The 115,343-nt window shown below is 51.6% G+C and carries 91 protein-coding genes, 3 tRNA genes and 1 pseudogene (1 of these 95 running past the window's edge); 54 read left to right on the forward strand and 41 right to left on the reverse strand.

All coding sequences use genetic code 11. The annotated features are described in order from the left end of the window. The 6 genes from rpoD to HZB31_09445 form a co-directional block, all read right to left on the reverse strand. On the reverse strand, positions 1–1,595 hold a 1,595-nt coding region (gene rpoD / locus HZB31_09420), incomplete at its 3' end, for an RNA polymerase sigma factor RpoD (protein MBI5848150.1). Further along, positions 1,582–3,276, reverse strand: coding sequence for a DNA primase (locus HZB31_09425; protein MBI5848151.1), 1,695 nt, complete (start codon positions 3,274–3,276; stop codon positions 1,582–1,584). The genes HZB31_09425 and rpoD, both read right to left, overlap by 14 nt. A 71-nt stretch (positions 3,277–3,347) precedes the next feature. Next, entirely contained in the window at positions 3,348–4,307 is a 960-nt protein-coding gene (locus HZB31_09430) for an NGG1p interacting factor NIF3 (GenBank protein MBI5848152.1), read from the reverse strand. Further along, a complete protein-coding gene (locus tag HZB31_09435) occupies positions 4,307–4,792 on the reverse strand; it encodes a GatB/YqeY domain-containing protein (GenBank protein MBI5848153.1) in 486 nt (161 codons plus the stop codon). The genes HZB31_09430 and HZB31_09435 overlap by 1 nt, the downstream gene beginning before the upstream one ends. A gap of 1 nt (position 4,793) precedes the next feature. Then, positions 4,794–4,991, reverse strand: a complete 198-nt coding sequence (locus HZB31_09440) for a 30S ribosomal protein S21 (GenBank protein MBI5848154.1) — start codon at positions 4,989–4,991, stop codon at positions 4,794–4,796. A gap of 231 nt (positions 4,992–5,222) precedes the next feature. Continuing rightward, positions 5,223–6,221, reverse strand: a complete 999-nt coding sequence (locus HZB31_09445) for a class II fructose-1,6-bisphosphate aldolase (GenBank protein MBI5848155.1) — start codon at positions 6,219–6,221, stop codon at positions 5,223–5,225. A gap of 226 nt (positions 6,222–6,447) precedes the next feature. Here HZB31_09445 and HZB31_09450 point away from each other — a divergent pair, with 226 nt between their 5' ends. From HZB31_09450 to HZB31_09460, 3 genes are all read left to right on the forward strand, one after another. Continuing rightward, a complete protein-coding gene (locus tag HZB31_09450; GenBank protein ID MBI5848156.1) occupies positions 6,448–7,482 on the forward strand; it encodes a PAS domain S-box protein in 1,035 nt (344 codons plus the stop codon). 18 nt (positions 7,483–7,500) lie between these two features. Continuing rightward, positions 7,501–8,895: a sigma-54-dependent Fis family transcriptional regulator gene (locus HZB31_09455; protein ID MBI5848157.1), complete on the forward strand. Its 1,395-nt coding sequence runs from the start codon at positions 7,501–7,503 to the stop codon at positions 8,893–8,895. Between the two features lie 114 nt (positions 8,896–9,009). Next, on the forward strand, positions 9,010–10,587 hold the full coding sequence (locus tag HZB31_09460) for a PilT/PilU family type 4a pilus ATPase (GenBank protein MBI5848158.1): 1,578 nt from the start codon (positions 9,010–9,012) through the stop codon (positions 10,585–10,587). A 15-nt stretch (positions 10,588–10,602) separates the two neighbouring features. Here the strand turns inward: HZB31_09460 and HZB31_09465 are convergent, their stop codons facing one another. From HZB31_09465 to lpxK, 3 genes are read right to left on the reverse strand one after another with little or no spacing between them, the layout of a single operon-like run. Further along, positions 10,603–11,844, reverse strand: a complete 1,242-nt coding sequence (locus HZB31_09465; protein ID MBI5848159.1) for a 6-phosphofructokinase — start codon at positions 11,842–11,844, stop codon at positions 10,603–10,605. Between the two features lie 5 nt (positions 11,845–11,849). Further along, positions 11,850–12,263 (reverse strand): YjbQ family protein, encoded by a 414-nt coding sequence (locus tag HZB31_09470; protein ID MBI5848160.1) that lies wholly within the window; start codon positions 12,261–12,263, stop codon positions 11,850–11,852. A 26-nt stretch (positions 12,264–12,289) separates the two neighbouring features. After that, on the reverse strand, positions 12,290–13,342 hold the full coding sequence (lpxK, locus tag HZB31_09475; GenBank protein ID MBI5848161.1) for a tetraacyldisaccharide 4'-kinase: 1,053 nt from the start codon (positions 13,340–13,342) through the stop codon (positions 12,290–12,292). Between the two features lie 159 nt (positions 13,343–13,501). Between lpxK and HZB31_09480 the strand changes: the two genes are divergently transcribed. From HZB31_09480 to HZB31_09495, 4 genes are all read left to right on the forward strand, one after another. Then, positions 13,502–14,233: a hypothetical protein gene (locus HZB31_09480; protein MBI5848162.1), complete on the forward strand. Its 732-nt coding sequence runs from the start codon at positions 13,502–13,504 to the stop codon at positions 14,231–14,233. A 248-nt stretch (positions 14,234–14,481) separates the two neighbouring features. Continuing rightward, positions 14,482–14,757 carry a hypothetical protein gene (locus HZB31_09485; protein ID MBI5848163.1) on the forward strand — a complete coding sequence of 92 codons (276 nt, stop codon included), beginning with the start codon at positions 14,482–14,484 and terminating at the stop codon, positions 14,755–14,757. A 118-nt stretch (positions 14,758–14,875) separates the two neighbouring features. After that, positions 14,876–15,100 (forward strand): hypothetical protein, encoded by a 225-nt coding sequence (locus tag HZB31_09490; protein ID MBI5848164.1) that lies wholly within the window; start codon positions 14,876–14,878, stop codon positions 15,098–15,100. A gap of 258 nt (positions 15,101–15,358) precedes the next feature. Further along, positions 15,359–15,676: a hypothetical protein gene (locus HZB31_09495; protein MBI5848165.1), complete on the forward strand. Its 318-nt coding sequence runs from the start codon at positions 15,359–15,361 to the stop codon at positions 15,674–15,676. Between the two features lie 313 nt (positions 15,677–15,989). On the opposite strand, the gene HZB31_09500 is transcribed toward HZB31_09495, so the two are convergent. The 5 genes from HZB31_09500 to HZB31_09520 form a co-directional block, all read right to left on the reverse strand. After that, the gene (locus HZB31_09500; GenBank protein ID MBI5848166.1) at positions 15,990–18,395 is read right to left on the reverse strand and encodes a DUF2207 domain-containing protein; all 2,406 of its coding nucleotides are present in this window, start codon (positions 18,393–18,395) and stop codon (positions 15,990–15,992) included. 94 nt (positions 18,396–18,489) lie between these two features. Beyond that, entirely contained in the window at positions 18,490–19,761 is a 1,272-nt protein-coding gene (locus HZB31_09505; protein ID MBI5848167.1) for a 3-deoxy-D-manno-octulosonic acid transferase, read from the reverse strand. Between the two features lie 7 nt (positions 19,762–19,768). Then, a complete protein-coding gene (lpxB, locus tag HZB31_09510; GenBank protein MBI5848168.1) occupies positions 19,769–20,911 on the reverse strand; it encodes a lipid-A-disaccharide synthase in 1,143 nt (380 codons plus the stop codon). Then, on the reverse strand, positions 20,904–21,992 hold the full coding sequence (locus HZB31_09515; protein ID MBI5848169.1) for a DegT/DnrJ/EryC1/StrS family aminotransferase: 1,089 nt from the start codon (positions 21,990–21,992) through the stop codon (positions 20,904–20,906). Before HZB31_09515 ends, lpxB begins: the two co-directional genes overlap by 8 nt. Before the next feature lie 51 nt (positions 21,993–22,043). Next, complete coding sequence (locus tag HZB31_09520) at positions 22,044–22,949, reverse strand: Gfo/Idh/MocA family oxidoreductase (protein ID MBI5848170.1); 906 nt, start codon at positions 22,947–22,949, stop codon at positions 22,044–22,046. Between the two features lie 201 nt (positions 22,950–23,150). Between HZB31_09520 and HZB31_09525 the strand changes: the two genes are divergently transcribed. Both HZB31_09525 and trpD read left to right on the forward strand, forming a co-directional pair. Then, positions 23,151–24,269, forward strand: coding sequence for a hypothetical protein (locus HZB31_09525; GenBank protein ID MBI5848171.1), 1,119 nt, complete (start codon positions 23,151–23,153; stop codon positions 24,267–24,269). A gap of 16 nt (positions 24,270–24,285) precedes the next feature. After that, positions 24,286–25,296 carry an anthranilate phosphoribosyltransferase gene (trpD, locus tag HZB31_09530; protein MBI5848172.1) on the forward strand — a complete coding sequence of 337 codons (1,011 nt, stop codon included), beginning with the start codon at positions 24,286–24,288 and terminating at the stop codon, positions 25,294–25,296. Between the two features lie 2 nt (positions 25,297–25,298). Here the strand turns inward: trpD and pabA are convergent, their stop codons facing one another. After that, positions 25,299–25,871 (reverse strand): aminodeoxychorismate/anthranilate synthase component II, encoded by a 573-nt coding sequence (gene pabA, locus HZB31_09535; protein MBI5848173.1) that lies wholly within the window; start codon positions 25,869–25,871, stop codon positions 25,299–25,301. Between the two features lie 75 nt (positions 25,872–25,946). Further along, positions 25,947–27,419 (reverse strand): anthranilate synthase component I, encoded by a 1,473-nt coding sequence (gene trpE / locus HZB31_09540; protein ID MBI5848174.1) that lies wholly within the window; start codon positions 27,417–27,419, stop codon positions 25,947–25,949. A 113-nt stretch (positions 27,420–27,532) separates the two neighbouring features. Between trpE and HZB31_09545 the strand changes: the two genes are divergently transcribed. Together HZB31_09545 and HZB31_09550 are read left to right on the forward strand one after the other, a co-directional pair. Then, positions 27,533–27,607, forward strand: a tRNA-Gly gene (locus HZB31_09545). Positions 27,608–27,744: 137 nt separating this feature from the next. After that, positions 27,745–27,820, forward strand: a tRNA-Cys gene (locus tag HZB31_09550). Here the strand turns inward: HZB31_09550 and HZB31_09555 are convergent. Continuing rightward, positions 27,799–29,652 carry a TIGR04442 family protein gene (locus tag HZB31_09555; protein ID MBI5848175.1) on the reverse strand — a complete coding sequence of 618 codons (1,854 nt, stop codon included), beginning with the start codon at positions 29,650–29,652 and terminating at the stop codon, positions 27,799–27,801. The two genes, HZB31_09550 and HZB31_09555, sit on opposite strands and share 22 nt — an antisense overlap. A 108-nt stretch (positions 29,653–29,760) precedes the next feature. Here HZB31_09555 and HZB31_09560 point away from each other — a divergent pair, with 108 nt between their 5' ends. The 10 genes and pseudogenes from HZB31_09560 to HZB31_09605 all read left to right on the forward strand — a co-directional run bounded on the left by HZB31_09560 (position 29,761) and on the right by HZB31_09605 (position 40,213). After that, a complete protein-coding gene (locus tag HZB31_09560) occupies positions 29,761–31,731 on the forward strand; it encodes a transglycosylase SLT domain-containing protein (protein MBI5848176.1) in 1,971 nt (656 codons plus the stop codon). A gap of 37 nt (positions 31,732–31,768) precedes the next feature. After that, the gene (zapB, locus tag HZB31_09565) at positions 31,769–32,086 is read left to right on the forward strand and encodes a cell division protein ZapB (GenBank protein MBI5848177.1); all 318 of its coding nucleotides are present in this window, start codon (positions 31,769–31,771) and stop codon (positions 32,084–32,086) included. Positions 32,087–32,093: 7 nt separating this feature from the next. Beyond that, complete coding sequence (locus HZB31_09570) at positions 32,094–32,360, forward strand: cell division protein ZapA (protein ID MBI5848178.1); 267 nt, start codon at positions 32,094–32,096, stop codon at positions 32,358–32,360. Between the two features lie 367 nt (positions 32,361–32,727). After that, positions 32,728–34,951, forward strand: a pseudogene (locus HZB31_09575) (vitamin B12-dependent ribonucleotide reductase). 186 nt (positions 34,952–35,137) lie between these two features. Further along, complete coding sequence (locus HZB31_09580) at positions 35,138–36,334, forward strand: FprA family A-type flavoprotein (protein MBI5848179.1); 1,197 nt, start codon at positions 35,138–35,140, stop codon at positions 36,332–36,334. After that, complete coding sequence (locus tag HZB31_09585; protein ID MBI5848180.1) at positions 36,331–37,137, forward strand: hypothetical protein; 807 nt, start codon at positions 36,331–36,333, stop codon at positions 37,135–37,137. The genes HZB31_09580 and HZB31_09585 overlap by 4 nt, the downstream gene beginning before the upstream one ends. A gap of 31 nt (positions 37,138–37,168) precedes the next feature. After that, complete coding sequence (locus HZB31_09590) at positions 37,169–38,107, forward strand: AEC family transporter (protein ID MBI5848181.1); 939 nt, start codon at positions 37,169–37,171, stop codon at positions 38,105–38,107. Between the two features lie 125 nt (positions 38,108–38,232). Then, positions 38,233–38,541, forward strand: coding sequence for a hypothetical protein (locus tag HZB31_09595; GenBank protein MBI5848182.1), 309 nt, complete (start codon positions 38,233–38,235; stop codon positions 38,539–38,541). 124 nt (positions 38,542–38,665) lie between these two features. Further along, positions 38,666–39,643, forward strand: coding sequence for a patatin-like phospholipase family protein (locus tag HZB31_09600; GenBank protein MBI5848183.1), 978 nt, complete (start codon positions 38,666–38,668; stop codon positions 39,641–39,643). Between the two features lie 135 nt (positions 39,644–39,778). Then, positions 39,779–40,213, forward strand: coding sequence for a DUF296 domain-containing protein (locus tag HZB31_09605; protein ID MBI5848184.1), 435 nt, complete (start codon positions 39,779–39,781; stop codon positions 40,211–40,213). A 127-nt stretch (positions 40,214–40,340) separates the two neighbouring features. On the opposite strand, the gene HZB31_09610 is transcribed toward HZB31_09605, so the two are convergent. After that, positions 40,341–40,880: a prepilin-type N-terminal cleavage/methylation domain-containing protein gene (locus HZB31_09610; protein MBI5848185.1), complete on the reverse strand. Its 540-nt coding sequence runs from the start codon at positions 40,878–40,880 to the stop codon at positions 40,341–40,343. A 388-nt stretch (positions 40,881–41,268) separates the two neighbouring features. Continuing rightward, entirely contained in the window at positions 41,269–41,814 is a 546-nt protein-coding gene (locus HZB31_09615) for a type II secretion system protein GspG (protein MBI5848186.1), read from the reverse strand. Between the two features lie 525 nt (positions 41,815–42,339). On the opposite strand from HZB31_09615, the gene HZB31_09620 reads away from it, so the two are divergent. The 11 genes from HZB31_09620 to HZB31_09670 all read left to right on the forward strand — a co-directional run bounded on the left by HZB31_09620 (position 42,340) and on the right by HZB31_09670 (position 61,331). Next, positions 42,340–50,307, forward strand: coding sequence for a DUF11 domain-containing protein (locus HZB31_09620; GenBank protein MBI5848187.1), 7,968 nt, complete (start codon positions 42,340–42,342; stop codon positions 50,305–50,307). A gap of 13 nt (positions 50,308–50,320) precedes the next feature. Continuing rightward, a complete protein-coding gene (locus tag HZB31_09625; protein ID MBI5848188.1) occupies positions 50,321–50,629 on the forward strand; it encodes a PqqD family protein in 309 nt (102 codons plus the stop codon). A 2-nt stretch (positions 50,630–50,631) separates the two neighbouring features. Further along, positions 50,632–51,729: a radical SAM protein gene (locus HZB31_09630; protein MBI5848189.1), complete on the forward strand. Its 1,098-nt coding sequence runs from the start codon at positions 50,632–50,634 to the stop codon at positions 51,727–51,729. After that, positions 51,722–51,892 (forward strand): hypothetical protein, encoded by a 171-nt coding sequence (locus HZB31_09635; protein ID MBI5848190.1) that lies wholly within the window; start codon positions 51,722–51,724, stop codon positions 51,890–51,892. The genes HZB31_09630 and HZB31_09635 overlap by 8 nt, the downstream gene beginning before the upstream one ends. Positions 51,893–51,917: 25 nt before the next feature. Beyond that, complete coding sequence (locus tag HZB31_09640) at positions 51,918–52,844, forward strand: hypothetical protein (protein MBI5848191.1); 927 nt, start codon at positions 51,918–51,920, stop codon at positions 52,842–52,844. Positions 52,845–52,903: 59 nt separating this feature from the next. Next, entirely contained in the window at positions 52,904–53,371 is a 468-nt protein-coding gene (locus HZB31_09645; GenBank protein ID MBI5848192.1) for a S24/S26 family peptidase, read from the forward strand. Between the two features lie 80 nt (positions 53,372–53,451). After that, the gene (locus HZB31_09650) at positions 53,452–54,096 is read left to right on the forward strand and encodes a hypothetical protein (GenBank protein MBI5848193.1); all 645 of its coding nucleotides are present in this window, start codon (positions 53,452–53,454) and stop codon (positions 54,094–54,096) included. A gap of 112 nt (positions 54,097–54,208) precedes the next feature. Beyond that, on the forward strand, positions 54,209–55,732 hold the full coding sequence (locus HZB31_09655; protein ID MBI5848194.1) for an outer membrane beta-barrel protein: 1,524 nt from the start codon (positions 54,209–54,211) through the stop codon (positions 55,730–55,732). A 77-nt stretch (positions 55,733–55,809) separates the two neighbouring features. After that, a complete protein-coding gene (locus HZB31_09660) occupies positions 55,810–56,613 on the forward strand; it encodes a polysaccharide biosynthesis/export family protein (protein ID MBI5848195.1) in 804 nt (267 codons plus the stop codon). Beyond that, a complete protein-coding gene (locus HZB31_09665; protein MBI5848196.1) occupies positions 56,613–58,829 on the forward strand; it encodes a polysaccharide biosynthesis tyrosine autokinase in 2,217 nt (738 codons plus the stop codon). The genes HZB31_09660 and HZB31_09665 overlap by 1 nt, the downstream gene beginning before the upstream one ends. A 120-nt stretch (positions 58,830–58,949) precedes the next feature. Beyond that, the gene (locus tag HZB31_09670) at positions 58,950–61,331 is read left to right on the forward strand and encodes an O-antigen ligase family protein (GenBank protein ID MBI5848197.1); all 2,382 of its coding nucleotides are present in this window, start codon (positions 58,950–58,952) and stop codon (positions 61,329–61,331) included. A 72-nt stretch (positions 61,332–61,403) separates the two neighbouring features. Here the strand turns inward: HZB31_09670 and galE are convergent, their stop codons facing one another. Continuing rightward, positions 61,404–62,384 (reverse strand): UDP-glucose 4-epimerase GalE, encoded by a 981-nt coding sequence (gene galE, locus HZB31_09675; protein ID MBI5848198.1) that lies wholly within the window; start codon positions 62,382–62,384, stop codon positions 61,404–61,406. A gap of 152 nt (positions 62,385–62,536) precedes the next feature. Here galE and HZB31_09680 point away from each other — a divergent pair, with 152 nt between their 5' ends. Together HZB31_09680 and hemB are read left to right on the forward strand one after the other, a co-directional pair. Further along, entirely contained in the window at positions 62,537–62,881 is a 345-nt protein-coding gene (locus tag HZB31_09680) for an iron-sulfur cluster assembly accessory protein (protein MBI5848199.1), read from the forward strand. A gap of 10 nt (positions 62,882–62,891) precedes the next feature. Further along, positions 62,892–63,863: a porphobilinogen synthase gene (hemB, locus tag HZB31_09685; protein ID MBI5848200.1), complete on the forward strand. Its 972-nt coding sequence runs from the start codon at positions 62,892–62,894 to the stop codon at positions 63,861–63,863. A gap of 19 nt (positions 63,864–63,882) precedes the next feature. On the opposite strand, the gene HZB31_09690 is transcribed toward hemB, so the two are convergent. The 5 genes from HZB31_09690 to yedF form a co-directional block, all read right to left on the reverse strand. Beyond that, positions 63,883–66,135, reverse strand: coding sequence for a response regulator (locus HZB31_09690; GenBank protein MBI5848201.1), 2,253 nt, complete (start codon positions 66,133–66,135; stop codon positions 63,883–63,885). A 1-nt stretch (position 66,136) separates the two neighbouring features. Then, positions 66,137–66,802, reverse strand: a complete 666-nt coding sequence (locus HZB31_09695) for a YfiR family protein (protein MBI5848202.1) — start codon at positions 66,800–66,802, stop codon at positions 66,137–66,139. After that, positions 66,802–68,889, reverse strand: coding sequence for a TonB-dependent receptor (locus HZB31_09700; protein MBI5848203.1), 2,088 nt, complete (start codon positions 68,887–68,889; stop codon positions 66,802–66,804). Before HZB31_09700 ends, HZB31_09695 begins: the two co-directional genes overlap by 1 nt. 186 nt (positions 68,890–69,075) lie before the next feature. Then, a complete protein-coding gene (locus HZB31_09705; protein ID MBI5848204.1) occupies positions 69,076–71,166 on the reverse strand; it encodes a TonB-dependent receptor in 2,091 nt (696 codons plus the stop codon). A 142-nt stretch (positions 71,167–71,308) separates the two neighbouring features. Next, on the reverse strand, positions 71,309–71,905 hold the full coding sequence (gene yedF, locus HZB31_09710; GenBank protein ID MBI5848205.1) for a sulfurtransferase-like selenium metabolism protein YedF: 597 nt from the start codon (positions 71,903–71,905) through the stop codon (positions 71,309–71,311). A gap of 403 nt (positions 71,906–72,308) precedes the next feature. Here yedF and HZB31_09715 point away from each other — a divergent pair, with 403 nt between their 5' ends. Then, positions 72,309–72,641, forward strand: coding sequence for a hypothetical protein (locus tag HZB31_09715; GenBank protein MBI5848206.1), 333 nt, complete (start codon positions 72,309–72,311; stop codon positions 72,639–72,641). A gap of 89 nt (positions 72,642–72,730) precedes the next feature. Here the strand turns inward: HZB31_09715 and HZB31_09720 are convergent, their stop codons facing one another. Genes HZB31_09720 through HZB31_09740 form a run of 5 tightly spaced genes read right to left on the reverse strand, consistent with a single transcriptional unit; the run spans position 72,731 to position 78,734 of the window. Next, positions 72,731–73,630: a LysR family transcriptional regulator gene (locus tag HZB31_09720; protein MBI5848207.1), complete on the reverse strand. Its 900-nt coding sequence runs from the start codon at positions 73,628–73,630 to the stop codon at positions 72,731–72,733. A 10-nt stretch (positions 73,631–73,640) separates the two neighbouring features. Continuing rightward, positions 73,641–75,977: a DNA internalization-related competence protein ComEC/Rec2 gene (locus HZB31_09725; GenBank protein ID MBI5848208.1), complete on the reverse strand. Its 2,337-nt coding sequence runs from the start codon at positions 75,975–75,977 to the stop codon at positions 73,641–73,643. Next, on the reverse strand, positions 75,977–77,326 hold the full coding sequence (locus HZB31_09730) for a phosphoglucosamine mutase (GenBank protein MBI5848209.1): 1,350 nt from the start codon (positions 77,324–77,326) through the stop codon (positions 75,977–75,979). Before HZB31_09730 ends, HZB31_09725 begins: the two co-directional genes overlap by 1 nt. Next, a complete protein-coding gene (locus tag HZB31_09735; protein MBI5848210.1) occupies positions 77,323–77,967 on the reverse strand; it encodes a hypothetical protein in 645 nt (214 codons plus the stop codon). Before HZB31_09735 ends, HZB31_09730 begins: the two co-directional genes overlap by 4 nt. Beyond that, positions 77,964–78,734 carry a TIGR00159 family protein gene (locus HZB31_09740; GenBank protein ID MBI5848211.1) on the reverse strand — a complete coding sequence of 257 codons (771 nt, stop codon included), beginning with the start codon at positions 78,732–78,734 and terminating at the stop codon, positions 77,964–77,966. The genes HZB31_09735 and HZB31_09740 overlap by 4 nt, the downstream gene beginning before the upstream one ends. A gap of 176 nt (positions 78,735–78,910) precedes the next feature. Between HZB31_09740 and HZB31_09745 the strand changes: the two genes are divergently transcribed. Continuing rightward, a tRNA-Met gene (locus HZB31_09745) sits at positions 78,911–78,987 on the forward strand. Positions 78,988–79,176: 189 nt separating this feature from the next. Here HZB31_09745 and HZB31_09750 read toward each other — a convergent pair. From HZB31_09750 to HZB31_09795, 10 genes are all read right to left on the reverse strand, one after another. Further along, positions 79,177–80,232, reverse strand: coding sequence for a diguanylate cyclase (locus HZB31_09750; protein MBI5848212.1), 1,056 nt, complete (start codon positions 80,230–80,232; stop codon positions 79,177–79,179). Between the two features lie 66 nt (positions 80,233–80,298). Continuing rightward, entirely contained in the window at positions 80,299–81,552 is a 1,254-nt protein-coding gene (locus HZB31_09755) for a hypothetical protein (GenBank protein MBI5848213.1), read from the reverse strand. 121 nt (positions 81,553–81,673) lie between these two features. Then, positions 81,674–82,777, reverse strand: a complete 1,104-nt coding sequence (locus tag HZB31_09760) for a DUF362 domain-containing protein (GenBank protein MBI5848214.1) — start codon at positions 82,775–82,777, stop codon at positions 81,674–81,676. Between the two features lie 7 nt (positions 82,778–82,784). Next, positions 82,785–84,758, reverse strand: a complete 1,974-nt coding sequence (locus HZB31_09765; GenBank protein ID MBI5848215.1) for a HAMP domain-containing protein — start codon at positions 84,756–84,758, stop codon at positions 82,785–82,787. After that, positions 84,755–85,639: a phosphate/phosphite/phosphonate ABC transporter substrate-binding protein gene (locus HZB31_09770; GenBank protein MBI5848216.1), complete on the reverse strand. Its 885-nt coding sequence runs from the start codon at positions 85,637–85,639 to the stop codon at positions 84,755–84,757. The genes HZB31_09765 and HZB31_09770 overlap by 4 nt, the downstream gene beginning before the upstream one ends. Then, on the reverse strand, positions 85,636–86,580 hold the full coding sequence (locus HZB31_09775; protein ID MBI5848217.1) for a hypothetical protein: 945 nt from the start codon (positions 86,578–86,580) through the stop codon (positions 85,636–85,638). Before HZB31_09775 ends, HZB31_09770 begins: the two co-directional genes overlap by 4 nt. Positions 86,581–86,702: 122 nt before the next feature. After that, positions 86,703–87,695, reverse strand: a complete 993-nt coding sequence (locus HZB31_09780) for a hypothetical protein (protein MBI5848218.1) — start codon at positions 87,693–87,695, stop codon at positions 86,703–86,705. 91 nt (positions 87,696–87,786) lie between these two features. Then, a complete protein-coding gene (locus HZB31_09785; protein ID MBI5848219.1) occupies positions 87,787–88,458 on the reverse strand; it encodes an ABC transporter ATP-binding protein in 672 nt (223 codons plus the stop codon). A 73-nt stretch (positions 88,459–88,531) separates the two neighbouring features. Continuing rightward, positions 88,532–89,665 carry an FtsX-like permease family protein gene (locus HZB31_09790; protein MBI5848220.1) on the reverse strand — a complete coding sequence of 378 codons (1,134 nt, stop codon included), beginning with the start codon at positions 89,663–89,665 and terminating at the stop codon, positions 88,532–88,534. Between the two features lie 83 nt (positions 89,666–89,748). Next, positions 89,749–90,027 carry a hypothetical protein gene (locus HZB31_09795; protein ID MBI5848221.1) on the reverse strand — a complete coding sequence of 93 codons (279 nt, stop codon included), beginning with the start codon at positions 90,025–90,027 and terminating at the stop codon, positions 89,749–89,751. Positions 90,028–90,326: 299 nt separating this feature from the next. Here HZB31_09795 and HZB31_09800 point away from each other — a divergent pair, with 299 nt between their 5' ends. The 18 genes from HZB31_09800 to HZB31_09885 all read left to right on the forward strand — a co-directional run bounded on the left by HZB31_09800 (position 90,327) and on the right by HZB31_09885 (position 114,457). Continuing rightward, positions 90,327–91,052 carry a FecR domain-containing protein gene (locus HZB31_09800; protein MBI5848222.1) on the forward strand — a complete coding sequence of 242 codons (726 nt, stop codon included), beginning with the start codon at positions 90,327–90,329 and terminating at the stop codon, positions 91,050–91,052. Positions 91,053–91,085: 33 nt separating this feature from the next. Continuing rightward, positions 91,086–92,099, forward strand: coding sequence for a polysaccharide biosynthesis/export family protein (locus HZB31_09805; GenBank protein ID MBI5848223.1), 1,014 nt, complete (start codon positions 91,086–91,088; stop codon positions 92,097–92,099). A gap of 5 nt (positions 92,100–92,104) precedes the next feature. After that, complete coding sequence (locus HZB31_09810; protein ID MBI5848224.1) at positions 92,105–94,411, forward strand: polysaccharide biosynthesis tyrosine autokinase; 2,307 nt, start codon at positions 92,105–92,107, stop codon at positions 94,409–94,411. Further along, entirely contained in the window at positions 94,401–95,588 is a 1,188-nt protein-coding gene (locus tag HZB31_09815; GenBank protein MBI5848225.1) for a hypothetical protein, read from the forward strand. The genes HZB31_09810 and HZB31_09815 overlap by 11 nt, the downstream gene beginning before the upstream one ends. Next, on the forward strand, positions 95,516–97,033 hold the full coding sequence (locus tag HZB31_09820) for a DnaJ domain-containing protein (protein ID MBI5848226.1): 1,518 nt from the start codon (positions 95,516–95,518) through the stop codon (positions 97,031–97,033). Before HZB31_09815 ends, HZB31_09820 begins: the two co-directional genes overlap by 73 nt. Further along, the gene (locus tag HZB31_09825; GenBank protein MBI5848227.1) at positions 97,023–98,453 is read left to right on the forward strand and encodes an O-antigen ligase family protein; all 1,431 of its coding nucleotides are present in this window, start codon (positions 97,023–97,025) and stop codon (positions 98,451–98,453) included. Before HZB31_09820 ends, HZB31_09825 begins: the two co-directional genes overlap by 11 nt. Further along, positions 98,453–99,016 carry a DUF192 domain-containing protein gene (locus HZB31_09830; protein MBI5848228.1) on the forward strand — a complete coding sequence of 188 codons (564 nt, stop codon included), beginning with the start codon at positions 98,453–98,455 and terminating at the stop codon, positions 99,014–99,016. Before HZB31_09825 ends, HZB31_09830 begins: the two co-directional genes overlap by 1 nt. A gap of 1 nt (position 99,017) precedes the next feature. Continuing rightward, the gene (locus HZB31_09835; GenBank protein ID MBI5848229.1) at positions 99,018–99,731 is read left to right on the forward strand and encodes a capsular biosynthesis protein; all 714 of its coding nucleotides are present in this window, start codon (positions 99,018–99,020) and stop codon (positions 99,729–99,731) included. Beyond that, entirely contained in the window at positions 99,728–100,210 is a 483-nt protein-coding gene (locus HZB31_09840; GenBank protein ID MBI5848230.1) for a hypothetical protein, read from the forward strand. The genes HZB31_09835 and HZB31_09840 overlap by 4 nt, the downstream gene beginning before the upstream one ends. A gap of 58 nt (positions 100,211–100,268) precedes the next feature. After that, positions 100,269–101,279, forward strand: coding sequence for an NAD-dependent epimerase (locus tag HZB31_09845; protein ID MBI5848231.1), 1,011 nt, complete (start codon positions 100,269–100,271; stop codon positions 101,277–101,279). A gap of 56 nt (positions 101,280–101,335) precedes the next feature. Beyond that, positions 101,336–103,570 carry a PAS domain-containing protein gene (locus HZB31_09850; protein ID MBI5848232.1) on the forward strand — a complete coding sequence of 745 codons (2,235 nt, stop codon included), beginning with the start codon at positions 101,336–101,338 and terminating at the stop codon, positions 103,568–103,570. Beyond that, a complete protein-coding gene (locus HZB31_09855; GenBank protein MBI5848233.1) occupies positions 103,567–105,267 on the forward strand; it encodes a sigma 54-interacting transcriptional regulator in 1,701 nt (566 codons plus the stop codon). Before HZB31_09850 ends, HZB31_09855 begins: the two co-directional genes overlap by 4 nt. 467 nt (positions 105,268–105,734) lie before the next feature. Then, positions 105,735–106,403: an FKBP-type peptidyl-prolyl cis-trans isomerase gene (locus HZB31_09860; protein ID MBI5848234.1), complete on the forward strand. Its 669-nt coding sequence runs from the start codon at positions 105,735–105,737 to the stop codon at positions 106,401–106,403. A gap of 71 nt (positions 106,404–106,474) precedes the next feature. After that, positions 106,475–107,041 carry an SCO family protein gene (locus tag HZB31_09865; GenBank protein MBI5848235.1) on the forward strand — a complete coding sequence of 189 codons (567 nt, stop codon included), beginning with the start codon at positions 106,475–106,477 and terminating at the stop codon, positions 107,039–107,041. After that, positions 107,038–108,792, forward strand: coding sequence for an amino acid ABC transporter substrate-binding protein (locus tag HZB31_09870; protein MBI5848236.1), 1,755 nt, complete (start codon positions 107,038–107,040; stop codon positions 108,790–108,792). The genes HZB31_09865 and HZB31_09870 overlap by 4 nt, the downstream gene beginning before the upstream one ends. Next, positions 108,789–109,199 carry a hypothetical protein gene (locus HZB31_09875; protein ID MBI5848237.1) on the forward strand — a complete coding sequence of 137 codons (411 nt, stop codon included), beginning with the start codon at positions 108,789–108,791 and terminating at the stop codon, positions 109,197–109,199. The genes HZB31_09870 and HZB31_09875 overlap by 4 nt, the downstream gene beginning before the upstream one ends. 54 nt (positions 109,200–109,253) lie before the next feature. Next, positions 109,254–109,517, forward strand: a complete 264-nt coding sequence (locus HZB31_09880; protein ID MBI5848238.1) for a hypothetical protein — start codon at positions 109,254–109,256, stop codon at positions 109,515–109,517. Positions 109,518–110,665: 1,148 nt separating this feature from the next. Further along, a complete protein-coding gene (locus tag HZB31_09885) occupies positions 110,666–114,457 on the forward strand; it encodes a multicopper oxidase domain-containing protein (protein ID MBI5848239.1) in 3,792 nt (1,263 codons plus the stop codon). A 212-nt stretch (positions 114,458–114,669) separates the two neighbouring features. Here HZB31_09885 and wecB read toward each other — a convergent pair whose 3' ends face one another. Beyond that, a protein-coding gene (gene wecB, locus HZB31_09890) for a UDP-N-acetylglucosamine 2-epimerase (non-hydrolyzing) (GenBank protein ID MBI5848240.1) crosses the window boundary here: on the reverse strand, positions 114,670–115,343 show its 3' portion. It continues 433 nt past the right edge of the window; 674 of the gene's 1,107 nt are visible here — the last part of the coding sequence; its start codon lies off the right edge, out of view; it ends in the stop codon at positions 114,670–114,672.

Consider the following 115,343-nt stretch of genomic DNA (forward strand, 5'->3'; position numbering starts at 1 on the left):
TATGACGTTTCAATAAAGGTCCTGAGCCACCTGCTCCTTGACGGATGCCGCAGTTTCCGTATGGCCTTCACCTCGATCTGCCGGATCCGCTCACGGGTCACCTCGTATTCCATGCCGACATCCTCAAGCGTATGCGGTATCTCATCGCCAATACCGAAACGCTTTTTGATGATCTCGCGCTCCTTTGGCGAAAGCAAGGCAAGCGCCATATCAATGTTTCTTCGCATATCCTTCTGTATCGCTTCGTCAAGCGGGGAGAGGGTCCCCTTATCCTCAATAAAGTCTCTTAAATGGCTGTCATCTTCTTCTCCTACAGGCGTTTCGAGTGAGATCGGCTCCTTCGAAATCTTGAGCATGCTTCTGACCTTCTCAATCGGGATATTCAGCCTTTGGGCTATCTCCTCGGCATGGGGCTCCCTGCCTTTTTCCTGCACGAGTTCCCTGACCGCCTTCGTCATCCTGTTTATGGCCTCAACCATATGCACCGGTATCCGTATCGTCCTTGACTGGTCGGCAAGGGCACGGGTGATAGACTGCCGTATCCACCAGGTGGCGTATGTGCTGAACTTGTATCCCCGCTGGTATTCAAATTTCTCGACCGCCCTCATAAGGCCGATGTTCCCTTCCTGAATCAGGTCAGAAAAGCCAAGGCCCTTGCCGATGTATCTCTTGGCAATGCTGATGACCAGCCGGAGGTTAGCCTCGGTGAGTTTTCCTTTTGCATCGTCTATGGTCATCTCCTCCGAGATTATGACCTTGAGCGCATTGCGCATATCTTCATACGACGCGCCGAACCGGCCCTCGATTTCCGTGATGGCTTTTCTAAATACATCACGCTCCCGGACGATCAGGCTGATCTCTTCCCTGATCGTCTTATTCCTGAGGCTCTTTGGAATAGATATTTTTCCTGTCTTTGACAGACTCGCGCCCCGATATACCGCCTTTTCGCCGGCGAACTGCAGTTGTGCATACAATTCAAACAGGTCCATGATCGTCCTTTTCAATTCCTCCGAAAAGTCGTGCAGCACGTCGTCCTTCAGCCTGAGGCCGATTACCTCATGCAGCATCTTGTCCCGGTTGTCTGAAAGCGACTTGATCATCTTCTGGTCAGGTTTTTTGCCGGAATCCTCAATCTTCTTCAGGAGCGCCTGATGCCTCAGATAAAGGGTCTTAATCTTCAGCGTTGCCTCATGGAAGCGTTTCCGTTCGTAAGCAAGGTCCTCTTCCATCTCCTCATCTCCGTTTTGGACGATATGCCACAGGGGCGCTTCACCGGCCTCAACCATACCGCCCAGCGCGACAAGCTTTTCGATGGCAAAGGGAAGAGAGAAGATGACGCGGGCAAGCCGCTCCTTGCCCTTTTCGATCTTTACGGCAAGGTCGATCTCACTCTCTTTGGTAAGCAGGGGCACGCCGCCCATCTCCTTGAGATAGACCTTGATCGGATCATATTCCGCTTCGAGCAGAGCACTGCCCTTTTCCTCTTCCTCTTCGACAACCTCCTCGTCCTCGGCATCGTCCTTCGACTCAAAGGTGCGTTCATTGTCAAAGTCAAATTCTTCAAAATACTCGTTAAAATCCTTATCGTGTTTCATGGTCCTTTTCCTTTATCAGTTTTTTCTTTTCAAGCAGCAGGGCATTGATCAATTGAATATCACCCGAGGCCCTGGCACGCAGCATCCGCTCCTCAAACTTCCTTTTCTCGATCTTCACAAGGCAGTCTTCAATATTCCGGTCAACAAACTCGGGGTCAAAGCCCGGAGCAACGGAAAGCCGGGTAAAGAGCAGCCGGTCATCCTCGCTGGCGCTGTCAAGGACCCCGGCGATATGAGTCCTGTCTTGCAGTGCAGCTATCTTCCGAAACAGCGAGGCAACTGCAGCGTCCTTAATCTCATCGGGGTCGAGCCGCGAAAGCACGGCAGCAGCCTTCTCCGGAAAGGCAATGACCGCACTCAGAAGAAGTTCTTCTTCAGCTCGGTTCCGGGGCGCAGCCTTCATCCGAACCGGCGTTATTTCCGCCCCTGTTTTCTTTGTCCGCAGCTTGCGGTATTCTTCTTTCAGCGTCGCCTCGCTGATCCTTGTCTTGCCGGCGAGTTCTATGATCATCTGTTCAGCCTCGATGGTATCCTGCCTCTCGGCAATAACCGTAAGCGCCTCCCTTACAGCCTGGCTCCTCTGCCCCTTTGAGGAGTTCAGGATAAAATCGGTGACGGATTCAGCCTTCTCGATAAGGATACTGAAAGATTCGCTGCCATGTTTTCCGAGGTAGCTGTCAGGGTCCTCCTTATCCGGAAGGATCAGTATCTTCGCATGAAAATCATTCTGGGCAAGGAGCGGCAGGGCCCTCCTCGCAGCCGCAATCCCGGCAGCATCCCCGTCAAAGATCACGACCACCTCTTTGGTGAGTTTCCTGAGTTTCAGAAGATGCCCTGCCGTCAGTGACGTGCCAAGCGGAGCAACGCCATTCTTAAACCCATATTGGTGGCAGATGATCACATCCATGTACCCTTCCACGATCAGCGCATAGTCCTTCTGCCGGATCGCCTCTTTTGCCGTGTACAGCCCATAGAGCGTCTCGGATTTTCTGAAAACCGGCGTCTCGGGAGAGTTGATGTACTTCGGCAGGCTGTCATCCATTGCCCTGCCGCCAAAGGCTATCACATTGCCGTTCGTTGCCATGATGGGGAAGATGATCCGTTCACGGAACATGTCGTACAGGCCCTTGTCTCCGGCGACAGCCAGTCCGGCCTCCCTGATCACGGCCTCGCTGTACCCGGCCTGTTTGAGATGCTTCAGGAGATTGCTCCATCCTGCAGGCGCATAGCCGAGCCTGAACAATGCAATAGATTCGTCCGCGATACCCCGCTTTTTGACATAGGCAGAGGCGCTCTTTGACTCGTGCAGTTTTTGGCGGTAGAACTCTGCTGCCTGGGCCAGCGCATTTCTTATCTGCTGCCCTTTTTCAGTCTCCTTCCTGTCCTGCCCGAATGCGGGCAGCTTGACGCCTGCCTTCTCTGCAAGCACCTGCAGGGCCTCGGGAAAAGACATGCGCTCATAGTTGACCAGAAACCCGATCGCGTCGCCGCCGGCGCCGCAGCCGAAACAGTGATAGATCTGTTTTGCCTGGCTTACCATAAAGGAGGGGGTTTTTTCGGTATGAAAGGGACAGAGGCCTTTCCAGTTCTGGCCAGACTTCCTGAGCTGAACATAGCCGGAGATGAAATCAACAATATCTATTCTTTCTTTTATCTCTTCAAGAACCCTGTCAGATCTCATATAGCCCCAGTGAGGAAATAGTCAGAAGATATTGTAGCACGACAGGAAAATTTTCTGCCCGGACGGGCGGCTCAGGAGCGCCTGTCTACCCGTTTGTATCCGGAACATTCAAGAACACGGACCTCTGAACCCTGTAATGTCTCGTCAAGCAGGAGGTTCAGCCCCAGATTATCGCTCGATATGTGGCCGGCTATTACGACATTCAGGTGGTTCTTTTCAGCCTCTTTCCGGTGCTCTTCACTCATATGCATCCCTACGATGGTATTAACACCGGCATTGGCCAGACTCTGAAAAATATCTTTGGCACCCTCGGTGCCGCCGGTCATGTCCACAAAGACCTTTCCCGCACGCCGCTTCTTTGAGCCAAGGAGTATCTTCGGACCTGCGCCAAGCTTCATGGCATCGGTATACTCAGGTATGGCCTTGAGAAGGTCAAACAGATCGCCAAGATTGTGTGGCTTTTTCTCGTCAAAAAGCCTCTGGAGAAAGGTGACTACCATATTATAAGCAGGAGTGTGAAGACAGAGAAACGGGATGTTGAGAAGACGCGCAGCATCGACGGCCCGCGTATGATTTACCGGCATAAGGCGCCGCTCGATCTCCTTTGCCCGGCCTTCCATAAGGTCTTCGGCAATATTGATCGGAACGCCGAAAAGGTTCAGGATATCCGACTGCATATGCATGACAGCGGACAGGTTTGCAAATGCCCTGCCCTCCGGGTGGTGTGCAAGGACAAGATCAATCTTTTCACCGCGATTCCTGAGGGTATCAGTCAGAAGGATTTCGCCGACCTCGATATCGACGCCGACAAGCACCTGCCCGATCTCCTCGTCGCCGCTGCCATGGAGAATGCGCGAATCCGAGTAGGGGTTTGTCAGTGAGTCAAGGTCAAAAAGGTCTTTTTCATCCTGCTTCAGTTCTTCATGCTCTTTTGCCAGCCGCTGCAGTTCCTGCAGCACGGCATCCCGGCCGCGAGGGTCGTTTGCCATACCGGTTTCGATTGCTTTTTGGTAAAGGTTGCGGAGTATCATCAGGAATGAGAGGGAGGGGAGGCCGACGGTAGGCTGGACGGAGCCGCCAGCAGCTCTTTCACCCGCGTATTGACCCACTTGCCGTCAGCCACACCTTTGATCTTCGGCATCAGGACCTTCATCACCTTGCCCATGTCTGCCTCTGATTTTGCGGACGATTCCTGTATGGCCAGGACAATAAGCTTCTCGGTTTCTTCCGGGGAAAGCTGGGCAGGCATATATGACTGCAAAATGGCAAGCTCCTGTTGTTCTATCCCGGCAAGGTCTTCTCTGCCTGCCTTTGAAAACTGCTCTATCGACTCGCGACGCTGCTTGCCCATAGACGAGAGAACCGGGAGGATCTCTTCATCAGAGAGCTCCCGGCCCTTCTCGATCTGGACGTACTTGATCGCTGCCTTGGCCATACGCAATACTGAGACTCTGACCGTGTCAGAACTCTTCATTGCGGCCTTAAGATCCTCGTCAATCCGCTTAAGCAGCGACATGCTACCTCGATCCCAGCTTGATTCTTTTTGCGGCCTTCTTGCGGGCTGCAATGGCTTTCTTTTTCTTTTTCACGCTCGGCTTGTCGTAGTGCTCACGCTTCTTGACCTCAGAAAGAATTCCTTCCTTTTCGCACTGTTTTTTGAAGCGTTTAAGAGCATTTTCGAGTGAGTCACTTTCGCGCACCCTGATTTCGGGCATTCATGTATCACTCCTCTCTCTTTGAAAATTAGCCAACATTTTATCAGTTTACAAAGAGGCGTGTCAATCTCTGATTTAGAGAACCGTTTGATAATAAAAGAAAATATATCCGGCAGCATCTTTATTGTCGTAGGATGAAATGGCGGACAGCACTGAGGCAGGCACAAAAATAAAAAAGGCGCCGTCATGACGCCTTCTTTGAGACTATCCTGCCTTGGGCAGTAGCAGCTCTTATGCCTGTTCTGCTGAGCCCAATACTTCCTTGTTCTTATGGATGATCATCTTCGTCAATTCGTCGCGCGCCGGGCCAAGGTATTTCCTCGGATCGAACTCGGCCGGCTTTTCGACAAAGGTCTTGCGGATGAGGGCTGTCATGGCAAGACGGCCGTCACTGTCGATATTGATCTTGCAGACTGCGCTCTTGGCTGCCTTTCTGAGCTGCTCCTCAGGGATACCGACAGCGTCCTTCAGCTTGCCTCCGTTGGCATTGATCATCTGCACATATACCGGCACAACCGAAGAGGCGCCATGAAGAACGATCGGAAAGCCCGGAATACGCTTTTCGATCTCCTCCAGGATATCGAATCTGAGCGGCGGCGGAACGAGGACGCCCCGTTCGTCTCTGGTGCACTGTTCCGGCTTGAACTTCATGGCGCCATGAGAGGTGCCGATCGAAATTGCAAGGGAATCGACGTTCGTCTTATGCACAAAGTCTTCCACTTCCTCAGGTTTGGTATAGGTCGATTTTTCTGCAGAGACTTCATCTTCGATGCCGGCAAGAACGCCCAATTCACCTTCAACCGTCACATCGTGGTCGCGGGCGTATTCCACCACCTGCCTCGTCAGCTTGATATTGTCTTCGTAGGAATGATGGGAGCCGTCGATCATGACCGAAGAAAAACCGGTATCAATGCAGGACTTGCAGAGTTCAAAGGTATCGCCGTGGTCCAGATGAAGCGCAAACTTCACCGGCGACCCGGCATCTTTTATCATCGCCACAGCGCCCATCGCAAGGAAGCGCAGCAGCGTCTGGTTGGCATATTTGCGGGCGCCGCTGGAAACCTGAAGAATAAACGGGGAAGCAGATTCCACACATCCCATGACAATCGCCTGGAGCTGCTCCATGTTGTTGAAATTGTACGCCGGGATGGCGTAGTGCCCCTGCATCGCCTTTTGAAACATTTCCCTGGTATTTACCAGTCCGATCTCCTTGTACGATACCTTCTCCATAGCACCCTCCTTAATTTCAGATCATCAGATCAGAATTGTATGTCTCAGAAATAGTATCATCGCAATAATGCGTCTGCTCAAGCCCATCATGTGATCCCCGGTTTTCATGCTACCACAACTTGTTGCAGAAATGTAAGATACCCTTCGGGTCATTTATCGGTCCCCCATTTGAAAAAAGTTCTGCCAATATGATAGAGTGCATGAAATTCTTCTACCGAAGCAGGCAATGTTTTCTTTTGAATCAATCATTCATAATCTTAAAGAGACCATCATTCTTTTTGACAAAAAAAGCAGGATGACATTTATCAATAAAAGCGGCGAGGAGCTCCTCGGCAAAAGCTCTCGCGATATTGTCGGCCATAAACTGAGCCAGCTTTTTCGCGGAGAAAAGAAGATATCTCCCCTCATCAGGAAGAGCATCGATGAAGAACGCTCCTTCAGGGGAAAATCGGTCAACATCTCGATGGGCAGGCAGATGAATATCGACTTCAGCCTCTCAACCTTTTATGTGCAGGACCGGGTCGAAGGGGCAGCCCTTTCCCTGTCCGAAAACATACCGCTTGCCGAAGGCGAGGACCATGACCAGGAAGCGGTAGTCTTCCTTCTTGGCTCCATATCTCACGAAATCAAGAATCCCCTTGGCGGCATAAAGGGCGCTGCCCAGCTTCTCCTCCAGAAAACAGAGGGCTCATCACTTGCCGAATACGCCGACCTTATCGTCAGAGAGACAGACCGCTTAAATACCATTCTTCAGGACTATCTCACCATATGCAGAAAGCCCTCCTTCCAGGCAGTCAATATCCATGAAGTCGTCGAAAAGACTGTTGCGATCCTGTCTGTCCCGATGGAAAAGGCGGGCATATCGATCAAAAGGCTCTATGATCCCAGCCTCCCTCATATCCTCGGCGATGAGTCAAAACTGCTTCAGGTTTTTCTGAACATCATCAAGAATGCGCTGGAGTCAATGAAAAAAGGGGGCGTGCTTGAAATATCCACACGTCCTTCAAAGGAACTGTTTGGTGAACACGGAAAAATTAAACGCATGGCGCTCATAACCGTCGGGGATACGGGCAAAGGCATGTCCGAAGAAGATCTGCAAAGAATCTTCCTGCCCTTCTACACAAAGAAAAAAGGCGGCACCGGCATAGGACTCGCTCTTTCGAGAAAAATCATGAAAGACCATAACGGCATGATCTCGGTCACCAGCCAAAAAGGCAAGGGCACGACCTTCTCGCTGTATCTGCCCTTCAGGGAAGTCTGAAGCAGGTGCTTTTCAGCAATGGATAAGAAGATCCTCGTCATAGACGATGACGAAAGCATCATCTGGGTCATCAAAAAGGCACTGGAGCCGGCAGGGTATAAGATCAGCTCCCGTACCCGGCTTGCCTCAGGTCTGAGGGCTGCCGAAGAAGAGCCCCCGGTCATTCTGCTTGACCTTATCCTGCCTGACGGAAACGGCCTCGACGGCCTGCGGGAGCTGAAGACATCGCATCCTGACACCAGCGTGATCATGATCACGGCAAATGCCATGATGGACAGCACGATCAGCGCCATGAAAGAGGGTGCTTACGATTATCTCGAAAAACCCTTTGACATCGAGGAGTTGAAGATCCTGGTGGACAAGGCATTTAAAGACCTTGCCCTGCGGCAGGAACTGCGGGAACTCAAAAAAGCTGCCTTTGAGACCGAGACACCGCAGATGGTCGGCAAAAGCCCGAAGATGCTGAAGGTATTCAAGGATATCGGCAGGGTGGCAGCAAAAGATATTACCGTCCTGATCACCGGAGAAAGCGGCACCGGCAAGGAGCTGGTAGCAAAGGCGATCCACCTTAACAGCAGTCGTTCGACCGGGCCCTTTATTGCCATCAATGCCGCCTCGATCCCGAAAGACCTGCTTGAATCAGAACTGTTCGGGTATAAAAAAGGTGCCTTTACCGGCGCTGCACAGGACAAAACCGGCAGGATAAAATCAGCGGACGGCGGCACGCTCTTTCTCGATGAGATCGGCGAAATGGAACAGAACCTCCAGGCAAAACTGCTCCGTTTCCTCCAGGAAAAAGAGTTCAGCCCGCTTGGCAGCAACGATACCCTAAAGGCGGATGTACGCATTATCGGCGCAACGAACAGGGACCTTTCCGAAGCAGTCAGTCAGGGCCGCTTCCGCGAAGATCTCTATTACCGCTTCAATGTTGTTCAGATCAAGGTGCCGCCGCTCAGGGAGAGAAAAGAAGACATTCCCCTTCTCATAAAAAGCTTCCTCAGGGAGGCGGTTGAAAAACTGGAGACCGGAGAAAAGGAACTATCCAAAGAAACCAAGGCCTTTCTTGAGAAATATGACTGGCCCGGCAATGTGCGCGAACTTGAAAATGTGATCAAGAGAGCCTGCGTACTCTCCACCGGCACGATCATAGAGAAAAAAGACCTGCTTATCGAAGAGGCTAACTCTTACTCAGTTAAGGACTTTCTTGAGGAAAAACTGAAGCGGTATCTCAAGGATATGGCAAAGATCACAAATTTTAATCTCTACGATACGGTCCTCTCCGAAGTGGAAAAAGCACTAATCTCGATCGTCCTTAAGGAGACCAACGGCAACCAGCTCAAGACAGCGAGACTGCTTGGCATTAACCGAAACACCCTCAGGACCAAAATAAAGGAATATAAGATCAAGAAGTAGTCTTCAGTCTGCCTGCCTAAGGCGGCCCTCTCCGGATTCCCCCTGACCCATCAACTCTTGCAACAATTCTTCTGTACTGCTAATCTGATCAATATTAACGATCTGGAGGGGATTATGGCCAATGAATCTTCAGCAAGCAAGAAACCTATGATCGGGGAGGTCCTGGTAAAATACGGGATCATCACGCAGAATATGCTCAAAAACGCCTTGCGGCGACAGTCCCAGGTCGGCGGGCAGATCGGCTCGATCCTTATCGAAATGGGATATATCACTACCGACACGCTCCTCGATTTCCTGAGCAAGCAGTTCGGTGTTCCCTCCGTCAACCTCTTCAAGATAGATGTGCCAAACGATGTCCTGAAGGCCATGCCCCTGGAAAAGATCAAGGAGTATAAGGTTCTACCACTTGAAATCGATAACAAACTCACCCTTGCCATGGTCAATCCAAAGGATTATGTTGCGATCAGGGACGTTGAGTTCATACTGGGCAAAAGGGTCAATCCCGTAGTTGTTCCCTCGTTACAGCTTGAGGCGGCAATCAAGAGCATCGAGTCCCGCGGCATGGAAGCTTTCAGAGGCAGCGAACTTGAGATATCTTGTGCAAAAGGCGAAATCGAAACAGGAGCAGCAGATATTCAGATGCTTCTGAAATACCTCAGGGAATCAAAGGCAACAGACCTCCAGCTCACGGCCGGCGTGCCGCCGAGCCTCAAGATGAGCACGGAACTGAAGCGCATGAACATGCCGCCCCTCACGCCGGACAACATGAAGAACTACGCCCAGACCCTTATGGACGACGAACAGCAGGCCACGTTTCAGACTGCGAGCAATCTGGACTTTGCCTTTACGAACAAGGAATACGGCAGGTTCAGAGTGAATATCTACAAGCAGCGCAACTCGGTATCCATAACACTGCGCCGGATTCCGGACGTCATCCCTACGCTGCCGGAACTCGGCATTTCTGAGGATCTCGAGAACTTCGCCCTTAAAACGCAAGGTCTGATCCTGATCACCGGGCCGGCAGGCCATGGAAAGTCGACAACCCTGGCTGCACTCGTTGACATCATCAATACCAAGAGAAGATGCAATATCATAACCCTTGAAGACCCGATCGAATATCTTCATAAACACAAAAACAGCAATGTCAACCAGAGAGAAATCGGTATTGATACCGCATCGTTTCAGGACGGTCTGCGGCATATATTCAGGCAGGACCCTGATGTCATTGTGATCGGAGAGATGCGCGATCCCGAGAGTTTCAAGATAGCCCTCCAGGCGGCAGAGACAGGCCATCTTGTGCTGAGCACGCTGCATTCGAGGAATGCGACTTCCACGATAGAGAGGGTCATCGATATCTTCCCGCCAGACCAGCAGTCCCAGATACGGTCGCAGCTTGCGGATTCACTGCTGCTGGTGCTCTCGCAGCGGCTGGTGATGAAAAAAGACAAATCCGTACCGGTGCTTGCCTACGAAAAGCTCGTCAACTCCTATAAGATCAAAAACTTCATTCGCGACGGCAAATTACACCAGATCAGATCGCAGATGCAGCTGCCGGGAGAAGAATACTCGTCCATTGACGTCAGCCTTATACGGCTTACCCTCGAGGGCCTTATCACCGGAGAGGAAGGTTCAAAGCATGCGGATAACCTGACCTACTACCAGGATGGCATAAGAGGCAAGGGTCTGAGGTAAAGGACTGCTGAAGAATTAATTAATAAGATAGCCGAAGCGGCTTCTGAACTCGGCGGCTGTCATACGGGCCGCCTTTGCCAGCGCATCGATATTTCGGGGGTCAAAGTCCTCTTTTTCGAGGCGTATCATATATTTTCTGCCGACTTCATAGGCCTCCGAGTTTATATCAACAAGGCGCACCTTTGTCTTGCCGGTTGCAGGGTCTGCCATTTCGACAAAAGAAACAGGTCTGAGCCTGCCTTCGTCAAGGGTTATCATGGAGCCGGTCCCTCCGCTTAGAAGAAATCGGACAGCGCCGTAGCCAAGGTCGCGCGTGTATTCAATATCATAAGGGACCGGATCAGCTGCTCTCAGTTCGTAGCCGATCGTCTTATGTACTATGGTCATATGCAGTCCCCGTGCCCCAAGACTTTCCTGCACCATATCACTCATGATCCTTCCAAGCTGGATCTCCGAAAGCCGCATCCTGCCGACCTCATCAGACTTGATATCGTCACAGGCTCTGAGTTGCTGTTCGTCAACCTTTGCCGAGATTCCCTCCGCAAGCACCGCAATGCCATGATCCTTGCCATGAGCAAGCCTCTTGACAATAGCCCCCTCCAGAATATCGGAAACCTTTTGAAGGGGTATGCCGTTTTCAGCGAATTCTTCAGGTATCAGCGTTATCGTGGCGCCAACCGCCTTGCCGATACCCAGCGCAAGGTGACCGGCGTTCCTTCCCATCGTAGAGATAAAATACCACCTGCCCGTGGTCCTGGCATCCTCCATGATATTCTTTACGATCTCCACGCCCCAGTGGCGCGCCGTATGATACCCAAAGGATGACCTGCCGCCAGGAAGCGTGAGGTCGTTGTCGATCGTCTTGGGCACGTGCACGACAGAGACCCTGCCCCGCGACTCCCGTTCGATCCAGCGCGCCATGTATGCCGTGCCGTCACCGCCGATCGTAATGAGATACCGGACCTTCAGGGCCTTCAGGGTTTGAAGCAGAACCGGGAAGCGCGCCTTCGCAACCTCGGCAGTGTCGCGGGATGTCCTGAGAATAGAACCGCCCGTAGTATGAATCCGGGAAACATCCTCGATCGTCAGGGGTATGGCGCTCTGTTTGTCACCGGCAAAAAGGCTCTTGAACCCTCCGTAAATACCGATAACTTCCTTGCCTTCATTAATGGCCTCTATGGTCGCTGCGCTGATGACCCCGTTAATGCCAGGAGCCGGGCCGCCACCGACAACAATTGCTACAACCTCTTTTTTCATAAGGCCTATGCCTGCTTCTTGTCGGTGCTGGTGAACTTAAGAGCAACCCGTCTGTGTCTCGGCCCGTCGAACTCGCAGAAGAAGATGGACTGCCAGGTGCCTAACACGAGCTTGCCTTCGTCAACAAACACATGAGAGGCGACGCCGACCACAGCAGCCTTAATATGCGCTGATGAGTTGCCCTCGCGGTGATGATAGTCTCCCTCAAAGGGGATGACTTTGTTCAGGTAGGTCTGGATATCGCGCTGCACAGACGGGTCAGCGCCCTCATTGATCGTAATACCCGCTGTTGTGTGCGGCACAAAGAGATAGCAGATGCCATTGGAAATGCCTGCTTCCTTGACCGCTTCCTGTATCTTTTCCGTCACATCGACAAACTCGGTTCTTGTTTTGCTCTTTACGTTTATATACCTGACCACGGCTTCCCCCTGCATAAATAGAACAGCTATGCAAACACGCTCTCAAAAAAAGGCTGGTCTGCAATGAATGCAATTTCTATTATAAGAATATTCTCCGGCAAATCAAGATTTCTCAGCTTTACCATATCCTTGTCTGTCGTAACAATCCAGGATGCACCTGAAGTCGCACACTCTTTTCTTATCGCCTCCATATCCTCCTGAGCGTAGCGATGATGGTCGCGAAATGCCTTCAGGCCTGCCACTTCCGCCCCCGAACCTGACAACGTATTTCTGAACGCTTCAGGATCTGCCAACCCGCAGAAGCAGAAGATCTTTCTGTTTCGCAGCCAATCAGGAGTTTTTCTCTCCCCTGCCCCTGTTCTCACTGCGGTAATGCGGTGCAGAGAAAAAAAGACCGGAGCATGATTATTGTATTGTCTTATCTCCGCAATAAGACCGGCATCTTCCCGCTCTGCCTTGGTGATCATGATAACATCGGCCCTCTTGAGTCCGGTCAACGGCTCCCTTAGTCTGCCGACAGGAAACAGTTTCCGGTTGCCGAAAGGGTTTCTTGAGTCGATAAGTACGATGTCCCGGTCCCGGTACAGTTTCCAGTGCTGAAACCCGTCGTCGAGGATAAAGAGAGGGATTGGGGATTGGGGATTAGGTATTTGCAATTGAACAGCTTCCGTGCTTTGCTGATCCACGGACCCTGAATGTTCGCCACTTAACTCTTTGATTGCAAACATCCCTGCCTCATACCGGTCAGCGCCTTTTACGATCGGAACTCCTTTGAGCATTTCGGCCATCAGGAGCGGCTCGTCGCCGGCCTGCGCTGCGGTAAGGAGCGGCTTTTCCCCTTTTGTCACAAAACATGGCCCGGTAGCAGTCCCCTTGTATCCGCGCGTAAGAATTACCGGCTGGAATCCGCGCTTTTTCGCCTCTTCCGCTACAGCGATTGCAGCGGGCGTCTTGCCGGTCCCGCCCAGCGTGATGTTGCCGATGCTGATCACCCGGTGAGGCAGTCTCTTTTGGTTCTTCAGCGACAGAAACTTCTTTGCGGAAAGCCCGAGATAATAGAGGTATTCAGCGATATTCATCTGTTCTGGCCGCTACGAACTGGCATAGTCTCTCTCTTCCCCTTGCGTGCGCCTTAATATCAGGTGGCATTATACCATGTCCATGTGGACCGGATGACTAAGAGAGGATGGATTTAATGATATGAACGATTTATACTAAGGCTAATGTGAGGTGAACATATGCCACATGGAACGGATGGAATAGGAAAACCAAAATGGATCGATCCGGCAACTCTGCTCAGGGACAAGGCAGCCGGAAACAGACCAGGGAATTCTGCAACAGAGTTCGGGCAGTTGCTCAAGGCTGAGATCAGGCAGCAGAAGGACCTCAGGAGCAGTGCCCTTGCCATAAAAAGTCCCGCTCTCCTGATCGAAAAACCTGCAGCTTCCGCCAGTCCGCCTCCCAACGACAGTTTTAAGGAAATTCTGAAGGTCGTCCTGAAACATGAAGGAAGCAGCTATGTAAAAAAGGACGGCATGCGGGAATCATCCAAGATGGGAATCCTCCAGTCAACCGCCAATGAATTCGGATACAAAGGAGATATAAAGGACCTTACCCGTGCCGATGCCGAGGCAATTTACAAAAAAATATGGAACAGGTCAGGCGCGGCAAAGCTGCCTTATCCCTTAAGCCTGATACACTTCGACACGTACGTCAACAGTCCCGCAGCAGCGAGAAAAATCCTTGCGAAGTCCGAAGGCAACGTGGACACATATCTTGATATGCGGGGCCAGAGATTTCAGCGTCTTGCGCAGCGGAGGCCTGCGCGGTTTGGACGGTATCTTAAAGGCTGGATGGCCAGGGTCGATCATCTGAAGCAGATATCTACGGAATATGCGCAGATCCATGAGACAGGATCAGCACAGAAGACCGTGCAAAATGCTCAGCAAATAAAGCCTTCCAAAGGGTAAGCGAACAGCTTAAAAGGCATTGATTACTTTCTGAAACAAACGACTAAAACAGACACATGGCGATGCGACTTACAACCTCAAACACTCGCAACTATCATCCATAACATGTCAGAATATAAAAAAGAAATCTGACCCGTCCCGCGGCATTATTCTCAAGGGTTTTATATCCACTATTGACAGTTGAAATCAGTCTTTATTACTATTTAGGCAAATAGAGACTTGGTCAATGATCATTAAAGGGGGATACAATGGGTCATTTGGCGACGAGGCAGCAGGTTTCCATTCTTCTTTCCATTCTTTTGCTGGCGGTTCTTTGCTCAATAACTCTTCCCGATAAAGCCTCTGGTGCAATACCCACACCCATTGGGGGTGTTGTAAGTAATGGGCCGATTAGTCAGGCCCGCGTATCGATCTATCAGATCAACCTAGATCAAAGTCAAGGCACGTTGGCTGCAGGTCCATTTACTACTGACACAACAGGCAGATGGAACGGCAGCATAGCGAATAAAATCGCTTCCAAATAACTATGATAGAGAATATATAAACCGCCTGCTTTTGCTGTATACAGTCTGGGTTAGAGTGAACTTCTTACTCTGATCGACATACCAGCAGCGGGCAACCCGTAAAGGAGAATTGGGACATATGGCAGAGTTCAAGAACAAGGCTGAGTATGAACGATGGAAAAAGGAGCGGGATATGCAGTCGGAGTTAAGAATGAAACAGCGGGGCAGCCTTGCCGGGGCATCTGCACAGCGGACCTCATCCGGCATTCCGATTGGATTGATCATCACGCTCGTCTTGACAGTGGCCGCAATTGCCGGGGTGGTCTGCAAGGAACGGGGTTACAAAAGGGAAGGTTTTGAGTGAAGAAAAAATCAGTTATGGGGTATTCCCCGGTCGGCGATATCGGATTGAATACGAGTCTGATCAGATTTCGCTTTCTCAACTTTACCTGGTCGGCAATCGGGTTTATATCGTTGGAGTGCGTATGCCTTCAGACAGAATAGATGGAAGCGACAGTGCACGTTTTCTCGGCTCGTTTAAGCTTACGAGATAATGCTTAGATGACACAGAATACTGCAATTTTCAGGACAGCAGGTTTCTTGATTTGGAGAGGCAGACAATATGATGACCGGAGATAATCTGCTTGCGGGAATTCTCTATTATTGCGGTTCCGGGATAATGACCCTGGCGGCAGCTTTTGTGTTGGTTCATGCGTATAATGAAAGCATGGGGCAGTTCTTGCTTATTATGGGATCAGCCTTTATTGCCTATTTCATTGGTCCGATGATTGGTATTCCTCCTTTTCTGGAAGGTCTGATAGCGAGTATTTTCTTTTTAATTTACTTCTTCACCAGGTATGAACGGGAAAGCAAAGGATTTATTCTGGGAATGTATGCGCTGGGACTTGTTGTCCAGATAGTCGGGATAATCATGAGGTAAAAAAGGGTGAATTAGAAGAAACGATACGATAGTCGGTTGATAAGCCGCTGGATTACCTGCGCTATTGAGATTGATGTTTGCGCTCGAATACACAGGTACCCTTACAGTAAGGAAGTAAGGAATCATGCTTGCGAAGAAAACGTCAAAGAACCAGATCGCCCTGCCCAAGAAGATCGTCAAATCTTTCCCTGATGCCCAGTATCCATAAAGGACAGGAGGGATTGCGGACAAGCCGCAATGACAGACATAGATCAGGCGGGCAATAAGGAAACCGTTAGTAATGGAGTTCCTTGATCTCTTTCCAATAACAACTTCAGCTTTTTTTGGTAAAAAGCCTGGATATCGCAGACAGGAAGAGGTCAAGCGGCGGCAGCGTATAGGTCTCATCGATTTCTCCGGAGAACTGTTCTGACCAGCGGTTTTCCACGCCAAGCGCAAGGGCATACGATAGATAGGCCTGAAACAGGGCCGGTGTCTTTTCGGGCGGATTCATCCGGTCAAGCCGGTCGCCCTCGGCGGCGGCGAGAAAAACCCTGAAGCCTTCGATCTCATCGAGCGCCTTTCTGCCGAGCTCTGTAGGAGCCCTTAGAAGAAAAAGGAATACCACATGTCCAGTCATCATGATAAAAAGCGGCGCAAGGAACATAAACTTCATGATATTAAAGACATCAACGCTCTGGCTGACCGCGACAGCAACCGCATAGAGCATTATAGGAAAAAGGGCAGCGAGGTATACAAGCTTCGAAGGCTTCCTCAGTTCGAGGACTTTTTTCCTTACCAGAAAGCGTGTAATAAATCCGGTCAGCAAGGTCCAGAGACCAAGACCGGCCAACTCCCTGATATACGTTCCTCCTATATCGACGATCTCAGCATTGATCGCAGCAACGCCGAGCGAGAGCAGGAAGGCAGGTATCAGGTAAAGCAGATTCTGCGTAAAATATTGTCTGTTCACCATCAGCCGCAGAGCGCGGCGGTGGGCACGATAAGCCCGATGGATCGTTATGGCATCAAGCTCCTGCCTGCTTTGCTGATGAGCACTGCCTGATGAACCCTTGAAGAGCGCATCAAGGAGGGCCTCTTCATCAGGAGCAAGACCGACAGCCTGCTTTTCCGTTCTCTCCACAAAATACCTTCCTGCCTGAGAGGCGATCCTGACAATACCCTCAGCTGCCAGATTCAGGAGTGAAGCGGAAAAAGCGGTGCGGTCATAGCCCATTGTGATGAGGCGGCGGGCAATCCCGGGAGAACAGCCTGCAGGCGGTCTGTAACGAGGCACAATTGAAGATGCCTCCGGGTCCCTGCCGACGCGTACCCATGCAAAAATATAGTAAGCAAAAAAGAGCGTGAGACCCAACAGTCCCGGCCAATAGGCGCTCATGTCCCGAAGGAAGAAGACGACGCGCTGGTCCGGATCAGGCCCGCTTACCGCACCTTTGGGCAGGCTCACGACAACCGAAAGATAGGGCTGCTTCTTCGAAAGTACCTTCTCGTAGTGAAGAACGCCGGCCGCCTCTGATGCAGCAGCCGCTGCAAGCAGTCCCGGAATCTTTCCTGTGCCGGCATTCCAGGAGTGGTCCTCAAGACTTGCAATAATGCCGGAATTCCCGTAGGGAAGAATGACCGTCGTGCTCACGGTCTCTACGGAGTCCAGCCAACCATGCATGCCTTCGCCAAAGACCCACCAGAAAAGCTCATCGTGGTCAGAAAGGAATCTGATATGCCGGTCCACCGTATATTCGAGAGTAAATTCGTGAAGACCCGGTGTCAGGGTAAGCTGTTCAGGTCCTAAAAAAACGTAATGAGTAAACCAGCGGCCCGATGTCTGCACCGTATACGGTATCGGCTGGCCGTCGAGCCCTGCGGCTTTCATCTCAAATCCCATCAGCCGGTAATAGGCATGCTGCCCCTGAACGCGTCCGCCAATGGCCCGGTAAATGCCGGTAAGCAGTGCACCTTCTTTCCGCTGCACAGTAATCCCGCCGGTATGGACCTTCATCGTCTCCTTCACCCGGATATTCCCGTCAGACTGGATATGGATGTCTGCATGAAAACTCCTCACGCGCAGAGACTTCACATCGCGTGAAGAAGGTTCGGATTCGGCTTTCGGCCGAACCGGACGCTGAGGAGGAGAAGGAGATACAGAGGGACTCTTTGCAACTGCGCTTCTGCGGACAAGATCGAAGCATCTGATGTCTTTGCGCGAAATATCATTGATCGGACGAATAAGATTTCCGGGTGTGCTGAAACAATATTTCAGCACTTCCCCCCTTAAAGAAAAGGCTCCTAAAGAAGATTTGTTCCGGTGGCCGGGCTCTGTCGAATCAATCACATCAATATCAAGAGGGGCCCATCCCGGCGGCACCCTGACAAAGCCGTCGGTCAGCCCGAGTTTCCAGTGCACAAATGCGGTTCCCTGATTGAAATAGCCGGAGGAACTGTCAGCGCGCACGGCAAAATTCTTTTCGAAGGTAAACTGCCAGGTTGTGCCGTCGGTCTCGCTCACACCGGTCCATGTTCCTGCGATCCCCTCGATGTTCCAGGGCAACGTTGTATCAGACGCAGGACCGTCTCCCTGCTGATTCCGGCCGATAATGCGGGACATCAGGTCATCAAGACCGGGAGCATTGATCTGCTTGCCAAGACCGAACAGGCCGACTAACCCGATGATCACGATCAGGATAAGCAACAGCATTACCGCAACAAGGATTTTACGGATCATATCTGGAAGTGTAGCACAGGAGGACTCTAATGATAATCCGCCTGCCGGAGGAATTGTGAGGTGCTACAAAAGGCGGAAGATATCCGCAAAATTGCTATGCTGAAGGTGCCTTCACAAAACCCTCCACAACCTTCATTGCCCGGTCAACGGCCCCGGAGTTTTTCAGATACAGGGCACGTGCTTTTTCCCCTGCTGACTTCGCCTTTTCCGGCTGCATCAGAAGTTCTTTGATCTTTTTCGCAAGACCGGTTGAGGTGACCTCAAAGGCAGCGCCTGCAGCATAGAAATCTTTGATAAAAGGAAAGTTTTCCATATGCTGGCCGCAGATGATCGGCTTGCCCCAGTATGCAGGCTCAAGCGGGTTCTGACCGCCGACGCCTTCAATGCTCTTGCCCATGATCGCTATATCGGCAATGCCGTATACCGCAGTCAGTTCTCCCACCGTATCAAGCAGCAGGATATTGAATTTCTTTGGGCCCGGTTCTACACCCTCCACTTCAAGCTCAGAGCGCTTGATATACCTGATGTCAGATTTCCTGATTACGTCTTCTGCCTCTTTGAACCGTTCAGGATGACGCGGGGCAATGATCAGTTTCAGCCCGGGAAAGAGATAGACGTTCTCGCGGTAGGCGTCGATTATGATCTGCTCCTCGCCTGCATGCGTGCTTCCTGCAACGATCACCTGGCCCTGCACCTCTTTCATCCAGAAAGGAATATCCTGCGAAATCTCCATGTCAAACTTGAAATTGCCTGACACCATCACTTTGCTCTCTTGAGCGCCGATAGACTTTATTCTTTCAGCATCTGAAGGGCTCTGCATGCAGAAGAGCTTCACATGCTCCAGGACCTTATGCATAAAAAAAGATGCCTTTTGATATCCCCTTGAGGACTTCTCCGATATCCGGCCGTTCAGGACAATGACCGGGATATTCCTTTCGGCCGCTACCCTGAAAATATTTGGCCAGAGTTCAGTCTCCATGACAATGAAAAGCCTCGGCCTGATCTTTTCAAAACAGCGCTTAAGGATGATCCGCAGGTCAAAGGGAAGATAGACCAGATGCGTGCCTTCAGGGGCTTTTTGCCTCGCAACCTCCTGCCCGGTGTCGGTGATGGTAGAAAGAATGACAGGGACATCCGGATATACTTTTTTCAGTTTCCTCAGAAAGGGGATTGCCGCATTAACCTCACCGACTGAAACCGCATGGATCCAGATTGGTGAGGAATGAGCCATGAGCAGTGAGCGGTCAAAAAAACCGAATTTGTCATGCAGCCATTTTTTCCTGATTTCCGCAGGTCTTTTCAGATACTGCGGCAGAAACAGGATCAGGAGGGCCAATGAGTAAAGAATGCTGTATAGCAGAAACATCGCAGTATTATTTCTTCCAGCCTGCCATCTCGATAACCATGTCCGATACCCGGTCTGAGGCATGTTTTTCAATAAATACCCTCCGCACATCGTCATACGACTTCTGCATTTCTGCCCGGTACGCAGAATCAGTTATCAAGCGCTTCAGCTCAAGCATGATATTTTCAACCGTCGCATCTTTCTGGAGGAGTTCCCTGACGACCTCACTCCCGGAAAGGATATTGACGAGTGATACATGCTTTACTTTTATAATGCGTTTGGCGAGCCAGAAGGTAAGGGGAAACACCTTGTATACAACCACAAGCGGCAGACCAAGAAGCACTGCCTGAAGCGTTGCCGTGCCCGAGGCGATAACCGCATAGTCGGATGCCGCGAGAGTCTTGAGGGACTTGCCCTTATTGATCATCACGCCTTCATGCTGCAGGCAGTCGATAAGGGCCTTATGCTGAATAAGATCAGTGTTTGGAGCAAAGGGAAGGCAGTATTGATATCCCGGGAGTTCATAGTTGGCCTGCTTCACCGCATCAAGGAGCAGGGGAAGAAGTCGCTGCAGCTCATGGGGCCTGCTGCCGGGAAGAAGCGCTAAAAGCGGCATCTCCGGGTCGAGTCCCAGCTCCGCCTTTAACGTCTTCTTATCCGGCTGAATCTGCAACATCTCGTCAAGGATCGGATGTCCGACAAACTCTGCGGCAAGACCGGTATCACGATAGATCTTTTCCTCAAAAGGAAGGATGACTGCCATCCGGTCGACCAGTTTTGCGATCTTCTTCACCCTGCCCTCTCTCCATGCCCATACCTGCGGACTCACGTAATAAAGGACTGGGATATTCTGCTTCCGTGCCTCTGCGGCAAGACGGAGATTGAAGTCAGGGTAATCGATAAGAACAAGGACCGAGGGACGAGATTTCCTAAATGCCTCTGAAGCTTTTCTGAATGTCTCTTTAAGGGCCTTCAGGGAAGAGAGCGCCTCTGTAAGGCCAAAGGCGCTTGCGATACCGGAGAGAAGCTCAACCCCGGCTGCCTGCATCCTTTCACCGCCGATGCCGATGATCCTGAGGTGAGGGACTTTTTTTTTCAGGGCGTCTGCAAGGAGCGCTCCATAGAGTTCTCCTGAGGTCTCGCCTGCAACGATCATGACCGTTTCAGACATTGTTGATGATCTCTGCGATCTCCTTGATCGTTTTTTCTTCCAGTTCCGGATACATGGGAAGGGAAAACACTTTTGACGCGGCATCTTCCGCAACAGGGAAGTCTCCCTCTTTATGGCCAAGGAAACTCAGGGCCTCCTGCAGATGCAGGGGGATCGGGTAATAGACGACCGACGATATCTCCTTTTCACGCAGTGCCTGCTGTATCCTGTCCCTCTGGACGCTCCGTAAGGTGTACTGGTGATACACATGGGTCATACCCGGCTTTTCAACCGGTTTGAGCACCGCGTCCGAAATATACGTATTATACAGGGCTGCGTTTTCGCGTCTGCGCCTGTTGTAATCATCGATCCTCCTGAACTTCACCAAAAGGATGCCTGCCTGCAGTTCATCGAGCCTGCTGTTGAAGCCGACAGACTCATGTTTATAGGCACCCTTTGAGCCGTGGTTCCTAAGCACCCTGATCCTGTCAACAAGCTCCGCGTCATTCAGGGTCACCATACCGGCATCGCCGAACGCGCCGAGGTTCTTGCTCGGGTAGAAGCTGAAACAGCCGACGTCACCAAAACTGCCTGTCTTTCTGCCGTTGATATCTGCACCGAACGACTGGGCGCAGTCTTCGATGACATGCAGATTATGTTTCTTTGCGATCGCCATGATCTTGTCCATGTCTGCCGGATGGCCGAAGATATGGACAGGAATAATCGCTTTTGTGTTTTCGGTAATCTTCGCCTCGATCTTTGCAGGGTCGATGTTCATCGTCTCCGGATCGATATCGACAAAGACCGGTGTGGCCCCGGTGTAGATCACGGCCTCGGCCGTTGCAAAGAAGGTGAAGGGCGTTGTGATCACCTCGTCTCCGTCACCAATGCCAAGAGCTTCCACCGCAAGATGCAGGGCATCCGTGCCGGATGCAACACCGATCGCCTCAGACACGCCGTGGTACGCAGCAACCTTTTTCTCGAACTCCGATACCCGCGGGCCAAGAATATAGTGCGCACTTTCGAGGATATCGGTTACGGTGCCGAGCACCTCATCCTTTATGTCGGCGAACTGTTTTTTCAGATCTATCATCGGAACCATACCTGTTATATCTCCATTATAGTATTCATTCGTTTAATGCATCTGCTGCGGCTATATCATCTCGTTTATCTTCAGCACAATCTCAAGTGCCTGCATACCCTCTCTGCCGGAGACCATCGGACATGCCCTGCTCTGCAGGCAGGAGACAAAATCCTTCAACTCTTCCTTAAGAGGCTCCCGGCTCTCAGGTCTGATGACATCAAAGGCAATGCCGGTGGCATCCTTGAAGTAGCGCCTGACTTCCTGGGACTGGTAATCGACCGAAATAAACGAATCGTCCTGATGGACTTTCAGACGCCTCGCTTTTTCAGTCGCAAGCCTGCTTGCCGTAATAAGCGCCTTGCAGCCGTTTTCAAACTCGATCCATGCCTTTGCCGCATCGATCTTGCCGGTAAGCACCCGGTCACCCGCAGCATTGATGCTCCTGACCGTTGACTTCACAAGGCCGCTCACGATATCAATATCGTGAATCATGAGGTCAAGGGTCACGTCAACATCCGTCCCTCTTCCCAAAAACGGCGAAAGCCGCTCCGCCTCGATGAAACGGGGATTCCGTATCAACTCCGACGCCGCGACAATGGCAGGGTTATACCGTTCAAGGTGCCCGACCTGAAGAATACGGCCTCCGGCATCAGCTGCAGCTATGATCTCCCGGGCGTCCTGAAGACTCCCGGTGATAGGTTTTTCAACAAAGACATCCTTGCCTGCCTTCAGACAGGCAAGCGCAATCTCATGATGTGTCGTCGTAGGAGTCACAATACTGACCGCATCGCAGTTTTCGACAAGCTCCTGCCAGTCTCCAAATGACGCGCAGCCATACCTGACAGCGATCTCGCCGGCACGCACGAGGTCAGAGTCAGCAACACCGGCAAGCGCAACATGCTCCAGTTCAGAAAAAATGCGGGCATGGTGCTGCCCAAGATAGCCCACGCCGATTACGCCGATACGATGTGACACGTTTCCCCCTCGACAAGAATATGCGGTATATTTTGCACTATCACGGGAAGTTTCGGCAAGGATACCGATGTTGATAAAAGACCAAAAGCAGGTGAATGAAACCGCAGGAGCAGGTGACTTAAGGACTGAAAGAGGGTGAACAGTGCAAGGGCTCTGCTTGTAATCGAAATATGATAATTTGTAAAATGAGCATAGGTAACTATGAAAAAGCATATCCTCTTTTCCCTTCTTTTCTGTATTGCCATTTTTGCCGGGTGCGCATCCGTACCGACACAGACTGACATCCCTGTCCTGCCCCTTGACGATAAATCCCTCGGAGAATTCATGGAGCAGAAGCAACAGCATATCAGCGCGGTCATGGAAGCCGTAGAAAAAAGAAACCAGGAGGTGGAAAAGGACCCCCTCTGGATTTCATGGGCATACAACAAACTCGACATTCGGAAACTGCAGGACATTCCGGCAGCCTCATACGGCGAATACGCAAAATACATTGACAGCAACAAGTCGGTATATATCTTTGTCCATCCCTCCTACTACCTGTTCTTTCACGCCAAGAAGCCTCAGGTGACACGGGAACCACAGGACCTGAAAGGCAGTCTGGTCGATCTGTTTCTGAAGGAGTCTCCGAAGAAGGCTGTCACGCGGCTTGAGCAGGAACAGCAGAGGAACGAAAAGAATTTTCTTGAATATCTGACCATGGATGAAAAACTCGTCATACTGCTGCTGCCGCGGAACTACCGGAACGCCAACAGCTATACCTACATGAACTTCCGTGACGAATATGCACGATACCTCAACGAGATCGCCAACGGGTCGCCGTCCATACTCTATATGGAATCCGAATCAGCCAGCGTCGGCAGACTGCTCTCGGAGGATCTTGTCGTACTCCTTTCCTTCCTTGAGGCCGTTGGCGCAAAGTCCGTACTTATCGGCGGGGGCTACGTAGGCCGGTGCCAAAAAGAATTCTACGGCTATGTCACAAAGTATTCTTTCGGGAGCAACTACTTCATCGTTCCTGAACTTTCGACCTTCTCCCCTGAAGACATCACGGAAAACACCGCCAGCAGCTTTATGGAAAATGATCAGATAAACCTGAAGGCGAGTTCGGAATTCGTCCTGCACAAAACACCCAGCAATACAAACCTTCAGCACCTCCCACCCCAATTCATCAATACCGTGCTTAATCTCGCCGCACCGAAAAACAGGGACACGGGCCTGCCAAACAATAGGGAGTCCCATCTGAATATGAATGTGACAAAAGAGCCGACAACAATACAGGAAGCCCGGGAAGACCGGGCTGATCAAGATTACTGCTATTAGGGGGATATGACAATTTATGATTAAAGAAGCTATCAATCTGCTCGTCGGGGGCATTGACCTCTCTGAACCCGAAATGGCCGAGTGCATGCAGGAGATCATGGAGGGGAAAGCCACTGATGCCCAGATAGGCTCATTCCTCACGGCGCTCAGGATCAAGGGGGAGACGGTTGAAGAGATCACCGGCGCAGCGCGCATCATGCGGGACAAGGCAGCAAAGATCAAGGCGCCGGAGGGTGTGCTTGATACCTGCGGCACAGGCGGGGACATGTCTCACACCTTCAATATTTCCACAACCGTGGCAATCGTCATAGCAGCAGGCGGCGTGCCTGTCGCCAAGCATGGCAATAAGGCGGTATCGAGCAAGTCAGGCAGTGCTGATCTGCTGGAGGCGCTCGGCATCAGGATCGATTTGGCTCCGGACAAGGTGGAAAAATGCCTTTTTGAAACAGGCTTCGGTTTCCTTTTTGCACCGCTCTTCCACCCGGCAATGAAATATGCGATCGGGCCGCGCCGGGAGATGGGCCTCCGGACGATCTTCAATATCCTGGGTCCCTTAACCAATCCTGCGGGTGCCAGGAGACAGATACTTGGCGTATTCGCCGCCAAACTTACCGAGACGCTTGCAACCGTACTCGGCAACCTCGGCGCGGAAGATGCGATGGTCGTACATGGTGAAGACGGGCTTGACGAGATCACGATCACGGACGGCACCCGGGTATCACGGTTCACCAAAGGCAAGGTGGAGAATCTTATCCTCTCGCCCGAGGACTTCGGTCTTAAACGCGGTAAAAGGGAAGACCTTGTCGGAGGAGACAATCAGGAAAATGCAAAAATCACCCTGCAGATACTGAACGGTGAAAAGGGATCAAAACGCGATATAGTGATGATCAATGCTGCTGCCGGCTTCATGGTTGCAGGCAGGGCATCTGATATGAAGACAGCGGTTGCAATGGCCCAGGAAGCGATTGACTCAGGCAGAGCCCTGAAAAAGCTTGAGGAGATCAGGAAGATTTCGAACAGTCAGTAGGGCTACGTTTGTTTCAGCTTAAGGAAGTTTCTGAGCAGGTCTTTTCCTGCCAGGGTAAGAATTGACTCCGGGTGAAACTGCACCCCCTCTATTACCAGTTCCTTGTGCCTTACGCCCATGATCTCTCCCGTATCGGTCCATGCCGTGACCTCAAGGCAGTCGGGCTTTGTCTCTTTCCTTATGATAAGCGAATGATATCTCGTCGCCTCAAAAGGATTGGGCAGCCCCTCAAAAAGTATCCGGCCGTCGTGATGAATAAGTGAGGTCTTGCCATGCATAAGCCTCGGGGCACGGATGATCTCGCCTCCAAAGGCCGCGCCAATCGACTGATGGCCAAGGCATACACCGAGGAGCGGCACCTTCCCGCCAAAATGCCTGATCGTCTCGACCGAGATGCCAGCCTCGTTTGGCGTGCATGGACCCGGTGATATGACGATCCTGTCGGGCTTCATCGTTTCGATCTCATCGATCGTTATTTTATTATTTCTGAAGACCTGAACATCCTCACCCAATTCGCCAAAATACTGGACCAGGTTATAGGTAAAAGAATCGTAATTGTCAATCATCAATAGCATCGTCTTGTCCTTTTTATCCTTTCAAACTTTCCGCTGCCCGTTTATTCATCATTACTCATCACCCATTACGGTGTTCTAATCCAATCCCTCTTCTGCCATGTCAACGGCCTTCATCATGCCCTTAGCCTTGTTCACCGTCTCCGTGTATTCCTTCTCCGGCTCTGAATCGGCAACAATACCTGCGCCTGCCTGGACATAAACCTTATCATCCTTGACGACCAGGGTCCTGATCGTGATACACATGTCAAGGTTCCCTGAATAGCTCAGGTAACCGACCGATCCGGCATAGGGACCGCGACGGGCAGGCTCAAGTTCATCAATAATCTCCATGGCGCGGACCTTTGGAGCGCCGCTGACCGTGCCCGCAGGAAAACAGGCACCTAAGACGTCAAAGGAATCAAGACCCTCCTTCAGATCACCTTCCACATTCGACACGAGATGCATCACATGGCTGTACCGTTCGACAGTCATCAGGTCCGTGACTTTGACCGAGCCGACCTTTGCCACGCGCCCCACATCATTCCTTCCCAGGTCTACCAGCATGATATGCTCGGCAATCTCCTTCGGATCACACTTCAACTCTTCTTCAAGCTCTTTATCAACCGCATCGGTCTCTCCCCGCCGCCTCGTACCGGCGATAGGGCGAAGCACAATCTTCCGGTTCTCGACCCTCACAAGGATCTCGGGCGACGAGCCCACGATCTTCCCGTCTCCGATGTCAAGATAATACATATAGGGCGAAGGGTTGATCACCCGCAGCGCACGATAGATATCAAAGGGATCAACCTGCGAAGACCGCTCGAACCGCTGCGACAGGACCACCTGGACAATGTCGCCTGCCATAACATATTCCTTCGCTTTTTCCACCGCAGAAAGGAACCCGTCTTTGGGCATATTCGAATTAAAGCCGGCCGCTTTTCCCGTGCCACTGACATCAGTGCCCTGCAGAGGCGTTCTCAGCCTGCCGATAATCTCATCGATCTTCTGCACGGATTCCGCATAGATCTCCTCCAGGGGCCTGCCGTCAACATGAGCATTCGATACCACCTTAATTTTCTGCTTCAGACTGTCGAAAACAAGCATGGTATCGGTAAGCATGAGAAAGAAATCGGGAAGGCCGATGCCGTCCTTGGCCTTCAGTTCGATCGTCTCAAAGAACGATACCATGTCGTAGCCGATGTATCCCACAAGGCCGCCAAAAAACCGTGGCAGCCCTTTCACCTCAACCGGGCGATACGCCGTGATCTCCGCTTTGATGACATCAACCGGGCTTTCGGTCTCGATAATCCGCGGCGCGCTGCTGCCCTCAAGGATTTCGACCGTCCGGCCTCTTCCCTTCAGAATTTTTGCAGGACGGGAGCCGAGGAATGAATAACGCGCCCATTTCTCGCCGCCCTCAACGCTCTCAAGCAGAAAAGACGGAGACCCGCCGAGTTTCAGAAATGCGGTCACCGGCGTATACGTATCAGCGAGGATCTCCCGGTACACCGGGATAAGGTTGCCCTTTTGCGCAAGCCTCTTAAATTCTTCAAAATCAGGATAGAGCATGTTGACAAAAATTTCCTTTTTTAATTAATATGTTCAGTATCGTAATTATAGCGCATTACCTGATGATAAGTTAAGACTACGTCAGATGGCGCTCTGAGCCTTGAAGAGTTCATGCGGGAATAGCTCAGTGGTAGAGCACAACCTTGCCAAGGTTGGGGTCGCGGGTTCGAATCCCGTTTCCCGCTCCATTAAACAATCGTAATGAGTAATGCGTTATGGGTAATGAGTAATCAGACAAAAACAACCGTAATGATTACTTTCTAAAATGCTGCCCGATCCGGTTTTACTTATCACTCATCACTGATTACTTTTTACTGCCTCTCATGGCGGCGTACCCAAGTGGTTAAGGGGACGGTCTGCAAAACCGTTATTCAGCGGTTCAAATCCGCTCGCCGCCTCCAATTTCCCTCACAGCTTTCCCTTCCCTGATCACCTCAAGCAGCGTTATGTCCAACGCCTTCTCTTCGAAATACTCCTGCTCAAGGGACTCGACATAAAAACGGTCAAGTCCGCTGTTAAGGAGAAAGTCCTCTCTCAGTTCAGAATCACTGTTAAGTATCACCTCAGGGAGAATCTGGTTCAGGTATACCGATTCTTTGCGGAGATCGAGGAAGACCTTTTCAAAAAGCCTGACAGGGATCTTTGCGGCGATCCCCCGGTCAGCGAGCTCCTTTGCAATATCCTCCCGAATATGGTTTCTGACCGTTTTGAGTTCAAGCCCGGGGAAGAAGCTTCTCATGCGCTCCTTGAGCGCGGCATGGGTTTCAAAGTAAAGCTTTTCCTCATTCGTGAGTGTTGCGAGGTCTGCGATGACGTCTTTGTATGAGGCCTCACCGTTTTGGATATTTTCGACGCCCTTGTTCACCAGCTTCAGCTTGCGCTTGCCATAGGAGGTTATATACTTATTGTCCATCAGGTCCGTAATAAATACAGACCGGAAGAGCTCACCATCCAGGCGGTCAAATTCCTTTTTATTGCCGACAAGACTCCTGAGCGATTCCTCCCTGAACTCGATGTTCTTCATGAAAGACAGCTGGCTCAAAAGCGCAAGGACATTATCATAGCGGTCAAAATACGTGATGATGGAACTGAACTCTTCAAAGACGCTGAAGTCGTCCGTCTCCCGCGAAAGCTCATCACAGGCTTTGCCGATATCAAGCAGCACCTGCTCGAAGCCCCGGTCATTCTGCGAGTAGGCAATATGCTTTGCCCTGATGAGCCTTACGATGTCCTCCTTGATGATATGCTGTTTAAGAGAAGGGTCCTTGAAAAAGAGATTCTCAAGGATGGCGCGGGACTCCTTCAGATATTCCTGTTCTTCCACCTCAAGCACTTTTTTGTCCTTGAGCAACAGATCGTCAAGCGTGTCAAAGAGCACGACCGGGATGTTGTTTCTGATGCTCAGGGTCCTGAGCCGGTTGAGGCGTGCATGACCTGAGGCGTCAAGCATATCGTCGGTAATCCCTCTGATAAGGATATCACGGTATTCATCAACGACCAGCTTGTTGTCCGGGTGGCGGTACATCACATCGATCTTCATCCGCTCCTGCTGATAGTGGTCAATCCCGTTGCGCGCGACAATCTCGTGGAGGAAAAGTTCCTCATCAGGAGTAAGCCCCCTGTTCCTTAAATAAAAATTCCTGTACGCATCGTAGTATTCACGGTTGGCCCTGTGGATAAGCTTGAAAATGAAGACCATGGACTTCTGCTCGCCTAACTCGGCGCAGAAGCTCTCAAGAAGCTCGGTATCCTTGTTCTGGGACAAGAGGTCATTACGCTTCAGAAACTTACCGACTGCCCTGAGAACCTGCTTCTGCCGTTTCTTATAGTCGCCGTCGGACTCTGAAGCAATCAGGAAGTAATAGTTCGTAACCGCATGCCCCTGGAGGAAAAGGCGGTAGAAGGTCTCTCCGCCCTCCGTGTCATTGGTAAAAATGACCCGCTCGCTTTCGTCCATGAATGCGCCAAACATGATGAGCCTGTTCAGTACATCCTCTTTTTCCATGTCTGCAAGGGGCTTTTCAACGCCAAACATATACTCACAGAAGCTGCCGCCGGTGCCCCGGTAGCTTACTCCCGTTTCAGAGACGGTGAACTCATTGCCGCGGGAAAAAAAGCGGATCCTGGCGGCCTCTTCTTCGTAGAAATAAGTGCTGAGGGTATCTGCCCCGGAGACAAGGGCAAAAAAGTCTACCGGACCGTGACTGCCATGGAGCCTCAGGTCTTTAATCATAAAGAAAATATACCACAGGATTGTTCTTTTATTCTCATTCAGGCAGTGTAGCTGCCGCTGATAAGTTGATGAAAGACCCCGATTTATCTATTATAAATACAGGACATTATGAAACATCTTCACCACGATATGCACTGCCTGACCAGACTAAAAATAGGGATTTCCGCCTGTTGTGCACTGATACTGCTGTCAATTTTTATCTCTGTCTCTGCGGGGGACTCAGGAGGAAAAGAAGCCTTCGCAAAGGGCAGAACCGATCTCGCTGCCGGCCGCTACAACGAGGCCGTATCCAATCTTCTCATCGCCCAAAAAGAGTTCACCCTTCTTGAAGACTATGCGATGCTCTATCTGGCCGACGCGTACCACAATCTCGGAGAGCACGGAAAGGCGGGTGAGACCCTCCGGGCACTGATCGACCGATATCCGTCGTCGCCCCTGCGGAAAAAGGCGAGAATGGCGGAACTCAGAGAGGGAAGAGATATCAGCGAGGAAGGGCAGCTGCCTCTGTATGAGGCATATATACGGGACTTCCCTGAAGACGATGACGCATATTATAGCTATGGTCAGCTGCTAAAAAAGAACAACCAAAAAGAGAAGGCGTCAGCGGTCTTCAGAAAACTCTATCTGAAAGCGGGGTATCGTTCCGCTGCTGCACGTGCCGAACTGGGCGCAGATGAGATCACAACGGCGGACACGGTTGAGCGTGCCTCAAATCTTATGAAACAGTATGATTTTGAGGAGGCTGAACGCGAGTTGAGGCAGGCACTTGCCGCATGCCCGGCCAATAACAGACAGGAGGTCCTCAAAAATCTCGCCTATACCCTCTTCAAGCAGAAAAAGTACCGTGAAGCAGCAGAGCTCTATGGAGAAGTGAATGACCTCTTCTACAAGGCCCGTTCTCTGTACCGGGCAGGAGATAAAAAAGGCTTTGAAGCAGCCCTGAACACTCTTACAAAGCGCAATGACAAGAAGGCCGGTTTTCTGCTCGTTACGGTTGCCGCCGACCGGAGACGGGAAAAGGATTTTGACCGGGCGATCCAGATATATCAGGATGTGCTGAAGAACTATCCCTCTGATGCGGAAGATGCGCTTTGGGGCATAGGGTGGACGCAGTACCTTGCAGGGAACTATCAGCAGTCTGAAGAAACGTTCTCCCGTCTCCATGACCGCTATGATGAAGCAAAATATCTCTACTGGCTGGCAAGAAGCATGGAAGCGCAAAATAGAGACGCATCGGGCCTCTATACGAGACTCATGACAGCGGGCAATAATAATTTTTACGCTGTGCTGGCATATGCCCGAAGCGGCAGGATGCTCCCCCGGCTTTCATCGCTGAATCTGTCTGACGGAACGCCGGGGAAAAGCAGGGGAAACGAGAAAATTGAGGCGCTCATCTCCCTCGACATGCGGCAGGAGGCTGTTGCCGAGCTTGCAGCATCATGCAGAACTACACCCTCAATGCCTGATCTTCTCTTCAGCGCAGCCAAGTTCCAGGAATTGGGAGAATTCAAACGCTCGATCACCCTGACCAGCAAGATTCCTTACTCGGAAAAAATGCACCGGTTCTGGTACCCGCTCGCCTTCTGGGACAAGGTAGAGCAGGCATCAAAGCGCAATAATCTTGACCCTTTCATCATCCTGTCGGTTATGAGAGAAGAGAGCCGATTCGATCAGGCAGTAAAGTCCCCCGCAGGGGCATATGGGCTTATGCAGCTCATGCCCCAGACAGCGTACCGCCTCGACAAGAACCTCAAGCTCGGCATTCACAGGCCTTCACAGCTCACCGACCCGAAAAATAACGTCCAATTAGGGAGTTTTTATCTGAGGAATCTGCTCGACGAGTTCCATTCGCTGGCACATATGCTCGCAGCATATAATGCAGGAGAACTGGCAGTAAGGTCGTGGCAGCAGCGCTTTGACTACCGGTCCATCGACGAGTTTATCGAAGACATCCCTTACAACGAAACAAGGAATTACGTAAAAAAAGTGCTCACCAGTTATTTCCATTACAGGAGAGCCGGACTGCCTCAACAGGGAGAAGACAGCGGTATCGGGATCATCCTTGGGAAGACTTCATAATATGGACACAAAACCGGCGCATCTGGTATCGTAACCAATGGCATGGAAAGCATCCCTTTTCGATGATGAAGCTCTGTCGACATCATCAATCAGTTCGGGGGAGGCGTCTGCGCTTATAACCAAGGAGGTAGCACCCGTGGACCGGCTCAAAAACCTTGAAGAAAAGATTGCAACCGCAGTGGACAGAGTCAAGGCTCTGAAAGAGGAAAAGATATCCCTCGAAAGGAAGATCAGGGAGCTCGAATCACTTCTTGATGACAAGAACCGGGAAGTGGAATCGCTGAAGGACGAAAAGACGTCGATCAAGAACCAGGTCGAAGAGCTTCTTGAGGAGCTCGAAACCCTGGAGATCTGATACAGCCGTGGGCAGCGTAGAAATCAGCATCCTCGGCCAGAAATACACCATCAAAGGTGATGCCCACGAGGAATATATCAAGAAACTTGCGGCATATGTCGAAGAAAAGCTTCAGGAGATCCATGCGGGCAATCCAAATATAACCCCCCTGAAAGCCTCTATTCTTGCATCGCTCAATATCGCCGATGAACTGCACAGACTGATGGAAGACCACGACAGAGCAGCACAAACCATCGAGGAAAAAACCAACGCCCTCAGCGGTCTTTTCGACTGACCGGCCGCGCCGGTTTCCTCAATAACGCCTTAGCAATAATTTCTCCTCTAAAACCGGGCCGGCCGGCCATACAGCTTCATCGTTATTTCAACAAATGATGAACAGCCATTTCACCGAAAATATTTATTAAAATCAAGAGGTTTTAAGTAGCGCTACTTTAGCCTTGACTTATACAATATCTTGTGGTTAAATTCTTCTGTCACATACAAGATGTTGTTTTTATGGCAGTTATATTCAGGGCGCAGGCAAACACTAAATAGAGGCAAAATATGCGGTATTTTCGGGATCGGACAACCTTTTTTTCGACCAAAATAACGGCATCATCATACAACATAATTCAGCATTCCTTAATGGAGGGAACCATCTTATGAAAAGCACAACATCCGCAATCGGCCTTACCCCAAATGCATTAAAGGTTCTGGAAAAGCGATACCTGAAAAAAGACGAGGAAGGCAAGGTCGTCGAAGCACCAAGGGACCTTTTCCGGAGGGTTGCAAAGACCATTGCACGGGCTGACATGATGTATGGAAAGTCAGAGGCTGATGTCCTGCTCCTCGAAGAAGAGTTCTATCATATGATGACCTCGCTCGATTTTCTCCCCAACAGCCCCACACTCATGAATGCCGGAAGAAAGTTAGGACAGCTCTCCGCATGCTTTGTGCTTCCTGTGGGAGATTCCATGGAATCCATCTTCGATGCGGTAAAGCATACTGCCATCATCCATAAGTCAGGCGGCGGCACCGGTTTCAGCTTCTCGAAGCTCAGGCCGGGCGGCGATATTGTCGGCTCCCCAAAAGGCGGTCTCGTTCATGACCGTATTTGACACGGCAACCGAGGCGGTGAAGCAGGGAGGGACCCGGAGAGGAGCAAATATGGGCATTCTCAGGATTGACCATCCTGATGTCCTTAACTTCATCACTGCCAAGGACGATAATTCGCGCTTTAACAACTTCAACATCTCGATCGCCATAACCGACCGCTTCATGCAGTCGGTCAAGGACGATACAGACTATGAACTGGTCAATCCCAGGACGAAAAACGTAGTCAGATCGCTCAAGGCACGCGAGGTCTTTGACCTCATCGTCAACCATGCCTGGAAAAACGGAGAGCCCGGCATTGTCTTTATCGACAGGATCAATGCATCTAACCCTACGCCCAAGGTCGGCGAGATCGAGTCAACAAACCCCTGCGGAGAACAGCCGCTTCTGCCCTACGAGTCCTGCAACCTGGGCTCGATCAACCTCTCGATGATGGTCACTGAGGGCAAGGTCGATTATCAGAAGCTGAAAAAGACGGTCTGGAGGTCAGTGCATTTCCTCGATAATGTGATCGACGTCAATAAATATCCTATCCAGAAGATCGCCGAGATGACGCGTGCCAACAGAAAGATCGGCCTCGGTGTCATGGGCTGGGCAGACATGCTGATCATGATGGGCATACCCTACAATTCGCCGCAGGCGATTGAGCTCGCAAAAGAGGTGATGGGCTTTATCCAAAGGGAGGGCAAAAATGCCTCCTCGGCACTTGCGGAAGACAGGGGAGTATTTCCGAACTACGCCGAGAGCATTTATGACGGCAAGACAAAAATAAGAAACGCGACCGTCACCACAATCGCTCCGACGGGAACGCTTTCGATCCTCGCATCCTGTTCATCCGGTGTCGAGCCGCTTTTTGCGGTCTCCTATGTAAGGAATGTCATGGAAGGCACCAAGCTTCTTGAGATCAACCCGTATTTTGAAAAAGTGGCAAAAGAGCGCGGATTCTGGTCCAGGGACCTGATGGAAAGGATCGCTGACAAGGGATCGCTCCATGACTTTGACGAGATACCCGAGGACGTAAAGGCGGTCTTTGTCACTGCCCACGACATCAAGCCGGCCGAACATGTTGCGATGCAGGCGGCATTTCAGGAGTTTGTTGACAATGCGGTCTCCAAGACCGTGAACTTCTCCCATAGCGCAACGCCCAAGGATGTTGAGAACGTCTATATGCTGGCATACCAGCAGAACTGCAAGGGAGTAACCGTGTACCGCGACGGCTCGCGCGATGAGCAGGTGCTCTCCACCGGCAAGACTGGGGCGAAGCAGGCAGAGCCTCAGATACCGACAGAGACAAAGATCGTCCCCAGGAAACGGCCTGATGCGATCATCGGCGAGACCCGCACCATGAACACCGGCTGCGGCACGATCTATGTGACCGTAAACGAAGACGAAAACGGCCATCTCTTTGAGCTCTTCACACATATGGGTAAGGCAGGAGGCTGCGCTTCAAGCCAGGCAGAAGCAATCGGCAGGCTGGTAAGCCTTGCGCTCCGTTCGAACATCGAACCGGACATTATCATCAAGCAGCTCAAGGGCATCACCTGCCACAACCAGACCTGGGCAAACGGCGGCAAGATCACCTCGTGCTCTGACGCCATCGCCAAGGCGCTCGAAAAGTATATGGAGAAGGGGACCAAGGGCAACGGCAACGGCGGCGACAAGCACCACAGAGAAAATGTCTTCATCGGCCAGTGTCCGGAATGCGGCGGCACAGTCGAGCATGAAGGCGGCTGCGCGGTCTGTCATAGCTGCGGCTTCACCAAGTGCGCATAAGTAACCACTCAAAATAGAGGACAGACAAAGGGCTGAACAATTGTTCAGCCCTTTGTAATTGGCAGGACGTCGATAATAAGTGAGGGGCGATTGAATTACGTTACTACATACCCCCTCTTCACATCCCCTTGGGATAAGGGGGATTGAGGGGGTTATGTCACTGACTAAAAGGAATAGAAAACACCAATGAGCACTGAGATACAACTGAACGACAAGATATACTGGATCGGGGTCAATGACCGTCAGACCGCCCTGTTCGAAGAGCTCTGGCCTGTCCCTAACGGCGTGGCGTACAACTCGTATCTGATCCTTGACGATAAGGTGGCGGTCATCGATGCGGTAAAGGACATCTCCATGGACCACTATCTGGAGAAGATCAGGCGGCTGCTGGGAGAGAGAAAAAGGATCGATTATCTGATCATCAACCATATCGAGCCAGACCACTCAGGCGGCATAAAGACACTGCGCGGGGCCTTTCCTGATATGGCGATCGTGGGTAACAAAAAGACCCTTGACCTGCTGGCCCATTTTTACGGCATCACGGACAATGTCCGGCAGATCGAAGACAACGACATACTTGAATTGGGCAGTTGCAGGCTGAGATTTATCCTGACCCCTATGGTGCATTGGCCCGAAACCATGATGACCTATGAAGAAACTCGGAAGGTCCTGTTTTCAGGGGACGCCTTCGGCGGCTTCGGGAGCCTTGACGACAGCATCTTTGATGACGAGATCAAAGACCTCCAGTTCTATGAAGATGAGATGCTCAGGTATTTCACCAATGTGATCGCCAAATACAGCGTCATGGTCCAGAAGGCAATCGCTAAAATAAAGGACCTGGATATTGCCATGGTCGCCTCGACCCACGGGCCAGTCTGGAGAACGCGGCCCAGGCATGCCATAGAGCTTTACGACCGTTGGTCCAGGCAGGAGGTAGAAGATGGGATCGTTATCGTCTATGCCTCCATGTACGGCAACACAGGGAAGATTATGGAAGCGATCAGGCACGCCCTTGCCGCTGAAAAAACGGGCATCGTAAAGATTCACAACGTCTCGCGGAGCCACCCTTCATACATCATCGCCGATATCTGGCGCTATAAGGCAATAGTGCTCGGCAGCCCGACCTATAATATGGGCCTTTTTCCGCTCATGGACCATCTTCTCCGCCTGCTTGAGAATAAGGAATTAACAAACCGCGTGGCAGGCATCTTCGGCTCTTACGGCTGGAGCGGAGGAGGCATAAGAGAGCTCGCTGATTTTGTCAAACGTATGAAATGGCAGCTCATAGAGCCGGTCATTGAAGTGAACTGCTCCCCGACTGAAGCGGATCTGCAGAACTGCACCCGTCTCGGCGCAAATATCGCACAAAGGTTAAGGATATGAACATACTGAACAAGCTCGAAAGGACGCTCGGCAGGTATGCCATCAGGCAGCTGATCGTCTATATCGTCGGCATTAATGCGCTGATCTATATTCTGATGATCGGCATGCCGCAGAGCGATGCGATCAGCAAGCTCCTGCTTGACCCGCAGCTGATCATGCAGGGCGAGGTCTGGAGGCTTATCACCTGGGTATTCATACCGCCATCTGCCTCGCTGCTCTGGATATTCTTCATCCTCTATTTCTATTACATGATCGGCACAGGCCTGGAGCATGAATGGGGAAGCTTCCGGTTCAACATCTACTATTTCACCGGCGTTGCAGCAACAGCCGTTGCCGCCTTCATAACCGGCCAGGGCACAACTGCTCTCTACTTGAACCTCTCACTCTTCCTGGCCTTTGCATATATCTATCCCAATTTTGAGATCCTGCTCTTCTTCATCATTCCGGTAAAGATCAAATACCTGGCATGGCTGAACTGGGCATTTATCGCATTTACGATCCTGACCGCACCGCTTTCGGGAAAAGTTGCAGCCCTTGTCTCTGTCTCGAATTTCTTTCTCTTCTTCGGCAGCGATATCATAAATACCGTGAAGCACCGGGGCTCTGCATACCAGAGAAGAAAAGGGTTCAGCAGTCAGATCAATGCGCCGCTAAAAAAGGGCTTTATCCATAGATGTACAGTCTGCGGCATGACCGAAAACGATGACATTACCATGGAGTTCAGATACTGCTCAACCTGCGAAGGCGACCACGAATATTGCATGAACCATCTGAAGGCACATAAGCATATCAGGAAAAATTGAGCGACGGTTTCATGAATAATACCATGTAATTATGAACGATATTCTTCTTCCCTTCGCCCTTATCATCCTGGCAGGAGTGGCCTGCAGACGCTTCAGGGTCGGCAACATGGACGCTGACACACTTCGCCAGGGCATCAATGTCATGGTGTTGAACATCTTTCTCCCTGCCCTCTGTATAAAGACGCTCTATGCCGCCAGCATAGATATCGAGACGATACTGATCCCGGCAACCGCAATAGTAACGACACTCTCGACGCTGGCCATTGCGGTGATGGCCTATACGCTTCTGGGCAGGATCATGCATCTGACCCAGCAGGAAAAGGGAGTGCTGGTAATTTCGGCTGCCTTTGGAAACGTCACGTACCTCGGGCTTCCGGTGCTGACCGGACTGTATGGTCCCAGTGCCGCAAAATACGCGCTCTTCTATGACCTTCTTGCAACGACACCGGTCCTCTGGCTGGCAGGCGCGTCCCTGGCATCCCATTACGGTGAGAACCGGAAAATGAATATCCGGGAATCAATCAGGGCAATCATCTCGCTGCCGCCGATCTGGGGCATCGCCTGCGGCATTATGCTCAAGCTCTCTGGCATTCCCCTTCCTTCTTTTCTCCTGAGGTCGCTTGAGATGCTTGGCAGCCTTGTTGTCCCGCTCATGATCTTCAGCATCGGGCTCGCGCTCACGCTTCCGAGGGTAAGCCACGCCTACGCCATCATCCCTGCAGTTATCATCAAAATGGCAGTCTCGCCTTTTATCTCGTTTGCGACTGCGCAGTCGCTCGGCCTGCAGGGACAGGCTCTATCTTCAACTCTATTGGAAGGCGCGATGCCAACCATGGTCCTTTCACTCCTGATCGCGTCGAGGTTCAAGCTCGATATTTCCCTGTCCGCCTTCATCATCGTGGTAACCACCGTTCTTTCTTTTATAACCCTGCCTGTTGCGGTTCATATCGGCGAGTTACTGGTCAAGTAACCGCAGACGATCACCACAGGAGCAGGTAAGCCGACGGTTCAGGAGAAAATTTATTGATTATGCCTATGGTTTTCACTATAATGGAACCAGATTTTGCGTTTCAGGCAATAAAAGGAGGAATTCTTATGAAGAAGATCACAGCGGTTATTCTGGTATTGGCTTTTCTTGTAGTATCAGTCCCCGTGTTTGCCGGCACGGAAAAAGATGCAGATATTAGCGGAGATGCGATTTTTGCGCGGCCACTTGGTATCCTATCAATTATCGGCGGTGCAGCGCTCTGGGTTGTTTCGCTTCCCTTTGCCGTAATTACCGGCAGTGTACCGGAGACAACAGAGACCCTGATAAGCAACCCGGTCAAATATACCCTTGCAAGGCCGGTAGGCGATTTTGATTATGAGCCTTCCTCAAACCGCATAGACCAGAATAAGCAGTAATCGGGCTTCTGTCCGGTCAGTTATATAGCGGAACTGGGTGATGGGGTTGCAGCCCGTAAACAACGGGATTGCAGCCCTGTTATTTTTCATGCGTTCCCTGTATTGATCGGAAGAATTCACTGCCATGCTCAAAGCACTCCCAGCAAACAACAACAGACAACCAGGCAGACTGCCGAAAGATGTTCGAGGGAACAGCCTAAAGCATCGCCATGGCCAAACATGGCGGGAAGGCGGGAATATAGCAAGAGTCCGTCTCTTTCTGACCGCTGCGCTCTGCGCATGCCTTTTCCTTGCTTCATGTACTCCGCAGGAGGTTAAACCACAGCAGAAACCTGTAAAAATAGCCTTGGTGCTTGGCGCTGGTGCTTCCCGAGGCTTTGCCCATGTCGGTGTTCTTAAAATCCTTGAAACGAATAAAATTCCGGTCCATATGATCATAGGGACAAGCGCAGGCAGCTTTGTCGGCAGCCTCTATGCCTATGGTTTTACCTCCTTTCAGCTCCAGAAGATTGCCAATACCCTTGACAAGAACGAGATCATTGACCTGACCGTCCCTGATAACGGTTTTATCAAAGGAGAGCGGCTCGAAGAATACGTCAATACCATGGTAAAAAACACACCGCTTGAAAAAATGAGAATACCCTTTTATGCAGTTGCAACCAATATCCAGGACGGACAGGAGACGGTATTTTCGCGGGGCAATACCGGCACGGCAGTAAGGGCGAGCTGTTCAATACCGGGCATCTTCAGGCCGGTGAAAATAGACGGCAGGATGTATGTGGATGGCGGCGTAGTCAGCCCGATCGCGGTTGATGCAGCACGAAGACTCGGAGCCGATATTGTGATTGCGGTCGACATATCGTCGGATATTGACGCACGGCAGCCCGAGGGGACTGTTGAAACGATCCTGCAGGCAGCGGGGATCATGCATTCGAAGATCTCGGCCATACAGCTGGCAAAGGCAGACGTGATCATACGGCCCAAGGTGGGCCGCATCGGCTCTGCAGACTTCGATAAACGCTTCGATGCCATGATTGAAGGGGAAAAAGCAGCAATCGAAATGCTGCCGTCGATACAGGCTGTCATCTCCCGGTTGAAATAAGACAAGGATAGCGTAACAGCCGCCAGCAGAGGGCGATCCTGCTTCGTTATAATATCAAGCTTCCTCCTGAACAGGTGTGGGTTATTGTAGAACATTACAGAATCGAATCAGAGAAAAAATGTATGAGGAGAGGTCATGAAATATCAGACAGGCAGGCCGGGCAGAGTCGTTGTAGTACGTTTTGAGGACAGAGACGATATCCTCTTAAATCTTGTGCAGCTCGCAAAAAAAGAAAACATCAGGGCGGCAGTGGTCCATCTTGTCGGCGGCATGCGGGAAGGCAGCATTGTGGTCGGCCCTGAAAACGACTCGTTTCCGCCAAAGCCTGTATGGAAGAAGCTCGGGGAATCGCATGAGGTTGTCGGGTTCGGCACGATCTTCTGGCAGGATGACGAGCCAAAAGTACATTTGCATGGGGCCTTTGGCAAGAAAGATATGGTAAAGGTCGGCTGCCTCAGGGCAGATTCGGAAACCTTCCTCGTGCTTGAGGCCGTGATTACGGAAATAGAAGGCATAACCGCAGTGAGAGAACTTGATCCTGTATCCAATATGGTATTGCTGAAACTCTGACCGCTTTCCTGCCAATCCAGATTGTTCCAAGGGGAAAACAGCAGAATGCTGTCACCGCTTAAAAGCCGTTCGCTGAATCAGCGCACGATCGATACGAAAGCGCTCTTCACATTTTTCCGGCAAGAAATTATTTGATCCTGACGCCTATGTCATCGCCCTGTGAAGTAGCACTGTTTGCGGGTGTCTCAAGAAGGCCATTGGGTCCTGCCGAGATGATCCAGACCGGCTGACCGGTTGCGGCAAAGCTGTTTGCATTGGTCAGATAGATATTTCCCCAGGGATCGGCGGTCACCACTGCCATGTACGAGCCCTTCCAGTTCGCCCCGTAACAACCGTTTACATCGGCAGACAGATGAGAATCGTATGAACTCGGAGATGACTCGTCATATCCCAGGGCTCCAAGGTTGGCAAAGCTGTTGCCCAGCCCCATGAGAAGACTGACATTTGGCGTACAGCTGCCGTCCATTACAGGCCAGACTCCCGTATCCTTTCTGAAAACGAACATCGCAGAAGATATCGACTTGACGTCAGCCTTGGCCCTTGTAATTTTCGATTCATCGATCTCCTTGAATATCAGCGGCACAAGGATACCGGCAAGTACGGCGATAATCCCCGCAACAACGATAACCTCGATCAGCGTAAAACCCTTCTGTTCCCTCAGTTTCATAATACACTCCTCTTGGATATTTCCCGTTTTATAGTAAATCGATCTTAGCATCAGCATCCATTATTTAACAGTTCCTTACGAACTGCATCATAAGGAGTATATCTGATATTCTATGGCGCTGAGCAACGGCAATGGAGGCGGGGAGCCCGGAAGGGCTGGTAACCAGAGGAAGCAGTGCACTCCAGCATCAACTCGTTGACAGGCATGATCAATCAAGACGAAATGGGGCTTAGGTGGCTTCTCAACAGGGAGGCAGAAATGCTATAAGGCTCGATAATCAGTGGACTGAGACATTGGGGTTTTCGATAATAATGGCGGCAGGAGGCTGCCGCCATTATTATGATTTTCGCTGAATTAAGCCCTCACGCTTTACCGGCAAGAAATTCTATCACTTAATTCTGACGCCTATATCATCGACACCATCGGCAATAGCAATGCTGTTTGCGGGTGTCTCTAGAACGCCATTGGGCCCTGCCGAGATGATCCAGACCGGCTGACCGGTTGCGGCAAAACTGTTTGCATTTGTCAGATAGGTATTCCCCCAGGGATCAGCGGTCACCACTGCCATGTACGAGCCCTTCCAGTTCGCCCCGTAACAGCCGTTCACATCGGCAGACAGATGGGAATCGTATGAACTTGCTACAGCAGCGTCATATCCCAATGCTGCAAGGCCGGAAGGAAGATTTCCTGCCCCTGACAGAAAAGTAACATTAGGCGCACAGCTGCCGTCCATTACAGGCCAGGCTCCTGTATCCTTCCTGAAAACGAACATCGCCGAAGATATCGACTTGACGTCTGCCTTGGCCCTTGTAATTTTCGATTCGTCGATCTCCTTGAATATCAGAGGCACGAGGATACCGGCAAGCACGGCAATAATCCCAGCAACAACGATAACCTCGATCAGCGTAAAACCCTTCTGTTCCCTCAGCTTCATAACACTCTCCTTGGATATTTCCTGTTTATACTCAATCGATCGTAGCATCAGCATTATATTAATTATAAGTCGGTTTTTCAATCATAAAACTTTAATCGCTAAGTATGAACTGCCGCATGAGAATACTTCATGAGGAAAACTCGTTGTTCCGTATAATTCATTACATGCGAAGCAGGCTCTCAGGGGGCAGCCTCTGAAGAGGGGCTGGAATGCTGTCAGACTCGATAAACAGCGGTCTGAGGAAGAATTACCACTATGAAAACAGCATATACAGATGATATAATATAAAATAAGACAAAGATAGTCCAGTTCCTTGCAATGAACTGAAGGGGGAGGTCATTAATGTCCGGTCACTATGCTTATCTTTCAGATCCTGCGCATCCCAAAAAACGGTCAATGAATTCAAGAAGGGTTTCTTGCATATCGCTCTTGTGCCTCATACTGCTATTGGCTTTTTCATCCTTCGTCCATGCCTGGGCTCCGGCAGGTTACTCCGAATATTTCATTCCCGGGGACGAAGTCAATATGGAATCTGTGCTAAACGCCATGGACCTTACGATGACTGCAACTCCCAAGCAGGCCATGCACTCCGTGATTACGGTTACTGCCTGGTCGGAAAATACAACGATATATTATGACCACTGGGAAAACGGTTACAACTTCGATCCGAATAACCCTGCAGCAACGGCCGATGAGACTTACACACTCGCCACTGCCGGAGCCCAACGGATTTTTGAGTCAACCAGCATCCCAACCAACCCAAGAGGAACGACCACCTACTATGACGGAAGTGACCACATATACGTGGCAGGCGGTCCGGTAACCGTCGTCCGTGCGAGCTGGATTCAGGCCACAGGAGTCGAAAACCAGGCTGTGGCTTGGGAGATATATCCTGTTCAACCTCAGTTGACGACATATGTAATCCCCTTTGGTGAGGACCTTGGGGCTTCGCTGCCGGACTTCAGCCGGGTTTTCGTCTTTGTTCAGGCTACCGAGAACAACACTGTTGTGACATTCGACTTTAACGGTGATGGGACTAAGGATACCTTCTGCACTGACATAACTCGTACCGCATGTACTCCAGGTACGCAGATCACGCTCAGCAAGGGACAATCGTTTCTCCTTGACAATTGGGCGCTTTCACCACAGGCGGCCCCCTATAATAAGGTCCATACGGGAATGGTGATAACGGGGACTGAAACACTGCAGGTAAAGTTTGTCGCCGGTCAGGAACGCACTCCCACCGGGTGGATGGCCAGGGGATTCAGCGCATTCCCCCGTGGCTTCTGGACAAAAGACTACTATGCTCCTGTGGATAATGAACTGGTTAATACCGATTACTATCTCTACAACCCAAACACTGCTGCAATCACGGTAACATGGGAAACCAGGACCACGACCGGTTCGCTCTCTATCCCTGCCGGCCAGACCGTATCCTACAGAACTTTGGCAGGGGATGTTCCAACCGGATCGGGAATCTATTTTAAGGGGTCCGATGTGTTTTGGGGAGTAGGCTCTGTTGATGCCGGCAACTACTATTATGAGTGGGGGTTCAGTCTCCTCCCTTCGACAATGATGTACAATGAGCACTATCTTGGTTGGGCACCGGACTGTTTACCCGTAGCAGCCGGTTGCACAAACAATGGTGTATTTCTTGTTCCTGCCCAGGACTATACTACGATCTTTGTAGATGTCGACAACAATGGCACGGTTGACCAGACCTATACCCTGAACCGTCTTCAGACACAGTATATCACGGCCCCATCCGGGAACCTCTCTATGGCGCATATCTGGGCAACCGGACCATTCAGTATGGCATACGGGCAGAAAGGCAATACTACCTATCCCCAGGTCCCGGCCATGGATCTTGGCTATGTATCGCTTCCGGCAACTGATTTTATTTCAGCCGTCCTTACGGTACAAAAATCGGCTTCGCCTCAGGTCGTTCCAACTGCATCAGGCTCTGTAGCAACCTTCACGATCACGGCCAGTTCCCAGAAGTACACTGTGGACAACATCACCGTGACCGACACGCTTCCGCCAAATTGGCAGTATGTTACCGGCTCGACCACCATAACCAGGCCAGACAAGACCACAGGGACAGCCAACCCGACCGTAACCGGGGCAGGGACTGCTGCTAACCCGTATGTATTGACATGGTCCAGCGCTGATCTTGGGACAAGCGGCACGATAGCGGAGAACCAGGAGGTCAAAATCGTATTCAATGCTCAGACAACAGCCGTCCTTGCCTCCGGAACGCTAAACCAGAACCGTGTCAAGGCAATCGGTACAAGGACCTTCGGCACGCCGAGCCAGACTCAGACATTTACTGCAACCGACTTTGCGTACGTTACTTCGGGGTTCTCGCAGATCACGAAAACTTCAGGGGCAGCTGACCCCGTATTCCCCGGCAACACAATCCCTTATACCGTAACGGTTTCCAACCCTGCGTCTGCAACATCTTCTCTGACAGGCGTCTCTATTTACGATCCCCTGCCATCAGGGGTGAGCTATGTGGCCGGCAGCGCAGCAGCGACCTGTATTCTGCCGCGCAATGTGGCCGACTTTTTTGGCTCCACGAACTATAACAACTCAAACGGCTCTGTGAGTTGGGCCGCCAACTCCTGGACCGAGTCGGACAGTTACGGCACCGGCCCTGGTGTAACCGGCTTAAACGGACTCGGTGGATATGTTTGGATCACGGGCGGCCAACTGCAGTTCAGATACATGCTCTCCACGGTGAGTGATAATTTTGCTACCAATGGCAGCTATACCGGCACAGATGGTTCCCGTAAGTGGATTGGGATAGGACCAGGAACCGTCTCGGTAACAAACGGCTCGCCTGCGGTGGTCGGCACGGGAACAACGTTCACAGGAGGACTCATAGGCACTGGGGATTCAATCACAATTTTAGGTGTAACATACACCATCTTGAGCGTCACTGACGCCACGCACCTCACGCTAACAACTAACTACGCGGGAACTACCGGAACTGGTTTGGCCTATATCGCTCCTGTTGCATGGACAGAAGTCAACGATGATGGTTCAGCCGCTACCGTCGCTAACCAGCATATGTACGTCAGCGGCAACCGGCTTGTATTTGACCGTAATCCCAGCGCCGTTACTCCATTTTCGATCAGTAGGTCTGCCAATGTCGCGGGCGCTACCAGTGTAACAATCAGCTTTTTGCCTACTAACCGTGCCGGAGGCGCGGGCAGCGGCGAGGCAGTGGTTGCAGATTATAGTGTAGATGGAGGAGGCTATACGACACTCGGCACCTTTGACGGTGGAACAGCAGGTTGGAGCGGGATCACACAGACATACACTCTGAGCCCTTTTACCGGGAACTTTATCACTCTTCGGTTCCGTGCAACTGGGGCGTGGAATAACAATAACGACGAAATATATATAGACAATGTTAACATCAGCTTTAATGCCCCGGCAAGCGCGGTAAATACCCAGATCAGGCGCACTGCCAGTCTTACCGGCGCCACAAGCGCCTGGCTGAACTTCAGCCCTTATAGTTCGACAGGACTCGGCGCTGGAGATACGCTTGTGGTAGAGGCAAGCAGCAGCGGCACGGCAGGTACATTTGTAACGTTGGCGACCTTCACCGGCGGCGTTCCTGATGTTGCGCCAGCCTATAATCTGACTCCCTATATCTCGGCCACTACCACCATCCAGTTCCGTGTAACAGGCGGCTTCAACACCGCAGGCCAGACGTTCAACCTGGATAATCTATCGATAGGCTACATTGTGACTCCGGCAACTACGGCCACGGTCGGCAGTCCGCCCAATTTCGTGGACAGTGCCTCGGCATGCAGCAGTATCCCGGCGGGGGGCTCACTCACCCTGACGTATAGTGTAACCGTGGATGACCCCTTCCCAACAGGTCAGACCTCAATCACAAACATTGCCTCAACAACATCGGCGCAGATTCCGATGGCCTTAACAGCCTCGGCCACAAATACCGTGCTTATCCCGAGTGCGCTGAGCGCAGGCACCGGCGGCAAGATCTGGCTTGATGCTGACAGAGACGGGGTACTGGATATCGGTGAACCCGGCATTCCAAACATTGAGGTCACGCTCAAGGACCGCTTCGGAACGCCGATTGCAACGACCATCACTGACGGCAACGGCCGTTATCTGTTTACCGGCGTCACGCCGGGGACGGGGTATTATGTCGAGGTAACTGACGGACTTTCATCAGGACTCTCTCAGTCCTTCCCCTATACCACAACACCAGGAGATCTGACGAACAACCGCAGCACCACCTTCACCTTGACAGACGGCCAGATTTACACCTCTGCCGGCATCGGATATAGGGCTGCAGCCGGAACAGCGACCTTCGGTGACCAGGTCTGGGTAGATGCCAATGCCAATGGGGTGCGCGACTCCGGCGAAATTGGCCTCGGCGGGGTAACGGTCAAGCTCTACCAGGACCGTAACAGCGACGACAGGCTGGATATCCTGACCGATTTACCTGACGGTGTCGGGACCGTCTCAGCGACAAACAGCTCAACCGCCGTAGTTGGCTCAGGGACAGCATTCTCCGCTCTGAATGCCGGCGATGCTATCACGATTGCAGGCGTTGCATACACGATTCAGAGCGTCACCGATGCAACACATCTGACCCTGACGGCGAATTACACGGGGACAACGGGAGGCGGCAAGGCATATACAATGCCTGTCGCAACGGTCAGTAACCCTGACGGCACATACCTTTTCACCGGGGCGGCAGCTTCGGGCACGCAGACCTACTTCGTCTCGGCCGCCACCCCTTCCGGCTACACAGCAACAACCGGGTCGACGAACCACCGGTTTACCAATGTCGCGGCGGGAAGCACACTGCTCATTGCCGATTTCGGCTTTAACAGAACGACAACTACCTATTCGATAAAAGACCGCGTATGGACAGACTCAAATGGCGATGGACTCTTCTCGGGTGAGAGCGGTCTTGCCGGGGTTACCGTCGAACTGCACGATGCAAGCCTCAATGTCATCGGCACGACGATTACTGCGGCTGACGGCACATTCATCTTCAGCGGCTTGACCGGCGGTGGTGCCGATTATACTGTGCGCATCAACGATACGAGCGGCGTCCTGCTGGACTACTACGGCACAACCTCGTATTCTCTTGCGCTTAAGCGCCCCGAAAGTAATCTCACAACCAGTATTGATCGCGTGGCTACCCCGCCGCCAAGTTTCGGTTTCCGGCCGCTGCGCAGCATCGGTGATACGATCTTCAGCGATCTGTTGGGTGGCACCAGCGGTGTTCAGGATGCCGGAGAGCCGGGGATCGCAGGGGTTGTCGTCAGCCTCTACCGCAACATTGCCCCTCTCGGGACGTTTGACGGGAGCGACACCCTTATCAGCACTGTAACGACTGATGCGTCAGGGCAGTATCTGTTTTCGGGTCTTGCCGATGGGGAGTATATTGTAAGCGTGCCGGTTCCTGCAGGCTACAGTTTCATCCCAAACGGCGTCGTTAACCCTGACCTTGACGGCAATCCGGCAAACGGAATTCAAAACAGGGTTACCATAACAGGCGGAGTAAGCGACTTAAACAAAGACTTCGGTTTCCAGGCCTCCAGCCCCCGTACCGTCTCCGGAACCGTATGGGATGACCTTGACGCAGACGGTGTCATAGACGGCGGCGAAGCCGGACTTGCGGGCGTTACGATCGACATCCTCTCGGGGAGCACTGTTGTGGCCACGGTCACTACCAACGCATCGGGTAACTACACCGCCCCGGGGCTCGCCTCAGGTATCTACACGGTGCGCGTCACAGATACGACAAGCGTTCTCACTGACTACATCTCTACCTTCGAAAAGACCGAGAGCACCACCGGTCCCTTTAACTTTCAGGAGTCCGTAAACCTGACCGGCGGCGACGTTGCTGATGTAATATTCGGGTTCAAGGTGCCCACGCCCACGCTTGTGACCCTTTCGGATTTCAGCGCGTATAGCGATAAGGGCAGGTTTGTCGTGCAGTGGAAGACATCTTCCGAGACAGACACTGCAGGATTCTATCTGCAGCGGCTCGATGAAAAGACCGGCAGATACAGGCAGATCAACAGCAGCCTCCTGCCTGCGCTGATTACTTCCCCGCAGGGCGGCACCTATAGTCTCATCGACAACGGCGCGTCTTTGACCAGGAGTAATACCTATCTGCTTATGGAGATTGAAGGCAAAGGCAGAAAAAATGCCTACGGACCTTTCACGATAGCGGCAGGAGCAGGCAATGCAGCAGAAAGCCAACAGAGCAGGAAGGCCGGATGGGAACGTGAAGGGGAGATGGCCATTACGGACGGCAGCACAGGAAATACCGCTGCCGACGAAGTATCGGACTATACGCGTGCAGGAAAAGCGATTCCTGCTGAAAAACAGAAAGTTCTGGATGCCATGAAAAAGGCAAGAGCCGCCTCCGACCTCCTCCAGAAGCAGAAGACCGGCAATATGGTCAAGATCCCGGTACACAAAGACGGGCTTTACTATCTGGAGTCCGCAGAGATCTCGTCGCTGCTTGGCATGGCTGAGACTAAAGTCAGACAGCTTATTAAGTCCGGGAACCTGGCACTAAGCAATCAGGGCAATATAGTCGCCTATATACCGGCTGATGATATGGCAGGACTGTTCTTCTTCGGTCAGGGGATAGACAGCTTGTACACAAAAGAAAATATCTACTGGCTCTATAAGGGCAAGGGACAGCAGATGGGCAGAGTGGAAGGTGTTGGTCCAGCACCTTCAGGATACAGCGCAGTTACGGAGACAGTCCATATTGAAGAGGATAAAGTTGCCGCGCCGGTGCTTGCCCATGGCCCGGAATCTGACTACTGGTTCTGGGATTATATAATAGGTGGCAACCCATCCCTGGGGACAAAGCGTTTCGAACTTCAGGTCTTTGGTGTTGCTGACGTATCAACATCAGCCGCGCTGAGTGTCAGACTTCACGGCCTGACCAGCACCGGCGCAGCGAACGACCATCATGTCACGATCAGCTTAAACGGGACGGTTATCGGAGAAGACCGATGGAAAGGCGCTGAGGAGCGTCTCGTCAATCTGAATTTCAGTCAGAGCCTCTTACATGGCGGAGCAAATTCTATCGAGGTCAAGGGCCTGCTTGATGCAGGTGTTCCCTACAGCATATTTTATCTGGATTCTTTTGACCTGACCTATGAAAAGGTATTGGAAGCCCATGACAATTCACTTATGTTCAGGGCAGAAGGCGCTCTGCCTCTGACAGTGTATGGCTTTACACAGCCTGATCTTTTTGTCCTCGATGTAACTGACCCGGACTGGCCGATCTTCAATATGGCAGCGACTATCGACGGCTCAGACGGAAATTACCATCTCAGTTTTACGCCCACACCAGGCGCACGGTATCTGGTGACAGCCTCCGATGCCGCAGCGCCTGTCAATGCCTGGGCAGACAGCCCTTCCACACTCTTATCCCGGCATAACAGGGCTGATTATATCATCATTACCACAAAGGAACTTGCTGCAGCTGCCGGGGAACTTGCCCATTATCGGGAGGCTCAGGGACTAAAAACCTTGGTTGCAGATCTGGAAGATATCATGGATGAATTCAATTATGGCATCTCAAACCCTGAGGCCATTCATGGTTTCCTCGCTTACGCCTATACCAACTGGAAGCAGGCACCGAAATATGTACTGCTTGCAGGACACGGGACCTATGATTACAGAGATAACATGGGTATCGGAGACAATCTGGTGCCGACCCTGATGGCTGAAACGCCACAGGTTATTTCCGCCTCGGACAACCTTTTTGCAGACATGGACGGTGACCATGTCCCTGATATTGCAATCGGAAGGCTTCCTGTTCTGACCGCGGAAGAATTGCGTGGAGTAATCGGCAAGATTATATCCTATGAGAGCAATGCAGGCAGCCGTGTGATAATGCTTGCGGACAATCCGGATGACGGCGGCAATTTCCCCGCTGACAGCGATCAGATCGCAGCGCTTGTTCCGGCGGCATACCCGGTGTCCAGGATATATCTTTCTGCGTATACGACGGCTCAGGCCCGGCAGCTTCTCTTCGATGAAATAAGCAGGGGGCCGGTGCTGTTAAACTACACGGGCCATGCAGGCATGGATCGTCTGGCCAGCGAGGGGCTGCTGCGGGTGAGCGATGTGGCTTCGCTTCAAAACAGCAGAAAACCTTTTGTTCTGGCAGGCATGACATGCGCTGTGGGCAACTTTGCCCTGGCGGGATATAATTCATTGGGCGAGGCCCTTATGACAAAAAACCCGGGAGGCGCCGTGGCTGTCTGGGCTCCGTCCGGACTCTCGTATAATCACCTGTCAAAAATTCTGAACGAGCATTTCTTCCGGGGTTCATTCGGAAACGGAAGCGTTACGTTAGGAGATGCCGTATTAAGGGCATTCAGAAATTATCACACAACCGGCAGTCCTGTGTATATTATGGATATGTTCAACCTGCAGGGTGACCCGGCTTTAAGAATCTGGTAAATGAGCAGGATCGATGAATAATCAGGGCGCCCAGTTGCAGGAAAAGGTCTTTGTAAAGAATGAGGATATCGTCACCCGCAAGATTACCGGCGAGTTGTTCATTGTTCCGGTGAGGGGAAAGCTGGCAGACATGCAGAGGATCTTTACTCTCAATCCGGTTGCGGAATACATATGGCATTCCCTTGACGGCCTGACACGCATCGAAGATATCCGCAAAGGCATCCTGGCGACCTATGACGTCGATGAACAACAGATTGATTCTGATATCAGGGATTTTATCGCAGAGCTGTTGGAAGCGGACTTAATCAAAGAGCGAGCGTGAATATGGATTGCCCGGAAACTGTTTTCACTGACAACACAAATTATCTCAGGGACTTCACCGCAAGATCGGCCAGACTTCGGGTGCCGCTTTCCGGAAGCCTCGATCTCACGCATCGCTGCAACCTCCGGTGCCTCCACTGTTATACCGGTGATCGTTCCGGGGATATGCCCATCGCAGAGATGGATACCGGGAGGATATTGTCACTTCTGGACGAGATCTGTGATGCCGGCTGTCTCTATCTTCTGCTGACCGGCGGAGAACCCCTGCTGAGGGAGGATTTCCCGGAAATTTATCGTTATGCAAAGGAAAAAGGTTTTTTGATAACCGTATTTACGAACGGAACGCTGATAACAGATAAAATCGGAACGCTTTTTGAGGAGCTGCCGCCCCGCACCGTCGAAATAAGCCTGTACGGTGCTACCGCGCCGACGTATGAGAAAATTACGGGGGTAAAGGGCTCATACCGTCAATGCCTTTCCGGCATCAGGAAACTGCTGGAGCAAAAGATAAACGTCAGACTGAAGACCATTCTTATGGCTCCTAACCGTCACGAGTTTTTTGCAATAGAAGGAATGGCAAAGGACTTTGGGGTGAAATTCCGCTTTGATGCAGCCATATTCCCCCGTTTAAACGGGGACCCGTCTCCGGTCAATCTCAGAGTTTCACCTGAGGAGGCGGTCGACAAGGAGTTTTCAGATCATGAAAGGGTAGCCCTCTGGGAAGCGTCTCTAAAAAATTATCGTCATGGATCTGCCACTGATGATCTTTACCACTGCGGGGCCGGGGTTACCGGTTTCCATATTGACCCCTGCGGAAGTCTGCGCCCCTGTCTCATGGCGACCACCCTTTCCTATGACCTTCAGAAAGGAGGCTTTTCCCCTGGCTGGGAAGCAATAACGTCCCGCAGCAGAGAGAAAAAAGCAGACCGGGACTTCACCTGTAATACCTGTGATAAGAAACTGCTCTGCGGTTATTGTCCTGCTTTTTTTGAGCTTGAAAACAGGGATGCTCAGGTGCGTTCCGAATACCTTTGCGCCATGGGGAACACCCGCAGCAGACAATTGCAGCATATCAATACAAAAGGAGCTCGGCATGGATAAGAGCAGCAGCGAAATGAAAGACAAGCAGGCCTACGAAAAACCAAGGCTCAGGGTAATCGAGCTGGTCGCTGAAGAAGTTATGGGCATCGGATGCAAAACGGTATCCGGCCCGGGATCCGGCAGCGTTTGTGCCGCTGTAGGGTGTTTTGAAATCGGCTCCTGAACAGGATGAAAATTGTCCGCACCGTATGGAACGTGAGCAGACGGAAAATGTTATGCAGATGGAAATCGCCGGTGTTAATTTTGCCATCAGCTGCCGGCATCCGCTCTCGGTCGACAAGCTTGCAGGGATGTACCGGCAGTTCATACAGGGGGCCATCCCTCCCGGGGGGGATATAAACGTCAGCGTCAGCATTGAGACCGGTACTATGCCAGATACCCGGCAGATGACGAAGATCTTTGATACCGGGCGGTCGTGGTCCATGTTTAAGCGCGACAATGATTATTTCCTTTCGCTCAATGTTCCCACAACAGACGGTCAGGCAATCTGGCTCGCAGCCTTTGATATCCATTGTGCCACCATTTCAATTTACTGCAGTGACCTTTTCCTGAACAGCGAGAGTGGTCGTACAACGCTGTCCACTCCTCTCAACTATCCACTGGATCAGCTCCTGCTCATGTATATACTGGCAGGGAGAGGCGGCGCATTGCTTCATGCCGCAGGACTCTGCACGGACAAAAGGGGATACATCTTCCCCGGCCGCTCTGGTGCAGGCAAAAGCACCATTTCACGTCTTTTCCTCGGGAAATCCGGAGCAGAGATGTTCAGCGACGATCGTATGATAGTCAGAAAAATAGACAACACGTTCAGGGCGTTCGGTACGCCCTGGGCAGGCGACGCCAGTATCGCCGAAAATAAGAGCGTTCTGCTCGACAGGATCTTCTTTATTCATCAGGCGAAGACCAATCTGCTGAGAGAGCTGACGCCGAAAGAAGCTATCGAACGACTCATGCCGGTGACCTCTATCCCCTGGTATGACGAGACGGCATTTCAAAACATTCTTGCGTTTTGCGAAGACCTGGTTTTGAATATACCTGCGTATGAACTGCATTTCATGCCTGACCGTTCCGTAGTCACCTTTATTGAAAATTTCGCAGCCCGAAACTCGGTCTGATCTCTGCCTGAGGCGAGAGAGCCGTTGACGGCAGCGCATGAATACCGTAGGATAAAACCATGCATTACAAAACAGCCGACCATTTCGGGGAACTCGCCGGAGCCTTGCTCAAAGAGGGGGTACAACTTTCATTCCAGGCAGGCGGAAGGTCCATGTCTCCCTTCATCCAGGACAAAGAAACGGTCATCATTGAACCACCTTCAAGGACATTGCGCGTCGGTGACGTAATCCTGTTTAAGACTGAACGCAATCAGCTGATATTCCATCGCATTGTGGGGAAAAAGAGGGACGGGTATCTCACGAGAGGCGACGCTGCCTCTCATCCCGACGGGATCGTGCCGCATCGCGCAGTACTCGGCAGGGCTGTCCGTGTTGTTGGCGGACTGAACTTTCATCTCTGGTTTCCTCTTGGTGCAATCGTGGCTCATGCGCTGAAGCTCAGAAGACATACGGCGCTCTTCACCATGCTCAGGATACCGGGGAACCTGCTATTGCGCAGACTTCGTTTAAGGGACAATCCTCAATAGCGATACCGACATTATCCGGACAGAGGCTGTCGTCTCCAATAGATTGACTCCTGAGCATAATCCCTGCAATAATAATAGCCATGAGGCTCCAGACGATATTGACCATTGTCCTCGCCCTCATCCTGATCCCTTCAGGTTTTGCTTTTTCCCAACCCCGGGGAACTGATGAGACATGTGATACGCTCAAGGCTGCGATAAAAAACGGCGTAGAACCACGTTCTGCACTACGGGACGTTCTAAAAACAAAACCAGAAGTCTGTCCAATCATACGATGCGCCCTCGAGACAGGAATCCCGCTAAGGACAGTGCATCTTGCGGCGCGTGACGCAGCGCTGCAGGACGATATTGTCACCCGCTGCTCAAATTCTTCATGCAGCCAGACATTCAGGCTTTTTGAAACAGATCAGGTATGCCGGTCAATAAAACAGGATGTTGAGAAAGGCCGGGACGCTGCGGTAGTGACCCTTGAAAAACTCCGTCAGGGATATCAGTCCTGCACCGTACTGAAGTGCGCGGTGGCCTCAGGAGCTGATCTTGACTCAGTGATCAGGGCTGCTCATGAAGCAAACGTTTCGGACGACATAATTTCCCGCTGCTGCATGGACGGCTGCGCAGATCCCTATCGCGTTGCCAGGCTTCTTCATGAACAAGACAATCTCATTCCCGCTGATAGAACGAAGCCAGGAGGGACAAGATCCGGGTATCTCAGCCCATCGCGATTCTGAAAGCGAGCCATGTCGTATATGCTGCTTCGCATTTTCCTGAACAGGTTATGCCCTTTCGTTATTTCCCCTGCTGTATTGGTAATTTGTCAGATAATATGAGATAATATTGGTCATGTATCCATTTACCAGAATAAAAATAAGAGCAGCGTATTTATTCGTTGCAGTTCTCTTCAATACGTGCGCACTCCTGTCAGCCCAGCCTGTCAGCGCAGCTGAGACGGTCATATCGTCAGCGGAAAACACCGTTGGCGGGCAGGCGGCTCAGCTCGAAATGGGCCGATTCAGCGATATTGAGACCGCAAAGGCATTTCTGAAAAAGCTCGTTGAAAGTGGGTACACCGGCGGCATAACGGAAGAAAAAAATAGCAGCGGTCAGGGAGAGTATCAGGTCTATGTATTATTGCCGGTAGCCGCAGTCGGGGACGCCGGCTCAGAGAGTATCTCATGGTCTGTCCTGGGGGGAAAAGGCAAGAACGTACATGCCGCCCTAAGCCTCACCGGCATCTTCACAGACAATGCCTTCAACGCAAACCAGGACAAACAGAGCGATTTTTCTATGTTTCTGACTCCGGAGCTCTGGTTGAATCTGCCGCACACTGACAAGGATGTTTCCTACGAAAGCGTTTCGCCACGTTCTGCAGGAGGACGGCTCCTTAATACGCTGACGGGCGAACGGCTCTACGGGTACCAGGCAACACTCTATTACCGTACCGATCTGCCGCTGATCACGGCGAAGACCTCACCATACGGCAACACCGCTTCACACAGGTTTGCAGCCGGCATTGCCTTTGTAGGCAGCAGGGTGTCGCTCGGCATATCTGACCAGTTCGATAAGTCCTATCAGGAGAGGGAGGCTGGCCAGATCATCTCAACGGATGCCCGCGACCGCTATGATGCAAACCGGTTCAGCGCCGCAGCAGCCTATGATACAGGAAATCGCATTCTGCTCAGCCTCGACTATGTAAATTTTATCACCAATTACAGCAGCGACACGGCACGTGCCCTCGACCGCCGTGACTTTGGCATAACGCCGGCGCTTCGGTACCGGCTCACACCGAAGATCAACCTGTTGGCAGAATATTCATTCTATGGCATTTCCTACGACAGCGATGACACGCTGGATAGCACAGAGCACTATCTCATGGGAGGGCTCGAATGGAAACTTACAGAAAAGTCGTTCGGCAGGATCAAGGCTGGTTACGAACTTAAGGACTTTAAGCACGGCGACCGGTATGGGGGATATAGCTTTGAACTTCAGGCAGAGCACAGACTGACGCCAAAGACACAGCTGTCGCTCTCCGCCTATCGTAAAACCAATGAAATGCGGGTGGCCGGAACTGCCTTTGTCGTCTCAACAGGGGAGCACCTTTCACTGACGCATATGATAACCTCAAAGATAACCGGAGCGCTCATGCTTTCCTTCGAAAACGACAAGAACAAGGGGATTTCTCCTGCTTCGATCTCGCAAACGACCGTCAACGACAGGATCTATCAGGCCGGCATAGAGGTTCAGTATGCCTTCCGCAGATGGCTGAGGGCCCGAGCCGAATACCTTTTCACCACAAAAAACTCCTCGAATCCTGCTTTGGAATACCGCTCCAATACATTGCTCCTGGGCCTTACCGGGTCATTCTGAAGACCGCTCTGTCGCGTTTCCTCATCGGCCTGCAGCAGATGCTTTAAGCGGCTAAAATGGTCTATAATTATAGCGTTATGAAAAAAATAACCTGCATCTGCGTTATCACCCTTCTCCTCGGATTTTTCAGTGCAGCGGCATACGCTGAGCATGATTACATCATAGGTCCTGATGATGTGATCAGGGTGACAGTTTACAACCACCCTGACCTCGCGGCAACAGATCGCATAAGCGGTGAGGGGGTCATCATGCTGCCGCTGATCGGCGATGTAAAGCTCTCCGGCCTTTCGGTCGAGCAGGCCGCTAAAAAAATCAGCCTGCTCCTGAGCGACGGCTATATCATGGACCCGAAGGTCTCGGTCTTTGTTGTGGAGTTCCGCAGCAAAAAAGTAATGATCATGGGGCAGGTCTTTCGCCCCGGCGTACTGACGCTCAGCGGCAGTACAACCTTCCTCGAACTGCTCACACTCGCCGGAGGGCTGACCAAGGAGGCAGGCGACAAGGCTACCATAAAGCGCAAGTCTGCCGATGCAGGCAAGGAAGGGGAAGGTCTCATCACAATCGACCTCAGAAGGCTCATCGAACAGGGCGACGCCTCACTCGATGTCACGCTTATGGACAACGACAGCATTTATATCTCAAAGGCAGGCGTTTTCTACATCACCGGCGAGATAAAAAAACCTGATGCGTACCGGCATGAGGAGGGTCTCACCGTGATCAAGGCTGCGACCATGGCCGGCGGGTTCTCCGACAAGGCAGCCCCGGGAAGAATCAAGATCATCAGAAAAGTGGACAAAAAAGAGAAGGTGATCGAACGGACGGGCATGGACGAACTCGTCCTTCCCGACGACATTATTATCGTGCCGGAGAGTTTTTTCTGATGTTCGAAGATAAAGAAATTCATCTGCGTGATTACCTGAATGTCGTATTAAAGCACCGGCATAAGGCCGTTCAATTCTTCGCCATTATTTTTGCGCTGACGCTGCTTGTCACGTTTTCGACCACCCCTATTTATGTTGCGACCACAAAGGTCCTGATCGAAAAAAGCGAACCGGCAAATCTTTCACTCAACCCCTACGCCATGATGTATGACCCTGATTTCAGTGAAACCCAATTCCAGCTCATCAAGAGCTTCTCCGTTGCCCAGCGGGTCGTCAGGATGCTGGGGCTCGGCCAGCGTGCCAATATTGCAGCAGGCAGCGAAACCGGCACAAATATCGTTACCGGGACATTTAATTGGTTTCGCGACCTCATCTCAACGGTCCTTCATATCGGAGGAGCAAAGCCGGTTCCCTCACCCTCTGATCCGGCGTTGGCAGTAACGCGGGAGGAAGACCCCCTCAAGCTCTACCAGCAGGCCAAAATAATCAGCAGTGCCATTACGGTCACTCCGGTAAAAAACAGCAAGATCGTCAATATCAGTTTCGCGTCGCCTGACCCCAAGATGGCTTCGCTGATCGTCAACACCGTTGCCAAGGCTTATACCGATGAGGTACTCGACATAAAGATGGGGTCTTCCCAATACGCACTAAAGTGGCTCACCGAGAAGGCAGATGAGGAGCGGGCACGCCTTAACAAGACCGAAAAAGAGCTCCAGGAATACATGCGCGACAAAGATATCGCGACCCTTGAAAATAAAGTAACGATGGTGCCTGAGCGCATGTCCGAAATAGCCGTCAAGCTTGCGCAGTCTGAAACAAAGCGGAAAGAGCTGGAGACTCTCTATAATGCGGTGAAGGTATACGCGGTAAACCCTGAGGGCGCTGACGAAATTCCGGCCATTTCGGCTGATCCGGTCATGCAGTCCCTGAGGTCCCAGATCCAGAAGGCAGAGCAGACCGTTGCCGAACTTTCACAGAAATACGGTCAGCGTCATCCCGCTATGGTCAGCGCGGCCTCTGAACTGAGTGGGCTCAGGGATAAGAAACGGGAGCAGGTCAAGCGCGTGGTCGCAACGATCAGGAATGAATACGAAATCGCACGGTCAGGAGAGGAAAACCTGCGCAGACTGGCAGGTCAGGCAAAGTCTGAAACCCTGAGTCTTGGAGAAAAATTTGTCCAGTACGGCGTGCTTAAACGGGAGGCCGAAACGAGCAGGGAACTCTTCGGAGCGATCGTCAAGCGAATCAAGGAGCAGGGGATAACACAGGACATTAAGACCGTTACGGTCTGGGTAATCGAAAAGGCCGAAGTGCCTGACAGCCCTGCCAAACCGAACAAGTTCAGGAACATCCTCCTGGGCCTTGTTATCGGTCTGATGGGCGGTGTCGGACTCGCCTTCTTTATCGAGTATCTCGACAACACGGTCAAGTCAGCAGAGGATATCGAGCAGCGCTTCGATGTCCCGGTCCTCGGGATCATAGAACTGCTCGACAAGGAGAAGTGCCCGGCCGATGATATTGTACTGCGCGAGCCCCATGCCAATATCACCGAAAACTATCGGGCGGTAAGGACAAGCATCATGCTCTCTACCGCTGATAAGCCACCGAAGCACATTCTGGTAACGAGCATTGCTCCGCAGGAAGGCAAAACGACCACCGCTGTAAACCTCGCGGCAATCCTGGCGCAGTCCGGCCATAACGTTCTGCTCATTGATGCAGACCTGCGTAAGCCGAGACTTCGCCGGATTTTCGGGATCGAGAGCGATTCCGGATTAAGCACCTATCTTGCCGGCACGTCTGACATCGAATTCTTCACCCCGAAAGGGATCGAGCATCTGCAGGTCGTACCTTCCGGTCCTGTGCCGCCGAATCCCTCCGAGCTTATCGGATCAAGGCACTTGCAGGACCTGATTACCTCATTGGAAGAAAAATTTGATTTTATCGTCTGGGACTCCCCGCCGCTCTTTGCCGTTGCCGAGAGTCTTGTTCTGAGCAAAATGCTGAGTGGAACAATCATTGTTACACGAGCAGGCAAGACCACATACAAAGAGCTCGAGCGCGGTATCAAATCCATACATGACATCGAAGCACGTATTCTGGGTATTGTCATCAACGGGCTGAATATCAAGGAAAACATGCGGTATAACTACCGTTACTACAGTTACTACGGTGCAGCGGAACATGAACCGCCGGAAAAGCTCCCGCATGACTCCTGATTCCAGACTACATGCAAAATGATGCCTGCGCGGCAGGCAGGTAACCGCGAAGGTCTGCGCCTGATATGGAGACGATCTGACGACGAAGCCAACGCAGTTAACGTTTAGATGCGACCGGGGATGAGGAGCGTAACCGAAACCACCGTCTTCCGCATCTTCCTCGGCACGCTCATATTCTGCCCCCTTGCATTCGGCACGGTCGAGACCTGGTCTGTCCTTGTTATGGAGACAGGGGTATTTTTTGCTCTTGCTCTCTTCTTTTTTTCCACGCAGAAACCGGGAGGCGCCGGCATTCTGAAAACACCCGGCATAGCGCCGCTTGCAGCGCTGCTCGGCTATATCCTTTTGCAGGCTGTTCCTCTGCCGCCGGCACTGATAGAGAAGCTCTCGCCAGCGGCGTTTGCGCTTTATCGCCAATCTGTCTGGATCGCTGAGCCCGGGGCATGGACAACGCTCTCCCTATACCCAAAGGGGACTATTGCCGAATTTCTGAGGCTCTCCTGCTATGCAGGCGTGTACCTTCTAACGACACAGTTACTGTCTGACAGCAAACGGCTCAGAAAAACCGTTGGTCTGCTTGCGGTCTTTGCGGCAGCGCTGGCATTTTTTTCGATCATTCAGCATCTGATGCCCAATGGGAAGATCTACTGGATCAGACCACTGACTCAGGGAGGTTCGCCCTTCGGTCCTTACGTCAACAGGAACCACTTTGCCGGGCTGATGGGCATGCTCTTCCCTGTCGTGATGGCCCTTTTCCTCCTTTCGCGTCCTTCTTCACGTGAAGTATCGTTTCGTAAAAAAGTTTCTGACCTCATCGACAGATCCATCAAGAACGTCCACCTGGTTCTGGGATTCGGTGCGGTTGTGGTGGCGCTCTCAATATTCCTGAGTCTCTCCCGGGGCGCCATTCTGAGCTTCTGCCTGTCTCTCTCCCTCCTTGGCTTTCTTCTGAGCAGGCGGATCGGCACCCGAAAAGGAAAGCTGCTTTTCATTGCAACCGTCATCGTCATCTTCTACGCGGTAGGATGGTTCGGATGGACTCCGGTATTTGAACGTTTCAGGGCTATCAGAACCCTTCAGGGAGAGATCTCGGAGCTGCGCCTCGACATCTGGAAAGACAGTCTCGGTATGGTGCGCGACTTTCCCCTGACCGGGACAGGAGCAGGCTCCTTTATGCATCTGTATCCGGCGTACCGGACAATACGCGGCGAGGGTATCGCTGATCATGCGCATAACGATTATCTGGAACTGCTGACCGATGGCGGCATCATAGGCATCGGCCTGTTCGCATGGTTCATGGCAGCAGTGCTGATACAGTCTTATCAGACCTTCCTCAAAAGGAAGGACCCGTATGCACGTCACCTCTTTGCCGGGGCGATCTCCGGCGTCGCAGCCTTCCTGCTGCACAGTATGACCGACTTTAATTTTTTTATCGGCTCAAACGGCCTCTATCTGTTCCTGCTGCTTGGCCTTATGGTAAGCTCAGCACATTCCCGTCTGTCTGACGTGCAGCAGCCCCAGGTATTGACAAACGGTCAGTCACTGCGAAAAATTGTGGTCTGGTGGTCGGGAGGCCTTCTGCTCCTGAGCATACTGTTTAACTCAGGACAGATGCTCGCTTCAGTACTCCGGACGGAAGCCTCAGGAATCACTCTCAGCAACGCCTCTCCGGAGACGCTCACCTACTACCGCGACACCATCACCAGAGCGTCTTTGCTTGATCCCCTTGAGCCTTCGCATCACTATCTGATGAGTCGTGCTGCGGCAGAACGTTCCGACAGACCCTCAGAGCGCCAAGACAGCCTTCATGCAATACGCCTCTCACCCTCCAATGCAGAATATCTTCAGGCGCTGGGATCGGCGTTCGAAAAGGAGGGCGATACTGCGGCCGCAGGCAAACTCTTTGCAGAAAGCGTCACCCGCGCGCGAACTAATTCCGTTGTGCTCAGACAATATGGCAGTTTCCTCATGAGAGCCGGCAGGAAGGAAGATGCGCTCAGTCAGTTCAGGACCGCACTATCTCTCGAACCGCAAAAGCTCAAGGATTATATAGCACTCCTTGTGCCTGAAGGCCTGTCCGATGCCGAGATTTTGGGCATCATCCCTGAAAATGCAGAGTCATATATCACATTCGCAGAGTATCTCGATGCAACCGGCAGCCAGGAAAAAGCGCTTACGGTATATGAACAGGCAACTGACCTGCTCCGGAAATCCCGGCCTGAAACTTCCGGGATCTACCTGAGGATATCGCAGTTTGCTTCACGAAAAACCCGTCTTGAGGAAGCAGTCGGCGTCCTGCGGCTTGCAGAAGAACGTTTCCCAAAGGACATCTGGATCAGGCTGACTATGGCAGGCTATTATGAAAAATTGGGGCACGCAGATCTGGCAGCTGCCGCGTACCGGAAAATCCTCAGTCTCGCTCCGGAAAACAAAATAGCAGCACAAAAGCTGCGGGCAATTACAGGAGAAGTATCACAACCGCAGGCCGGCAAAAGCAGGTGAGTCTGAAGCCCACTCCAGAGTGTAAACCTGTTGTCGGCTTTACGCAACTGAGCCAAAACGCCCTGAAGGGCCTCAAGACGTTCCGTGCAATTTCTTTTCCCATTCCCATGCAGTCCTGATAATAAATGCGAGGTCATCATGGTTTGGCTTCCAGCCAAGCTCTTTCCTGATCCTCTGCGAATCAGCAACAAGAACAGGCGGATCGCCCTCTCTCCTGCCAACTTCTTTGACCGGAAAATCAATACCGGTAATCTTCTTCACCATCTGAAGGACTTCCCGCACAGAATATCCATGCCCATAGCCGCAATTGAAAACCCTGCTCGTCCCTCCCCCGGAGAGATGATCGAGGGCAAGCATATGAGCATCAATCAGGTCATCGATATGGATATAGTCACGGATACAGGTGCCGTCAGGTGTATCATAGTCAGCACCGAAAATACTCAATTCTCTGCGCATGCCGAGGGCTGTCCTCAGCGAAACCGTAATCAGATGCGTCGCGTCCTGGCATCTCTGCCCGATCCTTGCATGGGAATCAGCACCGGCCACATTAAAATACCGCAGGGCTGCGTATCTGAGCTTTCCGATACGACTCAGGTCCCGCAACACCTGCTCAACCATGCATTTTGACGCTCCGTAAGGATTAATGGGCAGAAGCGGGGCCTCCTCTTCAACGGGGACCCGGTCCGGGATCCCATAGACAGCTGCGGTTGAAGAAAAGATGAATGTATCTACGTCGTGCCTGATGCAGGACTCAATAAGATTCAGGGCATTGACGAAATTGTTTCGGTAATACTTCGCCGGTTCCCTGACAGACTCATCAACCACGATATATGCAGCAAAATGGACAACCGCATCGAATTTCTCCACACGCAAAAGCTCATCAAGGATTCCTCTGTCGGCCAGATCAGCCTCGACCAGCCTGCCATGCAGCACCGATTCCCGGACCCCTGTCGAGAGGTTATCGAGGACAACCACATCGTGCCCCTTCTCCCCAAGCGTCCTGACCATATGGCTGCCGATATAACCTGCTCCGCCGGTGACAAGTATTTTCATAAGACTGGCTCAGCCCTCCCGTGTAAAACGTATCGCTACTTTACCATGAATACAAGGCCGATTTCCTGCCCGGCTGCCCATGAAATTTGAAAAAATTGCTTTTTGAAGCGCCTTTTTTTTATGCTAAAAGAAATCAAATTACGGAGGTCACTATGTTAAAAATTTCTGATAATGCAGCTGAAAAGGCGAAGGAGATACTGAAGGCTGAAGGCAAAGAAGGCTGGGGTCTGAGAATATTTGTCCAGGGCGGAGGCTGCTGCGGCCCGAGCTACGGCATGGATATCGACGAACTCGCAGCTGCCGGAGACCAGACGGTCGAGAAAAACGGACTGAAGGTCTTTGTCAATGACGAAACCTTTGCAAGCCTTACCGATAAGGAGATCGACTTCATCAAGACCGAACAGGGTGAAGGCTTTGTCATCAACAATCTTGGCGGGGCGGCACCGTCATGCGGCTCAGGCTGCGGTTCCGGCTGCGGCAGCAGCAGCTGCGACTAACAAACTTTCAATGTTTCCGTATCAGAGACCAAGAAGGCTCAGAAAGAACGCTACGATCCGGAGGATGGTGAGGGAAACCTCACTTTCTCCGGATAATTTCATTTACCCGCTTTTTATTACCTACGGCAAAAATGTCCGCAAGGAAATTAAGTCCATGCCAGGCTGCTATCAGGAGTCTGTAGACATGGCGGTCAAACATGCGAAAGAGGTTTTTTCCCTCGGCATCCCGGCAATCATCCTCTTCGGCATCCCTGAACATAAGGATGAGACCGGTTCCGGGGCCTTTGACCCCCAGGGCGAGGTGCAGAAGGCCATCAAGGCGATTAAAAATAAGGTGCCCGAGCTGTATGTCATTACTGATGTCTGCCTGTGCGAATATACAAGCCACGGCCATTGCGGCGTTGTGCATAACGGTGATGTCCAGAACGACCCTACCCTTGAGCTTCTCGCACGGGAAGCGGTCTCTCATGCAGAGGCAGGCGCAGATATGGTCGCACCGTCAGACATGATGGACAACCGGGTGGAAGCGATCAGACTCGCCCTTGACGGGGAGGGTTTTTCCGAACTCCCGATCATGAGTTATGCGGCAAAGTATGCCTCTGCCTTTTATGGACCTTTCAGGGAGGCTGCAGAATCAACGCCACAATTTGGGGACCGCCGCTCTTACCAGATGGACCCTGCAAACAGACGGGAGGCGCTTAAGGAAGTCGTCCTCGATATTGAAGAAGGCGCGGACATCGTGATGGTGAAGCCCGCCATGACCTATCTTGATATTATTTCAGACATACGGGAAAGTTTTGACCTGCCGGTAGCGGCCTACAATGTGAGCGGCGAATACTCCTGCATCAAGGCCGCTGCAAAGCTGGGGTGGATTGACGAAGAGCGCGCCATGATGGAACTGCTCACCTCGATAAAGCGGGCAGGCGCTGATTTGATCCTCACGTATTTCGCCAAAGACGCTGCAAAGGTGCTCAACCGATAAGAGTCAGGCTGGCCGGGTCTTAATGCTGCCTGTCCAGCATCTCCCGTATTTTGTTCAGAAGATCATGCGGCGTGACCGGTTTTGAGATAAAATCCATCTTTTCTTCCAGAACACCTTTTGTATTTATCACATCCGCGGTATACCCGCTGCTGAAGAGAACATCCATGTCTGGTCTATTCTTTTTAATCACATCACAGACCTCTTTCCCGTTCCTTTTCGGCATGATTACATCGAGCATCACAAGCTGAATTATATCCTGGTTCTCAGTGAACTTATGTATCGCGTCCTCTCCGTCCACAGCCAATATAACTGTATAGCCGAAGCCTTCAAGCACATTTCTGATGAGGCCTCTCACCTCTTCGTTGTCCTCTGCAACCAGTATCGTCTCCTTTCCTCCCTTCGGCAGCGTCGCTGATGCAGTTTCCGCTTCTTCATGTTTTGTCCCGCACAGCGGCAGGTATATCCGAAACGTAGTCCCCTTGCCCAATTCGCTGTAGACGCTAATATGCCCATTATGCTGTTTGATGATTCCATAGGCCATCGAAAGTCCAAGTCCGGTACCCTTTCCAACCTCCTTGGTAGTAAAGAACGGATCAAAAATCTTCTGCCGTGTCTCTTCGTCCATGCCCTCGCCGGTATCAGTCACTGACACAAGCGCATACAGGCCCGGCGTCTCGATAATGTTAGCCGCAATGTAGTCCCCGCCCAGCTGCACGGTTTCCGTGCCGATAGAAAGGTGGCCTCCGTCAGGCATTGCATCACGGGCATTCGTACAGAGATTCATCAGTACCTGCCCGATCTGACTCGGATCCACAACAACCATAAGATCCCTGTCTGCGAGATTGGTAATAAAATCAATGTCCTCACCAATAAGCCTGCGCAGGAGCTTCTCCATGCCCGTTATGAGCTGATTGAGTTCTATCTGCTTGGGACTTATTACCTGTTTGCGGCTGAAGGCAAGAAGCTGTTTTGTCAGGTCGGACGATTTTTCTGATGAATTGAGGATCTCCGCGACATACGATTTTAGCGGGCTGTTCTTCTCCATACGCATATCCAGAAGGCTGGCGTACCCAATTATTGCCTGGAGCATGTTATTGAAATCATGGGCTATGCCGCCTGCAAGATGGCCTATCGCCTCCATCTTCTGTGCCTGCAGCAACTGGGCCTCGAGCTTCTGTTTCTCCTGTTCAGACTGGCGTCTTTCCGAAATATCCCGCGCAAGCCCCATCACAAAACGGTAGCCGCTAAACTCGATAATACCAAAGCTCATCTCTACCGGGAAATCCAAACCGTTATTTCTGCGATGTCGCGTCTCTACGGTCAGTGACATAAGGGGCTGCAGCCCGTGCCATGGCAACCGGTCAGCAAGCTCACCCTCCATCCCTGCATCTATGTCGCTGATGGTCATGCCACAGAGGAGTTCATCGCGCGTATAGCCAAGATCAGTGCATGCTTTCTGATTGACGTCGATAATAACCCCGGCGGTATCGAAGAGATAGAAGGCGTCAACAGCCTGATCAAGCAGCGCATGAAACCGGTTCTCACTTTCTGTTAACTCCTCATTTCTCTTTGCAATCTGGGAAATCATGGCATTAAATGCGTCAACAAGCTGACCCACCTCATCATTGCCCTGCTTCGGCGTCCTAAAAGAAAAATCCTGCTCACGGCTGATTCTGTCAGTCGCTGAGGCAAGGGCCAGAATCGGCCCCGAAATCAGCTTTTGCATGGGTGCAGCCAGGACTAAAGCAGCGATCATCGAAAGAGAGACTGCAAGAAACGCGGCGAGGACAGCGAACAGCCTCATGCGGTTTATGCTGCTCATATTATCATAGACCGTGAGTGTCCCGATGACATTATTTCCCAGACTGATATCCTCGCGAACCATCATATACCCGGATACGAAACCGCCGCTTTTTATGGCATCAGGAGGCTTGCCGTACGAAGCAAATCTATTTCCTTTCATGTCTGAAATAACGGCATAGACCACCGAGGGCCTGGCAGAAAGCGAAGATATCAGATGATCGGCCTCTTCAGGAAGCCTGAAGGCAAGCGAGGCCTGGCAGTTACTGGCCAGCACTTCCGCAAGTCCCGAAAGGGACTTTTCATACGACGACCTGAAATGGGTTACCATCATAATATAAAAAACAATACTGGCAAGCATAACGGCGACTGCGCTGGCTCCCATTATCATCAACGTGAGTTTTTTTCTGATCGTCATATCCCGGAACATCAGGCCTGCCGCGATCTTTCGGATAGGGGAAACCGTTTTCATATCAGTCCAACACCTTGACCGCAATGCTGAGCAATTGTGCATTGAGACGCAGTCCGGCCCTGTCTGCAGCAGGCCGGTTGATCATCCAGCGGACCTTATCCCCGCTCTGCACCATCGCTATCATACCGCCTGAAGCAAGGAAGTTCTCGTGTTCAGACACCGTAAGAACCGGAGCATCCTTAAGACCAGATATAATCTTCCTGAAATTTCTTCTTTCTGATGCGCTCACAAAAAGCAGATGGCATGAGCCAAGATCCATATCTTCCTGATACACTCCGTAGTAGATGATCCTTACCGGCTTCATTCCGCTCGTTCGGACATCAGCCTGCAGGTCCTCCAGGGCATCGCCAAACGGAGATTCACCAACAACGCCGATCACCATAGCACCGTCTTTTGAAAGCATGCGCTTTGATTGGGGCCACTGGACAAACTGCAGAAAGTTATAAAGATATACGGCCTTCAGCTCGTATTCCTTCACTACCTGCTGCTGTGCATAGCTGACCTTCTGCAGCGGTACAGCCCAGACAAACGAAAACAGTGAGATCAGGAAAACGAAAAGTATTGCAAGCCGGCCAAACTGCACATATCCCGCCCTGGCAGCACGGTCCTCAGGACAGGGCAGAGACACCTTATCCGTAATCAGCAGATTTCTCTCAGGTGAACGCATCAGAAATGATATCTCAGTTCAGCCCAGAAGCTGCGGTGCTCCAACGGGAAGTCGTTCGGAATTACGGCAGGAGAAGGTTCTCTGTTATCAGAATCAAAGAGATTGCGAACTGCAATCGAGAAGTCCCAATGTTTTGCAATATTCTTTTTCTGCAGGGTCATATTAACCAGGTCGTATGCCTTGAGGTCAGAACGGATATCACCGACAGCTCTGTGCCTGCTGCCAATCCAGAAATACTGTCCATCCAAAGACCAGTCAGGCATAAATTTCCAATGAGCATTAACGTAAAATTTCGCTGCAGGAACATCGGGAACAATTGCATCTGCTGTTTCATCAAATGAACGCTGATACGAATAGTTGGCGCGGAAACGGAGCTCGTTGGTCGCCTGCCATTCGGCCTCAATCTCGACTCCCTGCCCCTTCTGATCACGGGCATTCTGCGCCGTCTTTGAAGCCGCTGGCGCAGGATCAGACACATAATCTATCAGTCCGTTGATCCGGTATTTAAAGAGATTCAGACCCAGTCTCATACGCTTGGTAGGGCGGTAATCAAAGGCAAACTCGTACATATCTATAGTTTCCGGTTCGAGATTTGTATTGCCGAGTACCGCCGGATTATTCTGATTGTACAGTTCGGAAAATGCCGGTGCCCTGAATGCCCTGCCATACATAAGCTTGGCAGTCAGCTCAGGAGTTGCGCTCCATACAACTGCAATCCTCGGGTTAACTGCGCTTCCAAAGTCAGAATAACGGTCATATCTGACCCCCGTGGTTAGCTCCCAGCCTTTTGCAAAAGACCATTCGTCCTGAATTCCAGCATAAAACATGCTGCGGTGCTGGTCCTTCATATATACATAAGGCGTGTCAGAAATATCGACAAGGGACCCAAACTGGACCGGCACGCCAAGTCCGTAATTCTTGTGCTGAAAGGTATCCGTCGTGTAATAGTTCGTCCCTAACGACAGCCTGACCCTGTGATTAATAAACCCGCGATAGTCAGCTCCCAGCTCAAGACCGCTGTTCAATTCAGTGCCTCCTGGCATTCCAATCATCCTGCGAATATGTTCAGGCAAGAAGAAGAACGTATTTTCGAAACGTCCGAATGTGCCGTTCACCGTTGCCGTCAAGTCAAAGTCCGGCAGAAGATCCTTTTCCTTATAACTCAGCGAACCAAGTAACAAAAAATTATCGGTATTGCTCTTCCCATCATTCAGAACACCACTAATACCGGCGCCGAGGCCATTATCGATCATCCAGCTGTTATAAAGCCGGAAGGTGAATTTTCCCTTCCGCGCCGACATGCCTGCGTTAAAAGTTTCATGGTGGGTGTCAATAGGCCCCGGTGTCAGAGACGGCGGTCCACTGCCAAGCGCATCCTTTTCTATGATCCGTCTATGGTCACCATCTCCTTTGGCGTATTCGGCGCTGAACGCGACATCCCAACCATTATATGTTCCGCCGTGCTGGGCCCATACATCATAACTGCCGAAAGATCCCCCTCGTATACCCATGTTCATGCCGTTAATCTCATTGCCTTCTTTTGTAATAATGTTGATAGCGCCTGCAAAGGCATCAGCCCCGAGCACAGCAGAGCCCGGTCCCCGGATTATCTCTATCCGCGATATCATCGACACAGGCATTCTCAAGACAAAAGGTTTAGCTCCATTAGAGTTAATCTTTAAAGGCTGCCCGTCAATCAGCAGGAGCACCTGAGGATTAAGCTGAGTATAAATACCGCGAATGGACCATATGGACGAAAAAATATTGCCGCTGCCAGGCTGCACATGAAGGCCGGGAACGGTTTCAAGCACCTCATCCAGAGTTGTTGCGCCCATATCTTCGATATCCTGAGAGGTAATGACCGTTGCCACAGAAGGCGCGAGTTTTAAGGGTTTGAGAGTACCCGTGGCAATGGCAACATCAAGCTCAATCAACTCTGCAAGGCCTTTTGTAAGGAGTGACGACATGGCTACCCGTTGTCCGGAGGGCTCCGCTGCCAAACCCGTGGCAGGAGCAACGAACACAATTGAGAGAATAAGGATCAGGCTGAAGAAATTCTTTTGCAGCGGTATGGTTATTCCTGACATAGTTATTTAATCATCCTTAAATTATATAAATAATTTTTCGATAAGCGAATGCACATCTGTCATAATTCCGGCTTGTCCGGTCTCCTCAGCGACTTGCTCGGGCAAGAACTTTCCTGGTATTCATAGCACGGCCAATAAGACCGCTCATTTCAGGAGAGTTTAATTATAGCATTGTTTGAGAGCCCTTCAAAAGTTATACCGCAGTTCGGCCCATACGCTGCGGCTTTCCATCGGGTAATCATTCGGCACTGCAACAGGAGCCGGTTCGCGTGCGTCTTTATCAAAGAGATTGCGAACTGCAAGGGCAAAGTCCCAATGCTGCATTATGTTCTTTTTCCGCAGTGTCATATTGACGATGTCATAATCTTTGATATCCGTCCGCGTATCACCGGTTGCCCTGTGTCTGCCGCTTACCCATAAATACTGGCCGTCCAGTGACCACTCAGGCATGAACTTCCAGTGAGCATTGACGTAGAGCTTAGTATCCGGCACATCTGCTACAACAACCCCTGTTTTTGTATCAGTTGCACGCTGATATGAAAAATTGGCTCTGAACCTCAGGGTGTCGGTTGCCAACCACTCGGTCTCTACCTCAAAACCCCGTCCCTTCTGGTCGCGGGCATTCTGCGCAGTCTTTGTCGTAGCCGGCGCGGGGTCAGCAGTATAGTCAATCAAACCGCCTATACGGTATTCGAAAAGATTCAGGCCGAGACGCAAGTTTTTGGTCAGGTGATAATCAAAGGCAAGCTCGCAGGTATCGATCGTCTCGGCGTCAAGATTGATATTGCCGATGGTGGCCGGGTTATTCTGCTGGTGCATCTCTCCGAATGTCGGAGGCCTGAAGGCCCGTCCGTAGAGCAGTTTCGTCACCAGTTCAGGCGTTGTGTTCCAGACAAGTGCTACTCGCGGACTGATTGCGCTGCCGAAATCGGAATAATCGTCGTACCGTAAACCTGCGGTCAGTTCCCAGTTCTTGGCAAATGACCATTCATCCTGTACCCCAGTATAAAACAGCTTGCGGTGCTGGTCAGGCAGATAGACATACGGCGTGTCGGAGATGTCTACAAGCGGCCCGAACTGCACAGGGATGCCAGGCCCATAGTTTTTTTTCTGAAAAGTGTCGATATTGTAATTGCTCATACCGAAGAAAAGCCTGATCCTGTGCTCATGGAATCTTCTGTAATCACCGGCAAACTCAATACTGCCATTCAAATCTTTTCCTCCCGGCTGGCCAATGGCATTTCTGTAATCAGTAGGGAAAAAATAGAAGGTGTTCCTTGACCAAGCTGATGAACCACTGATTTTGGCTATGAAATCAAAATCACTCAAAAGGTCCTTTTCAACATACGTTAGAGAGCTCAGCAGGGAGTAACCATCGGACTTGCTCTTACCACCATTAAGAGTGTTGCTTATTCCGGCCCCTATCCCGTTCCCCATCCTCCAGAACCCGCTGAGATTCAGCCTGAATTTGTCCTTTATTACGGTCAGACTCGCATTAAGAGTCTCATAATGCGTATCAAGCGGACCCGGTGCAAAAGAGGGAGGACCGATGCCAAGAGCATCTTTCTCGATAATCCTCTTTTCGTCTCCGTCACCTTTTGAATATTCTGCCCCGAGCGCCACATTCCAGCCATTGTATGAGCCGCCATGCTGCACCCATAGGTCGTAGGCGCCGAAGGAACCTCCCCGAATGCCTGCACTGCTGCCATTTATATCACCGGCTTCTTTAGTGATTATGTTTATCGCTCCGGCAAATGCGTCTGCACCGAGCAGAGCAGAGCCTGGTCCCCGTATTATCTCTATCCTGGCGATCATAGAGACAGGCAGCCTGAGGCTGTGAGGTTTGTTCCCATTATTATTGGTCCTCAGGGGTTGGCCGTCAATCAGAAGGAGCACCTGGGGGTTCAACTGGGAGTAAACTCCGCGTATGGTCCAAATCGAAGAAAATGTATTGGTGGCCGAAGGCTGAACGTGCAGGCCGGGCACGCTTTCCAATGCCTCATCCAGTGTTGCAGCACCCATATCCTCAATATCCTGGGCAGTAATAACAGTTGCTACAGACGGTGCAAGCTTCAGAGGCTTTGACGTTCCTGTGGCAAGCGATACCTCAAGCTCTACCAGTTCTGCAAGGCCCTTTTTCAGAAGCGAAGACATCCCTAATGGCTCAGGAGAGGCAGCGCCCCAGGTCAAAACAGGGAGAAATAAAAGAACTGCCACAGTGAAGCAAAGAGTCTTCCCTGATAAGACCATAATGCGCATTGGCATCGTATGTTTCATCAATCCCCCGCGGATTCACAACATTAAGAAGTTAAGCTGCTATTGCCGGATTATATCATACCTATAAAGGGAACTCATATCTTCACAAACACCGGGGGAAAACTGCATCGCTGCCAAAGAAATAGACCGCAGGGAGTGCCCTCTAAATCCATACAACTTTATTGAAATCTGTCATGCCCTCGACTATATGATTTGTCGTTCCACGATAACCGACCTTAAGCTCTGATTCAAGGTCATAGTATTTGAGACAGGTGCCGCAGGAAAATATTTCTACCCCCATCTCTGCCAGGTCTTTCAGCACCGGGATGATCTCCTCATTTATCGTAGTCAGTTTTACTCCGGCGTTCAGAAAGAAGATCGTGTGAGGTATCTCCCTGGTCACCTTCATTGTCTCGAAAAACCCTTTGACCAGCATTTTGCCGAGTAATTCTTCCTTGCCGAGGGTATCACTGCCAACGATCAGCATGAGAGACTTATCGGTCTCCTGTCTTTCTTCCAACCTCTTGTCTGCTGAATCCGTTCTGCCGTCATAGCCCTTCACAATCTTTACACGCCATTGATCCGGTTCCTTGACCGTCTCGGAAAAGAATCCTCTTCTTTTTGCAAACCATTCAAGATTTCCGGCAGACCCTTCATTGTCCACGAGAATTTCGACGATCCCCGCGTCCATTCCGCTTAACGCTTCCTCTGCCAGCATTACCGGCTTTGGACAGCCAACTCCTTTTGCATCAATAATCATATGAACACCTCCCTGGAGACGATTATACCTGACTCATCGCTCAAAGGTGTCGATACGTTTGCAATCCGCTGCCTGAGAAACAAGAGTAATAAGAACCAATAAAAGATAGCCGATTATTTTCCTGCTCATGCTTTTCATTGCTGCTCCTTTTCATCCGGTTACTATGAGTTCAGTTTTCGTCAGTAATCAGACGGTATATAGTTAGTGGAGGGGAGTAGTGCGAATCGAACACACAATAGCCATTGTATGACTATAACGCTGGTTTTGCAGACCAGGTGGGGACCATCCCCTTACCCCCCATGTAGACGTTCCATCGTCGCTTACTTTGCTATATATTATTACTATAAGTAAAATAGATATTACCTATGTAAAATGGAACAACCATAAGAACAGGAGAAGGATCATGATTCTTGATGTAATAATTGATAACGAGTCTTTATCTATAGATATCGAAGACCCCTTCCATCCGGACATCAATGCGCTATTCTTTCGGATCGAACAATTTGTCCATACAAAGGGTACCGACATTTCCAGTCTGGATATAAAAGAGCTTATCCTCAGAATGATCAAGGGGACGGCTGGATGTGAACGGGGATGTCCGGCAGATGCAAAAGGCATCGTATCACAAGGGTTTGAAGGGTTTGCTCTGGAGTATATTGAAGGCGGCATCCTCTCGGCAGATGCCTTGCTCTGCGATGGTCGCAGTCTGGCCCTCAAAATGTTCCCCGATTTCTGAAGGCCGGATCTGATAGCCCGGATGAAACGGGTTATTTCAGCAGATGGATTCCACCCGTCGGGTTCCTGGCAACAGGCTGCCTGGGTCTGTCAGACAGCCGTTACCGCTGAAGCTGATTTGAGATATTCGAGAAATACGCTGTACAGAAAGGGAAGGCTTCTTTTCTTATGCGTAAGGGCGTAAAACCGCCGTTTCATTTCGAGGCCTGCAATGGCAACCTCCCTCAGTGTCTGGTGCTTCAGCTCCTCCTGTAGGGCATAACGGGAAAGTATCGAGAGACCCATCCCGGCCTTCACTGCCTGCTTCACCGCATCGGTTGAGCTGAAATATCCGGCGACATTGAGTTCATCAATTGAAATACCCTTATCCTCAAGACACCTTTCCATCTCTTTTCGCGTCCCTGATCCTTCCTCCCGTAATACCATAGGGAAATCGATCAGAGACCTCAGAGGCATGATCTTCCTGTGAGAAAACGAGGGTGCGGCAACAACAATCAGCTCGTCATCAAGGAGTACATGCGCAGTAAGTTCCTTATGCGAGCTTTTTGTTCCGACAATGCCGAGGATCAGCTCGTGGGCCAGCATCTTCTCCATGATCTCTCCGGAGTCTGCAACAATGACCTGAAAGAAGGCAGAGGGATACTCTTTTCGGAAGCCTGCAATGACTGGCGGCAGGAGATACGTCCCGGGGATGGTACTCGCACCGATCACCAGTTCACCGGCGATCTCCTTTTTCACGTTTCCTACCGCTTCCCTGAGATGTGTAATTCGTTCAACAATTTCAGAGGCGTGAATAAAAAGCACCCCGGCCTCTTTGGTAGGCCTGATCGTTCTGCCAAGGCGGTCAAAGAGAATACATCCCAACTCGTCCTCGAGAGATCTGATATGGTCGCTGACCGTTGGCTGAGAGAGGTGGAGCTCTTCCGATGCCCTGGTGAAGCTTCTGTGTTTGAATACTGACAGGAAAACTCTGAGCTGATGTATATCCATCAAAGTCATTTTACCATATCGCAAATAGTCTCTTTATATTCTTCAGTTCCTTCTTTACCGTATCCGCCTTCTCAAGGGCATAATCCTGATAGGTCTTGACTACCAGTCCCTTTTTTGTCTCGATGATCTTGACTGCCCCATCCTGATCCGTCCTGTAGATGCGTGCTCCTGACAAGGCATCGAGCATCTCAGGCCGCGGATGTCCGAAAGCGTTGTCCCTTCCTGCTGATATAACGGCAATCGAGGGCGATATCGCAAAGAGAACGTTCTCATGAACAGACGACCTCCCCCCATGATGGGGGACCTTCAGGACATCGCTTCTGAGCCGTATGCCGAGATTTGAGAGATCTTCCTCTGCCTCCTCCTCAACATCTCCGGCAAAGAGGATAGAAGAGATCTTGCCGTTAAGTTTAAGGACCATCGAGGAATTGTTATCTTCAACAAAATCATTTCCTTCCAGCGTGTAAAATTCAGGATATGGATGAAGCACCTCAATCCTGTAGTTCTTGCCCTCCGCAATATCTCCCCGCTCAAGAGTTTGGTGCTTCGCAGACAGGATCGTATCGTCAGGGTACTCAATGCGACCGCTGTCCCAAAGCTCCTTTACCGTGAACTGCTTCAAAATGCGCTCCATGCCGCCCGTATGGTCAGGATGGGAATGGGTAATGACAAGGGCATCGACGTTTCTTTTGCCGATATAGTTGAGGAAATGCGCCGTTTCATATCCGCTTCTGCCGGTATCCACTACCATCACCTTCCCGTCAGGAAGTTCTGCAACAGCGGAATCTCCCTGCCCCACGTCGATGAAGGTTACGCTGAGATCCTTCGTTGAAAATACACTGATTATCAGATAAAGCAGAAATGGCAGGAAAGGCAGCAGAAGCAAACGCTTCCTTCTCCCCCAGGCGAGATAACAGAAAAACCCGGCATAGAAGAAGACGACCAGTGCCAGGGGAAATGCAGGTATCTTTATATCAGCAAACGGTATCTTCGCCATCAGCCTCACAAGCCGGAGAGAAAGATCCGTTGTCAGACCGACCAGAGGTGCAAAGATATAATAGCCGGTGAGCAGATACGCAAATGACGAGACAAGGGCCAGGGGCAGGACAACAAATCCGATCAGCGGGGCAGCGATCAGATTCGAAAGAGGGGAGATAAGAGAAACATAATGGAAGTGATATGCCACAAGCGGCGCCGTACCCGCCGTAGCGGTCAGCGTCAGTTTCAGGGAACTTTTGGCAAATTCCAGAAGCTTATTCGCAGCAGCGATCTCTTGCGGCCTGTCAGTTTCCCCCGTGCGCTGCACAGCAAACCCGATACATAAAACTGCGATGAATGAAAGCTGGAAGGTCAGTGTCATAATGACTGCCGGGTCCCAAAGAACAATCGCAAAGGCTGCGAGAAGGACTGTATTGAGCCAAAATCCCTTTCTGCCTATCAGAAGACCGAGGAGAAAAAGACTGATCATCACAAAGGACCTGACCGCTGGGACACTCCCTCCTGAAATGCCCAGATAGAGCACCATGAGCGGAAGACAGATCACTGCGGCAACCTGTCTCGGGCTCACGGACAAGGTCAACCGCTGAAAAACAGTATATGGCAGCCTCCTGATCAGAAACAGGCAAAGGGTAAAGATAACGACTGACAAAAGGCCGAAGTGAGTGCCTGAAATACTGAGGATATGGGCAAGACCTGTTGCATTGAAGGCATTCTTCTGATCTTCATCAAAATGAACCTCTCCAATAGTTACTGCCGAAATAAAATCAGCACTATCCTTGTCGAAACGCCCCATAAGGTAATCATGCAGGGAAGCCCGCGACCGTTCGAAGATATTCCCGAAAACACTTTTGCCTTCTTCCTGCCCCATAACCCCGATAACGCGTGCAGCGAGAGAAACCCTTCCGTTGCTGCCGGGGTTCAGGCGGCTTCTGTCCTTTCGCGTTTCAACAAGAAGCTCATAGGTATCGTCCGTATCGAACTCGTCATCGGCACGAAGCCTGATCGTCTCACCCTCCAGGGACCCGATCTCCTGGCCTGTCTCTCCATCAACGGCCTGTTCGACCACAAAGTTCTGCATGGCAGGAGCAGATGGAGGTGCTGCGCTCCCGGGAAGAAATCTGCCTGTTATCTCCATTTTCCTGTTCCAGGGCTGCGGTACCTGTTCCGCAAGAGGCGCTCTGAATTGCGCATAGACGATACCCATGACGACAATAATGATCCATATGCTTTTTTTCTCTTTGATAAGCCAGGCAGCAGAGCCAAGAAAAAAAAGAATACTGCAGAAGAAAAAATACCGGGAGATGAAAAACAGGATCGTGCCGGAAAGAAAACTCAGCAGGAAGGGCATCAGGCCATCTTTTCTTTGATTACCTTTGCAATGTTGCTGCCAAGCCTTTGGATCTCCTTCAGGCTCTCACCTTCAAGCATGACGCGTATCTTGGGCTCAGTGCCCGAGGCCCTGACAAGCACCCTGCCTTTGCCTGCCAGAGTTTCCTCAGCCTGCTGCACCGCACGTACTACAGCGGGAACGGAGCGGAAATCGTGCCTCTTTTCGATCTCAACATTGATCAGCACCTGAGGGAAAAGTTTTACGGGCGATGCCAGTTTCGAAAGCGGCAGATCTCTCGCCTTCATCAAATCCAGCACCTGGACAGCGGTGATCGGACCGTCACCGGTCGTATTGTGATCGAGAAAGATAATATGGCCCGACTGCTCACCGCCGAAATTATAGTCACCATCCCGCATCTTCTCCACAACATAACGGTCGCCGACCTTTGTCCTGACAAGACTGATATCCTGTTTCTTCAGAAAGATCTCAAGGCCGATATTGCTCATGACCGTTGCAACAACCGTGTTTCTTCTGAGGCCTCCCTGGGCAGCCATCTCGGCAGCACACATGCCCATAATCTGGTCGCCGTCAACGAGCCTGCCCTTTTCGTCGCAGAGAAGCACCCGGTCTGCGTCACCGTCGTGGGCAATGCCGATATCGGCCTTGTTCTTTATTACAGCCTTTACCAGATCGTTCGTATACAGGGAGCCGCAGTTGTCGTTAATATTTGTGCCGTTTGGGTGGTCGTGAATCGATATCACTTCGGCGCCCAGTTCGCGCAGAAGCCAGGGGGTCGTCTTGTATGCAGAACCGTTGGCGCAGTCCACAACCACTTTCATGCCTTCCAGCGTGACCCCTTTTCTCAGCGTTGACTTGATGTATTCGATATATCTCCCGGTTGCATCATCGAGTCTGAAGGCCTTGCCGACGTGTTCACCCTTTGCCCGGTACCGCTCAAGGCCGTCATCTTTCACCATGGCCTCGATCCTGGCCTCAAGGGAATCGGGAAGCTTGAACCCATTGTAGGAGAAAAACTTTATACCGTTGTCATAAAAAGGATTATGCGATGCAGAGATCACTACGCCTGCATCGATCCGGAGGGCACGCGTCAGGAATGCTATGCCCGGCGTCGGAAGCGGGCCTACAAGCGTCACATTCATGCCCATGGAGCAGATGCCGGAGGTAAGAGCGCTTTCGATCATATAACCGGAAAGCCGTGTATCCTTGCCGATGAGGACCATGTTCCTGCCGTGGTGCTCCTTCTTCAGCACAATCGCGGCTGCCATGCCAACCCTCAGGGCTATCTCAGGAGTTATGGGATATTTGTTCACCTTGCCCCGCATGCCGTCAGTGCCGAACAGCTTCATCTCTTTTTCTCCGCAACGGTTATCTTCACTTTCACTTTCGAAATATCGGGTTTTACGTTCGTCCCTGACGTATCAAGATCAAGTTCTTCAGTCCTGGTGCCCGAAATATGCGACATGTCAAACGGTTCAGTCCTGACCATATCGATTTTTCTCAACTCTGACTTCAGTCCTTTAATAACCGCAACCCGCGGTTCAACAATAATCGTAGTTACCACCCCCTTCTCAGGCAGGCCCAATAACTGCGGCCGGACAGGGACAGTCTTTTGCGCTATCTCTTCCAGCTTTACCCTTACGGAAGGAGGAGCGACATTCGTCACGGTCATGGCAAAGGGGAGTTTCACGTCTTCTTTATTTACCGGATAGACCGCCTCGCCGGGCTTTGCCCTGCCCAAATCCAGAAAAACCCTGAGGTCAGAGGCGTTGAGATTCTTCATGAAGCGCTCCTGACCTCGTATGGTGAGCGTTACCGCCTTGGCAGTGCTGCCGGCAATGCCGAGTTCAGCAGGGATATCCTTGAACTCAAGCGGCGCCTCAAGCGATATTTCAGACTGTCCCTGGGATGTGACAAAAAACCAGAGGAAGACGGCTATCAGCACCGCCGAAACTTTAAGCCCTATATTCTCAAAAATACGATGTTTCACTTCTTGGCCTTTTTGCTCGCAAATATATCCGTCAGCATATCTCTCAGCGTCCCCATATCAAGTCTGCCTTCTATCTTGCCGTCCAGAACAATGGAGATCTGACCGGTCTCCTCGGACACAATGACCGCCACCGCATCCGTATCTTCCGTAAGACCGATACCGGCCCTGTGGCGTGTGCCAAAGGACTTGCTTACTTCAGCGCTCAGGGTAATCGGCAGAAAACATCCGGCCGCAGCAATCCTGTTGCCTTTGATGATAACAGCGCCGTCATGGATCGGCGACGACGGATGAAAAATGCTCAGAAGAAGCTCCCGGGAGACCTTGGCATCAAGGGGCGTGCCGACTTCAATGAAGTCCTTGAGGCTCGTCTCCCGCTCGATGACAATAAGTGCGCCGATCTTTTTGTTTGCAAGCGAAACCGCAGCCCTGACAATCTCCTCATGGGAACGCAGCTCCTCGGCAGTGGTAAATGAGGTCAGAAATTGCGTTTCACCCATATGGGCCAGAGCCTTGCGTATCTCCGGCTGAAACAGGACGATGATGGCCAGGACGATCTGTGCCCAGAAGCTCTGGACGAGCCAGTCTATGGTAAACAGCTCAAGATGGCGGGAGGCAATGGAAGCAACGAGCAGAACACCGAGCCCAAGCAGCATCTGGACAGCCTTTGTCCCCTTGATGATCAGGAGAAGGCGATAGAGGATCATTGACATCACAAGGATGTCAAGGATGTCAAGAATCCAGCGATGCTGTCTCAGGAGTTCAATCATTGTATAAAAGAGCCTGCCTCTGCGATGAAGATGGCATATTATATATTATGCCCTGCATAAAATTACAGAAGGGCGGCCGGTGTGATGCATAAATCCCTGTCCTGCTGGAGTAATAAGGGATAAAGCATCCACACATTTGACAAGACAGGAAACAATAAGGTATTTTATAGGTCTGACGCGGGGCGGAGGAGCCTGGTAGCTCGTCGGGCTCATAACCCGAAGGTCAGAGGTTCAAATCCTCTCCCCGCCACCAATTAAAATCAAGGGTCTGCAGAAATGCAGGCCTTTTTTTTGTATGCAAAGCCTTTTGCAGCGGGCTGCGTCTTTAAAACTTTCCTGTCAGTGAGTCGCTACGGCCGCGTTATCACTATTGCAGGTTATAGATAAAAGCATTTTTTGTCGTATGGCATGTATCAACCTGTCCATCGGACGATCAAGGAATCTAACGCGCCGGCCCCTTTGCTGCCGGACATACGGTAAGCCGGTTTTTCCCTGCAGCCTTGCTGGCGTACATCGCTTCATCTGCCTTGAGCATAACCGCCCTGACATCTTCTCCGTCTTTGGGAAATGACGCTATGCCGGCCGAGATAGTCGAGGAAAGCTCCTTCCCGTGATATAAAAGCGGGGTGTCGGCAAACGATCTGACGATCCTTTCGACCGCTACGCATGCCAGGTCTGCTGACGTTTCGCTGAAGAGAATAATGAACTCGTCTCCTCCGTAGCGGGCAACAATGTCTGTGGCACGAACATTCCTGCCGATCATATCCCCCATATGCCGTATCAGCTCAGTACCGGCCATATGCCCGTTGGCGTCATTGATCTTCTTCAGGTTGTCGGCATCGAGCATGCATACTGAAAACTCCCGGTTGTACCTTTTGGCAAGGGCTTCCTGGGTTTTTGCGAGGCCCGCAAAACTCCGCATATTATTGAAGCCTGTTATTTCGTCCGTCATGGAAAGCCGCTCTACTTCTTTGCGCGCGTGCTCGGTCTCGCCTGCGAGCATCGCACCCAGATGTGCTATCAGCATGAACGGAAACAGCTGAAGAAGACTTTCCAAAATACTGCTCCTGCCCAAAAAAGCAACGTTCTCCTGAACTGCAAGATAGGTATAGGAGGTGACGGTAAGTGCCGCCATTAAATAGGTTACCCTCTTTCCCTGCGTCAGTGCTGCAGCCATCAGCCCGAGATACAGCAGTGAAATAAAGGGACTGGCGGTCATGCCCGTAAACCAGCTGACCGCAATGGTAAAGAGGAGAAATATGATCAGGTCGATAAAAGTCTTGGCCCTTCCGTAAAATCCATGGCGAAGACTGTACCGGGCAAGGGCATTATAGATGAACAGAAGGATGCAGATAACTGCCAGGGGAAAGCTGCTGGAATCATCGCGGCTCAGCAGTTTGATATCAAGTGCAACGATAGCGATCAGGAGCCAGGCAATGTTCCCGATAATCCTGTCATACCCTTTATACCGAAGAGTATCTGATGGCAGATTTTCAATGCCTGCGGTCGTTTGATCCAAACATGCCTCCTTAGATAACGATCCGGAAACACAAGGACAGAGCACCTACTCTATCTTCATCGTAACCAGGATTGAACTGCCCGTAGAATCAGTAACGGTATACGTCACCGTTGCAGCAACAGAACTTGCCGGCACCTCAGCAGAGAACGTCCCCCCGCTTTGAGATACACTTGCCGGGGAAGGCGGATATGTGCTGTTATCTGACAAAACAGCGTATGGGGGGAACCCACCGGTTATCGTGTATAGTGCAGAGCCGCCGGCGGTCATATTGACCGAGGTCGTAGCCGGCTGGACGTCGAGTTTGCTGTTGACAGTTATATCAACAGAACCGATCGGGGCATTGCTGACAGAAGCCGTAACCGTGCACGTGCCTGCCGGGGGAACCGCTGCTGGGGCCGTAAAATCGGCTGTCGCTGCCCCGGAACTGGTGAGAGAAGATGGACTGACGCTTCCGCAGGACGCAGAGAAATTAACCGCAGTACCATCCGGGACAGGTTCTCCGCTGCTGCCTCTTACATAGGTGGCAATGACTGATTTACTGCCTGCAACGACAGCTGCAGGCGTAGCCGTTATGGAAGAATTCGTAGGAGAGGCAATAAATACGGAAAGTGTCGTCCGGCCTACGGTCACAGAATCAATAACCGCGGTTACCGCGCATTGAGTGTCCGTGGAGACAACGGGCGCCTTAAATGTCGCTTTGGCAACTCCTGCAAGCGTCGTAGAAGACAGCGTGACGGTGCCGCAGGTGGAGGAGTAGAAAACTACGGTGCCGTCAGGCACATAGGTATCCATATTGGTCTTTGCCACGACCGTAATCAATGACTGCGCTCCGACAAAAACATCCTCGGGAGTCGCTGATATGGCTGAGGCGGCGGATGAGACCGTGACAGGGCGGAGATGCAGGAGGAGGGCATTTTTTACAGACCCTTCGGCAGCGGCGATACTGACCGTTGTCGTGACATTTCGAAGGACAGCCGGTGTTACCTTCACCAGCATGAATGCCTCGCCCCTGCTGTCTGTAGTAACGGCAGCTCCCAGAGGGAACGTCACCTCAGTGCTGTCGGAACTGAAGGCGATAGACTTTCCCTGAAGTGCCTGGCCGTCCTTGGCTTTATACACAACCTTAAGGGACACCTGTGTGTCCCGGCTATTTTGAAGAAGGGTAACGTCCTCAGGTTCGTTGAAAATCCCGTTATTATTCTTGTCCGCATACAGACTGATCGTGTCTGTTTTCGTATTCGAATCAGACCCGCATGAAGCAATAAAAAGAAGTGCCAGGACAACTAATATTTTTTTCATTGATTTTCCCCCGCCGCATTTTCAATAATTCTGCTTCAAAATTCCTGTTCCGGCGAACCTTCTGCCCGAACGTTCCTTTTTTAGCACAGGAAGAAAGACAAAGTCAAAAGCGAAATCATGCTCACCTGACTATTTTTCTCACTGCGCTGCCAAGCATCGTCTCCCGGGCTGAAAGAGCGCCATACGGGCATACCTCAATACAGCAGAAACACCGGATACATTTGTCATAATCGAACTTCAAACCTTTGATCAGGGGCTCGATAGCCTTTGCAGGACAGTATCGCCAGCATTCTCCGCAATGTTTGCAGCGTGATGCATCACAGACCGGCCGCTGAACAAGATGCTTTCTCATGAAACCATGAAGCCCCTTTGGCCCAAACACCAGCGGAGACATAGCGGGGAACTGCATCTCCGCAACTGCAGGCAGCTGTCCGTCAATGACTATTTCCCCCGGTACAAGTCCCATGCGTGCCGCCGCTCTGCCGGTAAGAAGCTCCTCATCCCCAATCCCAAGCATCCTGCAGACCACCCTATCAAGCGCCACGGCATCATCACTGGCCATGACGATATCCAGTTCTCTGGGACTTCCGCCCCTCCCCGGGCCCTGACCTTCCATGGCAAGGATGCCGTCAAGGATCGTGATCGCAGGCCTGATTGCTGCATATACGGTGACAAGAAGCTCTGCAAACCTGTCCCTGTCAATGCCGGTCCTGAAATGCCACTCAGGCTTTCTCATCCCGACAATGCAGCCGAACATGTTTTTCACGCCAAGGGTCAGGAGCATCTGGGTATGTGTCTTAAGCTTGGGAAGATTGATAACAATATCAGCATTCATTACATCAGCAGCGATTTCGATCTTCTGAAACGGCGGACCAACCGTCACGAAAACGGATTCCGTAAAGGGCCGGCAGTCAACAGGCAGCCCCTTCAGCGCGGCAGCAATGCCGCTGTCTCTCATAACTTTGTCAAAGGTCCCCATGGCAGGGCTGTCAGATACCTGCGGAAGGCCACCCTGCTCAAGCACATACTCCACAACTGCCCTGATTACCAGGGGATGGGTGATCATGGCCCTTTCGGGTGCAGCAGGAGCAAGAAGATTCGGCTTAATGAGGACACGGCTGTTCTTTCGGATGCCGCCGCGCTCAAGCGAACTGATGAGCTCGAAAAGAAGCGGTTTCAGCGTCTCATAGGTGTACGCCGTCTTCCTGACAAGGACTCTGGCCAAGGGCTGGCTAAACGGTCTTTACCGGCAGCTTTTGTGACAGGCGGACCGTAAACGTAGTGCCTTTGCCCGGCTCGCTCTCCACGTCTATCCTGCCGCCGTGGTCCTGTATGATGCGATAGCTGATCGAAAGGCCAAGGCCGGTCCCCTTCTCCTTCTTGGTCGAAAAGAACGGTTCGAAGATACGATTTCTGACCTCGCTTGAAATACCCTGGCCTGTATCAGAGAAGCTGATCATGATATACTCGCCCATGGTGAACGTCCTGACGGTAATACTGCCGCCCTCAGGCATCGCATGGATGGCATTGGTAATTATGTTCAGGAAGACCTGCTTCAACTGGTCAACATCCCCTGTTGTCATCGGGACGTCGCCGTATTGCTCCGTCACTCTGACCTTGCCCATGCGCGTCTGCGAAGAAGAAAAGACAATAACTTCCCTGACGACGACATTGATATCCACTTCAGTCAGTTGAAGCGGCTTCTTTCGTGCAAACCCCAGCAGCTGTTTTACAATGTCCCTGGCGCGGAGTGACTCCTTCTCGATTATGTCGAGACTCTTCCGTATGGATTCAATGTCATCGTCTTCCCTGGAAAGCTCGGCAAAGCCGATAATGCTGGTAAGAGGATTATTGATCTCGTGGGCAACGTTCGAGGCAAGCTCTCCAATGGCCGCCAGCTTTGCCGATTGAATAAGCTGCTCCTGGGTTTCTCTGAGTTCTGCCATCTTATTTTGGAGATTTCGGTAGAGGTCCGCGTTCTCCATGGCAACTGCCATATGGTTTGCAAGAATAATAAGGATCTTGGCATCCTCATCCGTGAAAGAGCCGTTTTTGCCGGAGACACGTATCGCACCGAGGATCTTTTCCTTGGTCAAAAGCCAGGCAAGCATCATATTCCGCTCCTGTTCCTCTTCCGGAACAAGCGCTCTGAACTGTGCAACATGGCCGGCATCGTTAATGACAACAGGCCGGCCCTCTGATTTCTGATACAGGTCAACGACTTTTTCAAGAGGCATCCGCATTGCCGTCCGTAAACCCTCAGAGACCTGCTGTGCAGAAGCAAATGGCGCAAAGATCTTCTGTTTTTCATCAAAGAGCAGGAGGATCGTCTGGTTCACCTTCAGGATATCGGCGATATTGGAGCAGACTTCCTGGAATGCCTGCTCCATTTCAAATATGTCGTAAAATGAAAGCGTTACCCTGTACAGGCCTGACAGCTGTTCAATGTAATGGTCTGTTTTGTCATGCTCTTCCTGCAGCGCGCTGCTCATGGCATTGAAACTGTTTGCAACCTCGCCGAATTCAGTATTGTCCCTGTACCCGGTCTTATACCCGAGTTTCCCTGAGGCGATCATTCTGGCAGCGTTTACGAGTTCATATACAGGCCGCGTTATCTGCCTGGTGAGCATTACGGCAATAAAAAAAGCCAGCACAAAAGATACGATTAGGGTGACGATCAGGATAAGCCTTGATTTGCTGATGGCATTAAGGGCCTCAATCGTACGGCCCCTCAAGGTCTTGTCCGCAATCGTGGCCATTTCCTGTGTTTTTGAAAGAAGGGAATCTCCAATGCTCACCGCGACCATTTTGAGCCGCTCTATCCTCTCCTCGTTCGCCGTGCTGGTCACCAGATAGCTGATCGCATTCTCATACTGTTCCACCATACTGTGCACATTATTCAACCGGTCGGTCATCTCGGGGTTGTGATGACATTTCAGGCAGTTCCGGATAGACTCATCCATGGCAGTTACATTGTCCACGATCGTGTCCAGTTCCTTGCCGAAGACCGTTCCCGTAGCGTAGAGATTCGACTGTACATTCTGGACATTGATCACAAAGCTCTGCCGTATAATCTCTATCCGGTGAAGGTTGATAACAGACTCGAGGTCCCGGGAAATCCGGTAGGTATAATGCATGGAAAGCCCGGCTCCCAACGTAAACAGTAGAAACAGCAATGAGAGCGAGTATAAAAGACGTTTCTTCATCGGTATTTATACGTCTTCACTATAATGCCGGCCTTCTGCACAACTTCATAAAAAGGCCTGAAATCACTCTTTCTGGCCTCGATAAACATCTGTGCTTCGAGTTTTTTCAGGACCTCTTTCCCCTCGGCATTCCTGTCCATTTCAACAAGGATTGTGCGGATTTGTGAACGGATGGCTGCCGGGAGATCCTTTCTCAGAAAAAGCGTGGCGTCAGGGAATTCACGCGACTTCGCGATGATCGTCAGTTCCTCTTTCATGCCGGGGTCCTTTTTAAGCAGCTGGTTGAAGATTCTGCTCTTGGCAGTCCCGATGTCAGCCCTGCCGTCAAGCACCGCATAAATCGTTGAACCGTGGCTCCCCGTAAAAGAGATATCCGAAAAGAATGTCCGGATATCCTTTACGCCGTGTTCCCTGATAAAGGAAAGGGCATACAGATAGCCGGTAACCGTTACCTTGTCCACAAAGGCTATCCTCCGGCCTTTCATGTCCGCAATGCTCCGGATATTACTGTCCTTTCTGGCAAAGATATAACTCTGTACTGCGGACGTGCCGTCGAGGCTGACAGGATGCACGATCGGTTCAGCATCGAGGTGCTCCATTGCGAGAACTCCGGTAAAAACACCGAAAAAAGCCCCATCCATCCGGCGAGACATAAACCGGTCCAGAACGTCACCATACCGGGAAAGAATGGTAAACCTGACCTTTATCCCAAGCTTCTTTGAGAGATATTCCGCAAGCGGACGATGCCTGTCCATCTGCTTAAATATATTTTCTTCGGGAATAAGGCCGATGAGAATCTCGTCTTCCGCGCTTGCCAGCCCGGCATAGGCGAGAAACACCAGAGGAAAAGCCAGGAGAATTATCCAATATCGCCAGTTCATTTTATCAGCCGCGTAGCCTCGGTTACGAGGTCCATCGGCAATTTCCAGCCCATATTGGTGGCTTCCCTGAAATTAAATATCAGCTCAACGTTATGGGCTGTTTCTACCCTGATCTTTTCAGGTGGAGTTCTCTCGAGGATCTTAATAACTTTTTCCGCAGTCTTTTCGCCCTGTTCAACAGGACTTACGGCCAGGGTTACAACGGCGCGGGAATCCCTTCCGAGCATGAACGGAGCAAGCGGCACCTTCCGTTCTTTGGCAAATTCACTGATCGCCGGCATTGCCATATGCGCAATAGAACTTCCGGTAAGCAGCAAGGCATCAGCCTTTATGCCGCCGAGTTTTGCACCGGCGTCCTGATGTCTCTTCAGATTAACCCCTTCGGTCCTGATGCCATACTGTCCTGCGAGTTTCGCAATCTCACTGAACTGTGCAACCGAATCTTCCTCGTTAGAACTGTAGATAACGCCAAGCGTCGTTATCTGCTTCAATTCCCTCAAATACCTGAGCAGACTCGAAATAGAAAGCTTGACGTTGGTCCCGGTGCTGTTCCTCATTTTAAGCTGAGATATGAACGGCTCGTATACAGAAGCATAGACCATAGGGATCTTCGTCTGTTCATGCAGCACCGAAACAACTGCAGGGGCCCCGTACACAACAATGACGTCCACATCGGTAGCAATAAGCTTTCTGGCGGCATTACTCAGGGAAATGGCATCGGGATACGGCTTCTGGACGATCACTTCGGTAATGGCAGAGATTCCTTCCCTGCCGAGACGGGACATAAATGCCTGATGAAGCTCCTGGTAATACGGGATGTCGCCGGTCATAATAACACCGATCGTGTTTTCCGCAGCATAACAGGCAGGGGGAAGAACCAGGAATACCAGCAGGAGTATTCCGGAAAGCAGAGAGACCATATTTTTCTTAATCACAAACATGCATTCCTTCTCATGAGAGAACAATTTGTATTATATATATCAGCTTTTTCCGGGGCTGTAAATAATAATCCCGCCATCCACATATGCTTGGGCCGGTTTTATGGTAAACAGCGCTGCATCGATTACATCTTCAGTGCAGATGTAATAATACTATAGACGGCAAGAAGAAAAAAGCCTGCGTATCCTGACAGGGCAGTCAACGATAGTCTTTTCTGTATCCCCGGAACAAAACTTCGCATGCTGCTGACCTTTGTAAACGGCTGGAGCAGACCGACACCCAGGCCGGAAATAACCCCCGTAAAAAGCGTCATATAAAACGGATATCCGATATAGGCATATTCCTTCTTGAAGATGCAGAAGGGGCAGTGATGTGTAGGAAGTTCGTAAATGTACAGCACAACGACATGCACCAGGAACCATGCGGCTGTCACGAAGCCAAGCAGGCTGAAGGCCGAAAAAAGATACGCGCCCTTCCCCCTCCGGTACAGCAGAAGTCCGGACATGCCTGTGCCTGCCATCGCCGTATAAAACAGCAGTTTCATCGGAACTGGGGGTACCACATACAAAAGAGGAAGCGCATCCCTCCCCTCTTTACTGAAGAGGCTGCCGCAGCAGGAGGTTATTACCTCGGCCTCAAGGCTCAGGAAATACCGTGTCTGGAGAAAGGTCTCGGCAAGCACAAAAGGGGTGATGAAAAGGAGCAGAAGATATTTTTTCCGTATGAGCGGATAGTCATAGGCCTTGTTATCGGCATGGTTCAGGATCAGCCAAAGGCCGGCAAAGATAAAGGTAAGCAGCTTCAGGACAAAGGTGGGATACCCGTAGCTGTTGACATTGAGCGTTCCGGCAGCACACATTGCCCCCACAAAAAGACTGCACAGACTGTCGGCAGTATAGATAAAAAGAAAGAGGGAGACGAGCTGGAACCCAAAGACATAGGACATAATGGTCGATATGAGATACGTTCGCTTTTCGAGGCCGAGCTGCTCCTCGCTGCCCGATTGCAGATCCCATCTTCTGATGATCCGGCTGCCGAACCAGGAAGAATATAGAAGCATGGCCGAGGCCATGAATGACCCGGCAAGAAGCGCAAGTATCGCAGGGTGGAGAATCATGAATAAAACAGATGCCCAATGGCTGCGGCGAAACGACGATCCGTGAGGGCATGCCCGTCATCGGATCTCGGCAAGTCAGGACTCCTGAGCTTCATGGCACGATCTTCCCGTCACGCATCTCAACAATCCTGTCCACCAGAGAGGAGTCATACACAATGGGGTCATGGCTTGCAATGATGATCGTCCGGCCTTCCCGGTGAAGCCCTGCCATGATCTCCATAAACTCTCCCGAAAGCTTTGTATCAAGATGGGCAGTGGGTTCGTCAGCGATAAGGATAGACGGGTTGTTGATAAGGGCACGCGCTATGGCAACCCGTTGGGCCTCCCCGCCTGAAAGCCACTCCGCCTTCGAGGCTGACTTATCGGCGAGATTGAACATGGCCAGAAGGCTCATCGCCCTTCCCTTGAGCGCGCTGTACCGTTCCCCCTTCGGATAGGCAGGTATCATCACATTCTCAAGCGCCGTTATACCCCGGATAAGGTTGAACTGCTGGAAGATAAAACCGAAGGTTTCCCCGCGGACTGCAGTCAGAAAACGCTCGGGAAGACTCGTTATCTCCCGGGCATTGAAATGTATCCTGCCGGCCGTAGGCCGCGTCATACAGCCGATAATGCTGAGCAGCGTAGTCTTGCCGGAACCGCTCGGCCCCTTGAGCACCGTCACCTTTGAAGACTCGATCGACAGGCTGGCATCAACTACCGCGGCGAGCTCATTCGGTCTGCCCTGATTGAAAACCTTTCTGATGTTCTCAAGAACGATCATTGATCAATTATATGCCACACAGGTCATATCAGTCTCTGCCGTTGCCTTTTTCTCATCCCGGATCACGGTCTTTTCAGGTCCTCATGACCGAATCAGGGTCCACAATGGCAGCCCTCCAGGTAGGGATTATGGTAGCCGTCGTATAGGGGACTACGGTAAGAAAAAAAAGAGTGGCCACCTGATATGCGTTGATATACGGCACAAGCCTGAACTGGGGATACAGCACGGCCCACCCTTTGAGCACAGGCTCGAATAATACCGCTGAGCTGAAGAAGACATGCAGATAGGCGAATATTATGCCGGTCAGAAATGACGTAAGCGATATGACCGTGCCTTCCCAGAACTTCATCAGTATAACGTCAGCCGTCTCCCAGCCTGTTGCCTTGAGAATGCCGATCTCTTTCCTCTCCTCGGCGCTCAGTCCGGAGGCCTTGTCCCAGGCAAAAATGATAAAAGCCAGCAAAGCGCCCGAGAAGATAACGAGCATAATCCCGCCCCGCCAGTCAAAGATCGTATCATATGTCCTGATAATCTCTTCGCGGATAATAGGCCGGGTGTCCGGGAACTCTTTCTTTATCTTGCCTGCAATGGTCACGACTTCCTGGGGATTGCCTACGGTCACGGCAAGATCGGTCACCATCATTTTCGGTATGCCGAAGAGCCCCCGGAAATCCTGCTCTGACATGAGCACAAGATCAGACGTTACCAGTTCTGACTCGGAAGATAACAACTCACTGATCCTAAAACTCGTAAGCCGGCCGTCTATGCCGAAAAAAGGCATAATATTGCCTTCCTCAGTGACCGCAGACCTCGATACCCCCTGACCAACCGCGATCTCTCCCTGCTGATATTTGAATTCGGGAGGGACCATCAGCGTGTAGTTTGCCCTGAAAAGCGGGTCATAGTAATATCCCCACAGCCTTCCTTCCACACTGCTGACGCCCGTGATCTTCTTTATCCCATCCCGATATTTCAGGTCCATCAGATCATGCCTGCCTGCAACCATCCGCTGGACAACGATCTCGGGCGCATCCTTGAGTATGAGCATCGCCTCTTTCCTGATGGCATGGGTAAAAAACATGGTTGAGGCAAGTACAAAAACCACAACTGCGTACACAAAGGCAAGGGCAGCGTTCTTACCCTTCCTCCTCAAAAGAGACGAAAGGGTAAAGTCCAGAATATTTTTCTGTTTGTCGATCCAGGCCATTTTGGAACTATCCTCTATTGCACGTTCTCTGCCGAACGTTTTTTTATTGTCCGTTCTTCAGCGTGACAGTCCGCCTTTTACCGTCACTTCCTCAGAATTTCCGGAACAGGCATGAGCGAGCCGGACGGGAAATGTTCGAAAGAAAACGGGTAATCCTGAAACGCAGTGTTGCGGTCCGCCATGGATGGGTGGCGGGTATAGCGCGCCTCAGTGAAAAGACAAAGGTCAGTAAGCTTCAATGAAGAGACCAGGCGATTTTCGCGCTCCAATCGGGGCCCGGCTGCCTTTCTCCCGGCCGCGGCGTGCATCATAAGAGCAACCGCTATTGCCGCCTGGACGACAACCACAACAACATAAACCATAGACCTTCTCATCAACTCAGCTGCGCCATATTCAGATTGGAACCATTTTACCACAAATAGCACATAACATTATTTATGATTATTGGTATGCAGCCCTGCGCTGCCCCCTCAGCCATTCCTTCACTTCATCGACTTTGAGAGGGGACAATATTAATCTGCTATTGAAAAAACTGATAAGAAACAAAAACAATTTGACTTTCTCAACATTATGCTGTAAATTTCTGAATATGGACGCGTTACGCAGAATCTCATGGAGGGATGCAATGAGGGCGTGTAAGAGTTTAATTGCAGGTCTGCTGGTGGCTATGTTTTCTTTCTCAGTAATAGCTCCTGTTTCTGCCCAGAGCATAGCCGTTCTGGGCGAGGTCAGGGCAAACGGCAAGGTATCCATAGAATCAACCAGCGGCCAGTGGCTGTCAGCCCCTGCAACCTATCCCCTGCTGCAGAACACAGGCATCAGGACCGATGACGGGACTGCCTCCCTCTACCTTAAAGAGGGCTCAAGGATCGACCTTTCAAAGGATTCTCTTGCCCTTATAGACGGCAGCAGCAGCAATTATGCGATTCATATGAGCAATGGCACATTGGCCTTTAATGTGGCTCCGGGAGCATCCCTGTCCGTGCAGACAACATCAACAACCATCTCGGTAAACAGGAAGAGTTCTCTCGTTCAGAAAGTGAGCCTTGAAAAATCAGGGCGGGTTCTGGGTGTCATTTCGGCAACCGATAAGGGGACAGAGGTCAGATGCATTTCCGGACGCGTTGCGATCGAAGTCACCCCTGCCGAGACAAAACTTCTTTCCTCCGGAGAGAGCATTTTTGTTGATGCAAACAGCACCTATAAAGTCTACCATACCCAGGCCCTGGCCTCTGAAGAAGAGAAAAGCGGCCCAGACCCGGGGTCTTCCAGGGGAAAGCTCACGGCCGCAATTATCGGCGGAGTTTTCCTGACGACCGCCGGGATTATATCATTCGACGTCTGGAGAGGCAGCAACAGAAAGCTTGCAAGCCCGTCGTCACCCTAAATTAATACATCCCGTAACAGTATCTTGCAATACATGAAAAGCATAATTTCCCGAGTTGCGTTTTTTTTCCTTGCGGCCGCATTCTTTGCCGGATGCGGAGGCTCTCCTGCAGTTAAAACTCCATCACCGGAAACAGCCATGGCATCTTCCAAAAAAACGGATAAGCTCAATGAAGCCCTCATGATGTCAGCGATCACCCAGCAGACTCCCTTGGAGGAGAGCTATCTGATAGGACCTGAAGACCTTCTCGATATTGAAGCGTATAATGTCGAGGAACTGAAAAAGACGGTCAGGGTCAACTCTCAGGGTGATATAGCCCTGCCCCTTGTCGGCATTCTCACTATCAAAGGGCTGACGACTGCCGAGGCCGAAAAGCTTATCGCCAAAAGGCTCGACAAATACGTACAGGAGACCGTAGTAACGGTCTTTGTTAAGGAATACAAAAGCCAGAGGATTTCGGTCATCGGCGCGGTCAAAAGGTCTCAGGTCTTTGCCATTACCGGTCAGCGATATCTTCTTGACATGCTGTTGATGGCAGAGGGACTGGCTGCCGAAGCCGGCAGCATCTGTTATGTCGTCAGGCCGACGCTCAAGACAAACACGGGCAGCAAGGCAGAGACCATAGTCATAGACCTTGATGAACTTGTCATGAGAGGCAATTTCAGCCTGAATATCCCCGTCTTTGCGGGGGATATCATTAATGTGCCGAAGGGCGGCGTCTTCTTTGTTGATGGAGAGGTGAGAACTCCCGGCGTATATACGATGAAGGGAAAAACAACACTTGTCCAGGCCATTAGCATGGCTCAGGGCGTGGGGCCGAACGCGTCGACCGACGACGTGCGGATCTTTCGGGACAATGGCAAAGGTGAGAGGGAGATCATCGTAGCCAATTACGATGACATCACGAGCGGCAGCAAGCCGGACACGATAATCGCTGAAAATGATATCATTATTGTGGCTGCAAGCGGCACAAAAACCTTTTTTAACAACTTCGTCAGAACGATCAGGGGCGCGGTCAGCTTCGGCGGCGCAAGTATGGGATTCTAGAAACTATGGCAGACGACAGAACAAATTCTTCGCAGGAAGACAACAAAAGCAGGGCCCTGGAAAAAGTAAGCGAACACCCCCTCGTTCCCGGTTCCTATTATCCTTATGGCGAAGACGACGTCCATATCAGGGATTATCTCCAGATCATTCTCAGAAGAAAGTGGATCGTCATCACCTTCCTGCTGACGATCTTCACGACCGTAACGATCGGCACCTTTATGATGAAGCCGCAGTATAAGTCAACGGTCACCCTGAGGATTGACAAGGAAAACCCCAACATCCTCACCTTCAAGGATGTCTATGCGGTAGAACGGCCGGAAGAGGACTACTACCAGACCCAGTTCAAGGTCCTCAAATCGAGAAATCTTGCCAAACGAGTAATCCGGCAGATGAAGCTTGACGCAAACCCTGAGTTTTCAGGACAGAAAGCGGAACTCAAGGCTGCCTCCTTTCTCAAAAAGCCTGACAATCTGCTCAAGGAAGAAGGCATTGACTCAACCCTTGTAGACGGCTTTCTCAAAAGAGTAGAGGTCATCCCCCAGCAGAAGTCACGCCTCGTTAATGTCAGTTTTACCTCTTACAACCCGGAGCTTGCGGCAAAAGTGACCGATTCCATCGCCAAGTCCTTCATTGACCTGAACATCGAATCGAAGTTCGAGGCAACGCAGCAGGCACGCGAATGGCTCGAAAAACAGCTTGAGGCGATGAAGGCCAAGGTCGAACAGGCAGAGGAAAAGCTGAACGAGTATGCAGGGAAAAACGAGATCATCTTCCTTGAGACAAAGGTCGATGAAAAGGACGGCAAAAGCGGCGGCAGTGAAAACCTTGTCTCAAAAAAACTTGGTGCGCTCTCCACCGAGATGATCACGGCAACGTCCGAGCGGATACAAAAAGAAGCGATTTATAACGAAGTAAAATCCGGCGATGCCGAGGCCAGCCCCATCGTGCTTAACAATGCCCTGGTCATGGCCATGCGGAAAGATTACGCTGCCCTCGAATCAGACTACAATCAGAACCTCAAGACCTACAAGCCCGACTATCCCAAGATGGTAAAGCTCAAGGAACTGATGGACCAGGTAAAGAAGCGGCTGGATACCGAGACCAGGAGGGTCGTCTCGAGCATAAAGAAAGACTATGAGGCGGCAGTCAAACGCGAGGCATATCTCAAGTCAGCCTTTGAAAAGCAGAAGCAGGAAGCACTTGACCTCAATAACCGCTCTGTCCAGTATCAGATCCTGAAGCGCGAGGCTGATACGAACAAGGAACTCTACCATGGTCTGCTGCAGCGGCTGAAAGAGACCGGCATATCGGCAAGCCTCACCTCAAGCAACATACAGATCCTTGATCGCGCTGAGGTCCCGAAAGGTCCTTTCACCCCCAAGAAAGGCAGGAACCTTCTGCTTGCTCTGATCATCGGCCTGTTCGGGGGGATCGGACTTGCCTTCTTTACTGAATATCTGGATAACACGATCAAAACACCCGAAGATATCGAAAAGAAAATGTACATGCCTTCGCTCGGCCTTGTGCCGCTCTACGCCCCGGAGAAAATATCCCTGAAGTCCGGCAGAGGAAAAGATAAGGTCACCGCGAAACAGCAACAGACCAAGGCTTCGCCCGTCGAATACATAAGCCATTCTGACAGCAAGAGCCAGCTGAGCGAGGCGTACTCGTCCATCAGGACATTTCTCCTTTTCTCTACGGCAGGAAAACCGCCGAAGGTAATGATGGTCACCAGCGCACGGAGGGAGGAAGGAAAGACAACGACGGCGATCAATACAGCCATCAGCCTTACCAAGTCGGACGCAAAAGTGGTAATCCTTGACGCTGACATGCGCAGACCAAGACTCCATAAGGTCTTCAAGATGAGCAATACGACGGGGCTGTCGTCCTATCTTTCCGGAAACGATGAGTTCGGCGATGCCCTGGTGAAGCATACAGACATCCCGAACCTCGATGTCATAACATCAGGCCCTTTGCCGCCTAATCCTGCAGAACTGCTCGGTTCCTACCGGCTGAGGGAACTGATTGACGGCCTGTACCCGCTTTACAATTATATCATCTTCGATACGCCGCCCATTCTCGGGCTTGCTGATGCCGCGGTAGCAAGCACACAGACAGACGGCGTAATCATGGTCGTACGGTCTGGTCTGACCCCAAAAGATGCTGCGGTGCAGGCAAAAAAGATACTCGAAAGCGTCAATGCAAAGGTCCTGGGTGTTGTACTGAATGCCATCAACGAGCCGAACATGAAATACGGCTATTACTCCTACTACCAGTATTACTACCAGAATTATACGAGTGATGAAAAATAGCCAATCCGGCAGGGGAGGAGCTGCCCCGGCAGCGCTTATCTCTGTCGTTGCGCTTGTCCTTTTCATCGCATCTCTCCTGCCCCTTGCCACCAGGGTCCTTGGCTGGTATCACTTCAGGGAACAGGACGAAAACGCCCTCCGCTCGGCAATCCGCTGGGACAACGGAAACGCATCGTATCACTATATGCTCGGCAAGTACTACCACCTGAGCCTGGAGAACCCTGATATGCCGAAGGCTATCGAAGCGTATCAGGAATCCCTCAGGCGCAGCCCTCTTCAGCCTGGCGTCTGGATCGACCTTTCAAAGGCGTACCAGCTGAACAATCAGCAGACAGAGGCTGAGCATGCTCTCGAGAGGGCGGTCAGACTGAACCCCAACAACCCCCCGCTCCTGTGGGAAGCGGGGACGTTCTATCTCATGAACAACATGACCGAAAAGGCTGTGGCTGTACTCAGGCAGTATCTTCTCCTTGACCCTGCGATGCAGTCAATGGTCTATGACCTCTGCTGGAAGCTCAAGCTTGAAAACAGTTTTATTATCGCCAATATTGTTCCGCAGTCATACCGGTATCAGGCAGGGTATCTGTCATACCTGATCTCTGCGAAAAAGGCTGCAGAATCGGCAGATGCATGGAAAACGCTTGATCCAGGCAGCATCGAAAAGAAGGATTTTATGGCCTATACGAACTTTCTGATCCAGCAGGACCTGTATGGTCAGGCAGAGTCTGTCTGGAACGAGGTCACGGCAAAGATCGAGGGCATGCATGGACGCGAAGCGAACTCCCTTCTCTGGAATCACGGATTTGAAAACGAACCCCTCAACGGTGGATTTGACTGGAAGATAACCGAGGTCCAGGGGGTAAATGTCTTTATCGATGATTCGGTCAAGATGACCGGCACCCGTTCCCTGGGAGTTTCGTTCGACGGGCAGAATAATCCGGACGTCACAATTGCACAGCAGGTGGTGCCGATCGTTGCCGGCACCTATTACTCGCTGCGGACCTACATAAAAACTGACGGCATCACCACGAAAAACGGGGTATTTATTCAGGTACAGGGGCACCACTGCGCTCAAAAGCTTGACAACAAAATCGAGGGAACGGCATGGATAGACGGGATAATCCTGAAACCACAAACAGCCAATCAGACGAGCAGTTCCAAAAAGCATACCAGGTAATCTCCCTGTCATACAGGGGGGATGAACCTGAACGCCTGTACCGCGAGGCGATCAACTGCTTTGACACCCTCATTGAGATCTCTCAGGGCAATGAGACAATAAGGGAATTTGCACACCGGCATAGCATCGACATGAAATATCTTGTCGACGGCGCCAGCTTCGTCATCTCCAAAATGCACTTTAACCATGAAAATAACTTCTACGTCACCCTCGGTCTGCCGCAGCATGCAACACCGGAAGAATTGAGCAGAAGATGGAAAAAGTTCATGCTCCTCTATCATCCGGACAAGCAGGTCGGCAACGAAGAATGGGTATCAGAGCGGGCAAAGAAGGTCAATGAGGCATATACGGCGCTGAAGGACGAAGCAAAGCGGGCGGAATACGACCGCAGGCTCAATGAGCAGATGCTGAGCCGGAAATTCTCACCGGCGAATGCACACGGGATCTTTCCTCATCTGCAGCCGTCAAGGACGGCCGGCCGGCGGCGCAGGCATGAGGGTTCTTCTGCGGCGTGGAACAGCATCCGTCCCTACATGCCAAAGATCCTGTTTGCACTCTATGCCCTCACTGCCTTGATCGTCTTCGGATTCATATACAACCAGAATAAGTCGTCGCACCTTGAAGCGGAACTTGCCCCGGAAGCGGCCAGAGCAGGAAGCGGTGAGGGAAAATCGAAAGCTGCCGTTCAGGAACATGCTCAGGAACACTCGCCTGCGGCTCCTGTTGAACGGAGTAATGATCCAGTCCCTCCGGCCCAGGAAACAAAAAACCGTTCAGCCGCTGCTTCACCTCTTCAGACAATACGGCATTGGTTCAAACCAAATGGACCGAAGCAGGCTGAAGAAAAAGTCAGGACTGACACCAGAGCCGACAGACAGACCGCAGCCGCAAAAAAAGAAGACAGGCCCCAGGATAACACAACCCCTCAGCAGCTTCCGCTCAGGCCTGCAAACGCAGAGCAGCCCCAAAGAGAAACCCCTCAGCAGCTGCATGCCGACATCCAGAAGGCCCCGGCTGAATCTGCCGAGCCGGTCAGACCGTTGCAGGAAGCCAGACGGCAGACAGCCGCAGAGCCTAAGACGGAGCAGATCACAAAAGAAGAGGTTGAGGAATTTATGCAGAGATATATCGGTGTATATACAAAAAACGATCTGAACGCCTTTCTGGCGCTCTTCTCCCGCTCTGCCGTAGAAAACAATACCCTGACCTATAACGAGATGCGCAGCGCCTATAAAGCGACTTTCAGCGAGAAGATCAATAACTATAAGATCAGCAATATGGATATCCGGACAGATGGCCAGACCACAACCGTGTCCGGCACCTATACGATTAACCGGTACATCTCTGCCGAAGACCGTTGGGCACGATACAGCGGAAAAATCGTATGGAAACTGATCAGGGAAAACTCCCAGCTGAGGATCATCAGCATAAATTATGATAAGTAATATGCTGGCAGTCATCATTGTGCTTGCAACGCTCCTGTTCGGGGCAGTTGAGGTCTGGTCCGCCGCAGCCGTAATAAGTCTCGTCTTTGCCACAGGCCTTTTCTGGTCCTTCACGAATCGGAAAAATAAGGGGAATCTGCCTGAAAACACCGGGAGATTGTTTCTCGTGGCGCTCATGTTCTGCGGCTATATCGGTCTTCAGCTCGTTCCCCTTCCTGCAGCAGTAGTCAGTATTATCTCCCCTGCCACGGCAGGCACGAGGGACTTCTACCGCGTCTCCGACATGGCATTCATACCGCTCAGTTTTGACCCTTACCTGACCTTACATGAACTTCTCAGGGCAGCCGCGTTTTTCGTGGTGTTCTTCATCTCTTCGATCGTCTTCAGGGACAGAGAAAACCTGACAAAGATGATCGTCACGCTGATTGTCTTTGGCTTCTGCCTCGCAGTCTTTGGGATTGTGCAGAAGGCGACCTGGAACGATAAGATCTACTGGATCCGGCAGCTGACAGCCGGCGGCTCTCCCTTTGGCCCTTTTGTAAACAGAAACCATTTTGCCGGGTTCATCGGCATGCTCATCCCTCTCGGGCTCGGCTATACCCTGACCCGGGAAAACCGGGAGAAGTTCATCTTCTTCGGCTTTCTGACAGTCATCATGACCGTATCGCTTATCGCTGCCCTCTCGCGGGGCGGCATCATCAGCTTCTTTTCGAGCATGGCGCTCTTCAGTCTGCTCGTTGTAATTACACGAGTGCGGACACGCTCTCTCTGGGCGATCTCCGTTTTTCTGATCATCGTTGCCGCATACGTTGTGTACATCGGCATCGACCCAATCATAAATCGTTTCTATGCAACCGATATCACGAAAGATCAGCGTCTTATTGTCTGGCAATCTACCCTTGCCGCAGGCAGGGACTTCTGGTTCACCGGTACGGGGTTGGGCACGTTTATCGATATGTTCCACCTTTATTCTCCTGCCTCCGTTCAGAGCATCATTGACCATGCGCATAATGACTATCTCGAATTTATGCTCGAAACCGGAACGATCGGCATGGCGCTGCTCCTGACCTTTGCCGGCTTTCTCCTCTATTCCTTTGCAAAAGCGGATTTTCAGGGGAAGCGGGGTCTGATACGGATCGCCGTGATTGCCTCAGTTTTTTCTATGATGATGCACAGCATCGTTGATTTCAACCTCCATATCCTTTCGAACATGCTGCTGTTTGCTGTCGTGCTCGGCATGCTCTCGTCTCTCAGCATAACCTCAGGAGAGAAATACCATAGAAGAAAATCGAAGGGCACGGAGGCAAAGGGCAATGGACTGCAGGACAACGACAGGGAACAGGCAGCAGGCGACAGAACACAGGAGGGATTGCTTGACCATGGTGCAGAGGACTGGGAAAAGGAGCTAACGCAAAAATAATGCATGCACGGGCGATTCGACAGGTGCCTATCCGTTATTTCGATCAGAACAATGTTCCGGGTTACGCCGTTGCGCTTCTGCGCCTCTGCCTGCTTCTGTTTCTCGTGCTGTCTGCAATGGCCGTTTCCTGCGCTGCAGAAACTTCGACGTCAGCAGGACCGACCCTCAAAAAAGCTGTGTTTCGTAAACCATCGGGAGCAGCCCAAGACCTGTCGGGAGAAAAGGCCGGAGAGACCTTCCTTGTTGAGGTGATTCGAGATAAGGAGGGCCTGAGAAAGGGGCTTTCCTCCAGAGATGGCATGCCGGAGGAGCAGGGCATGCTCTTTGTGCTTGAAGCCTCAGAGGATCACGTATTCTGGATGAAAGGCATGCGGATCCCGCTTGACATCATCTTTATGGGAAAGGATAAGCAGATCACCGAGATCCTCGAAAACCTCCAACCCTGCAGACAGTGCCCCTTATATTTTCCCAGAAAGCGGCCGTCCTACGCTCTTGAACTTAATGCGGGCATGGCCCGGAAACAGGGTCTGTCCGTCGGCGACACCATGGTCATTGAAGAATGAAATGATTGATATCCACTGTCATATACTGCCTGCCATTGATGACGGCTCTCCTGACATGGAGGCGACCATGAAGATGCTCGAGATTGCAGCCGGAGACGGTATCGGTCATATTGTGGCCTCACCCCACTTCAGTCGGGGAGAGGGCCCCTCTTTTCTGAATATCCTGGCTAACCTCAGGGCAGTTCAGGATGAAGCAGCAAGACACGGCAGCCCGGTCAGACTGTACAGCGGAGCGGATGTCAGGCTCACCTACGAGCTGTTCGAAGCCATGGAAAAGAGGGAACTGCCGACGATCAACGATTCACGGTATTTTCTGCTCGAACTTCCTGACCTCATCCCTCCGCATCTTGATGATTTCATCTTTGAATCAAAGATCAAGGGGTACGTCCCGATCATCACGCACCCCGAGCGCAACTACAGTCTGCTTTCCGTATTCGAAAAAGCCGATACTCTCAGGGAATCCGGCGCATTGTTTCAGCTGACTGCCATGAGTATTACCGGCGATTTCGGCAGGCATATCAGAAAGTTCTCGCTGCACCTGCTCAAAAAGGGATATGTGGATTTTGTGGCCACAGACGCCCACGGCACAGAAGGGAGAGTCCCTGTTCTTTCCCGCGCCTACCGCGAAGTAACCGATATCCTTGACGCGGACGAGGCCCTGAGGATGTTCACCGCCAACCCGGGGGCTGTTCTCCAAAACAGAGAGCTGCCTTGAACTGGTATGCCATATATACCAAACCGCAGTGTGAAGAGTCCGTATCACTGATGCTCAGAAATGCCGGGCTTCAGGTGCTCAGCCCGAAGATCCGCATCAGGAAATATCGCCAGGGCAGGTATGAACAGGTCATTGAAGCCCTGTTTAAGAATTACATCTTCGCCTGTTTCGACAGCGATACCCACCATCACATGATCCGCTACACCCGGGGCGTCAAATACATCGTCGGCAAAGACCATCCTATTGTTGTGCCAAAGGAAATCATCGACGCCATGCAGCAGCAGATGGAAGACGACATCATAACGCCTGCGCTGGAGAGCCTGATAAAAGGCGACCGCGTCGTCATACGGGAAGGCCCCTTTGCGAGCTTCTACGGTATCTTTCAGCATCCTGTGCCGGGCAGAGACAGGGTTGTCATCCTCCTTGAAGCCCTCAACTCACGCCTTGAAGTCGAGGAAGTATCGCTCAGAAAGGCATAGATATTACAGGAGACTGTGTTATTATTTTTATCTCTACTCGTGCTTGTAAGGAGTTTTTATGTCTACGATACTCGTCACCGGCGCTGCCGGCTTCATCGGTTTTCATCTTTCCCGGAGACTGCTCGAACGGGGAGACCAGGTTGTAGGCCTGGACAACCTCAACGACTACTACGACGTCAACCTCAAGCTCAGCCGGCTCAAGCAGATTGCCATGAACCCTGACTTCAAGCCTGTGCGCATTGATCTTGCAGACAGAGACGCCATGAAGAGGCTTTTCGAAGAGGAGAAGTTCGATGTCGTGGTGAACCTTGCGGCCCAGGCAGGCGTGCGCTACTCCCTCATCAACCCGCATTCGTATGTGGACACCAACCTGAGCGGCTTCTGCAACATCCTTGAGGGATGCAGACACGGCAGCGTGAAGCATCTCGTCTTTGCCTCATCGAGTTCGGTGTACGGCGCAAACACGAAGATGCCTTTTTCCGTGCATGACAACGTGGACCATCCTGTCTCGCTCTATGCAGCCACAAAAAAGGCGAACGAGCTGATGGCCCATACCTATGCCAGCCTCTTTAAGATACCCTGCACCGGCCTGCGGTTTTTTACGGTCTACGGGCCGTGGGGACGGCCTGACATGGCGCTCTTCCTTTTTACCAGGGCGATAATCGAGGGCAGACCGATCGATGTCTTCAATTACGGAAAGATGCAGCGCGACTTTACCTACATAGACGATATTGTCGAGGGAATTGTCAGGGTCATGGACAGGGTACCTGCACCGGACCCTGAGTGGTCAGGAGATAAACCTGACTCTGCCACCAGTTATGCCCCGTACAAGCTCTACAATATCGGCAACAACAACCCGGTCGAACTCATGCACTACATAGAAGTGCTTGAAACCTGCCTCGGTAGGAAGGCGGAGAAAAATCTTCTTCCGATGCAGGCAGGTGACGTTCCGGCCACCTATGCAGATGTCAACGATCTGATCAATGACGTCGGGTTCAAGCCCTCCACCTCGATAGAAGAAGGCATAAGGAAATTTGTCGAGTGGTATCAATGGTATTACAAAAGCTGAGCGCCGGGACAGGCAGAGGGCTGAAACCCCAACCTGCCTTGCCTGGCAACTAAACCATGTTCACCCAAAAACCTGATACGAAAACAAGGGTCAGTGACTTCATAGTGCAGCGGCTGCCAATAGCGCTCCTTTTCCTGGGCATCGCCTCAATCGGACTCATTGCCGCAGTAGACCATATCAGCAGAAGCATGCGGCAGGCTTATCTCTATACCGACGTTGTCCATGAGATGGAGATCGAACTGAGCAAGGCCCATCTCGCACTGGAAGAGGACCTGCGGGGCATAGGAGGTCAGGACATCGCCCTGGTATGGCAGGGCATTGACCGGACAGAGGCGATGGCCTCGGCAGTGCTTCACGGAGGGGTGTCACTCCACGGTCATACGATCAAACCCCTGCCTGATGGCAGCTTCAGGGATGATATGGAAAACCTCCGATCCCTGGTAGTAAGGTTCAGAGAACTGGCACGGAATGTGTACAAAGACAAGTCCCTGTCTGAGATAAACAGCATGGACCGCGTATACCATCAATTTCTTGTAAAGGCATTCATTCTTGACGAACAGCTTGAGGAACTTCAGGCCATAGATGAGCAGCGATCGAAAAAACTGATCATTCTCATTCTTATTGCGTGGACCACAATTATCAGCGCTGCCGTAGCCGGGCTCTGGTACAGGGAACGGCTGAACAGGCGTATGCAGGCTGCAATCCTTAATGCGAAACACCAATGGGAGCACACCTTTGACGTTATTCCCGACCTGATCGCGGTCATCGATAAAGACCACAGGATCGTCCGCGCCAACAGGGCAATGGCAGAGAAGGTGGGCCTTGAGCTGAAGGACATCCTCGGGAAAAAATGTTATGAGCTGTTCCATAAGACATCCGCCCCGATCGAATCCTGTCCCCATGCATTCCTGTTGCATGACATGCAGGGACACGCAGCAGAGATCTACGAAAAGGAATTTGACGCATACTTTCTCGTAACCGTCTCACCCCTGATCGACGATTCCGGGACCTTTATCGGGTCTGTCCATGTTGCCAGGGACATCACCGCGCAGAAGAAGAATGCAGAGGAACTCCTGAACTACCGCAACAGACTTGAGAAACTGGTAGATCAGCGCACCAATGAACTTGCAAAGACCAATGAGAAACTCAGCCGGGAGATTATCGGACATGAGCAGACCGCAGAAGCACTGCGCCAAAGTGAGGGCAGGTTCAGGCAGCTTTCTCAGCAATTCAACGTACTCCTTGATGAGATACCTGACAGCCTGATTGTCCTGTCGCCTGACCTGAAGGTCAAGTGGGCGAATAAAAGCGCACTTCAGGCGCTCATGCCTGCGGCAGATCAGGGCTCCGGACATTGCTATACGCTCTGGCATGATCAGGACAGACCCTGTGACGACTGTCCTGTGCTGAAAAGTATTCAGTCAGGGAATCCGGAAACAAGCCAGATAACAACGCCTGACGGCAGACTCTGGGCAGTGCGTTCCTATCCGATAAAAAACGAGAAGGGCGAAGTCGAGAGTGTCATGGAACTGAGCACCGATATCACCGAAAAAAAGAGTATCCAGGCAGAGCAGATGAGGGCAAACCATCTCGCATCGATCGGCGAGCTGGCAGCCGGCGTTGCCCGTGAGATCAATAACCCGATCAACGGCATCATCAACTATGCCCAGATTATTGTCAACAGCACTGACCCTGAGGCCAGACAATACGATATTGCAAAGAGGATTATCAAAGAGGGCGAGCGGATTTCGTTCATTGTGACAAGCCTGCTCTCCTTTGCCCGCGAGCGGAAAGAAGAGAAAATACCGGTATCGGTCCATCAGGTCCTCTCCGATGCCCTTGCCCTGACCGAGGTGCAGCTGAAGAAAAGCGGCATTGATCTGAGGCTGGATATAGGCGCGCAGGTCCCTCTCATAAAGGTCCATGCGCAGCAGATACAGCAGGTCTTCCTGAACATCATCAATAACGCCAGATACGCGCTCAGAGAAAAGTATCCCCAGACTGACCCTGACAAGATTATTCTCATAACAGCAGGGGAATCGGTAATCAACGGAGAACACCTTGTGCAGATCGTTTTCGAAGACCACGGCATTGGCATCCCCAGCCCTAATATCGATAAGGTGATGAACCCCTTTTATACGACAAAGCCGGTCGGCATCGGCACCGGACTCGGCCTGAGCATAAGCCACGGGATCATCGTTGACCATGGCGGCAGGTTGTCTGTCGAGAGCGAGGAAGGCGCCTATACCCGTATTATCGTATCCCTGCCGGCATATAAGGAACCCGTATGAAACAGAAAATATTGATCATTGACGACGAAGAGAGCCTGCGGTACACCTTTGCGGCGTTTCTGACAGACGAAGGATACGAGGTTGCTTCTGCAGAGACCTTCGATGCAGGCATTACGCACCTCGCGGAAGAAAGTGTTGATCTTATCTTTGCAGATATCCTTCTGGGGGACAAGACAGGGATCGACCTCCTGCGGGAGATCAGGACAAGAAACCTCACCTGCCCGGTCGTTATGGTGACCGGTTCGCCGAATTTTGAGACCGCTTCCGAGGCGCTGCGCCTGGGCGCCTTCGACTATCTGGCAAAGCCCGTAACACAGAAGGCCCTGCTTCATACTGCGGCCCTGGCGCTGAAGCAGAAAGCACTTCTTGACGAAAACGAGCGTATCAGGACCAACCTTGAGGCGGTATTCAGGAGCGTCAGGGACGGCATTATCACGGTAGACTCTGGCATGCTGGTCATTGAGATGAATAACGCTGCCCAGGCCATCTGCGGCTATTCCCGCAACAGCGCGCAGGGGCAGCCGATAGCATCTCTGCCGACCGGCTGCATGAAGAAATGCCTTGAAGCGCTGACAAAGACCATACAGGAAAAGAAGACGGTTGAACTCTTTCGCATCGACTGCCGCCACAAAGACAGGCCTGGACAGGTGGTCAACGTCGCGACCTCTCCCCTGATCGGGCCTCACCATGAATTTTCAGGCGCCGTCATGGTGCTCAGTGATGAAACCCGCATTGCAGACCTTGAATCCGACATGGGACAGCGCAAGCAGTTCCATGGCATGATCGGAAAGAGCGAGCAGATGCAGAATATCTACAGCCTTGTGGAGCAGGTTGCCGACTTCCCGACTACCGTGCTGATCAGGGGTGAAAGCGGCACAGGCAAGGAGCTTGTTGCCGAGGCGCTCCACTACCGGGGGACACGAAGCGCAAAGTCCCTGATCAGGGTCAACTGCGCATCGCTGCCTGAAAACCTTCTTGAGAGCGAACTCTTCGGCCATGTAAAGGGTGCATTTACCGGCGCAATCAGCGACAGGGCAGGCAGGTTCGAGCTTGCGGACAAGGGAACGATCTTCCTCGACGAGATCGGAGACATGCCGCTGTCTGTCCAGGTGCGTCTGCTCAGGGTCCTCCAGGAAAGGGAGTTCGAACGGGTCGGCAGTGCAGCACCGATCAAGGTAGATGTCAGGGTAATCGCTGCTACCAACAATAATCTGCTCGAAAAAATACAGAAGGGTGAGTTCAGGGAAGATCTCTATTACCGCCTGAAGGTGGTCGAGATGGCCATCCCTCCGCTGAGGCAGAGAAAAGAGGACATCCCGCTTCTTACAGCACATTTTATCCGGCGTTTCAGCAGGAAGTTCAGCAAAGACATACGGGATGTTTCTGCTGCAGTGATGGACCTGTTTATGCACCATAACTGGCCCGGCAATATCCGTGAACTTGAGCATGTCCTTGAGCATGCCTGTATCCTCTGCAGGGACGGCATCATAACAGCCGAATGTCTGCCAAAGGATTTTATCGGGCAGGGACGGAATATTGAAAGCAGCCCTGATCAGGCCGGCGAAAAAGAAAAGATCATACAGGCGCTCAGGAAGGCCGGAGGAAACAAGGCAAAGGCCGCCCGCCTTTTAGGCATCAGCAGAAGAACCATGTACCGCAAAATTGAAGACCTCCAGATTCCTGACACTGAGCCCTAACCTGCCATAACACCCAAGGCAAAGACACATAAGTGTGCCGCGCACTACTGTGTCATGGCACATATTTAGTTTCATCACCCCTGCGTCAGTCTGCCCTCCTCTAATTTCAACCCGTTGTTTTTAAATCATAAAAATCCATAGTCTTGCCAAATGAACTTTTCTTAATTTCGGGCACACTAATTGTTATTACTTTATTGCGATGCAGAATAATAATGAATTAAAAGATGGCAATAAATCTGGTACGCAGGGCCTGACAAGGTTTATTGCCATGGTGAGATGCCCTTATCTTTTGCATCCCTTTTCTGACTGTTACTGTTCGCAGATGAACAGCCAGATGACCGAAAAAGCAGTTAAATTTTGCGGTGGTGACTTCAAGGATTGTGATGTCTATCAAAATCATCTCACACAGGAGATTCAGCCTGCCTGATGCATGGGCCGGGCTCTTTAAAAAAGAGGAAATAAGGACTATGAAACGTATTGTAATCTTGTTGTCCCTGATCGCAGCGCTGACCGTGCCGGCGTTTGGAGCAGACGCTCCGATGACTGAGGAGCAGAAAACACTCTATGCCATTGGATTGAGTGTGGCAAAATCGCTTGTTCCCTTCAGCCTCACCCCTGCTGAACTCGAATTTGTGAAACAGGGTCTGACCGATGCTATTACGGGCAGCAAACCGGGCATCGAGCTGAGCGCCTACAATACCAGGATACAGGAAATGGCGCGTGCCCGCCGCAAGGTCCAGGGCGAAAAACTGGAACCGGAGAATAAGGCCGCCCTGGAGAAGGTAGCGGCTGAAAAAGGCGCCGTAAAGACCGCCTCCGGCCTGGTCTATCTGTCACTCAGGGAAGGGACCGGAACAGGTCCGATGGCGGCTGACACAGTCAGGGCCAACTATCGCGGCACGCTCCCTGACGGCAGGGAGTTCGACAGTTCCGCCAAACGCGGCAAGCCCCTTGAGTTCAAGCTGGAGAGCGTCATAAAGTGCTGGTCAGAAGGCCTGCAGATGATGAAGCCGGGCGGCAAGGCAATAATAGCCTGCCCTGCAGCACTCGCCTATGGCGACATCGGCGCAGGAGACCTGATTCTCCCCGGCGCCACATTAACGTTCGAAATCGAGCTGCTTGAGGTGAAGAAATAGTGATAGCTGCGAATCAAACATTGGGTGATCAGCTCTCAGCTTTCAGCTGTCAGTTGTCAGCTTTCTCACGCATTACTCATTACGCATTACTCATTACGGCAGTTCTCTTCCTGCTTCTAACGCCTGCTGCCTCTGCCGATACCAGGACCTATCAGCGCTCTGTCGAAAAATATGCGGTACCTGATGTCACCCTGATCAACCAGGACGGCAACAAGGTCCGCTTCAAAAACTTCCTCTCAGAAGACAAACCGGTTGTCGTTGACTTTATTTTCGGCACCTGCACCACCATCTGCCCGGTACTGTCGGCCGGCTATGCCAGCCTGCAGCAGAAACTGGGAGGGGGGTCGGAAAAAGTCCATCTTGTCTCCATATCGATCGATCCTGAAAATGACAAGCCCGCTGTGCTTAAGGACTACCTGAAGCGCTATCGCTCAAAGCCGGGATGGGACTTTCTGACCGGGTCGCGCAAAGATATCGAAAGGGTCATGAAGGCCTTCAATGCCAATATCCCGGATAAGATGTCACACTATGCGCTCACCTTTATCCGCATGCCGAAGGAAGAGAGCTGGATCAGGATCAACGGCATGATGAGCACCTCGGAGTTCCTTGCCGAGAGCCAGAAGGCAGGCATACGATGATGACGACCGCTGTCAGCTCCAGGCTATCAGCCCGTAATTTTTGGCGTCTGACTGTTTTACTGTTTACTCACTGCTCAGTAATCATCACGGCAGTTATCGTGCTGCCGTTTACTGCACAGGCGGCTGATACGAAGAACTCACTCCTTGCCGGTATGGATCAGGCAGAGATCCTGAGGCTCGGCCAGCGCATATACCGTGAGGGCATCCTGCCTGACGGCAAGCCCCTTCCCGGCTTTGTGAGCGGTGATGTGCCTGTGGACGGGACAGCATTTACCTGCGTCAGCTGCCATCTCAGAAGCGGTCTCGGCTCGTTTGAAGGGAACGTCGTAACACCGCCGACCAACGGCCGCATTCTCTATCAGCCCCGCGAACCGTTTATCAAGGGATCGGAGTTCGTGCCCTACATACATAATTATGCTGTTTATCTGCCGGTCCGTCCTGCCTATACCTATGAAACGCTCGCTGCGCTGATCAGCACCGGCTACGACCCTACCGGCCGCTCTATGGTAGGCGTGATGCCGAGATACGACCTGAGCAGCCGCGATATGGCGATCCTGATTTCCTATCTTGAGACGCTCTCGGACAAGCCGTCACCGGGAGTCGCCAAAGAAGAGATCAAATTTGCAGCCGTAATTGCCGAGGGCGCTGATCCAACCGCGGTGAGGTCCATGCTTACCCCTATCGAGTTTGGCATTGAAAGAAAAAACAGCCTTGCCCTTGCGGCAAAAAAGGATTCCCGGGTCTCCCGCATGTCCTATAACATGTCAGGGAATCTGACCTATATGCAGTTTACCCTTTCACGCTGGATATTGAAGGGGCCTTCAACCACTTGGCGGAAGCAGCTTGAGGACTACTATAAGGCAGAGCCGGTCTTTGCCCTCCTTGGCGGCATCACCAATGGCGACTGGGAGCCTGTCCACCGATTCTGCGAGGATAACGGGATTCCCGATCTCTTTCCCATTGTCGATTATCCGGTCATTTCGCAAAAAGACTGGTATACCCTCTACCCCTCGCGCGGTATTCAGCAGGAGGGAGAATCTGCAGCCGGGTACATCCACGGCATGTATGAGCTCTTCAAGGGCCGTCCGATCGTCCAGATCATCAGGGCTGACCACAGGGCAGAGGCCCTTGCTGCAGGATTCCGCAGCACCTGGCAGCAGACAGGCCATGCTCCGGCAAAAGAGATCATGGTCGCAAAGGGAGAGAAACTCACGGCTGAAAAACTTCAGCAGATCGTCTCGGAGGAGAAGCCTGCCGTCCTGCTCATATGGGATGATGAATCTTTTCTGCCGGCCCTCAGCAGCCTGGCCGGAAAGCCGGACAGTCCCGGACTGGTCATCGCATCGGCGCCGTATCTCGGCAAGGCCCTCTGGAGCGTCCCGGAGGAACTGAGGACAATGCTCTATATGACCTATCCCTACCGGCTGCCGCAGGACGATGCCCGCTATGACAAGACGGTAAAAAGAATATTGGCCGGCAAGGCGCTCGAGATATTTGACCCGGTCGTTATCAGGCAGTCTTATGTCACCAACGAGGTCCTGGGCAAGGCGTTGCTGGATATGCGCGGGGAATACTACCGTGACTTTCTGCTCGATACGATCGGCATGATGGCTGACCAGTATTTCCCGCTCTATGAGCGTGTCAGCTTCGGCCCCGGTCAGCGCTATGCCTCAAAAGGCTGCTTTATTGTACAGCTCGGCAAGGGCAAGGTCCCGCAGCTTGAACGCCGCAGTGAATGGGTGGCGCAATGAGCTCCCCGTTGTCAGCCATCAGCGCTCAGCTATCGGCTATCAGTCTGCTCATGGCCATAACCCTCCTGCTGGTGCTGACAGCGGCTGAAGCGGCACAGGGGCAGCAGACGCCTGAGAAGGTCTATGTCGTAAACGATTACCGATACATACCGACCAGCGCCTCGGATGACAAGGACACAGGGCTTTCCCTCTGCGGGACCCGCTGCAATGCCCTTACCACTGACTATCTGAATATCACTGAAGTGGGAGGCTGGCAGCTGATGAAGGGTGTGGTGAACAGGGAACTGACCTTGGAACTCAACAGCCCCTTTCTCAAAGGGCAGTGCATATGCATAGGCGATGAATATGAGGTGAGGATCGATGACCGCTATGGTGAAGATAGAAGGCGGCCGCCGAGGCAGAAATGATCCGGGGCCGGAAGAATGAAAATATCGCAGTATTACACAAGGAGGTGTAAGGTTATGAAAAAACTGTTGGCAGTAGTATCAGGAATGTTGCTGGTAGGTTTCCTGCTCGCAACAGTAATGGCAGGCAGCACTATACCGAATCAGGGCAGCGTTCAGCAGGGCTCAGCTGAGCAGACTGCTGTTTCTCAGACCCAGATAGATACGGTCAGTAAACGTGAGGAAGCAAGAAAACAGCGCGACAAGAAGTTGAAAATACGGGCCAAAAATGTCCAGAACGGCACAAATACAGGCAACCAGCTTCAAGTGCCTTCGAAGTAGTATGTGCAACAAGGCGTACATGATTGGCACCACGTTAGCAGACGCAGACAACGAATCATATTTGGAATTTGAGAACCAGTATAATGGAGGGAGTTATGCGTAATCGATCATTCAATTCAATTTTAGTTGCAGTTCTGTCTGTGCTGATCCTTCTTTCGGATGGGCTCGCAGAGGCCTATCTCAGTACAGACTACAGTTATTATACGGCCCCAGGGCAATTTGTAATCGGCCCGGGCGTTCTTCCGGACTATCTGACAACCCCCAACTGGGCCTTTTCACCGCCCCTTACGAAATTTATTGACCCTCTGCCGAATCTCTGTGATCCGAAAACAGCTGTTGACCACTGTGTTGGCGGCAAAAGGATCCCGATTGCCGTGCCGGATAAGGTCACATATCCCGGCTCTGACTATTATGAGATCGAACTGCAACAGTACACAGAAGTAATGCATTCTGAACTGCCTGCTACTACATTGCGCGGCTATGTTCAGACAAACCCAGGCACAAATACTACGAGCTGCAATGTCCCTGTTGCATTACCCCTTGTCAGCGGAGACTGCACCGTAGCTGACAACACTATAACCCCTGGAGGTATTCACTTCCTCGGCCCGATCATCATTGCAACAAAGGGCCGGCCAGTGCGGGTGCTCTTCAAAAACAAAATCAATCCCGGTGGGGGAGATGGCGACCTCTTCCTCCCGGTAGATGACACTGTCATGGGCGCAGGCCCTTACAAAATCAATTTCGATCCTGCTGCCAAATACGATCCCCTGGTAACGCCAGTCCCTCCAACGTTTTCCCCATCAAAAGAGGGATTTTTTAGCACGAATCGCGCTACCCTGCACCTCCATGGCGGCAGAAGCCCCTGGATCAGTGACGGAACTCCGCACCAGTGGATTGCCCCTGCTACGGACCAGGACCCGAATTACCCTCAGGGCGTAAGTGTCGAAAACGTTCCTGACATGCCGGCTCCGGGTGTCGGCGAGCAGACCTTTTTTTGGACCAACCAGCAGAGCTCCCGCATGATGTTCTACCATGATCATGCCTGGGGCATCACCCGCCTTAATGTGTACGCAGGTGAGGCAGCAGGATACCTGATAACAGACGATGTTGAGCAGGGCCTCGTCGGTAGTGGAATCATCCCCTCGGATATGATCCCGCTCGTGATTATGGACAAGACCTTTGTTAATGCGGATCCGTTAAGCCCTACCTATATCGGGTTAACTGACCCCACCTGGAACTGGGGACCTGGGACAGCTGCCCCGGCTGATCAGGGTGTCGTTACGTTTATTAATGTTACCAATGGCGGATCCGGTTATACGGCCGTACCCACCGTCGATATTACAGAGCCTGGAAAAACCGGCGCAACTGCCAAGGCAGCCTTATCAACAGTGGTTTCGGCTGTTGCAATAGTAGACCCTGTGGGTACCCCTGCGAACAAGGGCTTAGGTTATGTCTCACCTATAGTCATCATTGACCCTCCACTAAGCGGCATCGGCGCAACTGCGGATGCCACAATAGATGGCACAGGAGCTATTACCGGCATCGTAGTAACAAATGGAGGCTCAGGGTATGACCCGGGTACCCCGCCCCTGGTCACCATTTTTGATCTCAATAATGATAACTATACTCCAGCTGTTGCCACGGCCACAGTCGTATCCACCGTTTCCTCCATATCGGTTTTATCCGGAGGCTCAGGGTACGTCAATCCAACGGTTACTATTACGCCTGCAGGCGGCGACACCACCGGAGGTGGTGCCCAGGCATCGGCAACAGTAACTGACATCAAGCCATTACAAACCGGCGATCTCTGGTGGCCTCATGTGTATATGCCTGCGCAGAACCCTTATGACGTAAGCGGTATCGCACCTATGGGCAGATGGGCCTACGGCCCCTATTTCTATCCTGCCACCAATAATCCGTTTCAGCCGATACCGAACCCGTATTACAGCCCTCTCTGCGACCCTGCAGATGACGCCACTCCGGGAAGCTTTGGCGGTTTCTGTCAGGCGCCTGAAATTCCGTCTACGCCTAACCCCTCATGGGGAGCAGAGGCGTTCATGGATACTCCGCTCGTAAACGGCACTGCATACCCGTATGTTGACGTTGACCCAAAGGCATATCGTCTGCGCATTCTGAATGCTGCGCATGACCGGTTCATGGCCCTCTCGCTCTTTACGGCAGTCGATAAGACCGGCTATACCAATCCGACACCAGCACCGTTTGACTTTACCGGCGCGGCAACCGATCTTACTGAAGTCGCCATGATCGATGCCTCTGCTTCAGGCCTTGCTGCTGATGGGACCTGCCCCGGTACCTGGCCTGCAGACGGTCGCGCAGGTGGTGTGCCGGCCTGCAGCACCAAAGGCCCTGACTGGATCATGATCGGCAACGAAGGCGGCTTCCTGCCGATGCCGGTGGTGATCCCTCCGCAACCGATAACATGGAACATGAACCCCAGTATGTTCAACGTGGGCAACGTCAATGGCGGCTCGCTGATCCTCGGCCCTGCTGAGAGGGCAGACGTCATCGTCGACTTCTCTGCTTACAGAGGCAAGACACTGATCTTATACAATGACGGCTCAGCTCCATGGCCTGCGCTTAATCCTCAGTACGACTTTTATACCGGCAACCCTGACGGAACTGCATCAGGCAGCGCTCCCTCAACCGCTCCCGGCAAAGGCCCCAACACAAGGACCATCATGCAGTTTAGGGTCGCTGATATAGCTCCTGCTGCAACCTATGATACTGCGCCTTTGATCACTGCCTTTACCTCGACCTATGTCCCTGGACCTACGCCAAGCGGCACAAAGGGCGTATTCCAGCAAGCGCAGGACCCGATCATCGTAGCACAGGGTAATATGAACCCCACAGGTGACCCGGTTTTGTATGAGGCATTTTTGGGTTCACAGGACTATAGTGCCTATAATAAGGCCTATAACAAGACCTTCCCGGCCACGTATCCAAACTGGGGAATAGTCCCAAAGATCAATGATAAGATCATCAGTTTCAAGACCCTTACCGATTCTAATGGTACCGTGGCCCCAACAACGCAGAGCATCGCAATGAAGAACAAGTCAATCCATGATGAAATGGGCGCGACTTTTGATGACTATGGCCGCATGCGCGCTGCCCTCGGTCTCGAAAAATCCGGTGGAGGCGGACTTCAGGTGAATTTCGTTGTGCAGACTTACAGCTCTCCGGCCACAGAGAACCTGACAGCCAACGGAGTTCAGGTCTGGAAGATCACCCATAACGGTGTGGATACGCATCCGATCCATTTCCATCTCTTTGACGTACAGGTCTTAAACAGAATCGGCTGGGACGGCTTTGTCCGCCTGCCTGACCCGACCGAGCTGGGATGGAAAGAAACGGTCAGGATCAGCCCGCTTGAAGACACCATCGTTGCCATTAAGCCGATAGCGCCGACTCTTCCGTTTGGAGTGCCATCAAGCTTTCGGCCACTGAACCCGGCAACGGAAATTGGCTCCACGACAGAGATAACACAGATCGACCCGGTAACCGGCAATGCTTATGCAACGCCACTTACCAACTCCTGGGCTAATTTCAAGTGGGAATATGTCTGGCATTGCCATATCCTCAGTCATGAAGAAAACGACATGATGAGGGCAATGTCATTGCATGTAGTCGAGGCAGTACCCGCAGCACCGACGTGGGGATCGGCTGTGATAGTAGCAGGCCCTCCTTATCATGTTGATCTTACTTGGAATGACAAATCAGCTACCGAATATCTGTTCCGTTTAGATCGTTCAGTGGACGGTGGAGCATTTACCAAACTCGTAGATGTGCCGGCCAATACTACTACCTATTCGGATTTGACTGCAACTAATCTCCACATATACAGATACACGGTAACAGCTGTGGGTGCTCAAGGCTCAGCAACGTCAGGAATAATCACGGCATCACCTCCACCGCCTGGGGCGTCAACACTCACATCGCCTGTAGCGGGTGCTACTATTGCTACCACAACGCCATCCTATACATGGACAGTGGGAGCATCAGAGGGGGCTACCCAATATCGACTCTATATTGCACGGCAGGGTGCAGGAGTTATTCCAGGTGGTGATCAGACATTTAATGCAGCAGCTATCTGCACAGGAACAACAGCTGTGGATACCTGCACAGTGAACACACCACCAATGCCGACTTTGACGAATAATACGACATATACCTGGAATGTTCAGGGGAGTAATGTGGGGGGTGCTGGCCTGTGGGCTGGAGCGAGATTATTCACCGTAACAACAGCGACAGTTCCTGGTGTTCCGACACTCACGTCACCTGTAGCGGGGGCAGTTATCGCTTCTACTACCCCGTCTTATACCTGGACAGTGGGAGCATCTGCAGGGGCAACCCAGTATCGGATCTATCTTACACAGTCGGGAGGGGGCGTCATTCCTGGTGGTGACCAGACGTTTAACGCTGCTGCCATCTGCACAGGAACAACGGCAGGGGATACCTGCACAGTGAACACACCGCCAATGCCAACATTGACGAATAATACGACTTACAGTTGGAACGTGCGAGGTATTAATGCAGCTGGTAATGGTGCATGGGCAGGCTCCAGATCGTTCACCGTAACAACAGCGACTGTGCCTGGGGTGCCTACTCCCACACCGCCTATTGGTGGGATAATCGTAGGCTCCACGACGCCGTCCTATACATGGACAGTGGGAGCATCTGCAGGGGCAACCCAGTATCGGATCTATCTTACGCGGCAGGGGGCTGGCGGAGTGCCAGGCGGCGATCGGACGTTTAATGCTGCAGCCATCTGCACAGGAACAACAGCAGTGGATACCTGCACAGTGAATACACCGCCAATGCCGACCTTGACAGGCAATACCACTTATTTCTGGAATCTTCGTGGCATAAATGCAGCAGGTTCAGGCGCTTGGGCGGGCGCTCAACAGTTTAAAACACCATAAGTTATATGGTCTAATCAGTCCGGGGAGCGGATCACACGCTCCCCGGATCCCTTCTCCTGTTGGACACGTCACACGTTATAAATATTAATACCTCCCTCCATTGCGGCATTGAGTTTTTGGACATGCCTGTATGACAACATCAGGTGTCTACTTTTTAGGGAAGCTTACGCTACTGCCTTCAGCAGAACGCAAAAGAGGTCGTAAAAAAGGGACTATGAGGCGAGGAGGATAGCGACAAGCCTCTGAGCAGTTCTTCCATCCCAGAGCGCAGGAATGCAACCGGTCTTTCGCAGACCCTTCTTAAAGTCAGCATACGCATTGAGGATCCCCTGCTGAGTTATTCCCACAAGAAGATTGGAGCCTTCCCCGATAGTGATCGGTCTTTCCGTATTCTCGCGTATCGTGAAGCAGGGGATGCCAAGCGCAGTCGTCTCTTCCTGAAGACCGCCGCTGTCAGTAAGGACAAGGGCAGCATCTTTCCATACAGCAAGGAAGTCGAGGTAAGACTGGGGCGGCATCGTCTTTATATTTGAACGGTCAATGATATGCATAAGCCCGCATGCCTCGACATGCTTCTGGGTTCTCGGATGGATCGGAAATATGATCGGCATATCCTGCGAGATCTCCGCAAGGGCATTCAGTATTCCGGTTAATGTTTCCGGGAAATCAACATTCGACGGCCTGTGCAAGGTACATACAGCATAGGGTTTAGAGACTGTCAGCCTGCCAGTTTTAGAGCCTGTCAACTTATTCAAGCAGTAATGCAATGTATCTATCATGATATTGCCGACGTGATGTACATGGCCGGCAGCCTTTCCCTCTTTTTTAAGATTTTCCAGCCCGCTCGGTTCAGAAACAAAGAGAAGATCGGATATCGAATCTGTCA

The sequence above is a fragment of the Nitrospirota bacterium genome, assembly GCA_016235245.1.
Taxonomy (GTDB): domain Bacteria; phylum Nitrospirota; class Thermodesulfovibrionia; order Thermodesulfovibrionales; family UBA6898; genus UBA6898.

Excerpts from the sequence above, each read along its gene's own strand:
- HZB31_09620 (MBI5848187.1), top strand. The coding sequence starts at position 42,340 with ATGGAATCTGTGCTAAACGCCATGGACCTTACGATGACTGCAACTCCC.
- HZB31_09610 (MBI5848185.1), bottom strand. The coding sequence starts at position 40,880 with ATGAAACTGAGGGAACAGAAGGGTTTTACGCTGATCGAGGTTATCGTT.
- HZB31_09580 (MBI5848179.1), top strand. The coding sequence starts at position 35,138 with ATGAGCACTGAGATACAACTGAACGACAAGATATACTGGATCGGGGTC.
- HZB31_09880 (MBI5848238.1), top strand. The coding sequence starts at position 109,254 with ATGAAAAAACTGTTGGCAGTAGTATCAGGAATGTTGCTGGTAGGTTTC.
- HZB31_09425 (MBI5848151.1), bottom strand. The coding sequence starts at position 3,276 with ATGAGATCTGACAGGGTTCTTGAAGAGATAAAAGAAAGAATAGATATT.
- HZB31_09765 (MBI5848215.1), bottom strand. The coding sequence starts at position 84,758 with ATGAAGAAACGTCTTTTATACTCGCTCTCATTGCTGTTTCTACTGTTT.
- HZB31_09655 (MBI5848194.1), top strand. The coding sequence starts at position 54,209 with ATGTATCCATTTACCAGAATAAAAATAAGAGCAGCGTATTTATTCGTT.
- HZB31_09780 (MBI5848218.1), bottom strand. The coding sequence starts at position 87,695 with ATGATTCTCCACCCTGCGATACTTGCGCTTCTTGCCGGGTCATTCATG.
- HZB31_09830 (MBI5848228.1), top strand. The coding sequence starts at position 98,453 with ATGCATGCACGGGCGATTCGACAGGTGCCTATCCGTTATTTCGATCAG.
- zapB (MBI5848177.1), top strand. The coding sequence starts at position 31,769 with ATGGCATGGAAAGCATCCCTTTTCGATGATGAAGCTCTGTCGACATCA.
- HZB31_09855 (MBI5848233.1), top strand. The coding sequence starts at position 103,567 with ATGAAACAGAAAATATTGATCATTGACGACGAAGAGAGCCTGCGGTAC.
- HZB31_09630 (MBI5848189.1), top strand. The coding sequence starts at position 50,632 with ATGGATTGCCCGGAAACTGTTTTCACTGACAACACAAATTATCTCAGG.
- HZB31_09775 (MBI5848217.1), bottom strand. The coding sequence starts at position 86,580 with ATGTTTGTGATTAAGAAAAATATGGTCTCTCTGCTTTCCGGAATACTC.
- HZB31_09755 (MBI5848213.1), bottom strand. The coding sequence starts at position 81,552 with ATGAAAAAAATATTAGTTGTCCTGGCACTTCTTTTTATTGCTTCATGC.
- HZB31_09635 (MBI5848190.1), top strand. The coding sequence starts at position 51,722 with ATGGATAAGAGCAGCAGCGAAATGAAAGACAAGCAGGCCTACGAAAAA.
- yedF (MBI5848205.1), bottom strand. The coding sequence starts at position 71,905 with ATGATTATTGATGCAAAAGGAGTTGGCTGTCCAAAGCCGGTAATGCTG.
- HZB31_09460 (MBI5848158.1), top strand. The coding sequence starts at position 9,010 with ATGGCCAATGAATCTTCAGCAAGCAAGAAACCTATGATCGGGGAGGTC.
- HZB31_09505 (MBI5848167.1), bottom strand. The coding sequence starts at position 19,761 with ATGTTTCTGCTATACAGCATTCTTTACTCATTGGCCCTCCTGATCCTG.
- HZB31_09515 (MBI5848169.1), bottom strand. The coding sequence starts at position 21,992 with ATGGTTCCGATGATAGATCTGAAAAAACAGTTCGCCGACATAAAGGAT.
- HZB31_09705 (MBI5848204.1), bottom strand. The coding sequence starts at position 71,166 with ATGAAACATACGATGCCAATGCGCATTATGGTCTTATCAGGGAAGACT.
- HZB31_09555 (MBI5848175.1), bottom strand. The coding sequence starts at position 29,652 with ATGATTAAAGACCTGAGGCTCCATGGCAGTCACGGTCCGGTAGACTTT.
- HZB31_09670 (MBI5848197.1), top strand. The coding sequence starts at position 58,950 with ATGAGGAGCGTAACCGAAACCACCGTCTTCCGCATCTTCCTCGGCACG.
- HZB31_09885 (MBI5848239.1), top strand. The coding sequence starts at position 110,666 with ATGATCCCGCTCGTGATTATGGACAAGACCTTTGTTAATGCGGATCCG.
- pabA (MBI5848173.1), bottom strand. The coding sequence starts at position 25,871 with ATGCTATTGATGATTGACAATTACGATTCTTTTACCTATAACCTGGTC.
- HZB31_09835 (MBI5848229.1), top strand. The coding sequence starts at position 99,018 with ATGATTGATATCCACTGTCATATACTGCCTGCCATTGATGACGGCTCT.
- hemB (MBI5848200.1), top strand. The coding sequence starts at position 62,892 with ATGTTTCCGTATCAGAGACCAAGAAGGCTCAGAAAGAACGCTACGATC.
- HZB31_09680 (MBI5848199.1), top strand. The coding sequence starts at position 62,537 with ATGTTAAAAATTTCTGATAATGCAGCTGAAAAGGCGAAGGAGATACTG.
- HZB31_09640 (MBI5848191.1), top strand. The coding sequence starts at position 51,918 with ATGGAACGTGAGCAGACGGAAAATGTTATGCAGATGGAAATCGCCGGT.
- HZB31_09605 (MBI5848184.1), top strand. The coding sequence starts at position 39,779 with ATGAAATATCAGACAGGCAGGCCGGGCAGAGTCGTTGTAGTACGTTTT.
- HZB31_09500 (MBI5848166.1), bottom strand. The coding sequence starts at position 18,395 with ATGATCCGTAAAATCCTTGTTGCGGTAATGCTGTTGCTTATCCTGATC.
- HZB31_09615 (MBI5848186.1), bottom strand. The coding sequence starts at position 41,814 with ATGAAGCTGAGGGAACAGAAGGGTTTTACGCTGATCGAGGTTATCGTT.
- HZB31_09725 (MBI5848208.1), bottom strand. The coding sequence starts at position 75,977 with ATGCCCTTCCTGCTGAGTTTTCTTTCCGGCACGATCCTGTTTTTCATC.
- HZB31_09435 (MBI5848153.1), bottom strand. The coding sequence starts at position 4,792 with ATGTCGCTGCTTAAGCGGATTGACGAGGATCTTAAGGCCGCAATGAAG.
- HZB31_09695 (MBI5848202.1), bottom strand. The coding sequence starts at position 66,802 with ATGCGTTCACCTGAGAGAAATCTGCTGATTACGGATAAGGTGTCTCTG.
- HZB31_09660 (MBI5848195.1), top strand. The coding sequence starts at position 55,810 with ATGAAAAAAATAACCTGCATCTGCGTTATCACCCTTCTCCTCGGATTT.
- HZB31_09770 (MBI5848216.1), bottom strand. The coding sequence starts at position 85,639 with ATGAACTGGCGATATTGGATAATTCTCCTGGCTTTTCCTCTGGTGTTT.
- HZB31_09790 (MBI5848220.1), bottom strand. The coding sequence starts at position 89,665 with ATGGCCTGGATCGACAAACAGAAAAATATTCTGGACTTTACCCTTTCG.
- HZB31_09600 (MBI5848183.1), top strand. The coding sequence starts at position 38,666 with ATGCTCAAAGCACTCCCAGCAAACAACAACAGACAACCAGGCAGACTG.
- HZB31_09625 (MBI5848188.1), top strand. The coding sequence starts at position 50,321 with ATGAATAATCAGGGCGCCCAGTTGCAGGAAAAGGTCTTTGTAAAGAAT.
- HZB31_09560 (MBI5848176.1), top strand. The coding sequence starts at position 29,761 with ATGAAACATCTTCACCACGATATGCACTGCCTGACCAGACTAAAAATA.
- HZB31_09820 (MBI5848226.1), top strand. The coding sequence starts at position 95,516 with ATGGATAGACGGGATAATCCTGAAACCACAAACAGCCAATCAGACGAG.
- HZB31_09590 (MBI5848181.1), top strand. The coding sequence starts at position 37,169 with ATGAACGATATTCTTCTTCCCTTCGCCCTTATCATCCTGGCAGGAGTG.
- lpxB (MBI5848168.1), bottom strand. The coding sequence starts at position 20,911 with ATGTCTGAAACGGTCATGATCGTTGCAGGCGAGACCTCAGGAGAACTC.
- galE (MBI5848198.1), bottom strand. The coding sequence starts at position 62,384 with ATGAAAATACTTGTCACCGGCGGAGCAGGTTATATCGGCAGCCATATG.
- HZB31_09690 (MBI5848201.1), bottom strand. The coding sequence starts at position 66,135 with ATGAAAACGGTTTCCCCTATCCGAAAGATCGCGGCAGGCCTGATGTTC.
- HZB31_09870 (MBI5848236.1), top strand. The coding sequence starts at position 107,038 with ATGATGACGACCGCTGTCAGCTCCAGGCTATCAGCCCGTAATTTTTGG.
- HZB31_09825 (MBI5848227.1), top strand. The coding sequence starts at position 97,023 with ATGATAAGTAATATGCTGGCAGTCATCATTGTGCTTGCAACGCTCCTG.
- HZB31_09875 (MBI5848237.1), top strand. The coding sequence starts at position 108,789 with ATGAGCTCCCCGTTGTCAGCCATCAGCGCTCAGCTATCGGCTATCAGT.
- HZB31_09525 (MBI5848171.1), top strand. The coding sequence starts at position 23,151 with ATGAAAAAGCATATCCTCTTTTCCCTTCTTTTCTGTATTGCCATTTTT.
- HZB31_09785 (MBI5848219.1), bottom strand. The coding sequence starts at position 88,458 with ATGATCGTTCTTGAGAACATCAGAAAGGTTTTCAATCAGGGCAGACCG.
- HZB31_09465 (MBI5848159.1), bottom strand. The coding sequence starts at position 11,844 with ATGAAAAAAGAGGTTGTAGCAATTGTTGTCGGTGGCGGCCCGGCTCCT.
- HZB31_09480 (MBI5848162.1), top strand. The coding sequence starts at position 13,502 with ATGCCACATGGAACGGATGGAATAGGAAAACCAAAATGGATCGATCCG.
- HZB31_09715 (MBI5848206.1), top strand. The coding sequence starts at position 72,309 with ATGATTCTTGATGTAATAATTGATAACGAGTCTTTATCTATAGATATC.
- HZB31_09795 (MBI5848221.1), bottom strand. The coding sequence starts at position 90,027 with ATGGTTTATGTTGTTGTGGTTGTCGTCCAGGCGGCAATAGCGGTTGCT.
- HZB31_09700 (MBI5848203.1), bottom strand. The coding sequence starts at position 68,889 with ATGTCAGGAATAACCATACCGCTGCAAAAGAATTTCTTCAGCCTGATC.
- HZB31_09455 (MBI5848157.1), top strand. The coding sequence starts at position 7,501 with ATGGATAAGAAGATCCTCGTCATAGACGATGACGAAAGCATCATCTGG.
- HZB31_09450 (MBI5848156.1), top strand. The coding sequence starts at position 6,448 with ATGTTTTCTTTTGAATCAATCATTCATAATCTTAAAGAGACCATCATT.
- HZB31_09740 (MBI5848211.1), bottom strand. The coding sequence starts at position 78,734 with ATGATTGAACTCCTGAGACAGCATCGCTGGATTCTTGACATCCTTGAC.
- HZB31_09595 (MBI5848182.1), top strand. The coding sequence starts at position 38,233 with ATGAAGAAGATCACAGCGGTTATTCTGGTATTGGCTTTTCTTGTAGTA.
- HZB31_09650 (MBI5848193.1), top strand. The coding sequence starts at position 53,452 with ATGAGGCTCCAGACGATATTGACCATTGTCCTCGCCCTCATCCTGATC.
- lpxK (MBI5848161.1), bottom strand. The coding sequence starts at position 13,342 with ATGAATATCGCTGAATACCTCTATTATCTCGGGCTTTCCGCAAAGAAG.
- HZB31_09585 (MBI5848180.1), top strand. The coding sequence starts at position 36,331 with ATGAACATACTGAACAAGCTCGAAAGGACGCTCGGCAGGTATGCCATC.
- HZB31_09730 (MBI5848209.1), bottom strand. The coding sequence starts at position 77,326 with ATGAAGCTGTTCGGCACTGACGGCATGCGGGGCAAGGTGAACAAATAT.
- HZB31_09845 (MBI5848231.1), top strand. The coding sequence starts at position 100,269 with ATGTCTACGATACTCGTCACCGGCGCTGCCGGCTTCATCGGTTTTCAT.
- HZB31_09720 (MBI5848207.1), bottom strand. The coding sequence starts at position 73,630 with ATGGATATACATCAGCTCAGAGTTTTCCTGTCAGTATTCAAACACAGA.
- HZB31_09805 (MBI5848223.1), top strand. The coding sequence starts at position 91,086 with ATGAAAAGCATAATTTCCCGAGTTGCGTTTTTTTTCCTTGCGGCCGCA.
- trpE (MBI5848174.1), bottom strand. The coding sequence starts at position 27,419 with ATGCTCTATCCTGATTTTGAAGAATTTAAGAGGCTTGCGCAAAAGGGC.
- HZB31_09490 (MBI5848164.1), top strand. The coding sequence starts at position 14,876 with ATGGCAGAGTTCAAGAACAAGGCTGAGTATGAACGATGGAAAAAGGAG.
- HZB31_09430 (MBI5848152.1), bottom strand. The coding sequence starts at position 4,307 with ATGATACTCCGCAACCTTTACCAAAAAGCAATCGAAACCGGTATGGCA.
- HZB31_09850 (MBI5848232.1), top strand. The coding sequence starts at position 101,336 with ATGTTCACCCAAAAACCTGATACGAAAACAAGGGTCAGTGACTTCATA.
- trpD (MBI5848172.1), top strand. The coding sequence starts at position 24,286 with ATGATTAAAGAAGCTATCAATCTGCTCGTCGGGGGCATTGACCTCTCT.
- HZB31_09645 (MBI5848192.1), top strand. The coding sequence starts at position 52,904 with ATGCATTACAAAACAGCCGACCATTTCGGGGAACTCGCCGGAGCCTTG.
- HZB31_09440 (MBI5848154.1), bottom strand. The coding sequence starts at position 4,991 with ATGCCCGAAATCAGGGTGCGCGAAAGTGACTCACTCGAAAATGCTCTT.
- HZB31_09860 (MBI5848234.1), top strand. The coding sequence starts at position 105,735 with ATGAAACGTATTGTAATCTTGTTGTCCCTGATCGCAGCGCTGACCGTG.
- HZB31_09495 (MBI5848165.1), top strand. The coding sequence starts at position 15,359 with ATGATGACCGGAGATAATCTGCTTGCGGGAATTCTCTATTATTGCGGT.
- HZB31_09445 (MBI5848155.1), bottom strand. The coding sequence starts at position 6,221 with ATGGAGAAGGTATCGTACAAGGAGATCGGACTGGTAAATACCAGGGAA.
- HZB31_09815 (MBI5848225.1), top strand. The coding sequence starts at position 94,401 with ATGAAAAATAGCCAATCCGGCAGGGGAGGAGCTGCCCCGGCAGCGCTT.
- HZB31_09665 (MBI5848196.1), top strand. The coding sequence starts at position 56,613 with ATGTTCGAAGATAAAGAAATTCATCTGCGTGATTACCTGAATGTCGTA.
- HZB31_09810 (MBI5848224.1), top strand. The coding sequence starts at position 92,105 with ATGGCAGACGACAGAACAAATTCTTCGCAGGAAGACAACAAAAGCAGG.
- HZB31_09485 (MBI5848163.1), top strand. The coding sequence starts at position 14,482 with ATGGGTCATTTGGCGACGAGGCAGCAGGTTTCCATTCTTCTTTCCATT.